Here is a 111,140-nt window from a genome sequence, read left to right on the forward strand (position 1 = left end):
GCATTCAGGAGCTGATGGAACAGGGCCGCATGGCCGAAGCGCAGCAGGCGCTGGAAGAGTTCCAACAGATGATGGAAAACATGCGCGTCACACAAGGGCAAGGCCAGGGTGGCCAATCCGAAGGTCAGCAGGCCATGGAGGGGCTGGCGGAAACTCTGCGGGAACAGCAAGGGTTGAGCGATCAGGCCTTCCGAGATCTACAGGAACAGTTCAATCCAGGAGCCCAATCCGGCGAAAGTCAGGGCAATGAAGGCAGCAGCGGCGGGCTCGGGCGTGGACAAAGCCACGAAGGTCAGGGCGGACAGGGCCAGGGTCAGGATCAGGCAGGTGCGGGGCAGCAAGGTCAGGGATCTCTGGCGGATCGGCAACAAGCGCTGCGAGATGAACTGGGACGGCAGGAACAAAGCCTGCCGGGTGGCGGCACGCCTGAAGGTGATGCCGCACGTGACGCGCTGGGCCGTGCAGGGCGAGCGATGGACGAGGCCGAAGACGCCTTGCGCAGCGATGATCTGGCCGAGGCGATCGACCGGCAGTCCGAAGCGATGGAAGCGCTGCGCGAGGGGATGCGATCACTGGGTGAGGCCATGGCGCAGAACCAGCAAAACCAGCCGGGGCAGGGTACGGAAGCGGGTGATATGCAAGCCAACAACCGCGACCCGTTGGGCCGCGCGCCGGGATCGGCAGGGTCGATCTCGACCGATGATAACCTGTTGCAGGGCGAAGACGTCTATCGCCGAGCGCGCGAGCTGCTGGATGAAATCCGTCGCCGCACTGGCGAACAGGATCGGCCTCAGATTGAGCTGGAGTACCTCAAGCGCTTGCTCGAAAGGTTTTAGTTCTGTCCTGCGCCACCGGTCTGTGATTCTAACCACAAACGCGCCTGATCGACCATTGATACATAAGATTTCAGCACCGGATCAGCTTGCGGTACCGCTTCGCTGATCTGGCTAGCATTGCCATAGATCAGAAACAGAATAACGCCGATGATCAGTATCAGCGCGAAGCCACGTAAAAATCCACCGGATTTGCGAGCCGGTGCATCTGTTTCAGCCTCGTCCGAGCTGAGATCGCTGCGTAGGCCGGAATTGATTGCCTCAACATCAGGTAGCTCATCGCGTTGACCTGCATCGGCTGCTGATTCAGTGGCGGAAGGTCTATTGGATTTGACCTTTGGCTCTTCGGGTGGGTCAAGGGCCAGATCAGGCTGGCTTTCTAGACTACTGCCTTCACGCTCTCGCAGATCAGCCTCGCGCGCGGCTTCTTCCTTTAGGATGTTAGAAACTGCGGGATCTATGTTGCTGGCACTCTCATCATGAGATGCTTCGGCGACTGTTTTGACCTCTACAGGATCCGGCGAGTCTATTTCCTGCGTTGCCTCGGCCTCTGTTTCGCCGGTGGCAGGGTGTTTTTCCTGAAACCAGGTCTTTTCGCAATTGGAGCATTGCACTTCGCGCCCGTCTTCTGGGATCACCTCGTCCGGGACTTCGTACTGGGCGCTGCAATTCGGACACGTTAAACGCATTCTGCCTCCTGGCCTTCAAGGCTGGCCTGATAATAGTTTTTTCAGGGATGATATTCCGTTAAGACCCAACAGCAAAGCGTGTTTTCGGTTTCGCGGGCCAAGTGTCGCCAATTGGCCCCGCCCGAGGCATTGAATCCAGCGCTGCGCTCGGGCAAGAGGTGAGCAGAACAATGGGGGCAGGCGTGATCGAGCTGGACAATATCAGCTATACCTACGGCGGCGGCGAATTGCTGAGCGATGTTTCGCTGCAGTTGCAGCCGGGTTCGTTCCACTTTCTGACCGGCCCATCTGGTGCGGGCAAAACCACATTGCTGAAACTCTGCTATGGCGCGTTGCTGCCAACCTCGGGCAAGTTGATGGCCTTTGGCGAAGATATCGCCAGCATGGACCGTGACCAGATGGCGCTGCTGCGCCGTCGGATCGGCGTGGTGCATCAGGATTGCCGCTTTCTGGATCACATGACGCTGGCCGAAAATGTTGCGCTGCCGCTGATGGTCTCTGGGCGCTCTGAGAATGGGCAGCAAGACGACCTGACCGAGCTGCTGAGCTGGGTCGGACTTGGAAGCAGACTCGAAGCACACCCGCCCGAATTGTCGGGTGGGGAACGCCAGCGTGCCGCCTTGGCCCGCGCGGTCATTTTGTCGCCTGACGTGGTGCTTGCGGATGAGCCCACCGGCAACGTGGATTGGGAGATGTCTCAACGTCTGCTGCGCCTGCTGATCGAACTGAACCGGATGGGTAAAACCGTGCTGATCGCCACCCATGACCTAAGCCTGATCCGCGCCGCGAAAAGCCAGGTTCAGGCCCGTGTTCTGCGCATCGCGCAGCGCCGGGTGCAACTTGCGGGGGCGGATCTATGAGCAAGGGCATGATCCGAAATTTGCTGCGCCGCGACACTCGCGCTGATCGCGTTGTGCCACCTACTGGTTTCACTGCTCAGCTGACCCTGTTTGTCTCGGGCGCGATGGCATTTCTCGCAGTATTTGCACTGGCCCTGTCGCTGGCCTCGGGCCGTGTGGCGGATCGCTGGGCCTCGGAACTGGCAGGGGCTGCGACATTGCGGATCAATGCCCCTGCGGATCAACGTGCGGCGCAAACCGAGGCAGCTTTGAACGTTCTCCAACAGACGCCGGGGGTCGCTTCGGCCCGCGCGTTGACGAGCGAAGAACAGGCCACACTGCTGTCGCCCTGGTTCGGACCGGACTTGCCTCTGGACACATTGCCAATCCCGCAGCTGATCGAGATTATCGAAGGGGAGCCCGGCCTGGATGCGGCTGGTCTGCGCCTGAGATTGGGGGCAGAAGTGCCGGGCGCGGTGCTGGATGATCACACCCGCTGGCGCGAGCCATTGGTTGATGCGGCCAATTCACTGCGGCGTCTGGGCTGGATTTCGATCCTGCTGATTGGTGGCGCTACTGCCGCTATGATCACCCTAGCCGCCAACGCCTCACTTGCCGCCAATGCGCAGATTATCGAGGTACTGCGTCAGGTCGGCGCGCGGGATCGGTTCATCGCCAGAGCTTTTGTGCGGCGCTTTACCTTCCGCGCGCTTTTCGGGGCGGCGGTTGGAACCCTGTTAGGTATGTCTGGTGTTTTACTGCTACCCGAGGCCTCGGACACTGGTGGATTTCTTACAGGGCTTGGGTTTCAAGGGATTGGATGGCTACTGCCGGTGCTGATACCAGTGTTGGGTGCCGCCGTTGCATTTCTGGCCACATGGTCGGCAGCACAGCGCAAGTTAAAGGAGCTTTCGTGATGTTCATGGCCATTCAATGGGTCCGGTCGCTGATCTTCATGATCACTATCTACGCCTGGATGCTGGTCCTCGGGATCATCTTTGCCCCCTATGCGTTGTTTGCCAAAAGTGGCGCTTTGCGCGCCTGTAAGACCTATGCGCGGACGACCAAATGGTTGGCCCGCTGGATGGTTGGTATTCGTTGTGAAGTGCGCGGAGAGGTGCCTCATGGTGAGGTTGTGATCGGCGCCAAGCACCAGTCGTTTCTGGACATCATCATAATCTTCGACGCCATCCCGCACGGCAAATTCATCATGAAGCGCGAGCTTTTGTGGACGCCGGTCATTGGCATGTATGCGCGCCGTCTGGGCTGTATCCCGGTCAATCGCGGCAAACGAGGGGCAGCGGTGGCCAAGATGGTCAAAGATGTTGCGCGCGAGTTCAGCGAACCCGGACAGTTGGTGATCTACCCGCAGGGAACGCGCGTCGCGCCGGGTGTGCACAAGCCCTACAAGGTCGGAACGGCGGTTTTGTATGAAGGCCTCGGGTTCCCGTGCGTACCCGTTGCCACCAATGCGGGTGTCTTCTGGCCCAGAACCGGTGTCCTGCGCAAGCCGGGCAACGCGATTGTCGATTTCCTTAATCCAATCGAGCCCGGCGTTGCACGAAATGACTTTCTTGAGCGGCTGGAATACGTGATTGAGACACGGTCGAACGAATTGATGCAGGAAGTGGGGTTTGATCCGGATGGAGTTCATTAAGGACATCGCTACGCTCGAAGCGCTCTACGGGACGCCCGGTGCGCCATCTATACGCAAGGTGGCGCGGCAACTTACTCCGCTCTATCGCAAGTGGATCATGGCCTCGCGCCTGTGCATTCTTAGCACCGTCGGCCCCGAAGGTGTCGATGGCAGCCCGCGCGGAGACGACGGATCAGTCGTATTGGAACTGAATCCGGGCACTTTGGCCCTGCCGGATTGGCGAGGAAACAACCGTCTGGATTCACTGCGAAACATCGTTCAGGATCCCCGAGTGTCGCTGATGTTTTTGGTGCCCGGCTCGAACAACGTGGTTCGGGTAAATGGGAATGCTCAGTTGACCGATGACAACGACCTGCGCGCCCGTTTCGAGAAAAACGGAAAGCGCCCTGCGACCGTGATTTTGATTGAGGTATCCGAGATCTACACCCAATGTGCCCGCGCCCTGATCCGAGCCGGAACCTGGAGCGGTCGTGATGAAACCGATGGCCTTCCGAGTGTTGGCGAGATTCTGTCTGAAATGACATCGGGTGAAGAGGGCGGCGCGAAATATGATCAGGAATGGGGTGCCCGCGCCGCAAAGACTATGTGGTAGCAGCTTTCCCACGTAGTAACTTCAAAGCGCGGCGGCTCCCATTCTGGCCACTTTGCCGATCCAACGTTCAACGCTTCCGGGTTTCGGATAGCTTGCGCTGGCAAAATAGGTAAAGCGGGTAGGCTTGAACCCAACAAAGCCCAGAACCTGGTCGCGAAGCTGCCGCAACAGCGCCTGCCGATAGATCAAACGCATGAACCAGCCCGGCGTATCTGACGTCAGGATTACCCTTGCGGTGCGTCCGCTCAGCATCGGTGCTGGCAAACCGATCTTTGTTGTGTTCCGCGTATCGAACGTCCGTCCGGGGATGAACGTCCGGTCGATCAGGCCCTTCAGCTTGGCTGGTAGACCGCCCCACCACATCGGTGTCGTCAGGACCAGGTGCTCGCTCCACTCGATGTCCAGCAATACCTGTTCAAGCACGGGCTCAAGCGGTTTGAAATCTTCATAATTTCCCTGACCAAAGTCGTGATCGAACTGCAGATCACTCAGATGCACCATGCGAACCTCATGCCCTTTGGCAATGGCTGCGTCTGCGTAGGTTTGTGCAAAGGTGCGCGACAGGCTGTTTTCGGCGGGGTGCCCATTGAGGACGAGTATCTTCTTGGTTGGCATTGCGAATCTCCTAAAAATGACCACGGTCACTTTGTAAGCGCGAAAAATGACCGTGGTCAATAATAAATTTGACCGTGGTCAAAAAATATGCAAGCAAACACTATGCAAAGACCAATTCAAAAACGAACTCTCAAAACGCGTGCGCGTCTGATCTCAGCCGCCGAGGACGTAATTCAGAAGGGCGGGTACGAAGCTCTGCGTGTGGAAGAGGTGGTACAGGCTGCGGGCGTAGCCAAGGGAACATTCTTTGCGCATTTTCGCGACAAGGATGCGCTGATGGAAATCCTGCTGGCGGAAAAACTGAATGCCTGCCTTGATCAGGCAGAGGCCGGAAAGCCCCCAAAATCAGTGCCACAGATCATCGCGGCCTTAGCGCCCGTGCACGGCTTCATGACGGTTGAACGCTATGTATTCGACCTGCTCATCAGGTATTCCGGCGCAACGGCAATAGCCGAGATAGGTCCAATCGCATATTTCTTTGAACGATACTTTCGCGTTGTGATGATGTGGCTCGAAGATGCAGATGTTCGCCAAGACGTTCCTTCAGAGCTTTTGGCCGAAGGAGTGCAGGCATTTGCAATTCAGGCCATGTCGCTGAGGTTTTGCGCGCTGCACGTTTCAACAAGCTTCAGCGACAGGCTTAAGGTTTATCTTGAGGCGTGGTTGACCCCGGCGAGATAATCGCCAGGGTCGGTCATTCAGCTATGAATCGGCCCGTCACCACAGGCGAGCGCCGCCTCACGCACGGCTTCGGAATAGGTCGGGTGCGCATGGCAGGTCAGGGCCAGATCTTCGGCTGAGGCGCCGAATTCCATGGCGACGCAGACCTCGTGAATTAGGTCTCCGGCCGCGGGGCCGATGATATGTGCGCCCAGAATGCGATCAGTATCTTTGTCTGCCAGAATCTTGACGAATCCGTCGGCCGCAAAATTCGCCTTGGCTCGGCCATTGCCCATGAACATGAACTTGCCGACCTTGTAGGCGCGGCCCTGTTCCTTGAGTGTCGCTTCGGTCTCACCCACATTGGCCACCTCGGGCCAGGTGTAGATGACACCTGGAATGACCCCATAGTTTACGTGACCGTGTTTACCCGCGACTTGTTCAGCTGCGGCCATGCCCTCGTCTTCAGCCTTGTGTGCCAGCATCGGGCCTTCTGTCACGTCGCCGATGGCGTAGATGCCCGGCACATTGGTCTGCCAATCACTACCGACCTTGATCTGGCCGCGCGGGGTCATCTCGACGCCCAGAGCGTCCAGCCCCAGACCGTCCGAGTACGGCTTGCGCCCGGTTGCCACCAGCACGGTATCGGCGTCGATTACATGCTCACTGTCGTCTTTGAGCAGCTTGTACGTCACCTTGGCTTTGGTCTTGGTCGCTTCGGTCTTTTGCACCGCAGCGCCCATGACGAATTTCAAACCCTGTTTCTTAAGAATACGCTGAAAGGTCTTCTGCACCTCCGGGTCCATGCCCGGCGTGATTTCCTTGAGGAATTCGATCACCGTCACCTCGGCGCCCAAACGGCTGTAGACCGAACCCAGCTCAAGCCCGATCACACCGGCACCGATCACAATCATTTTCTTGGGAACTTTGCCCAGAGACAGCGCTCCGGTCGAAGTCACTACGACCTTTTCGTCAACCTCGACGCCGGGCAGCGCCGACGGCTCAGAGCCTGACGCGATGATGATGTTCTTGGCCTCATGCACCTCATCGCCAACCTTGACCTTGCCCGCAGCGGGGATCGAGCCCCAACCTTTCAGCCAATCGATCTTGTTCTTCTTGAACAAGAACTCGATGCCCTTGGTGTTGCCATCGATGACTTCATCCTTATAGGCCTGCATCTGCTTCCAATCGACCGAAGGCGATTTCCCCTTCAGACCCATCTTGGCAAAGTTATGTTCAGCTTCGTGCAACTGGTGACTCGCATGCAGCAAAGCTTTCGAGGGGATGCAGCCCACGTTCAGGCATGTCCCGCCCAGCGTCTCGCGCCCTTCGACCACAGCGGTCTTTAGACCCAGTTGAGCGCAGCGAATTGCGCAGACATAGCCGCCGGGTCCGGCGCCGATTACGATGACGTCATAATTTGCCATTACATTCTCCTAAATCGACCGGTCGCCCGGCACTTCCCCAACCCGATTTCGTGGGTCAGAAATATCTTTTGTCAAACGGGTTCCAGCAGCTTGATCGAGATATGCGCAATCCCACCACGCTCGTGATGCATCGCCAGTTCCTCGGACCCGAAAAAGGCACGGGCCTTGTCTAGGTTCACGACCTCGAACATTGCAATCGCATGGTCCTTCTGATCGGGATCACGCCAGACATGCAGGTCGCGGATACCCGCGGCCTTACGCATCGGCATATCCTCGCGGAACACTTTTAGCCAGGCGTCGAAATCGGCCACATCGGCCTGCCAGAGTACATGTGTTGCCATCTTATAGATCCATCAACAGGCGGCGTGGGTCTTCAAGCGCTTCTTTCACGCGAACCAGGAAGGTCACCGCACCCTTGCCGTCAACAATACGGTGGTCATAGGACAGAGCCAGATACATCATCGGGCGGATCTTGATCTCGCCATTGATGACCATCGGGCGGTCCTGAATCTTGTGCATTCCCAGAATACCTGATTGCGGCGGGTTCAGGATCGGTGAAGACATCAACGAGCCATAGACGCCACCGTTCGAGATCGTGAACGTACCGCCCTGCATTTCAGCCATCGAAAGCTTGCCGTCGCGGGCGCGCTTGCCCTTTTCAGCAATGGCTTTCTCGATCGCTGCGAAGGACATGCTGTCGGCGTCGCGGATCACCGGAACCACCAGTCCCTGAGGCGTACCAGCGGCGACGCCCATATGCACAAAGTTCTTGTAGACGATGTCATTGCCGTCGATCTCGGCATTCACTTCGGGCACTTCTTTCAGCGCATGACAGCAGGCCTTGGTGAAGAAGGACATAAAGCCCAGACGCACGCCGTGCTTTTTCTCGAACTGGTCTTTGTATTGATTACGCAGGGCCATCACCTCGGTCATGTCCACCTCGTTATAGGTGGTCAGGATGGCCGCTGTGTTCTGCGCGTCCTTCAGGCGCTTGGCGATGGTCTGGCGCAGACGGGTCATGCGCACGCGCTCTTCGCGGCTTGCATCCTCGGCAGCCACAGGAGCGCGTGGAGCTTGGGCAGCGGGGGCGGGCGCAGCCGCCGTAGGCGCTGGGGCTGTAGCTGCTGCAGCAACTGCCTTTGCCACGTCTTCTTTCATGATACGCCCATCGCGACCGGTGCCGGTGACCAGATCGGCGGTCAGACCGGCTTCGGCCATCGCTTTCTCAGCTGATGGTGCGTTGTCCACGTCTTTACCTGTGCTGGCTGCAGTCGGAGCGGCAGCGGCCGCAACCGGAGCGCTTGCCACACCTGCGGCCGAGCCCGAGATCACCGCCAGCTTGGCAGACGCATCGACCGTGCTGCCTTCGGGCGCAACGATCTCAGCCAGAACGCCTGCCGCCGGGGCCGGAACTTCGACCGAGACCTTGTCGGTTTCCAATTCGCACAGCATCTCATCCTGTGCGACGTTGTCGCCAACCTGTTTGAACCATGTCGAAACGGTTGCCTCGGTCACGGATTCGCCCAGCGTCGGCACCATAACGTCCACGCTGCCACCTGCCGCAGCCGCCGCTGCTGCAGTTGGGGCCGGGGCCGCCGCTGCCGGAGCAGGCGCTGTCCCTTCGCCAGCGGTGATGGTGGCCAGCAATGCATCGACACCCACTGACTCACCTTCGGCAGCGACAATCTCGCCCATCACACCTGCGGTAGGCGAGGGCACTTCGACCGTCACCTTGTCAGTTTCCAGCTCACAAAGCATTTCATCAACTGCAACGGCGTCGCCGGGTTTCTTGAACCATGTCGCAACGGTGGCTTCGGTGACAGACTCGCCCAGCGTGGGAACACGAACTTCAATCGTCATCGTTTACTTTCCTTCAATGCTCAGCGCTTCGTTCACCAGCGCTTCTTGTTGGGCTTTGTGTTGGCTGGCCAGACCCGTTGCAGGCGAGGCCGAGGTTGCGCGACCGGCATAGACCGGACGGGTGTGTTTTGCGCCAATGCGGGTCAGAACCCATTCGATATTGGGTTCGATAAAGGTCCAGGCCCCCTGGTTCTTGGGCTCTTCCTGACACCAGACCATCTCGGCACCTTTGAAACGCTCAAGTTCGTTGATCAGCGAATGCGCAGGGAAGGGATAGTATTGCTCGATTCGCATCAGGTAGATGTCATCGATGCCGCGCGCATCGCGTTCTTCCAGAAGGTCGAAATAGACCTTGCCAGAACACATGACGACGCGTTTGATCTTGTCGTCCGCCACCAGCTTGGTGTCAGAGTTGCCCTTCTGCGCGTCATCCCACAGCACCCGATGGAAGCTGGAGCCTGTGGTGAAGTCATCCGCCGTGCTAACCGCCAGTTTATGACGCAGCAGCGACTTTGGCGTCACCAGGATCAGAGGTTTGCGGAAAGTCCGGTGCAACTGACGGCGCAGGATGTGGAAATAGTTCGCGGGCGTCGTACAGTTCGCCACGATCCAGTTGTCCTGACCGCACATCTGCAGGAACCTTTCCAGGCGCGCGGATGAGTGTTCCGGGCCTTGCCCTTCGAACCCGTGCGGCAGCAACGTGACCAGACCGGACATCCGCAGCCACTTGCTTTCACCCGAGCTGATGAACTGGTCGAACATGATCTGCGCGCCGTTGGCGAAATCACCGAACTGTGCTTCCCAAAGGACCAGAGCGTTAGGCTCGGCCAGAGAATATCCGTATTCGAATCCCAAGACCGCATATTCGCTCAGCATCGAGTCAATCACGTCATAATGAGATTGCCCCTTGCGGATGTTGTTCAGCGGGTAGTAGCGCTCTTCGGTTTCCTGATGGACAAATCCGGAATGGCGTTGGCTGAATGTACCTCGCGTCGCGTCCTGTCCGGCCAGTCGCACTGGGTAGCCCTCGGTCAGCAGCGAGCCAAACGCCAGAGCCTCGCCAGTTGCCCAGTCAAAGCCGGTCCCGTTTTCGAACATCTGTTTCTTGTGTTCCAGCAATCGTCCGACGGTTTTATGCATCGCAAAACCTTCGGGTGCTGTGGTCAGGGCGGCCCCGATCTCGGCCAGCGTTTCCGCTGAGATCGCGGTTTCGCCGCGCATGTATTCTTCTTTGTTCTTGTCCAGATGCGACCAGCGCCCATCAAGCCAGTCGGCTTTGTTGGGCTTATAGTCCCTCCCGGCGTCGAACTCTTCGTTCAGATGGGCCTGAAAGGCGGCCTTCATATCCTCGATCTCGCCTTCGGGGATCAGGCCGTCTTTGACCAGACGTTCCGTGTACAGCGACAGCGTGGTCTTATGCGTCTTGATCTTCTTGTACATGATCGGGTTAGTGAACATCGGCTCATCGCCCTCGTTATGTCCAAACCGGCGATAGCAGAAGATATCCAGCACCACGTCCTTGTGGAACTTCTGACGGAATTCGGTCGCCACCTTGGCCGCATGCACCACCGCCTCGGGGTCGTCGCCGTTCACATGGAAGATCGGAGCCTCAACCATCAGCGCGATATCCGTTGGATAGGGGCTGGAGCGGCTGAAATGCGGCGCGGTGGTAAAGCCGATCTGGTTGTTTACCACAATATGCATGGTGCCACCGGTCTTGTGCCCTTTCAGACCCGACAGGCCGAACCCTTCAGCCACCACACCTTGTCCGGCAAAGGCCGCATCGCCGTGCAGCAGAATGCCCATGACCTTGGTGCGGTCTTCGTCGTTCAACTGGTCCTGCTTGGCGCGGACCTTACCCAGAACCACCGGGTTCACCGCCTCAAGGTGCGAAGGGTTGGCGGTCAGCGACAGGTGTACGCTGTTGCCATCGAACTCCCGGTCGCTGGAGGCCCCCAGATGATATTTCACATCGCCCGAGCCATCCACGTCTTCGGGCTTAAAGCTGCCGCCCTGGAATTCGTTAAAAATGGCGCGATAGGGCTTGCCCATCACGTTGGCCAGAATATTCAGACGCCCCCGGTGCGGCATCCCGATGACGATATCGCTCAGGCCCAGAGCACCGCCGCGCTTGATGATCTGCTCCATCGCGGGGATCAGCGCCTCGCCACCGTCCAGACCAAACCGCTTGGTGCCCATGTATTTGACATGCAGGAATTTCTCGAAGCCCTCGGCCTCGACCATCTTGTTCAGGATCGCCTTGCGGCCTTCCTTGGTGAAGGCGATTTCCTTGCCGTACCCCTCGATCCGCTCTTTCAACCACGCGGCCTCTTCCGGGTTCGAGATATGCATGTATTGCAGCGCGAAGGTGCCACAGTATGTCCGTTTCACGATCTCGACGATCTGGCGCATGGAGGCCATCTGCAGGCCCAGCACGTTGTCGATGAAGATCGGGCGATCCATGTCGGCATCGGTGAAGCCGTAGGTCTTGGGGTCCAGCTCAGGATGCGTGCTTGCCGCGCGCATACCCAGCGGGTCCAGATCAGCGGCCAGATGACCCCGGATGCGATAGGCCCGGATCAGCATCAGCGCCCGCAGGCTGTCCAGCACCGCGCGCTTGATCTGGTCGTCGGTGACCTCAACGCCCTTGTCTGCCGCCTTTTCCTTGATCTTCTTTCCAGCCGCCTTGGCATCGATCTCGGCCCACTCACCGGTCAAAGCGCCCGTCAGATCGTCCGCTGGCATCGGAGGCCAATCGCTGCGTGCCCACGAAGGCCCCTCGGCCTCGCGCTGCACATCCGGCGCGTCATCGCCCATGGCCTTGAAGAACTCGACCCAGGCGGCATCCACAGCGCCCGGGTTCTTGGTGTACTGGGCATAAAGCTGCTCCAGATATTCGGCATTATGCCCCTGCATGAAGCTTGAGGCATGAAAGGCAGTGTTGGGCGAGTGTTCGGTCATTGAGCTACCTCATATGGGTTGGGACCGTATTGGTTGGTGCCTGGTTCGCTGGGGCGGGTCAGCCACCACAGAACCAGGAGGGGCGACACAAACAGGACAAGAAGTGTCGGAATGACGATAAGAAGAGTTGCGCGGGTGAACAGGATATCCAACGTGCCGCCATGGAACTGGCTGGCGAGGCCGATGCCAAAGATGAGAACCGCCAGCGCACCGAGGATCAGCAGGATCGGCAGCAGAGCATAAAGCCCGCTGCGCCCGGTATCATGCATCCGCCGCCATGCAACGGCCAGATGCGGGAAAAAGACGATCAGGCTGACGATGCTTTGTACCGGGCCTGTTGAGGTGGCCGTGACGGATTTGGATGTTTCGGTTTCAGTCACTGCGACCTGAGTGAAGAACTGCCAGTCGATGATCCCGGCAATGATGCTCCAGATCGCGATGAACAGGAAAAAGAACCAGTACTCGGGCCGCGAGGCACGGCCCGAAAAGGTGAAAAACTTGGAGAAACAGGTTTTAATGGCTTCGCCGAAAGTCATGTTTGCCGCTCCTCCCAAAGCAGTCAAATTCTGGTCAACCGATGGCTTCCAGCACAGCCTCACCCAGCTGCGCCGGGCTTTCGGCCACGACGATACCAGCCGAGCGCATAGCTTCGATCTTGTCCTCGGCACCGCCCTTGCCACCGGCGACGATTGCGCCCGCATGGCCCATGCGGCGGCCCGGAGGGGCTGTGCGGCCTGCGATGAAGCCAGCGGTCGGCTTCTTGCGGCCTTTCTTGGCCTCATCCGCCAGGAACTGCGCGGCCTCTTCTTCGGCCGAGCCACCGATCTCACCGATCATGATGATCGACTCGGTCTCATCGTCCGCCAGGAACCATTCAAGCACGTCGATATGCTCGGTGCCTTTGATCGGGTCGCCGCCGATGCCCACGCAGGTGGACTGGCCCAGACCCACGTCGGTGGTCTGCTTAACGGCCTCATAGGTCAGGGTGCCCGAGCGCGACACAACGCCGACCGAGCCGCGCTTGTGGATGTGGCCGGGCATGATGCCGATCTTGCAGGCGTCGGGCGTGATGACACCGGGGCAGTTCGGCCCGATCAGGCGCGAGTTCGAACCTTCCAGCGCGCGCTTCACCTTCATCATGTCCAGAACCGGAATGCCTTCGGTGATGCAGACGATCACCTCCATCTCGGCATCAATCGCCTCAAGGATCGAGTCAGCCGCAAACGGCGGCGGTACATAGATCACCGAGGCATTGGCTTCGGTCACATGCTTGGCCTCGTGGACCGAGTTGAACACGGGCAGGCCCAGATGCTCCATGCCGCCTTTGCCGGGGGTCACGCCGCCGACCATCTTGGTGCCATACGCAATGGCCTGTTCGCTGTGGAATGTGCCCTGCGAGCCGGTAAAGCCCTGACAGATCACTTTGGTATTTTCGTCGATGAGGACTGCCATTTGGCGTTCTCCTTTTCGGGGCGGGGTTCAAACCGCCAAAATCTTTGGAAAGGTGGGCTGAAGCCCGCCCTACGGGATGACACTCAGCCTTTGACAGCCTTCACGATCTTCTCGGCACCGTCTTTCAGGTTGTCCGCCGCGATCACGTCCAGGCCCGAGGTGTTGATGATCTCTTTGCCTTTCTCGACATTTGTGCCTTCCAGACGCACGACCAGCGGGACTTGCAACCCGACCTCTTTCACTGCGGCGACAACGCCCTCAGCAATCACATCACAGCGCATGATGCCGCCAAAGATGTTGACCAGAATGCCTTTGACTTGCGGGTCGCTGGTGATGATCTTGAACGCCTCGGTCACTTTCTCTTTGGTGGCACCACCGCCCACGTCGAGGAAGTTGGCAGGCTCGGCCCCGTAAAGCTTGATGATATCCATCGTCGCCATCGCCAGGCCAGCGCCATTGACCATGCACCCGATTTCACCATCCAAAGCGATGTAGTTCAGGTCGTATTTGGAGGCTTCCAGTTCCTTGGGGTCTTCCTCGGTCGTGTCGCGCAGCTCGGCAATATCCGGGTGGCGATAAACCGCGTTGCCGTCAAAGCCGACCTTAGCGTCCAGCACTTTCAGGTCGCCGCTATCGGAGACGATCAGCGGGTTGATCTCCAGCATCTCCATGTCTTTCTCGACGAAGGCGGCGTAGAGCTGGCTCATCAGCTTGACGCATTGCTTGACCTGTGCGCCTTGCAGACCCAGCGAAAACGCGATGCGGCGACCGTGGTAAGGCTGATAGCCCGTCGCAGGGTCAACCGAGAAGGACAGGATTTTCTCTGGCGTGGCAGCGGCCACCTCTTCGATGTCCATACCGCCTTCGGTCGAGCAGACGAACGAGATGCGGCTAGTCTGGCGATCCACCAGCAGGGCTAGGTAGAGTTCGCGTTCAATGCCGGACCCGGCCTCGATATAGATGCGGTTGACTTGTTTGCCTGCGGGGCCGGTCTGATGTGTGACCAGCGTGCGGCCTAGCATCTTCTTGGCTTCTTCGGCGGCCTCTTCCACCGACTTGGTCAGACGGACACCGCCCTTTTCACCGGCATCGGCTTCTTTGAAGCTGCCTTTACCGCGCCCACCTGCGTGGATTTGTGCTTTTACAACCCATAAAGGGCCATCCAGTTCACCGGCTGCGGTTTTGGCTTCCTCGGCGCGCAAAACCGCGCGACCGTCGGAGACCGGAGCGCCATAGCTGCGCAAAAGAGCTTTGGCCTGATATTCGTGAATGTTCATCGAAATTGTCCCGTCTGACTACGATTACCCTGTTATAGGCGTGTCTAAGCGCCAAAATTAAAGAGTTTTTTGACGTGTCACGGGAAATTGTCGAAGATTTTCAGCATTTGTGATCACAGGTTTTTGGGGTGTGATCACAAAGCTTGAGCAAAGCGTAAGCTTGATTCGATAATGCAGGCTCGCGCGAAGAAAACACATTCATAAACGTGACTTTCGGCGTTTGCGCCAACATCTCTGACTCATGATGTATGGCTTAAAAGAAAACCGGCCCACCAAGGGCCGGTTTCAAATTCTTCACTGCTGACGATTAGGCCAGCGAGCTATCGATGCCTTTGCAAGCTTCGATCAGACCTTTCACAGCATTCACCGAGTTGTCGAAACCTGCCTGCTCTTCTTCGTTCAGCTTGATGTTGACGACCCGTTCAACGCCGCCGGCACCGATCACGGTAGGAACGCCGACATACATGCCTTCTACTCCAAGCTCGCCATCGCAATAAGCGGCGCAAGGCAGAACTCGTTTCTGGTCTTTCAGATAGGCCTCGGCCATTTCAATCGCCGAAGTGGCAGGCGCGTAGAAGGCCGAGCCGGTTTTCAGTAGACCGACGATTTCGGCACCGCCGTCGCGGGTGCGCTGAACGATGGCGTCCAGTTTTTCCTGCGTTGTCCAGCCCATTTCGACCAGATCGGGCAATGGGATACCGGCGACGGTCGAATAGCGAACCGACGGCACCATGGTGTCGCCGTGGCCACCCAGAACAAACGCTGTGACGTCGCGCATCGAGACGTTGAACTCTTCCGACAGGAAGTGCGCAAAACGGCCCGAATCCAGAACGCCCGCCATGCCGCAAACCTTGTTATGCGGCAGGCCCGAGAATTCACGTAGGGCCCAGACCATCGCGTCCAGCGGGTTGGTGATGCAGATGACGAACGCGTCAGGCGCATTGGCGGCGATGCCTTCGCCAACCGATTTCATGACTTTCAGGTTGATGCCCAGCAGATCATCGCGGCTCATGCCCGGCTTGCGCGGCACGCCAGCGGTGACGATGCAGACGTCGGCGCCCGCGATATCCTCGTAGGATTGGGTGCCTTTCAGCTTGGCGTCGAACCCTTCGGAGGGGCCGGATTCGGCGATATCCAGCGCCTTGCCTTCCGGGGTGCCTTCGGCGATGTCGAACAGGACAACGTCACCGAGTTCCTTCATTGCAGCGAGGTGGGCGAGCGTGCCGCCGATCTGACCTGCGCCGATCAGCGCGATCTTGGGTCTGGCCATTTGGAATATCTCCGATGGGTTTTGAAATCGCGGTTTTGCTAGTCGTAAATGCGGCGTCGCGCAAGCCTCCTGCGGCGCGGCATGCCACCGCATACCGTTTGCATGTCATGTGCTGATTGCGCTAAACCGCCTGTGACTCATGCATATTTCCGGGGCGCCAGATGTTCGAGATGAACCTGATGTTTTTTGCCGTGGCGATCCCGGCAGTGATCTTCGCGGGTATCTCGAAAGGTGGGTTCGGCTCGGGCGTGGCCTTTGCGTCCTCGTCGATTCTGGCGCTGATCCTGACGCCTGGGCAGGCGTTGGCGTTGATGCTTCCGATCCTCATGGTGATCGATGTCGCCACGTTAAAGCCCTACTGGAAACGCTGGAGCTGGCCGGATTCGCGTCTGCTGATTCTGGGTGCAGTGCCCGGCATTGCGTTGGGCGCGGGGCTCTATCGTGTCACCGATGACGATCTGCTGCGTCTGCTGATTGGTGGGATATCGGTCGGCTTTGTGATCTGGCACGTTGCCCAGACCGGAGGCTGGGTGCGCGGCTTTGCCAACCGATTGCCCCCATCGGCGGGTCTGTTTGCCGGGCTGGTCGCTGGATTCACCAGCTTTGTCAGCCATGCAGGTGGTCCGCCCGCTGCGGTCTATCTGCTGTCCCAACGCCTGACAAAAACTGAATTCCAGGCCTCCACCGTGCTGGTCTTCTGGGTGATCAATGCCGTGAAATTCGTACCCTTCGCCTATCTGGGCCTGTTTACATGGCACACGGCTTTGGCGGATCTGTTGCTCACCCCGTTTGCGATCCTTGGGGCATGGCTGGGTGTCCGTGCACATTTCATGCTGTCCGAACGCCTGTTCTTTGGCATTGCATACGTGCTGCTGACCCTGACCGGCGGTAAACTGATCTGGGACGCTCTGGTCTAAGCGTTGGGCGGCAACGCCTCAGCCAGCACCTCAAAGGATTGACCCGAGGCAATCAGGCAGGTCACACCCTCGGGCAGGGTCACAACAATGGTCCAGCTGCCGGTCTGATCCGAAGCAAAAACCTCCATCACTGCACCCTGACGTGCGATCCCGATACCCCTGCGGGTTTCGCCATAGGTTTGCGCCAATCGCTTGATCACATCCTCGCGCGGCGCGCAGTTCTGTGCGCTGACCTGTTGCGCAGCCAACACCATAATGCCCAACCCGATCGTCAATTTCAGCAATATCGTCTTCATCGGTCACCCCTTTCGATTCCTTCTTGAAAACAGCGTGCAGCAGGCTGAAAGAAATCGCGTTAAGGCAACGAGCGTTGCGTCACGATGCCAGAATGCTGCGCTGCGGCGATTTTGCTCTTGAACTTTCCGTCAAAAAATGCCCCATTCCGCGCAACATTATTTCAATGGGAGAGTCCCGTGGACCCGCGCCAACGCCCTTATCGTTCCGTTCTCTATATCCCCGGCTCCCGCGATCGGGCGCTGGATAAAGCGCGTACGCTGCCGGTGGATGCCATCATCTTTGATCTTGAAGACGCGGTTGCAGCTGATGAGAAAGAGAACGCGCGCGAAACGCTCAAGGAGGCCTTGGCCGCCGGAGGGTACGGTGTGCGGGTCAAGATCGTGCGGATCAACAGTTTGGATACCGAATGGGGTCGCGCCGATGCCGGAGCTGTGCGTGAGATGGATGCGGATGCCGTTCTTTTGCCCAAGGTAAACTCGGCCGCGGATGTGGATGCGCTGGCGGCGATCACCGGTGATCTGCCGATCTGGGCGATGATGGAAACACCGCGTGGTATGCTGAATGCGGCCGAAATTGCCGCACATCCGCTGATGGCGGGCTTTGTCATGGGGACCAACGATCTGGCGAAAGAGCTGCAGACGCGTTTCCGCCCCGACCGGCTGCCGATGATGACCTCGCTGGGCCTGTGCCTGCTGGCTGCAAAGGCCGAAGGGCTGATCATCGTGGATGGCGTCTATAACGCGTTCAAGGACACCGACGGTCTGGCAGCTGAATGTGCCCATGGCCGCGATATGGGCTTCGATGGCAAGACTCTGATCCACCCCGCGCAGGTCGAGATTGCGAATACTGCCTTTGCGCCTTCGGACACCGAGATAGAATTGGCCCGCCGCCAGATCGCAGCCTTTGAAGAGACCGAGGCACAAGGTCAGGGGGTCGCTGTTGTCGATGGCAAGATTGTCGAAAACCTACACGTTGTAACTGCCCGCGAAACTCTGGCAAAAGCAGAGGCGATATTAGCTTTGCAAGCGGGGTAAGCCAGCATGGGCTTTGTTCTTCTGATTCTTGGTGTGGCGTTGTGGTGGGCCGCACATCTCTTCAAGCGCGTGATGCCGGAACGCCGTGCCGCCATGGGCGATGCGGGCAAGGGCGTCGTGGCGCTGGCTTTGGCGGGTGCGATCCTTCTGATGATTTTCGGCTATCGCATGACCGATTTCATCTATGTCTGGGCGCCGCCGACCTTCCTGATCCACATTAACAACCTGCTGGTGTTGATTGCGTTCTACTTGATGAGCCCGGCAGGACAGAAAGGCCGTCTTCTGAATAGAGTGCGCCACCCGATGCTGGGCGGCTTCAAGCTTTGGGCCTTTGCGCATTTGCTGGTAAATGGCGATCTGGCCTCGATCGTGCTGTTTGGTGGCCTGCTGGCCTGGGCGATCGTCGAAGTCATCGTGATCAACAAGTCCGAGCCAGACTGGACCCCGGGTGAACCCGGCACCTATGGCAAAGACGTGATGTTTTTTGTGGGATCCATCGTGCTGTTGGGCATTGTTGGCTATATTCACGGGCTGGTTGGCCCATCTCCATTCGGTGGCTAAGGGACCAAATCAATGGCGAAACTTTATCGTTTGTTGACCGAGGAAGACACGTCAGCCTTCTGCCACAAGGTCTCGGACGCGCTGGCGAAAGGGTGGGAGCTGTATGGCGATCCCTCTTACGCCTTTGACGCAGCCAACAACGTGATGCGCTGCGCGCAGGCCGTGACGAAAGAAGTCGACGCCGACTATTCCCCCGACATGAAACTGGGACAGCAATAATGGCAAAAACCAATCCGGGTAACTTTTTCGAGGATTATTCCGTCGGGCAGGTGCTGCATCACGCAGTGCCCCGCACTGTGACAGATGGTGAACGCGCGCTGTATCACGCGCTCTACCCGGCGCGCCATGCGCTCTATTCCTCGGATGAATTCGCCCGGAATTGCGGCCTGCCGCAAAGCCCGATTGACGATCTGGCTGCGTTTCATGTGGTGTTCGGCAAAACGGTTCCCGATATCTCGCTGAACGCGGTGGCCAATCTGGGCTATGCCGAGGGTCGCTGGCTGCGACCGGTCTATCCCGGCGATACGCTGCGTGCTGAATCTGGTGTGATTGGCCTTAAGCAGAACTCAAATGGCAAGACCGGAGTGGTTTGGGTGCGTACGCGCGGTTTGAACCAGCGCGACGAAGTGGTGATCGAATATGTGCGCTGGGTGATGGTGCGCAAATCTAACCTAGATGCGCCCGCGCCTGAGACCGTTGTGCCCGACCTGAAGAAGGTGCTGGATGTTGGCGATCTGGTTGTGCCGCAGGGCCTCGATTTCTCGAAATACGATTTTGCACAATCCGGCGAAAGCCACCGCTGGGATGCGTACAACACGGGAGAAACGATAGATCATGTCGATGGCGTGACCGTCGAAGAGGCCGAGCACATGCTGGCTACGCGCCTGTGGCAGAACACGGCCAAAGTGCATTTCGATCTCACCTTCCGCCCCGAGGGCCGACTGATCTATGGCGGCCACGTGATCTCGATGGCGCGCGCATTGTCGTTCAACGGTTTGGCGAATGCGCAGATGATCGTCGGCCTGAACGGCGGTGCCCACGCCAACCCCTGTTTTGCGGGCAACACAATCAAGGTCTGGTCCGAGGTTCTGGACAAGGCCGAGACCGGAACACCGGGAATCGGTGCATTGCGGTTACGGCTTGTGGCGACCAAGGGTGGAGAGCCATTTGAGCTGCGCAATGAGGATGGGAAATACCTGCCCAATGTGCTGTTGGATCTGGATTACTGGGCCTTGATGCCCATGTAAGTCGGGCTGCCCGTTTGCTGACATTGAAGTGATCGCGGTCGGTGAAATCCGTGCTAGGCTCGGCGTATGACGATGTTACGCGCACTCATGGTCAGTTTGTTTCTGGCACCGCAAGCATTTGCCTGCGATCTTGCTCTTGCTCTGGCCGTCGATGTGTCAGGCTCGGTGGATTCCGAGGAATATCGCATCCAGATGGACGGCCTTGCCGCAGGGCTGCGTGATCCCATCGTTTCCGAGGCGTTGGTGCGCGGGCAGGCCCGGCTTATGCTGGTTCAATGGACTGGTAGTTCGCGCCAAAGGATCACGATCCCATGGACCCGGATCGACAGCTTTGCCACTTTGGATGATTTTGCCGAACGGGTCGCTGCTGATCCGCGTGTATGGCGTAATTTCTCTACAGCAATCGGTGAGGCGCTTGAGATGACCGTGACAAGCTTTGACGAAGTGAGCGAATGCAAAAGGCATCTGATTGATCTTTCGGGTGACGGAATTTCGAATGAAGGTATCGAACCTTCGACGATCCACGCCAAATTGCGTGAGAGTGGAATCACAGTGAACGCGATTGCAATAGAAGAAAGCGAACCGGACCTGACAGCCTATTTCTTCGAGAATGTTATCGTTGGTGAGGGAGCCTTTGTCGTCTCTGCCGCGGGCTTTGCTGATTACCCTGAGCGTATTCGCAAAAAGCTTTTGCGCGAGGTGACGCAGCAGACCGCAGGGCTGTCTCAAACTCAGCCATAGATTCGTGATCACATTGCTTTTCCGTTGAAAACGCTAACATTGGTGGTATCGAATATATTTTGTGATCACGAGATTATTTTGTGTGATCACAAATGTATCTTATCGGCGATTTTGCGGTAATTTTACTGGATTTTGCACCTGCAGCGCGTGACAGAGTCGTAAAAAACAGTAAAACGTTCGGTAGCCAACCGAAAAGGAGCCAACATGGCCGATGTAAATCGGGGCAACCGCCCGCTCTCTCCGCATTTGACGATCTATCGTCCGCAGATGACGTCCATCTCTTCGATTATGGTGCGCATCACGGGACTAGCGTCCTTTGGTTTGGCTTTGTTGGTCGTCTGGTGGTTGCTGGCGGCAGCCACATCGGCAGGCGCCTATGACCTGATCAATGGTCTGATGACCAGTTTCCTGGGTGATCTGGTCATGTTCGGCGCAGCGTGGGCAATTTTCTATCACATGCTGGGCCGTTTGCGGCACGTCATCTGGGATCTCGGATATTGCGTGAATGTCGAAGTGTCCGAGAAGATGGGCATTGGCATGTTTGTTCTGGCGACGGTTCTTGCCTTGATCACAGCCGTGGCGCTTTAGAGGGAGGTTGGTATGCAGTTTCTAACAGACCGTAAACGCGCACAGGGCATGGGAGCCGGACGCGCAGGTACACATCATCATTGGCAGATGATGCTCAGCTCAGCGGCGCTGGTTATTCTTGTTCCGTTGTTTGTATTCACCTTCGGGCGCGCGTTGGGTGGCACCTACGAAGAAGCTCTGGCGTATTACAGCCGACCGTTCCCGGCGATTGTCTTGGGTCTGACATTGGTTGTTGTCGTCCCGCATCTGCTGCGCGAAGCGCAGGAGGCGATTGAGGACTACGTGCACGGCGTTGCTGAAAAGCTGGCGCTGATGGCCGCACGGGCGTTTGCCTACACACTGATTGCTGCAGGTCTTTTTGCTCTCGCACGGCTTGCCCTCGGTTATGCGCAGTAAGGAACAAGAACAATGACAGCAGCATATGAATACGAAACCCACGAATATGACGTGGTGGTTGTCGGTGCCGGAGGCGCGGGTTTGCGTGCGACTTTGGGCATGGCGGAACAGGGCCTGCGCACCGCTTGTGTGACCAAGGTATTCCCGACCCGTTCACACACCGTGGCGGCGCAGGGCGGCATCGCGGCGTCCTTGTCGAATATGGGGCCAGACCATTGGCAGTGGCATATGTATGACACCGTCAAAGGCTCGGATTGGCTGGGCGATACGGATGCGATGGAATATCTCGCGCGCGAGGCTCCAAAGGCCGTCTATGAGCTGGAACATTATGGTGTGCCATTCAGCCGGACCGAAGAAGGCAAAATCTATCAGCGTCCCTTTGGTGGCCACACCACCGAATTTGGCGAAGGCCCCGCCGTGCAGCGGACCTGTGCCGCCGCCGACCGGACGGGCCATGCGATCCTGCATACGCTTTATGGTCAGTCGCTAAAGAACAATGCCGAGTTCTACATCGAGTATTTCGCAATCGACTTGATCATGTCCGAAGACGGGCAATGTCAGGGCGTCGTCTGCTGGAAGCTGGACGATGGCACCATGCACGTGTTCAACGCCAAGATGGTGGTGCTGGCGACCGGTGGTTATGGTCGAGCATATTTCAGCGCGACCTCGGCACACACCTGCACTGGCGACGGCGGGGGCATGGTGGCCCGCGCAGGGCTGGCGCTTCAGGATATGGAGTTTGTGCAGTTTCACCCGACCGGTATCTACGGTTCGGGTTGCCTGATCACCGAAGGTGCGCGCGGCGAGGGCGGTTATCTGACCAACTCGGAAGGCGAGCGGTTCATGGAGCGCTATGCGCCCCAGTACAAAGACCTTGCACCGCGCGACTATGTCAGCCGTTCTATGACCATGGAAATCCGCGAAGGGCGCGGCGTTGGTGGCGAAGGGGATCACATCCACCTGAACCTGAGCCACTTGCCTGCTGAAGCTCTGGCGGAACGACTGCCGGGCATTTCGGAGTCGGCCAAGATTTTCGCAGGCGTAGACGTGACCAAAGAGCCGATACCGGTTCTGCCGACCGTCCACTATAACATGGGCGGTATCCCGACGAACTATTGGGGCGAGGTTCTGAACCCGACCACAGATGATCCGACTGCTGTTGTACCTGGCCTGATGGCCGTGGGTGAGGCCGGTTGTGCCTCGGTGCACGGAGCAAACCGGTTGGGCTCAAACTCTCTGATCGACCTCGTTGTCTTTGGTCGTGCGGCAGCTATCCGCGCGGGTAAGGTCGTGGATGCCGAGGCTCCGAACCCGGTGCTGAACCAAGCATCGGTCGACAAGGCGTTTGACCGCTTCGATGCGGCGCGTAACGCCAGTGGTGCGATCCCAACCGCTGATTTGCGGCTTGAGATGCAAAAAACCATGCAGGCGGACGCGGCTGTTTTCCGCACCGCCAAGACGATGGCTGAAGGCGCTGAAAAGATGACGGCGATCGCTGCCAAGATGGATGATCTGCAAGTCACCGACCGTTCGCTGGTTTGGAACAGCGACCTGATGGAAACGCTGGAACTGGCGAACCTTATGCCCAACGCTCTGGCCACTATCGTTGGGGCCGAGGCGCGCAAGGAAAGCCGTGGAGCCCACGCACACGAAGACTTTTCAGAGCGTGACGATGAAAACTGGCGCGTTCACACGGTGTCTCGCGTCGACGGAACGCAGGTCGATCTCAGTTATCGACCAGTGATCGTCGACCCGCTGAGCACCGAGGCCGAAGGCGGCATCAGCCTGAAGAAAATCGCGCCCAAAGCGCGGACGTTCTAAGGAGAGGAACCCATGGTACAATTGACCCTCCCCAAGAATTCCCGGATCACCACCGGCAAGACATGGCCCAAGCCCGATGGCGCGACCAATGTCCGCAAGTTCCAGATCTATCGCTGGAACCCGGATGATGGCCAGAACCCACGTGTCGATACCTATTTCGTCGACATGGACACTTGCGGTCCGATGGTTCTGGATGCGCTGATCAAGATCAAGAACGAGATCGACCCGACCCTGACTTTCCGCCGGTCCTGCCGTGAGGGCATCTGTGGCTCCTGCGCGATGAATATCGATGGGATCAACACGCTGGCCTGTATCTATGGCATGGATGAGATCAAGGGCGACGTGAAAATCTATCCACTGCCGCATATGCCGGTGGTCAAGGACCTGATCCCGGACCTGACGCATTTCTATGCACAGCACGCATCGATCATGCCGTGGTTGGAGACCAAGACCAACCGTCCGGCAAAAGAGTGGAAGCAATCCATCGAAGATCGCAAAAAGCTGGATGGCCTATACGAATGCGTGATGTGCGCCAGCTGCTCGACCTCCTGCCCTAGCTATTGGTGGAACGGTGATCGTTACCTTGGCCCCGCCGCGTTGCTGCACGCTTATCGCTGGATCATCGACAGCCGGGATGAGGCAACGGGTGAGCGTCTGGATGAGTTGGAAGATCCCTTCAAGCTGTATCGCTGCCACACCATCATGAACTGTGCCAAGACCTGCCCGAAGGGTTTGAACCCAGCTAAGGCGATTGCTGAAATCAAGAAGATGATGATCGATCGCGCGGTCTGATCGCGCACCAAACCAAAGCACTTGCCGGTTTGCGGCAAGTGCATGACGCCTCTGCAAAACTATGCGATGCGTTTGCCGCTGAGCGGATTTAAGTTTCGCATAGGGAGGAGTGATGAATCGAATAGAGGTCACTCCAATGAGCAAACAAACCCAAAAATGCGATGCAGCCGAAGCGCTCAGGTTATTGGAACAGGCTTGGGCCTATTATTCGCCCGAACCGGTTGTTCCGATCAAAAACGAAACTCCCGAACTGTTTGAGTACGCAAACGCGGCCTGACCGTCTTACACGGGCTTGAAAACTTTGGTGCAATCGGCAAAGCAGAGATATGCCTATTCTCCTGCTTCTGCTTGCCGCTGGTGTGTTCGCCTATTTCCTTTGGCGGTCCCGCACATCTTCACTGTCGCGAGACTGCAGATGGCGGCAGCACCGAAGCGAGGGCAATTGGCGTTGTGCCTTTTGCGGCGCGGTTTCGCAATCTGATGCCGAACCGAAACAATGCCAGAAAGGGCAATGATAAAAGTTTGGGGTTTCCCGCCTAGATGAACTGAGCCAGTCTCGGCCCATGACAGAATCCCAGACCACTCCCCGACCTCCCGCTGATGCAGATGCCCGCCGCGCGATTGCACCAGTGATTTGCTACCCAAACGAAGGGCTGCCCCAACCTAATCTTGAGCTTTATCAAAATGCCCGCGCGGGTGCTCAGAAAACAGGTGAGGTTTTGGTTCCACCGCGCGACGCACGGTGCTTTGAGGTGCCTGCCGGACATTTTTTTCGGATCACGTCTGTCGAGGGGTCTCAGGTAGGTGATCTCAACATGTGGAGCTTCACTGATCTGTCGGAACGGTTTTACTCTGGCAAGACGCGCGCGCTGCACGGTACACACCTCACAACGGGTGAGCGAATGTGGTCGAGCTTTCCACATATGCGGCCAATGGCGACCATCATTGCCGATACGCTGGGCTGGTATGGAATCGATGAATTTGGCGGATCGGTCCATGATGTGATCGGGACGCGTTGCGACCCCTACACCGGCAATCTTCTATCCGGAACGCAGTACCATCACTGTTGTCATTCAAACCTTACACGCGCGTTGGCGGATCATTTAGGCATCTCGTTGGCCGAAGCTGAGCCCGCCGTGCATGATGTGTTGAATGTGTTCATGTGCACCGGGTTCACGCGGGACACGGGTCAATACTTCATGAAGGCGTCACCCGTGCGACCTGGTGATTATCTTGAGTTTTTTGCCGAGATCGACTTACTTGGAAATCTCAGCGCGTGCCCCGGCGGCGATTGCTCGTCGGAGCACTCCTCGGATACGGCGGCGTGTTATCCCTTGTTGGTGGAGACATTCGCCCCGACCGAGGGTGCCCTGGAAGGATGGAGCAGCCCTGCGCGCAACGGATATGATGGCACGCATGGGCGCTAAGCTCCGGTATTGTTCAACCGTCTGGAAACGCTGCTTGAAGCGCAATCTCAACCATCTCGCCAAAGCTGCTCTCCCGATCTGACGAGGGCAGGGCTTCACCGGTCAGCAAGTGGTCTGAAACTGTGAGCACCGCCAACGCCCGGCATTTGTGACGTGCAGCGAGGATATAAAGCTCGGCCGCTTCCATCTCGACCCCTAAAATGCCGTGGCGAACCATTTGTTCGTTCAGGTCTGGACGCTCGTCATAGAAAACATCGGATGAATAAATACCGCCCACATGCGTCGGTGTACCTTTGGCTTGTGCCGCTTGCGCCGCGGCCTGCAGCAATCCCCAATCGGCGCAAGGGGCGAAGTTCATCTCTTTCATGATGCCGCGCGACGGGGTGCTGAGCGTGGTCGAGGTCATCGCCAGAATGACATCACGCACATTCACGCTTTCCTGCATGCCACCACAAGAACCGATCCGGATCAGTGTTTTTGCACCATAGTCGCGGATTAGTTCGTTCACATAGATTGACAGGGAAGGCATCCCCATGCCGCTGCCTTGAATCGTAACACGGTTTCCTTTCCAGGTGCCGGTAAATCCCAGCATGCCGCGTACTTCGTTGACCAGCTTAACATCATCCAGAAATGTCTCAGCCGCCCATTTCGCGCGATAGGGATCGCCGGGCAAAAGAACAGTTTCGGCGATATCCCCTATTTTGGCTCCAATATGAATTGTCATTTTGGCATTACCTCAACTCAGATCTCGAGGTCAGAAATATCGATGCCTGCATTCAAAGCGTCGTGAACCCATTGCGGTTTACGACCGCGCCCTGTCCAGGTTTGTGTTGGGTCGTTAGGGTTTTGGTACTTTGGCTTGGCCTTAGAGCCTTTCGCCGGTTTTGAACCATCGCCCGACAATTCAGATAGCGAGAAGCCAAACTCGGCTGCAGCCTCTTGGGCCGCCTTCAACGCCGCTTTTCGCTCTCGCGTTTCAGCGCCCTTGAGTGCCTTTTCGACCTGATCGCGCAATTTGAGCAATTCTTTGCGCGACATTTTCTCTAGATCGATTGCCATTTATCTCTCCAACCCGGTTATTCCGCTGCAGAACGCAATGGGAATTCAATTCATCCGAATATCTCTATTCCATCCCATTGGGAATTAGAATTGGAAATTCATTTTTTTATTTCTACTCAGCCGCGATTTCCTTGGGGTCAACCAAGGTTACAATATCACCTATGATCAAATTTAATTCGAAGTTCTTTGGGGTATAGATTTTAGCCACGCCCATGGAACGCAATTGCTCTGCATCTTCATCGGGAATAATGCCGCCTACGATGACAGGTATGTCGCTCAGACCCGCTTCGGTCAGACGCGTCATCACATCCTTCACCAGCGGCAGGTGGCTGCCCGAAAGAATGGACAGACCAATCACATGTGCATTTGTCTCTTGGACCGCTGACACGATTTCCTCTGGCGTAAGGCGAATACCTTCATAACTGATATCCATTCCACAATCGCGTGCGCGGAAAGCAATCTGTTCAGCTCCGTTCGAGTGGCCGTCCAAACCGGGCTTGCCGACAAGGAACTTCAAGCGGCGTCCAAGACGGTCGCTGACTGCATCGACGGCGGCGCGCAAATCCTCCAACCCTTCGGTTTTGTTCGAAACCGAACCGGAAACACCTGTCGGCCCACGATAGGTGCCGTATGCTTTGCGCATCTCTTCGGCCCATTCACCGGTTGTAACCCCGGCCTTGGCCGCGGCGATTGAAGGTTCCATCACATTAGCACCTGATTGCGCCGCTTCGCGTAAGGCCTGCAGCGCGGCGCTAACCGCAGCGTTATCCCGCACTGTACGCCAGTCATTGAGCCGCCCGATTTGTTCCTGTTCAACCGCCGGGTCGACAACCATGATGCCGCCATCTTCAGTTTGCAGGGGTGAGGCTTCACCCTCGGTCCATTTATTGACCCCAACAACAACGGTCTCGTTGCGTTCAATCCGGTTCAGGCGTTCGGCGTTGGATTCGACCAGGCGGGATTTCATGTATTCGATCGACGCAACAGCGCCACCCATCGAATCGAGGTTGGCCAATTCGGCCCGCGCACCATTCTTGAGTTCTTCGACTTTGGCATCGACTACCGGGTTGCCGTCAAACAGATCGCCATATTCCAGCAGGTCGGTTTCATAGGCGAGAATCTGTTGCATCCGCATCGACCATTGCTGATCCCAAGGACGCGGCAGACCCAGCGCTTCATTCCAAGCGGGCAATTGAACCGCACGGGCGCGGGCGCGTTTTGACAGGGTGACTGCCAGCATTTCGATCAGAATGCGATAGACGTTGTTTTCCGGCTGCTGTTCAGTCAACCCCAGCGAGTTCACCTGAACGCCGTAGCGAAAGCGGCGGAACTTGGGGTCTTCGACACCATAGCGTCGCTGCAGAATCTCATCCCAAAGATCCACAAATGCGCGCATTTTGCACATTTCGGTGACAAACCGGATGCCCGCATTCACAAAAAACGAAATCCGTCCGCAGAGTGCGGGGAAGTCTTCTGCTGGAACGCGCGGGCGCAGTTCGTCCAGAACCGCGATGGCGGTGGCCAGCGCATAGGCCAGCTCTTGCTCGGGCGTCGCGCCTGCCTCTTGCAGGTGGTACGAGCACACGTTCATCGGGTTCCATTTGGGCACGTTTTCGTAGCAATACTCGGCCACGTCCGCGATCATCTTCAGGGATGGCTTGGGCGGGCATACATAGGTGCCGCGGCTCAAATATTCCTTGATCAGATCATTCTGGACTGTGCCCTGCAGTTTAGAGACATCAGCACCCTGTTCCTCGGCCACCGCGATATAAAGCGCCAAAAGCCATGGGGCTGTGGCATTGATCGTCATCGAGGTGTTCATCTGTTCCAGCGGGATTTGATCGAACAGATTCCGCATATCCCCAAGATGGCAGATCGGCACACCGACCTTACCAACCTCTCCACGCGCCAACGTATGGTCGCTGTCATATCCGGTTTGGGTTGGCAGATCGAAAGCCACAGATAGTCCGGTCTGGCCCTTAGCCAGGTTTGCACGATAAAGCGCGTTTGACGCTTTGGCCGTCGAGTGACCGGCATAGGTACGGATGAGCCAGGGGCGGTCTTTCTGCAACTGCGTCATGGGTCGGGCCTCACGGATCAGTGGGTAACAAAATTACGTTCTATAGGCATAAATCGCAATTTTCAGTATATGTCAATTCGCTGCGTTGCGGCATCGCAAGTTTCTTCAGATTGTGGGTGTTTGCGATTGATGGCACTGTGCCCAAATGATGCAGACTGTGGAAATACCGATTTGGTTGTTTGTACTGATTGTGCTGTTTGCCACGGTCACCTTTGCCTCGCATTTCTTATTTCCTTCAGTGCGGTGGTTTTTCCGCCGCCGCCTTGAACGTGCTGTTGCGCGGCTGAACAAACGCCTGCAGCGTCCGATCCAGCCGTTCAAACTGGCAGGGCGCCACGATATGATTCAGAGGCTTATCTATGACCCTCAAGTCAGCAAGGCCGTACAGAAGCATGCCAAAGAGGAGGGTGTGCCCGATGCCGTCGCCTCGGAACAGGCCCAACGCTATGCACGAGAGATCGCCCCGTCTTTTTCAACAGTTGCGTATTTCAGCATAGCCATTCGATTTGCGCGAATGCTCAGCAACGCGTTCTACAAGGTCCAGTTGGGGTATGAGGACAAGTCGGCCCTAGACAATATCGATCCCGAAGCGACAGTCGTTTACGTCATGAACCACCGCAGCAATATGGACTATGTGCTTGTTACCTATCTGGCGGCGGATCATTCGACACTTTCCTACGCTGTGGGCGAATGGGCCCGTGTTTGGCCGCTGAGTCGATTGATACGTGCAATGGGGGCCTACTTCATTCGACGTAAATCGGGCAGCGATTTGTATCGTCAGGTGCTGGCAAGCTATGTGCGTCACGCGACCGAAGCGGGTGTTACACAGGCCATGTTCCCAGAGGGCGGGTTGAGCCTGACAGGTAAACTGGGCCGCCCTAAGCTGGGTTTGCTCAAATACATCATCGATGGCGTGGATCCGAAGGGGCGGGATGTTGTATTCGTACCTGTCGCCCTGAATTACGATCGCGTTTTGGAAGATACAGTCCTGACGGCTGCGGCGCAGGACAGTGAACGCCGGTTTCGTGCACGTATTGGGGTCATCACGCGCTGGACACTAAAGCAAATCTGGCGGCGTCTTGTTGGGCGTTACAAAAAGTTTGGGATTGCATCAGTCCAATATGCAACGCCGATATCCTTAAAGGAATTTCGCGCTTCGCATGAGCGGGATTTGACGACTGATTTGGCGCGCGAGCTCATGCGTAGAATCGGCGCTGCGATACCCTTTGTGCCGGTCCCCGCAGCTTGTCGGCTGCTGCAGGACGAAGGGCAGATGTCAGAAGAGGACCTGAAATCTCGATTGCTGGAAATGGGTGGTAAAGCCGTCGCCAACGGCGAAGGTGAGGCAATTGATGATGCGATCAACCAATTAGTTGAGCGCCGGATATTGCGGCGAGAAAGTGGAGTGCTGCGCCCTACAGGCGAGCGGACCGAGTTGCTTGCATATTATGCGGCTGCGTCCGAACCTGTTAATCGCGCAGGGCATGATGCAGTTGCAGAAAGTAATTCTGCGACTGCTGGGTCATAAAATTACAAAAATACATCAAAAACGGTTGCAATATTACTCAGGGATCAATATTCCATCTGAGGAAAGCCGCGATTCTGCGGCGCGGCAATAGATAAGAACAAAGGAGGCCAACATGGCTTTGGATGTCGATAGCGGTATCGCGTCGTATGAGGCACCGGAAAAGGACCTCTATGAAATGGGTGAGATCCCTCCAATGGGATATGTACCCAAGCAAATGTATGCTTGGGCCATCCGGAAAGAGCGTCATGGCGAGCCAGACACGGCGATGCAGCTCGAGGTGGTTGATGTCCCCAAGCTGGACAGCCACGAAGTTCTGGTTCTCGTTATGGCGGCGGGTGTGAACTACAACGGCGTCTGGGCATCGCTTGGCAAACCCATCAGCCCGTTTGACGGACACAAAGCCCCTTACCATATTGCGGGCTCGGATGCTTCGGGCATCGTCTGGGCCGTGGGTGAGAAAGTCACACGCTGGAAGGTCGGCGACGAAGTGGTCATTCATTGCAACCAGGATGATGGCGATGATGAGCACTGTAACGGCGGCGATCCGATGTACTCGGACAGCCAGCGCATCTGGGGATATGAGACACCAGATGGGTCGTTCGCGCAGTTTACAAATGTACAAGCACAGCAGCTGATGCCGCGCCCCAAGCATCTGACTTGGGAAGAAAGCGCCTGCTACACTCTCACACTGGCAACGGCTTATCGGATGCTGTTTGGTCACGAGCCGCATGACCTGAAACCTGGCCAGAATGTTTTGGTCTGGGGTGCGTCGGGCGGTCTGGGCTCTTACGCAATCCAGCTGATCAATACGGCGGGAGCTAACGCGATCGGCGTGATCTCGGACGAAAGCAAACGTGACTTTGTTATGGGGCTGGGCGCCAAAGGCGTTCTGAACCGCAAGGACTTCAACTGCTGGGGCCAGTTGCCCACGGTCAATACACCTGAATATGCCGAATGGTTCAAAGAGGCCCGCAAGTTTGGCAAGGCCATCTGGGATATCACCGGCAAAGGTGTGAACGTCGACATGGTGTTCGAGCATCCGGGTGAAAGCACATTCCCGGTATCGACCTTTGTGGTGAAAAAAGGCGGCATGGTCGTGATTTGTGCCGGGACCACTGGCTATAACCTGACCTTCGATGTGCGCTACATGTGGATGCATCAGAAACGTTTGCAGGGCTCACACTTTGCCCATCTCAAACAAGCCGCCGCAGCGAATAAGCTGATGGTAGAACGCCGATTGGATCCATGCATGTCCGAGGTGTTTACCTGGAAGGAGCTGCCCGAGGCGCATATGAAGATGATGCGAAATGAACACAAGCCGGGCAATATGTCGGTGTTAGTTCAGGCTCCGTATACGGGTATGCGCACCCTTGAGGAAGTATTAGCCGCCCGCGACTAACGGTCTCAGTTTTTTGAACAGCTTCATCACCCGCAAGGCATAGTTTCGCCCTTGCGGGTGATTTGCGATTCCCGGTTATCAATTTTTTTCAATACGTTAGAAATCCGGCCCCCACTATTTCTGGGGAGTAGAAAGCAGTGAATAGGCCGAAATAGACTGCACATGTTATGGTTGTGTTAACCCTTCGTTAACTATTTCGGAGACACCCTGATGGCGCAAAATGAGTGGATATTGGACGTATTGTCGGATCTCAACGCCTTTGCGGTGGCAAATGGGATGAGCGCACTTGCCGAGCAGCTTGATGATACAAGGCTAATCGCAGCGGCCGAGATTGCGTCCTCAAAGGATGAGGCTTGCGCGCCCGCGAATGGGAACAAAGTTCGATTTGAGTCAGATCCTCGAGGATTTGGAAAGCACCAGCACGCTTGAAGAGCTTGCGACTATACTCATCCAGCTGCGTGACTCGCTGCGCATCGACCATGTAACCTATCACTGGGTCGATGGTGCCGGTGACCAATATGGGTTTACGACATATTCAGATGCCTGGGACAAGCAGTATCGCGATAAAAACTACCACCGGATTGATCCGGTTATTCTTGGTTGTTTTCAGCGCTTCCATGCGGTGGATTGGAAACAATTGAATTGGTCGGGCAAAGCCGTCAGAGCTTTCTTGGAAGACGCGCAGGATCATGGTGTTGGCAATCAGGGATACTCGATCCCATTGCGCGGACCCAGCGGGCAGTTCGCATTGTTCACCGTGAATAACACGTGCGACGATGCGGCCTGGCAGACGTTCAAAGACGCCCATGGTCGCGATCTGATCTTAGTGGCGCATTTTCTTAACCGAAAAGCACTGGAATTTGCCAAAAATCGACAACCGGAAACGACGCGCGGGCTTTCACCTCGCGAGATAGATGCGATGACACTGCTGGCGCTGGGTTACAGTAGGGCGCAAGTGGCACATTCGCTGTCGATCTCAGAACATACGCTCAGGGCCTATATCGAAAGTGCGCGTTCGAAACTCGGAGCGCAGAACACGACTCATGCAATCGCCACCGCGCTTAGCAGAGGATTAATAGTCGTTTAACCACCGTACGGTGGTCTCATCCAATATTAACCACGTGTTTGTACCCCTTTTGTTCCAGATATGGACGACAAGGGGAATACATCATGTTGCGTTATCTTTATGCTGATGAGCTGCATAAATTTCCGGCATTGGCCGAAGGAATGTTTAGAGATCGCGCCGATCAATTCAAAACGCGACTCGGTTGGGATGTAAAGGTTAACGAAAGGGGGGAAGAGCGAGATCAATACGATGACCTCAATCCGCTCTATGTGATCTGGGAAGAAGCGGATGGCAGTCACGGAGGGTCGATGCGGATATTGCCGACGACCGGTCCGGTTATGGTGAACGACGTTTTTGGCCATCTCACCGGGGGCAGCCCGATCCGTAGCCCGCTTATTTGGGAGGTCACGCGCTTTTGCCTTTCTCGAACTGCCAGCGCCCATACCGCTGGGGCTATCATGCTAAGTGGGGGCGAGGTTATGGAGGGATTTGGACTGACCCATATCGCTGGCGTGTTTGATGCCCGTATGATCCGGATTTACCGAATGATTGGGTCATCACCCGTGGTTCTGGGATCAGAAGGCAAAGGTCGTGATCAGATTTCGGTAGGCCTATGGCCTTATTCCGCAGAGGATTGCAACCGAGTCGCTGCCCGTGCTGGCATCCCGAGAGAGTTATCGCGCTTGTGGTTCAATACCGCATTTGGGAAGGGGAAGCAGCATCGGTTCGCTCTCTCTGCCTGATAGCGCGGAAATCGTATTCCGCCTCTGGTGGCGCACGGCGCGTCCTTGTAGGGTCGCGCCATGTCTCTGCCTCAAGTCACCTTTTCCGATGATCAAGCCACCGCTTTCGACAACATTGCCGAGATGTTGCGCTCGGCCGGAGTTGATCTTGAGGATGACGCTCTGTTGAAACTTCCCGGAAACGGGAAATCGGGTGTCATGGCTGTGGTTGGCAAGGCGGGATCTGGTAAAACCCTTTTGCTGGCGGAACTTTACAAGGCTCTGGCCGAAACGGGAGTCAACCTGATCTCGGGCGATTTTGAAAGCCGCAAGTCCCGCGACAAACGCAGCCTTGCGATCCTTGCTCCGACGAACAAGGCAGCCAGTGTTTTAAGATTGCGTGGAGTGCCTGCAACGACAATCCACCGTATCCTTTATACACCCGTTTATGACCCGGAATATGAGCGGATTGCCGAATGGCTGGCGGGCAATGACGAACGACCCGAGATTGAAGGGTTGACCGACGAAGCGCTGGACCGGGCGGCGGCGTTTTATGCCAATAACAAATCCATTCCCGGCGCTCTGGCCGCTGCTGGTCTGCGTGGATCTGACTTTATCACTGGCTGGAAACGCCGCGATGAACCCCTCGATATTGGCTTTGTGGACGAAGCCTCGATGCTGGATGACCGGCAATTTGAAGATCTTAAAGAAATCTTCCCGACGCTGTTGCTGTTTGGTGATCCGGCGCAGTTGGCACCAGTCAATCAATCGGGTTCGATGGTTTTTGACGGGTTGCCAGAGCCGCGTAAGCAGATCTTGCATCGTGTACATAGGCAGACGGCTGATAACCCAATACTTGATCTAGCCCACGCTCTATCCGATCCCGCCATGGGCTTTGAGGATTTTGAGCGTCTGATTGAGGACACCGCCCGCAAGGATGATCGCGTTGTCTGGGGTCAACGGGTCGAAGTCGATCTGATGGCGCGCAGCCCTGTTCTGGTTTGGCGCAACGCGACCCGCATCCGTTTGATACAGGCGTTCCGCAACGTGCATGGTGCGCCGGAAACTGAACTGCTGGAAGGTGAACCGCTGATCTGTGACGGCATTGAATTGCCATTGAAGCACCGCAAGAAACGGCTGGATCTTGAAGCGCGCGGGCTAATCAAAGGGGCACAGGTTATCTACCTTGGCCCTGGTCGCAAACCCGGGTTTTCGCGCCTACATGTTATGGGAGCTGAGGACCCGCAGGTCTCGGCTGCATCAATTGTGCAAATCGAAAAGCCTGATGAGGAAGAGCCGTTCATTCCCTTTGCCGCGCGGATGGGGGCGACGTTTCTGCACGGTGCTGCGGTGACAATTCACAAGGCGCAGGGCTCTCAATGGGATACCGTGCAGGTGTTTGCACCGGATATTTATGCCGCCGCGCGTATGGGACGGACCGAGGCGGGGCAGCCGCTTTGGAAGCGTCTTGCCTATGTGGCTATTACCCGTGCGCAGGAGCGATTGATCTGGGTGGTGCGGAACAGATTGTCAAAGCCAACACATCCCTTAAGGGTAGATGACCTGCGGGCCGTCGCGGCGCCGTCGCTGACATTGGAGTCGGAAGTCACATGAAGACAATCATCGTAACTGGCGCAAGTTCGGGCATTGGTCGCGCGACCGCCGAGTTGTTTCTGGCAGAAGGTTGGACAGTTGGTCTATTGGCCCGCAGCGCCGACACACTTGAAGCAATGGCGCAGGGCAGCGACAAGGCGATCCCTTTGGTTGCCGATGTGACCGATGCAGAAGCGGTCACTCAAGCTTTCACCAACTTTGTAAAACAAACCGGCCGTCTGGATGCCCTGTTCAACAACGCTGGCATTTTTGCGCCGGGTGGCACGATTGATGAGATCGCGCTTGAGGATTGGTACAACTCGGTCAATGTGAATCTGAACGGGATGTTCCATTGCGCGCGCGCCGCGTTTGCCACGATGCGATCGCAGAAGCCGCAGGGCGGGCGGATCATCAACAATGGGTCAATCGCGGCCCATGTACCACGCCCGAATTCAGTGCACTACTCGGCAACAAAACATGCGATCACGGGCCTGACACGCAGCTTGTCGCTGGATGGGCGGGATTTTGAAATCGCCTGTGGGCAGATTGATATCGGCAACGCCCGCACGCCCATGGTGCAAGAGCTGGTCGAGAACGCCATCGCTGATGGTCTTCAGCCCGATCCGACGATGGCTGTTGGCGATGCCGCCCGGTCTGTTTTGCATATGGCTCAGCTACCACTAGAAGCAAATGTACAGTTCATGACCGTGATGGCGACATCGATGCCCTATATCGGCCGCGGCTGAGCCTAGTTTTCGCGCAACAGTCGGAAAGCGGTCGATGCACCCCATCCAGCCGCAATTGCTATCGCCAGCGACATAAGCCCGTACCAGATCGGCTGTTCGCGGGACATGCTGTAGAGGAACCTTTCCAGCCCGACCTTGCGTACATCAATAGATGTTTCGAAAGTTGAAACAACCATACCACCCCGCGTCAGGAAAATACGGGCGGCATAGCTCCCTTCTGTAAGGTCTGATGGCATTTCGATCGAAGTTCGGAACAGAGTTTGTTCGTCAACCGCCACAGTGTCTTCACGAATGGAATACAACCCTTCATCCTCTCGGATGCGAATGACGGCTTCGGAAAAGTCCTGAGCGCCCTGAATATTCATATCGGCGCCCACCGAGCGGATCGCGCGTTCGATTGAAACCTTGTACCGCAGATCTTCGGTTTGGGTCAGTACTTCACTGAACGGGGCGCTCGTGGCTACGGCATAAAAACTAGGGGCCAGATCAACAACCAGGCTATCGGTGTTTACCCAGATGCCAAATCGCTTTTCCTTGCGCCGAACGGTGACGGGTTCGGATGGACCAGCGACCGCGACAACGACCTCAAGCGGGGGGCCTTCCGGTATGGGGGCTTCGCGTTTTACAGCGCCGAATACCAGAATCTCGGAGCCGTCGAAATTGGCCGTGATTGATACGCGATCCTGGCTTAATCCCAGAACAACTTGTTCTTCGGCGGCAAAGGCGGGCAGGCAAATCAGAGATAGAAGGACAATCAAACGCAACATCTTAGTGTCCTCCATCCGTGCCCAGCGAGTACAGCTCGGAAGGTTGTAGCAATAAATCAAGTGCCAGCTTGCCGCAGACGACAAGCACAAGCGCGGCAAGCAGAACACGCAGCTGCTCGGCTGGCATCCGAGCCCCGATAACAGTTCCCACCTGAGCCCCGACCACGCCACCGACCAGCAGCAGAACCGCCAGCACGACGTCAACCGTATAGTTCGTCGTGGCATGCAGCATGGTGGTGAAGGCGGTCACAAAGATGATCTGAAACAGGGAAGTTCCTACAACCACCTTTGTTGGCATGCCCAAAAGGTAGATCATCGCAGGCACCATAATAAACCCGCCGCCAACCCCCATGATGGCTGACAAGACACCGACGAACAGGCCAACGATCACTGGTGGAATGACCGAGATATACAGACCCGAAGTCCGGAAACGCATCTTGAACGGCATGGCGTGAACCCATCCACGCTGACGTCGCTTCGGAGGAGGTGTACCGCCTTTTCGGGTCTTGCGTATTGCATTCAGGCTTTCGACGAACATCAGGCTGCCGATGATGCCCAGAAAGATGACGTAGCAAAGTTTGACCAGCAGATCGACCTGACCAAGACTTTTGAGATAGTTAAAGACGACAACGCCCAATGCAGCACCTGCCAAACCCCCAACCAATAGGACTGTCCCCATTCTCAGATCAACGGTTCGGCGTCTGAAATGTGCCAGAACCCCTGAGAATGAAGAGGCAACAATTTGGTTGGCTTCGGTTGCAACGGCCACGGCGGGTGGAATGCCGATAAAGAACAGCAAAGGGGTCATCAGGAAACCGCCCCCAACGCCGAACATCCCCGACAAAATGCCGACCATTCCGCCCAGTCCCAACAACAGGAAGGCGTTTACGGAGACTTCGGCTATGGGCAGGTAAATATGCATGATACCGTCACGTTGTTACTGGCGTTACCGGGCTTGGACCGGCCCGTTCTCTTGCGGTCGGGGTGGCTTGCGGGCAGAGCTTGCAACACGGCTAAACTCCTCCGGGTTCTGAGAGGGAAAAATAGTCAGGCGGCGTCAGGAGCAGGTCAAACCCGATTTTTGCAGCAACTGCAATGACCAAAAGAGCCAACAGAATGCGTAATTGCTCGGCCTTCAAACGTGCGCCGATATGGGTGCCCAACTGTGCGCCCACAACCCCCCCGATCAATAGAAGAACAGCAAGAAGCACATCGACGCTGTAGTTTGTCGAGGCATGTATCATCGTAGTGAACCCAGCCACAAATATGATCTGAAACAGGGATGTGCCGATCACGACTTTTGTGGGCATACCAAGGATATAGATCATCGCGGGCACCATGATAAACCCGCCGCCAACTCCCATGATCGCTGACAGGATACCAACGCCGAACCCGACCAGTGCGGGTGGGATCACTGAAATATAAAGGCTCGAAGCACGAAAGCGCATTTTGAAGGGTAACGCGTGGACCCATGTCCGTTGCCGGCGCTTGGCGACCGGGGTACTTCCTGACTGCCTTGCGCGACGGATAGCGTTCAGGCTTTCGACAAACATCAAGCTGCCGATCACGCCTAGGAACACGACATAACAAAGCTGCACCGCCAGATCGACTTGGCCGAGATGTTTTAGAAAGTTAAAAACAACCATTCCCAAGGCCGCACCGAGCAGCCCACCGCCAAGCAGGACGGTGCCCATCTCAAGGTCAACGGTCTTGCGTTTCAGGTGCGCCATCAGCCCAGAGAACGATGAGGCCACAACCTGATTGGCCGATGTGGCCACCGCCACAGCCGGGGGTATGCCGATGAAAAAAAGCATAGGGGTGATCAGGAACCCCCCGCCTACGCCAAACATACCGGACAAAACACCAACCAACCCGCCAATTCCAAGCAGCAGGAAAGGGTTGACCGAAACTTCGGCTATGGGGAGGTATACGTGCATACCCCCTTAGAACGGTTGCGACATACAAAATCAACTCTGTATGCCGCTCTGCAGCAAACAGGACTGAGGAGCAGTCCTGAACTGGCTCTATCAGCGTTCTTTGACGTAGGGTTCACCCCCCGCGCGTGGTGGAATGGCTTTCCCAACAAAGCCTGCAAGAATCACCACGGTCAGAATGTAGGGCAGGGCGTCCATCACCTGGACCGGGATTACGACCCCACCCAGATCGATGTTCTGGAACCGCAGCGCAATCGCCTGCAACAACCCGAACAACAGGCAAGCCCACATCGCGTGCCAAGGACGCCACTTTGCGAATATTAGCGCAGCCAATGCGATGAATCCGCGACCCGCTGTCATTTCTTTTACAAATCCGGCTTGCAAGGCTGTCGCCAGATACGCACCGGCAATACCGCAGAGAATGCCGCAGATGGCCACGGCTGCAAATCGCAGACCAACGACCGAGACCCCGGCTGTATCAACCGCCGCAGGATTTTCGCCTACTGCACGCAAGCGCAGCCCGAACCTAGTGCGGAACAAGATCCACCAGGTGAGTGGTACGAACAGGAACGCCACATAGACGAGGATTGAATGGCCTGACAGCAGCTCGGAATATATCGGGCCGATGAATGGCACACCTTCCAGCGCTTCTGCGAAGGGGAAGTTGATCGGCTCAAACCGTCCGCCGCCAAACAGAGACGGAGTGCGTCCACCCTGTTGAAACCAGCTTTGCGCGATCAGAACCGTCATACCGGACGCGAGGAAATTGATGGCGACACCCGAGATCAGTTGATTGCCCCGAAACGTGATCGAAGCCAGTCCGTGCAATGCTGACAAAACCAGAGACGCTCCGATTCCAGCCAGAAGCCCTAACCAGACCGAACCCGTTACTGCGGCGATAGCAGCCGAGAAGAAAGCCGCCATAAGCATCTTGCCTTCAAGCCCGATGTCAAAAATACCAGCGCGTTCGGAATACAAACCTGCCAGACAAGCCAGCAACAGTGGCGTGGCCAGTCGAACTGTAGAATCGAGGACTTGAATGAGGGTAACGAAAAATTCCATCACTCTGCCCCCTTCCGGAAACTCAGGAAGATCTTTTCAAGCGGCATGCGCACCATATTATCGAGCGCACCGGTGAATAGGATGACCAGCGCCTGAATGACCACGATCAGTTCACGTGGGATCGACGTCCACAACGCCAATTCAGCGCCGCCTTGGTACAGAAATCCGAACAGGATCGCAGCAAGGAAAACGCCAAATGGATGGGAACGACCCATAAGAGCCACGGCAATCCCAATAAATCCGGCACCCTCGGTCGAATTGAGGACAAGTCGTTCTGCTTCGCCCATGACATTATTGATAGCCATCATGCCTGCAAGGGCACCCGAGATCAGCATTGCGATGATCGTGATGCGTACGGGTGAGATACCGGCATAGACGGCTCCCGTTTCGGAATGGCCATAGGCGCGGATTTCGTATCCCAGTCGCGTGCGCCAGATCAGGGCCCAAACCACGATGCAGGCAAGTATCGCCACGAAGAACGAGATGTTGGCCGGTGCCCCCCGGAAGACGATGTTTTCGGCGCTCGAAAACATCGACTGGAATGTTGGCAGGTGTACCGCCTCGGGGAACCGCGCCGTGGCCGGGTCTTGCGATCCTTGCGGGCGCATCACATTGACCAGCATGTAGTTAAGGAAAGCTGCGGCGATAAAGTTGAACATGATCGTGGTGATCACGATATGACTGCCCCGTTTGGCCTGCAGATAGGCCGGGATCGCGGCCCAGGCCGCGCCAAAGATCATCGAAGCGGCACAGGCGGCCAGTAAGGCGATGGTCCAATGCGGCCAAGGGACCGATAGACAGACGATTGCAACGCCCAGTCCGCCGAGCATGGCCTGACCCTCACCACCAATGTTGAACAGCCGCGCGTGAAAGGCCACGGCAACGGCCAGACCGGTGAAGATGAAATTCGTAGCGTAATAAAGCGTATAGCCCCAGCCATAGGTTGAACCCAAGGCCCCTGTGACCATCAGGTTGACCGCCTCGACCGGGTTTTCCCCAATGGCCAGAATAACGATTGCCGAAAGGATTGTGGCCAACAGCAGGCTGATGATCGGGATCAGCACCACATCGGCCCATTTGGGCATTTTTTCCATGGTTCAGGCGGCCTCTCCTGCAACACCGGCCATCAGTAGGCCCAGTTCTTTTTCATCCGTCTCGGCGGGCAGACGCTCGCCCATGATATGTCCGTCGAACATCACGGCGATCCGGTCGGACAGCGAGAAGATCTCTTCCAGCTCGACCGAAACCAGCAGGATCGCTTTGCCCTGATCTCTCAGGGCGACAATCTGTTTATGAATGAATTCGATGGCACCGATATCCACACCGCGTGTGGGTTGACCCACCAGCAGCAGGTCAGGGTTCCGCTCAATCTCGCGCGCGACTACGATCTTCTGCTGGTTGCCACCCGAGAAGCTTTTGGCGGTCAGCCAGCCATTGGGCGGGCGTACGTCGAATTTCTCAATCTTGGCTTCGGTGTCGGCGCGCAGTGCGGCATTGTCCATGAACAGCCCGCGCTTATACGCAGGGTCGCGGTGATAGCCGAAGGCCACATTCTCCCACGCGTAGAAATCCATGATCAAGCCTTCGCGCTGGCGATCCTCGGGCACATGCGCGATGTGTTGCGCGCGCCGTGCCTGACCGTCCGAGCCGGGGCCGTGCAATGGCAGAGGTTCCCCGTTCAGTCTGATTGATCCCTGTCCGGGACGCATTCCGCCCAGAACCTCCAGCAGTTCCGATTGCCCGTTTCCTGCAACGCCAGCAATCCCCACGATTTCACCCGCGCGAACAGTCAGGTCGATGCCTTTGACGCGCTCGACACCTGCCGAATCGGTGACGCTGAGCTTTTCGATCTCCAGAACCGGTTTGCCCGGTTGCGCGGGCACCTTGTCGACCTGGAGCAGAACTTTGCGGCCCACCATAAGTTCGGCCAGTTCCTGTGGGTTGGTCTCAGCAGTTTTGACCGTCGCGGTCATCTCACCGCGCCGCATCACCGAGACGGTATCAGTATTCTCCATGATCTCGCGCAGCTTGTGTGTGATCACGATGATCGTTTTGCCCTCGGACCGCAGCCGGTCAAGAATGCGGAACAATTGATCCGCCTCGGCGGGGGTCAGCACTCCGGTCGGTTCGTCGAGAATTAAGATTTCTGCCTTGCGATAGAGCGCTTTGAGGATCTCAACCCGCTGCTGCATGCCGACGCCAATCTCGTCGATGCGCTTATCGGGGTCCACGAACAGCTCGTATTCTTCTTCAAGCTCTTTCAGCTCTTTGCGGGCTTTCGCCAATGATGGGGCCAGCAGTCCGCCATCCTCGGCACCCAGAACGATGTTTTCCAGTACGGAGAAGTTTTCGACCAGTTTGAAATGTTGGAAAACCATCCCGATGCCCGAAGCGATAGCGGCCTGGCTGTCAGGGATGTCTGTTTTGGATCCATTGATCCAGATCTCACCTTTGTCGGCCTTGTAGAAGCCGTAGAGAATGCTCATCAGCGTGGATTTGCCCGCACCGTTTTCTCCGATGATCCCATGGATCGTTCCGGGGGCGACGCTGATAGAAATGTCTTTGTTGGCCTGAACCGGCCCAAAGGCTTTGGAAATCCCTTTGAGCTCAATGGCGGGGACGGTCATGTCTTGTCCTCAATTGCCGAAAGGACCGCGATCAGTATCGCGGCAGAGTGCATTCGGGGCGAAGGTTAACCCTTCGCCCCGTGTGTTATCAGAACTGCAGCGCCGGGCAGCTGTCGTTTTCATAGTAGCTGACAACCGAAACATTGCCGTCGATGATGTCCTGACGAGCTTTGTCAACCGCAGCCTTCATATCGTCGGAAACCAGCGGCGCGTTGTTTTCGTCCATAGCATAGCCAACGCCATCTTCGGACAGGCCCATGACGAATACGCCGGTTTCGACGTCCTCACCCGCTTTCATCGCTTCATAAACGGCGACGTCAACGCGCTTAAGCATCGAAGTCAGAACTTTGCCCGGGTGCAGGTGGTTCTGGTTGCTGTCAACGCCGATTGACAAGATGCCTTCGTCTGCGGCGGTCTGCAGAACACCAACGCCAGTGCCGCCAGCGGCTGCGTAAACCACGTCAGCTCCTTGGCTGATTTGTGCTTTGGTCAGCTCAGAGCCTTTTACCGGGTCGTTCCACGCTGCCGGAGTTGTACCAGTCATGTTGGCAACAACATTGATGTCGGGATTCACGGCTTTGGCACCTTGTGCGTATCCGCAACCAAAGTGGCGGATAAGTGGCACGTCCATACCGCCGATGAAGCCGACAGTGCCGGTCTTCGATGCCATCGCTGCCATCATGCCAACTAGGTATGAGCCTTCATGCTCGGCAAAGCCAACCTGACGCAGGTTCGGGGCGTCCAGCCATGTCACGTCAACTACCACAAAGGTTGTGTCAGGGTAGTCAGCTGCAACCGCGGCCAGCGGGTCAGCCATGCCAAAGCCCATGGTGATGATCGGGTTCGAACCGGCTTCGGCGAAACGACGCAGGGCCTGTTCGCGCTGTGCTTCGGACTGCATCTCAATCTCGCGGTATGTACCGCCCGTTTCTTCGGCCCAGCGAGACGCGCCGTTATGGGCCGCTTCGTTGAATGACTTGTCGAACTTACCGCCCAGATCAAAGATCAGGGCCGGTTCTGCCAGGGCTGCGCCTGCTGTCAGTGCAACCGCAGCGGCTGCGCCCATCAAAGATTTCATAAGGGTCATTTGTTACTCCCGTTGGCTATTATCGGTCCGGGGCTGAATCCCCCGATACCCACTCAGAGCGAGCATACATGTTGTGATGGCGGGAATTGAAGCTGTTTGCAACAGCTTCGGTCAATAGAAATTTGACCATATGGTCTAAAAAAGTGATTAATTGCCGTGAAAACGACATTCCATGACGATTGCGTCGACGTTTGGACCGTTCTCGCGCAGGTAATAGCGCTTGCGTGTGCCGCATGCTTCGTATCCACATGCTTCGTAAAGAGCGATTGCCGCGTCATTGTCCGAGGCAACATCCAGAAATGCCCGCGAAGCCCCAGCCTGATCCGCGTAGGCGTGGAATTCTACCATTATCTTTCGCGCCAATCCCTTCCTTTGGTGATCTGGATGGGTTGCTATCGTCAGTAGTTCCGCTTCGTCGGCAATCACCTGAACCAACGCAAATGATCTTGTGTCCCCAATTGCATGGATGAAGCGATTTGCCAAAAGCTCGGCAAACTCATCTGCAACCCAAGGGCGGCTCTGATGGAACGCGGCGGCATGGATATGAGCCATTTCCTGTGGCGTCATTCGTCAAGCAAGACCGGAGGTACGTCGCGCGAAGGCGCGGCATCTGCAGGGCGAACATATAAAGGTGCGGGTGGAGTGGGCGTCGAGGCCAAACGCCGCGACGCCAATCGAGCAATAGTGCGAACCTGCCGATCAGGCTGATCGCAAAGATATAGTCTGCCCAATGATTCTGCGTCGTGTCGCGCGACCAGTCGCGCTTCTGCTCCATCCGGCATCAAATAAACTTGGTCGCGAGGAGCGGGAATCGCAGGTATGTGGCCTTTGGGGGCCAACTCGGCCAAGGCATCGAAGCCCGATACACCGACTGCGGGAACGTCCAGACCAAGCGCCAGTCCTCGGGCAGCCGAGACCGAGATTCGAATCCCGGTGAAGTTTCCGGGGCCAACCCCGACACCAATCGCGTCCAGATCTCGCCAGTTGCATCCGTTCTCTTCCAACAACTCTTCCAGTAAAGGCATCAACCTCTCAGCCTGCCCGCGCGACATGGGCTCAACGCAGGACGCAACAATCACACCGTTTTGCAACAAAGCGGCCGCGCAATGCGCGGCCGATGTGTCGAATGCCAGGATGGTTGGATCAGATCGCAACGGGGCGAACCTCGATCACTTCCGGGATGTAATGCCGTAGCAGGTTTTCGATACCCATTTTCAGAGTGATCGTGGAGGATGGACATCCCGCACAGGCCCCTTGCATGTGAAGATAAACAATCCCCTTGTCGAAGCCATGGAATGTTATGTCGCCGCCATCCTGTGCCACGGCAGGCCGCACTCGGCTGTCCAATAAGTCTTTGATTTGGTGTACAATTTCAGCGTCTTCGCCGGTATGTTCGGCGTGCCCTGCGCCTGCATCAACGTTTGCGCCCATGACGGGCTGATCGGATTGGTAATGCTCCATTACAGCGCCAAGGATGGCGGGTTTGATGTGATCCCATTGGACATCATCGGATTTTGTCACCGTGACAAAATCATTGCCAAAGAACACTCCTGTCACACCCGCGACGCCAAAGATACGAGTGGCGAGCGGAGATTTCTCGGCCGCCTCAGCGTTTGGAAAATCTGCAGTACCCGCTTCCAGAACCGTCTGACCGGGCAAAAACTTCAGAGTTGCCGGGTTGGGTGTGGATTCAGTTTGGATAAACATGGCGCGGCTCCGTTTAAGGTGTATCTGATATGCGCGTCCGGACGGGGGAAGTCAAGATTTGGAATCGTTCTAAATTGATGCGACAAAGGAAATCGCGTCATCCAATCGGTCGTCACCCCAGAACAATTCATCTTTGGCGATAAAGCTTGGTGCGCCGAAGATGTGCAGAGCCTTGGCGCGAGCGACCTGTTCGAACAGCGCGGATTTGATCTGGGGGCTACCAATCTGTTCCATCACATCTTGCGAAACGCCTGAACTGGCAAGGCATTCCGCCAGAACCCTGAGGTCCGAGATGTCTTGTCCCGCTCCGAATTGTGCAGAATAGACAGCGCGTACAAATGCACCACGTTGATTAGTTGATCCGATTGCCAATGCCAGACGCGCCGCTTGCAGGCTGTTTTGCGGAAAATTTTTGGGCTGCTGAAATGGTAGATCGCGCGCTGCACAAAGCCGTTCCATATCCCGCCACATGTACCGGCCCTTTGCGGGATACAGATTGAACGGCGAGTTGTTCCATCCCTGTTCAGCAAAGATCGGGCCCAGAAGAAATGGGTGCCATTCCACGGCGACTCTCTTTTCTGCGGCCGCCTGTTGGATGCGCATAGCGCTGAGATAGGAATAGGTCGACGCGAAATCGAACCAAAATTGCAATGTTGCTGGCATAATGTGCCTCAGGTGATGGCTTCCAGCTTTTCCTTGCTTAAGTCGCCGGGCACAATAGTGACCGGAATAGGCAGACTGCCAGAGTTCCGGGTTAGCTGGGTTACCAATGGTCCGGGGCCCTTCTTGTCAGTGCCAGCGCCCAGCACCAACACGCCAATTTCAGAGTCGGACTGGACGTGTTCGATGATTTGAGGAACCGGGTCGCCTTCGCGAATGGCCAATTCGGGCTCGACACCCTGCTTGTCACGCATCCACTTGGCGAACACTTCGAAATGCGCGTGAATACGCTCGCGCGCCTCTTCGCGCATCACCTCGGCAACACCGATCCAATGGTTGAACTCATCCGGCGGAATTACCGAAAGAACCGTAACCCCGCCGCCCGTATGAGCCGCGCGCATTGCGGCAAAGCGCATGGCGTTCAGGCATTCACGGCTGTCGTCAAGAACGACTAGGAACTTGCGCATGTTTGTCCTCGTTTGTTTTCGGGATCATGCCCCACAGGATGCGCAGAGGCAACTGAAACGGGCAGGGTGTCGATCAGCGATTGCTTGCAGCCCAATCCCAGTACATCTCGCGTGCGCGACGAGCAATTGGACCCACCTGATACTGGGTGTCATCCAGCGCGGTGATGGGGGTCACTTTGCTCATGTTACCGGTCATGAACACTTCGTCAGCATCGTGAAAGTCCTCAAAGCTCAGCACAGATTCATGCACTTTCACCCCATCGGCGCGCAGATTCTTGATGTGTCGCGCCCGGGTGATGCCGGCAAGGAACGTTCCATTGGGAATCGGGGTGAAAACTTCTCCATCGCGAACCATGAAAATATTGGCGGTCGCGGTTTCCGCCACGTGCCCCATGGCATCGGCAACCAACGCGTTTGAGAAACCTTTGCTACGCGCCTCCTGCAACATCCGGGCGTTGTTCGGATAGAGGCAGCCCGCTTTAGCGTTAACCACGGCAGATTCCAGAACGGGGCGACGGAAGCGGGTTGTCGTCAGCGTGGCCGAGGCGGATTCGGGCGCCATCGGGATTTCTTCCAGGCAAATGGCGAAGCCAGTGCTGTCTTCCTGGGGGATGATTGCGGTTGGGTCTCCGTCGATGCCCCAATACATAGGACGAATGTAAACTGCAGTATCTGTTGGATAACTTTGTAGCCCCTCCTGAACCAGTTCAACCATCTGTTCCGTAGTCACCGAAGGCGTTAGCATCAGAGCTTCGGCCGAGCGATTGACCCGAGCGCAATGGGCATCCAGATCCGGGGTCATTCCATCAAAGAAGCGGGCGCCGTCAAATACAGACGAGCCAAGCCATGCGCCATGGTCGGCTGCGCGCATGATCGGGGCGTCCCCATCATGCCATTGACCTTCGAAATAGGTGCGGATGTTTTTGCCGACTGCCATTGCGCCCTCCCTCAAGCTTCGGGAAACCTAGGTTGGGGCCGAGGCAAGGTCCAGCAGATTATCCGCGTTACAGAGGCAGCGACTCACGTTTGACCATGGTGCGCAAGGCAAAGTTTGAACGCAGATTTCTGATGCCTTGTATTTTCATCAGTCGGTTTTCTAAGAAGGCGTCAAATGCGTTGAGGTCTTTGGCCACGACGCGCAGCAAGATGTCACGCGAGCCTGTCATGAGATAGCACTCCATCACCTCATCACACCGCCGAATTGCCTTTTCAAAGGAATCGATGGCGCTGCGATCCTGTTTCTCCAACTCGACAGAGACAAAAATCGTAACGCCGAAGCCAAGCTGCTCGGGGTCTACCTGAGCGGCGTACCCGGTGATGATCCCATCTCGTTGCAATCGATCCAAGCGCCGCGCGCAAGGTGTCGGGGACAGCCCGACATGGTCTGCCAGATCGATAACAGTCATGCGGCCATCATTCTGGAGGGCACGGATTATCTTGGAGTCGATGTCATCCATAGTGAAAAACTCCATCATTTTCGAGTTGGTTGAAGAATACCCCTAAAATACTTCTACTGGTAGCGATAAATAGGTGAATTTCACTCGTCGACAGATGGCAAACTCCATTGGGTAGCCCGGAGGAGAAGAATGGACATCACCATCATTGACGCGCCAGATTACGAGCGCGTGGTCGAATTCAAGGACAGCGCACTTGGTCTATTGGGCTATATTGCAGTTCACTCGACGCAACGCGGTCCTGCGGCTGGCGGTGTGCGGATGCGCCCCTATGGACTTGCCGCAGAGGCATTGAATGATGCCTTGCAATTGGCGCGGGGTATGACCTTCAAGAACGCTGCAGCTGATCTTCCTCTGGGGGGTGGCAAGGCCGTTATTATTGGTGACCCGCACGTCGATAAATCACCCGATCTTCTGCGTGCCTTCGGTCAAGTCGTGCAAAGCCTGAGCGGCCAGTACTGGACCGCAGAAGACATGGGTATGACGCCCGCTGACATGGCCCATATCGGGTCTCGGACTGACTTTGTGGCAGGGCTGGCAGACGGGCAATTTGCGAGCGGTGATCCATCCCCCATCACGGCACGCGGAATATTCAATGCGATCAGGGTGGCTGCGCAGCACCGTTTTGGGCGAACTGATCTGGATGGCCTTACCGTATCGGTTCAGGGGCTTGGTCATGTAGGCGCGCATTTGTGTCAGTTGCTTCATGATGCAGGCGCACGGCTGATCGTCACAGATATCGATGCCCGCCAATCGGCACGTGTTGCTGAACAGTGTGCGGCTCAGGCTGTGGCCCCCGATATGATTTATGGTGTTGAGGCCGACATATTTGCCCCCTGCGCCATCGGGGGTATCCTTAACGAAACAAGCATTCCGTTGTTGCAGGTCGGCACCGTGGCTGGGGGCGCAAACAACCAGTTGGCCGGTGCTGGCGATGCGCGGTTGCTTCACCAGCGCGGCATTCTTTACGCACCCGACTTTGTCGCTAACGGGGGTGGCATCATAAATGTGGCAACAGAAATCCTGCGCGTAGAAGAGCGTGAAGCTTGGGTCGCTGATAGATTAAAGGCGCTTGAGCAGACGATGGATCGCATCCTGACGAGGGCCAAGATCGAAGCGGTTAGCCCGCATGAGGTCGCTGAATCCATTGTGCATGAAATGCTGCGCCCCAAGGCCGCATAATGGGCTGCCAAACAAAAAACGCCGCCCGGACTGGGCGGCGTTTCTAGATCGGGTTCTGATCATTAGGACTTGCCTGCACCGACCATGCCCACAATCTCGTAGGTTTTTTGCAAGATCGGGGAGGCAAGCGCACGCGCCCGTTCAGCGCCGCGGGCAAGTATCTGGTCGATCTCAGCCTCTTCGCCCATCAGACGCGCCATCTCGGACGAGATGGGTGACAGCTTCTCAACCGCTAATTCAGCCAGCATCGGCTTGAACTCACCGAATTGTTTGCCACCGACCTCTGCCAAAACCTGCTCGGCAGTCTGATCGCTAAGAGCAGCGTAGATGTTCACCAGATTTCGTGCCTCGGGCCGCTCTTCAAGCCCCTTCACTTCCGAGGGCAGTGCATCCGGGTCAGTCTTGGCCTTGCGGATTTTCTTGGCGATGGCGTCGGCATCGTCAGTCATATTGATCCGCGTCATATCGGACGGGTCAGAGGATGACATCTTACGCGACCCGTCCCGCAGGTTCATCACGCGCGGCGCTGGGCCACCGATGACCGGTTCGGTCACGGGGAAGAAATCGACGCCATAGTCATGGTTGAACTTGATTGCGATGTCGCGCGTCAGTTCCAGATGCTGCTTCTGGTCTTCACCGACCGGCACATGGGTCGCGTGATACACCAGTATGTCCGCCGCCATCAGTGCGGGATAAGCGAAAAGACCCAACGATGCGTTTTGCGCGTTCTTGCCGGCCTTGTCCTTGAATTGCGTCATACGCTGCATCCAGCCGATCCGGGCGATGCAGTTGAAGATCCAGGCCAACTGCGTGTGCTCGGGCACCTGGCTCTGATTGAACAGGATGGATTTTTCAGGGTCGAGACCGGCGGCAATGAACCCAGCGCACACTTCACGTGTCTTTTCACGCAGGCGATCGGGGTCTTGCCAGACAGTGATCGCGTGGAGGTCGACCATGCAATAGACGGTCTCGAAATCCGGCCCCTGCATATCCACGAAACGTTTGAGTGCACCCAGGTAGTTACCCAAGTGCAGGTTTCCTGAAGGCTGGATGCCGGAAAACACGCGGGGCGTGAATTGGGTCTCGGTCATCGTAGGAAACTCCTGTCTGGAAAAATCAGCCCCCGTCGCTTACCCATGAGGCAAAGGGACGTCAACAGCCGCGAAAGGCCAGCCCAATGAGCAGTGAGCATTATACACCGCCCGTGAACCCTCTGCCGCCGGTCGTGGTGGCATTAGTTCTGTTCATCATGGGGATCGAGTTGGCTTTTATGCTTGGCGGCCGCGGGCTGGTCGGAGGTCCAACTGCGGTTGGTTGGCGGCTGGACGCGCTGCAGCAATACACGTTCTCGCCCGATATCTTCGACTGGATGGTCCAGAACGGGCGTTGGCCGTTCGAACATGTGATCCGCTTTGTCACTTACCCTTTTGTCCAGGCCAATTTCACGCAAGCTGTGTTTGTCTGCGTCTTTGTGCTGGCGATGGGTAAAATGGTTGCCGAGGTCTTTGGCAGCATCGCCATGCTGATCATCTTTGTGGTGTCTGGCGTGGGCGGAGCGCTGGCCTATGCCGTTTTGCTGAACCCGCCCTATCCTCTGGTTGGGGGGTTCCCGCCTGTCTACGGGTTGATCGGTGCGTTCACATGGTTGTTGTGGCGTAAGCTTTCACTGGTCGGCGAAAACCAATCCCGCGCCTTCAGCCTGATCGCGGTGCTAATGGGGATTCAGTTGCTCTTCGGTTTGATCTTCGGTGGAACCTCGGATTGGGTTGCCGATCTGGGTGGATTTGCCACCGGGTTCGGCTTGTCTTTCTTTCTCGCTCCGGGCGGTTGGGCGCGCATTCTCAGCAAAACAAGGCGTGATTAGTGCAAATTCAGCCTCGTTTTAGTACATTTCGGAATTCCGAAAGCCTAAACGCGCCGAAGACGTGGCCCAACAAGAAATAGGCAATTGCTGCGGTAACGATGAGCATCAATAGCGCCAGGTAGCGCCAGCCGGGTATGCCAAACGCCCATCCAAACAAGTGGATCGCAGCAAACAACACGACGCCCATGCCCGCCGAGGCGGCCACGATCCGCCAGATTCTCTGTTTGAATCGATCGTCAAATCGTGCCTCGTCCCCCATCCTCCGTGCGCCGATTGCCAGCAAAGCTACCATCGCCCAACCAGCGGTCGAGGCCGCGATCGCGGGCGCAATCCAACCGGCGACGGGATACAGGCCAAAGGCAAGCCCGGCATTCACCGCCATCGCAAATACGGCGTATCTAAACGGTGATTTTGTATCCTCGCGGGCGAAAAACAGCGGCTGTAATAGTTTTTGCAACATGAACGCAGGCAACCCGATGCCATAGATTGCGACGGCAAGAGCGGTCGCTGCCGTATCCTCGGCGCTGAACTGGCCGCGTTGGAACAGAACCGAGACCAATGGGCCAGGAATGATGAGAAAGGCAACCGTTGAGGGTAGGGTCAAAAGCAAAGTGAACTCACCGGCCCGAGAAAACGCGTTGCGGGCGCCGTCTTTGTCCTCTGCGCGCAAACGGCGCGATAGGTCAGGCAATAATACGATGCCAACTGCGATTCCGACCACTCCCAATGGCAGCTGATACAAACGATCCGCTGCAAATAACCAACTGATTGCTTTTTCGGTTTTGGAAGCTACAAGCTGCCCCACTACCAAATTGACCTGCGTCACCCCCATGGCCAGCGCCGCTGGCACAGCGATCCGCACCATACGCCGCATTTCTGGGCTAAGCGTCGGCCAACCCGGCCGTATACGAATTCCGGCGCTTTCAGTGGCAACCCAGACTAATGCCAGTTGTGCGACACCAGCGACCGGGATGACTGCGATCAGCCAGCGGATCACGTCCCCTCCCGACATGGCTCCAAAGATCAATGCAAAACAGGCAAATATGTTCAGCAACACTGGTGCCGCAGCGGCAGCCGCAAATCGACCAGTCGCGTTTAAAACACCGGAAAACAACGCGGCAAGAGACATGAATAGGATGTAGGGGAACACGACGTATCCATAGTCCACTGCCAGATCAAAGCGCTCGTCTCCGTAAAAACCTTCAGCGGTAATCCAGACCAAGCCGGGCATAAAAACCATCGCCAACCCGACCAAGGCCAGCACAGCCACCGCCAACAGATTGAATGCGTCCTGCGCAAAGCCCTCTGCGTTCTCATCGCCCTCCAGGCGTTTCGAGAACATCGGCACAAAGGCTGCATTAAATGCACCTTCAGCAAAGAAGCGGCGGAACATGTTGGGCAGGCGAAACGCCGCGACAAAGGCATCCATAACCGGGCCCGGGCCGATAAAGGCGGTCAGCAGAATTTCCCTCAGAAAACCCAGAATACGGCTGGCGAGGGTCCAGAAGCCAACGGTGAAAAAGCCCGAGATCAGGCGGATCGGCTTCATGAGGCGGCCCGCTCCGCACCTTCGACGATGGCTTTACGAAGCTTGGCTTCCAAGCCACGCTGCTTGGCCTCAGAATGGTATTTCAGACCAAACATATCCTTGACATAGAACGTATCAACCACCTGTTCGCCATAGGTCGCGATCACCGCATTCGCGATGTAAACATTGGCTGCCGCCAATGTTCGGGCCAGATCATAAAGCAGGCCGGGCCGATCACGCGTGTCGACCTCGATGATCGTGTAGATTTCCGAGCCTTCATTATCGAAGGTGACGTGTGTTGGGACGTTAAAGGCGCGCTCACGTTTTTTGATCTTGTCGCGTGACTTTAGGGCGTCCCTGGCCACCACTTCACCCTTCAGCGTCTTGTGGATCATCTGGGTCAGACGCGGAAGGCGAGAGGCTTCGAAAGGATGGCCTTCGGCGTCCTGTATCCAGAATGCGTCGGTCACATAACCGTCTTTTGTCGTATAGCTGCGTGCATCTACAACGTTGGCCCCAACCAGAGCCAGCGCCCCGGCAATCCGAGAAAAGATACCCGGGTGGTCGCCCATGGCAAAGCAAGCGCGGGTCGCGTCGCGATCTTCATCCGGATGCAAGCGGATCTCGACCGCCCCTGGATCACCGCTGTCTTCGAGAGATTTCAGCATCTCCGCAAACTCGACATGGGTCGCAAGGTTCAACCCTTGCCAATATGGATCGTAGTGTCGCCCGGTTTCAGTCTTCAGATCGGCTTTGGACCAGCTGTCCAGCTCGGCACGCAACTGCTTTTTCGCCTCTGCGCCACGGTTGGCACGATTGAGAACCTCCATGCCGGATTCCAGCGCGCGCTTGGTGTCTGCGTGCAAGGCGCGCAGCAATGTGGCTTTCCAGTTGTTCCAGGTATTTGGCCCGACACCGCGAATGTCACAGACCGTCAGCACCGTGAGCAAATCCAATCGCTTTACTGTTTCAACCGCTTTGGCGAAGTCGCGGATTGTGCGCGGATCAGAAATATCGCGCTTTTGTGCCATATCGGACATCAACAGATGGTATCGCACCAGCCATTCCACGGTTTCGGAATCTGCCTTGTTCAGTCCCAGACGCGGCGCCACCTTGCGAGCGATTTGAGCGCCGAGGATCGAGTGATCTTCAGGCCGCCCCTTCCCAATATCGTGTAGCAGCAAGGCAACGTATAAGACCTTGCGATTGACGCTTCGCTCAAGGATCGAGGACGCCAGCGGCAGCTCTTCGATTAGCTCTCCGCGTTCGATCTGGGCCAGATTTACGATGCACTGGATCGTGTGTTCGTCCACAGTATAGCTGTGATACATATTGAACTGCATCATCGCTACGATGTGTTCGAACTCGGGCAGGAAGGCCGACAGTACACCCAACTCGTTCATTCGGCGCAGGGCCCGTTCGGGGTTGCCGTGTTTCAGCATCAGATCAAGGAAAATGCGCCGCGCCTCTTTGTCGTTGCGCATGTCTTCGTCGATCAGGTTCAGGTTTGCCGTAACCAAACGCATGGCGTCCGGGTGGATCAACATGCCTGTGCGCAGGCCTTCCTCAAACAGCCGCAGCAGATTGACCTTGTCTGACAGGAATTTGTCGGGGTCCGCGATATCCAGACGGCCATGAACAACCCTGTACCCGGCCTTGATCCGACGTCGACGGCGAAAAATGCGTTCCAGTAACGGCGCGCCCTTCATATGGGACGCCTCCAGCTTGGTCAGGAATATGCGGGTCAACTCGCCCACACGTGTCGCCTCGCGGAAGTACCGCTGCATGAATACTTCAACAGCCCGCCGACCCGCGCGGTCTTCGTAGCCCATGCGATCCGCCACCTCGACCTGCAGATCGAAAGTCAGCTGTTCTGTCGCGCGACCGGTCACCAGATGCAGATGCGACCGGACAGCCCAAAGGAATTCTTCGGCCTGAACGAATTCACCGAACTCTTCCGGTGTGAACAAACCCATCGGGACCAGTTCGGCAACATCTTTCACGCTGTAGATATATTTTGCGATCCAGTAGAGCGATTGCAGGTCGCGCAGGCCGCCTTTGCCTTCTTTGACATTGGGCTCAACCATATAGCGCTCACCTTGTTTCAGGTGCCGCTCATCCCGTTCTTTCAGCTTGGCTTCGATAAATTCCCGCTCAGTACCCTTGAACAGCTCGCTTTTCAGATGTTCTTCAAGCTCTTTCGCAAGCGTCTGATCCCCGGCGAGATAACGCTGCTCCAGCATGGCAGTGCGAATGGTGAAATCATCTGCACCCAAGCGCAAACAGTCTTTGATCGTACGCGAAGAATGCCCGACCTTCAGTCGCAAATCCCAGAGGATGTAGAGCATGGATTCGATCACGCTCTCGGCCCAGGCGGTGATTTTGTAGGGCGTCAGAAACAGCAGGTCCACGTCGGAGGAGGGAGCCATTTCACCCCGGCCATAGCCTCCGACCGCCAATACGGCGATTTTTTCCCCACGAGTAGGATTGGCGAGCGGGTGCAAATGCTCGGTTGCGACCCGCATTGCGGTCCGCACCATCTGATCCGTCAGATAGGTATAAGAATGTGTCAGAGGGCGTGCATCGAATGGGCGCTGTGAAAATGAATCGGAAATCGCCTTGCGTCCAGCCTTTTGGGCGTCTCGCAGAATACGCACTGTTTCTGCGCGCAGCGCAGCGTTGTCCGAGCTGTTTTTAATTGCATCGGACAATCTGGCATCGACGGAAACGCTGTCAAAAATCTCGTCGGCTGAACAGATCAGGTCGTCTTTAGACGCGGTGGCCAGCGCCAGTCGCTCAGAATCCGGCGCCAGAGAAGCTTTGTGGGGCAGGGTCAATCACAACCACCTGTTTGTTCTGGATCGTGGCAACTGCCAGACCGCGTTCATTCGTACCGTTAGGTCGCAGGCGGAAGATACCACCGACACCCTGAAATCCGGCGTTTTGGGTCAGAGCCGCCCCAGTCAGGGCATCGGATTTGCCTTGGCTCACCAACGCGCCAATGGCGGCAATCCCATCGTAGGCAAGCCCGCTGATCGGGTGCGGTGCTTCACCATAGGTATTGTTGTACCGCTGGCGATATGCCTGTGCCTTTGCAGGATCAGGTAGCGCGAACCATCCGCCTTGGACACCTGGTAATTCCAACGTCTGTGCCGGGATGTCCCAGCGCGTCAGGCCGATATATTGCGTTGTTGCTGGTGAAACGCCTGCCTCTGGTAGCAATTGGCTGTAGAGGGGCAGTGCGCCCGCCGTCGTCGCAGTCAAGAAGATCGAATCCGCACCAGTAGAGTCGACTGTCGCCTTGATGGTCGGAACCGAATCGATCACTCCCTGCTGAGATCGGTCATATCCAACGGTACCCGCATTATTGACGCGGCTGTTGCTGAGCGCAGTGGCAATGGCAGACCGGCCCAACTGGCCTGCCGAGTCATTGCTATGCACTATGACAGTATTGTTCTTACCCTGCTGTCCGGCGTAGTTCACGAGCCTGTTGGCCGTGTTTTGGAATGTGGGCCCGAGCACATAAACATTGCCGCCCGCAATGCTGGTGTTGTTCGAGAAGGACAGCACGTTGACGTTGTTGCTTAGAACAGCAAGGCCCGCCGCATTGGCCGCCTGCGCATATACTGGACCAAGAATGATCTTAGCCCCATCCGCAACGGCTTGCTGTGCGACACTCGATGCTGTTCCTGCATTTCCAGCCGTGTCATATACCCGCAGGTCAATCTTGACGTTCGGCAAATCCGCGATCGCCAGACGTGCGGCATTCTCAAGGCTTCGCGCAAGGGCGGCATCACCAGATTGAGGCGATCCGCTTGGCACCAGAAGCGCAACCGGGACCGGGTCTGAGGCGTTGATCGAAGGACCTCCACCCAAGCCTCCGGCATCACAAGCAGCGAGGAATGCGGCCGTAGCCAGAGCGATGGCGGATTTCGCCAGTTTGCGTGCGGGCTTGCAAACGGTAAACATCTAAAAGAAAACTCCCTGATCCGGCGTCTGAGGGCACCTTGGTCTATTGATCCGCGATAATAAACGTCACGCTGTGAGGGTCCAGCTTTGAATTTCCAAAAGATCAGATTGGCCGCAGGGCTGTATTTTGTCGCCACTCCAATCGGGACAGCGCGCGACATTACGCTCAGGGCTTTGGATGTGCTGGCCTCGGCAGACATGATCGCTGCCGAGGATACCCGTAGTCTGCGTCGGTTGATGGAAATTCATGGCGTGCCGCTCGAGGGGCGTCGTATTTTGGCCTATCACGATCACAGCGGAGCTGGCGCACGTGGCAAGATCCTTGAGGCGCTCGCGCAGGGGCAATCGGTTGCCTATGCATCCGAGGCCGGAATGCCCCTGATTGCCGATCCCGGCTATGATCTGGGGCGTCAAGCAGCCGAGGCCGGGCATAACGTGACCTGTGCACCGGGCCCGTCTGCCGTATTGACCGCACTGACATTGGCCGGTCTACCGACCGACGCCTTCTTCTTTGCCGGTTTCCTGCCCAATGCTTCTGGCGCGCGGCGTTCGCGAATCGAGGCGCTGCGTAGTGTCCCCGGAACGCTGGTTTTCTACGAATCGCCGAAGCGTGTGGCGGGTTGTCTCGCGGATCTGGCCGCAGTGCTGGGTGGTGAGCGCCAGGCGGCGCTCTGCCGAGAACTGACGAAGAAGTTTGAAGAAACCCGAAGAGGGACGTTGGCGGATCTTGCCTCCGAGTATCAGGATGCATCCGTCAAGGGCGAAGTTGTCTTGCTTGTAGATCGCGCCCATTCGCAATCTGTTAAGGAAACCGACGTAGAAGAGGCCTTGATAAGAGCCTTGGAAACGCATTCGGTACGGGATGCAGCAGATCTGGTATCAGAGATGTTCAGCCTGCCGCGCCGTCCGATTTATCAGAAGGCCCTGAAACTGGGAAAAGGATGAAATCATGCGGCGATCTGTTCGGGGTTCGGTTTCATATCACGCCGGACGTTCGGCAGAGTTTAGCGTTGCCACTGAATACCAGCGCCGAGGGTATTCAATCGCACAGCGCAGATGGCGCGGCGCAGGTGGCGAGATTGATTTGATTGCGCGCAATGCGGATGGGTTGGTCTTCGTTGAGGTCAAGAAAAGCCGCAGTTTTGAAATCGCCGCCGCTCGCATCAACCGTCGACAGATGGATCGAATTTGTGCATCTGCTGCGCAGTATCTTGAACAGGAACCCGGCGGGCAGTTGACAAACACGCGCTTTGACGTCGCTTTGGTGGATGATACCGGAACTGTTCAAATCATCGAAAACGCCTTCGGTATGAACTGATCACCATTGAACCCGTCGAGTCTCTGCGCCATGTATCAGGCGTGGAATTGAGGGATAGACCATGAAAATCGCCTTTCAGATGGACCCGATCGGGGCCGTGGATATCAATGCCGACAGCTCGTTTCGTTTGGCAGAAGAGGCTCAGGCCCGCGGCCATCAGCTTTTTTTCTATGGCCCGGATCAATTGGCGTATCAGGAGGGCAAAGTTACTGCGCGCGGGCACGACATGACAGTGCAAAGGGTCGCTGGCGACCCGGCTGTTCTGGGGCCAGAACGCGAAGTGGATCTAGCTGATTTCGATGTGGTCTGGTTGCGGCAAGACCCTCCGTTCGACATGCACTACATCACTTCGACCCATTTGCTGGACCGTCTCCGGGGGCAGACCTTGGTGGTGAATGACCCGTTTTGGGTGCGAAACTATCCGGAAAAGCTGCTGGTTTTGGATTTTCCTGAACTGACGCCGCCCACCACAATTGCGCGGGATCTGCACACCATCAAAGCGTTCAAAGAGAAACACGGCGATATCATCCTCAAGCCGCTCTATGGCAATGGGGGCGCTGGTGTGTTCCGCCTTGATGTGAATGATCGCAACCTGACATCGCTGCATGAGTTGTTCACGGGTTTCTCGCGTGAGCCGTTGATTGCACAGAAGTTTTTGCCGGATGTAAGAAACGGCGACAAACGTGTCATCCTCGTGGATGGCGAGCCGGTGGGGGCCATCAACCGCGTTCCAGCCGAGGGTGAAACCCGCTCGAACATGCATGTGGGTGGGCGCCCTGAGAAAATTGGCCTGACTGATCGCGATATGGAAATCTGCGCTGCAATTGGGCCGTTGTTGAAAGAACGTGGACAGATCTTTGTCGGAATCGATGTGATTGGCGACTACCTGACCGAGATCAATGTCACGTCACCCACCGGCATTCAGGAGCTTGAGCGGTTCAACGGTTTGAATATCGCCGAAAAAATCTGGCAGGCGATTGAGGCCAAGTTTTAAGCCCCTGCCTTTGCGCTGATGCGAAAGCTCAGCGCCTCGGCGACATGGGGGCGGCGCACGTCCGGCTCTCCATCGAGATCGGCGATGGTGCGGGCGACCCGCAGGATACGGTGGAAGGCGCGGGCCGAAAGGCCGAAACGCTCGGCAGCTTTTAGAAGCAACTCCTTGCCTTCGGAATCTGGCGCGGCGATTTCTTCCAATAGGTTGCCTTGAACATCCGCGTTTTGACGGGTCTCGGGGGTGTCGCGAAACCGGTCAGCTTGAACAGCGCGCGCGGCTTCAACGCGCGCAGCCACAGCGGCTGAACTATCGCCCGAAGGTGGCAAATCGAGATCGGTAAAACCTACAGGGGGTACTTCGATACGCAGGTCGAACCGGTCCATTAGTGGCCCTGAGATGCGGCCCAGATAATCCTCGCCACAAACCGGTGCGCGCGAGCAGGCACGGGACGGATCAGTCAGGTATCCACATTTGCAGGGGTTGGCAGCGGCCACCAGCATGAACCTGCATGGGTATTTCACATGGGCGTTGGCGCGGGCGACCATGACTTCGCCGGTCTCAATCGGTTGTCGCAAGGTTTCCAGAACGGTGCGCGGGAATTCGGGAAACTCGTCCATGAAAAGAACGCCGTTATGCGCCAATGAGATTTCACCGGGTTTTGCACCTTTCCCCCCACCGACGATAGCCGCCATTGAGGCGGTGTGATGCGGCTCTCGAAACGGTCTGGCACGGCTGATGCCGCCTTCGTCCAACAACCCACAAAGCGATTGGATCATCGAAGTTTCCAGCGCTTCGACCGGCGTCAGCGGTGGCAAAATTCCTGGCAAGCGCGCCGCCAGCATGGATTTGCCCGAACCCGGCGTCCCGATCATGATCAGGTGATGCCGCCCCGCGGCGGCGATTTCCAAGGCCCGTTTAGCGCGTTCCTGCCCTTTTACGTCTCGCAAATCACTCGCGCTGGGCGAAAGACTGACCTCGCCCGGCGTCGCGGCGGGCAACGCGGATTGGCCGGTGAAGTGCCGCACCACATCTCCTAATGAGCCAGCACCGATCACTTGCGTGGCATCTACCCAAGCGGCTTCCGAGCTAGAGGCGCTGGGGCAAAGCAAGCTACGATCTTCAGCGGCAGCCGTCATGGCGGCGGGCAACGCTCCGACAACCGGAACAAGCGAGCCGTCCAACGACAATTCGCCCAAAGCAACAGCGCCCTCGGCGGCGTCCGCAGGAATGATCTCTAGCGCAGTAAGCAACGCAACTGCGATAGGCAGGTCGAAATGGCTACCTTCTTTGGGCAAATCGGCGGGCGACAGGTTGATGGTGATCCGTTTCGAGGGCAGTGCGATGGACATCGCGCTCAGTGCGCTGCGCACCCGATCCCGCGCCTCAGAAACTGCCTTGTCCGGTAAGCCAACGATGGAAAACGCTGGAAGACCCGGTGAAACGGCGCATTGCACTTCGACCGGGCGGGCATCGACCCCTTGAAAAGCGACGGTGTGGGCGCGGGCGACCATGGCAATCCTGTTTTTTGGTTAACAGGACGTTGCTGCCACGTCTGCGGTTTAGGAATCGTTAACGCCGCCGATCATCGCCGTAAAATTCGGCCAAGCCCCAGGGTCGGCAACAGTTTTGTCCCGGCAAAACGGGTTGCAAAAGCCCCAAACCTTACCTTCGAGTTCTAAGTAATCCCTCACCGGTTTTCCGGAGTAGGGACAGGCGGAGTTAATGGATGGGCCGGTACTGACGGTTGCCGCTTTCGAGTTCTCGCCAATCGGCCAGTTATGGGCGGTAAGGTTTTGTGGATAGGGAAAGGGATCATACTCGACGGTCATGCCCATGGCGCGCCATTGCCGAACGGAAATGTCTGAAAGCAGGTCCATGCAGTAGGTGCGATTGGCCTCAGACACGGGTAAATCGTAGCCGATAATTCGTGCTGCAACCGGAGTATAGAAGACATCAGCCAACGAGTATGCGCCAAACAGAGGGCCCGACTCGGCGCTCGAAATACTCCGAGCATGGGCCCAGAGGGTTTCGATCCGCTGCAGATCCGCCAGCGTATCTTTAGAAGGGGTGAAGCCTTCCCAGCGATATTTCAACTGCATGGGGCATTGCCCCCGCAGTGCTGTGAATCCGGCGACCATTTCAGTACAAAGCCACCGGGCCGTTGCACGAGCTGTCGGCTTTGTTGGCCAAAGTCCGGCGTCAGGGTGATGTTCGGCCAAAGTCTCTGCCATGGCGAGGCTTTCACCGACCACAGTTCCATCGGGTAGCCGCAATGCTGGTACCAGACGTGCTGGTGCCAGTGGCTTCATATCCGCTGCCATCGTCCCGGAGTAGAGGCCAATCATGTGGGTGCGGTAGGGCAGGCCGAATTTTTCGAGCATCAGCCATCCGCGCAAGGACCAGCTTGAAAACAACCGGTCGCCGATAAAGAGGTCATGGGTCATGCGCCAACGATGCAGGGTCGATGCGCGTTCGTAAATCAGTGATTTGTGCGCAGTCCTATCACGGTCGGTGATTGATCCGCCCCACCGACCAGCCAGCTTCGAGGCGTGTAATCTCGGTAACCGAAAGATTATCGATTCGGTGACTGAACGCCTCTTGCGCATCCACGTCCAAGGCACGTTGGATTTGAGTCAGGATTACGCCGAAATGAGCGACCACTACCAAATCGCGTCCTGAATTGTCGGCAATCAAGGTATCAACTACCGCATCGACCCGCGCGCGGACTTCATTCCAGCTTTCCCCATCTGGGGGTCTGACATCTCCGGGATTGTCCCAGTATGCAAAGCAAAGCTCGGGGTCTTCAGCCTCGATCTCTGCAAATGGGCGCAACTCCCATGTGCCAAAATTGATTTCGCGAAGATCGGCATGGTGCGGCAGACGCTGGCGTGTGCCTTGAATTGCACTGGCCGTGTCGGCGGCGCGTGACAAATCCGATGAAATCACGACGGCATTGGAGGGAAGGTGCGTTTCGAGACGGCCGATTGCAGCGTGATCGCTCAAGTCAGCGGGCAGATCGGACCAGCCTACCATGGTTTTGGCATGTGTCGGGCCGTGCCGTACCAAATGTAGCCGGGTCACAGGGGTGGTCCCTTTAGAACCAATGGTAGCCCGGCCGTGACCTGCACCACCCGATCCGCCTGTGCAGCAAGTGCTATGTTCAGGCGCCCCTGTGCCTCGCGGAACCGACGGGACAGCGCATTGTCAGGCACGATGCCGTGGCCGACTTCGTTCGAGACGATAACGATTTGCGCTGCACAGGTTTTCAACGCGTTCAGCAGTTTGGTTTGCGCTTCGTTAAGATTGCTCTCAGCGAGCAGGTGGTTGGTCAGCCACATGGTTGCACAGTCGATCAGGCAAACCTGATCCCGCGTCAGCTTTGCGAGTTCTGGTGTCAGATCGAATGGTGCTTCAATCGTCGTCCACCCGCTGCCTCGTTGTGCAATATGTTGCCTGATTTTTAGGCGCATCTCGTCATCAAACACTTGTGATGTTGCGAGGTAAATGCGATTTTTACCTGTAGAAACAACAGTTTGTTCCGCAAAAAGGGATTTTCCGGATGCCGCGCCGCCCAAGATAAAGGTTAAATCGGCATGCACTTTTATTACCTTTCTGGTGATCCAACCGGTTTTGCCCTGCGTATCGACCCTGAGTCGGCAAAGCAAGCCCGGCCAATCGCCTGTGAAAAAGGGAGATTTGCATGGCACTTGATAACGCACATGATTTTTCGATGTCCCGGCAGGCAATGAAGGCCGAATTGCTGGACGCAGAGACAGAGTTGAAGCTGGCCTATGCCTGGCGCGATGAACGCGATGAGAAAGCTCTGCACCGCCTGATCACGGCCTATATGCGGTTGGCAATTTCTATGGCAGCCAAATTCAAACGCTACGGCGCGCCGATGAATGATCTGATTCAAGAGGCGGGACTGGGTTTGATGAAAGCCGCCGACAAGTTTGATCCGGACCGGGGCGTTCGCTTTTCAACCTATGCGGTGTGGTGGATTAAGGCGAGCATTCAGGACTATGTGATGCGTAACTGGTCAATGGTGCGCACCGGTTCGACTTCTTCCCAGAAATCTCTCTTCTTCAATATGCGAAGGGTTCAGGCGCGTCTTGAACGTGAAGCGGCGACCGAAGGCATGGATTTGGATCGCCACCAGTTGCACCAGATGATCGCGGCTGAAATCGGTGTACCGTTGCGTGACGTCGAGATGATGGAAGGGCGGCTCGCCGGGTCCGATTTCTCACTGAATGCGATTCAGTCGGCGGATGAAGATGGGCGCGAGTGGATAGATGCGTTGGAAGATGACAGTGAACAAGCCGCCGAAGCGGTCGAGAACAATCATGATAGGCAGCAATTGCGCGAATGGTTGGTTACGGCCATGCAGGCTTTGAACGAGCGTGAGAGATTCATCGTCCGCGAACGAAAGTTGCGCGAACCCGCTCGGACTTTGGAAAGCCTCGGTCAGGAGCTTGGTCTGTCGAAAGAACGTGTGCGTCAGCTCGAGGCAGCAGCCTTCATAAAAATGCGCAAGAACCTTGAAGCTCAATCGCGCGAGGTGCAACACTTCTTCGCATGAAAGCACTTGCGATTCTTACAGCTTTTGTGTTGCTCGCCGCACTACCTCAGCCGGGCAGCGCCGATGAACTTATACCTCAGGATGTCTTGGACGATATGCAATCGGCAGACGTCGTTATTCTGGGTGAAATACATGACAACCCGCGACATCATCTCGTGCAGGCCGAAGCGGTTGCAGCAATTGCGCCATCTGCGGTTGTTTGGGAAATGGTGACCGAAGAAGGCGCACAGCGACTGGCGCAGAAAGCGGCGAGTAATCCTGAAGAGCTGTCCAGAATTCTGCGCTGGGCCGAGTCTGGTTGGCCCCCACTCAGCATGTATTACCCGGTTTTTCGCGCGGCCAATGTGCCCGTTTACGGCGCGATGGTGCCTCGAGCTGCCGCGCGTGCAGCTATGGAGCGCGGAGCAGCGACCACTTTAGGGGCGGACGCGGCCAGATATGGGCTGACAGTACCCTTGCCTGACGATGATCAGGCCGCGCGTGAGGCAGATCAACTTGCGGCCCATTGCGATGCTTTGCCTGCCGAGGCCTTGCCGCAGATGGTTGCAATTCAGCGTTTGCGGGACGCGGTGCTAACGCGTGCCATATTGCGGGCCGCGGATGAAACGGGCGGGCCGATTGCAGTGATCACGGGCAACGGCCATGCACGCAAAGATCGCGGAATACCAACTTTTTTGACGCGCTTGCGGCCCGGACTCAAAGTCTTTGTGCTCGGGCAATCTGAGGATGGGCTGATTGACGGAGACTTCGACGCCGTGATTGATAGCCCTACTGCAGAACGTGAAGATCCCTGCGAGGCCTTCGAGGCACAGAATTAACCGCTGGAACTGACCGGCGGCGTTGCCTAATGTCAGGGCCGACCGGGACGGGAAGGGCAAAACATGCTGTCATCCAAACGCATTCTGCTGATTATTGGTGGTGGGATCGCCGCCTATAAATCGCTGGATCTGATCCGGCGGCTGCGTGAACGCGGTGCCGCAGTGACGCCTGTATTAACGCGCGCCGCGGAGGAGTTCGTGACTCCCCTTTCCGTATCCGCATTGGCCGGTGAGAAGGTTTACAGGGACCTTTTTGATCTGACCGACGAAGCCGAGATGGGTCATATCCAACTGTCGCGTTCGGCAGATCTGGTCGTGGTTGCGCCCGCGACCGCTGATCTGATGGGCAAGATGGCAGGTGGCTTGGCGAATGATTTGGCCTCAACGCTGTTGATGGCAACCGATACACCCGTTCTGTGTGCACCCGCGATGAATGTTCGCATGTGGGAGCATCCAGCGACCCAACGCAACTTCTCGCAACTTGAAGCCGATGGAGTGCGATTTGTCGGCCCGAACGAGGGTGACATGGCCTGCGGAGAATATGGCCCGGGCCGCATGTCGGAACCGCTGGAGATTGTTGCTTCGATTGAAGCGCAATTTTCGGCCGGCCCATTGACTGGTAAGCGTATTTTGGTGACTTCGGGCCCGACATATGAACCGATTGATCCTGTGCGTTACATCGCAAACCGCTCGTCAGGTGCACAGGGCACGGCTGTGGCGCGTGCACTGGCAGCGCTGGGGGCTGAGGTTATTTTTGTTACAGGTCCGGCTGACGTTTCGCCCCCTGAAAGGGTGAATGTTGTACAGGTTGAGACGGCGCAGCAGATGTCAGATGCGGTGGACGCTGCGCTTCCTGTTGATGCTGGTGTATTCGCAGCCGCTGTGGCCGATTGGCGGGTATCCAGCGCCTCGGACAAGAAGCTAAAGAAAAGTCGCGATGGCCTGCCTGCACTTGAGTTCGCCGAGAACCCTGACATCCTGAAGCGCATTGCTCATATGGAAGATGGCCGACCCCTGTTGGTGGTGGGTTTTGCGGCTGAGACGGACAATGTGATCGAACATGCCACTGCAAAACGCGCCCGTAAGGGCTGTGACTGGATTGTTGCGAACGATGTCAGTCCCGCGACGGGCATCATGGGCGGGTCCGAAAATGCCGTGATCGTGATTTCGGAAGAGGGTGCCGAAGAATGGCCGCGCATGGGTAAAGACGAAGTGGCAAAGCGGTTGGCGGTTAAGATCGCTGGTGCGCTGACCAAATAGTAGTCGTTGAAATCTGAGGTGCAGTGATGGTGGCAATTCGTGTGATCCGAGAGGAAGGGGCTGATCATTCGGTGCCGTTACCCTCTTATGAAACATCTGGTGCGGCTGGTGCGGATGTACGGGCCAACTTGCCAAATGGTACGCCAATAATATTAGCTCCAGGTGAGCGCACCCTTGTGCCAACGGGCCTTAGGATCGAGATCCCGCTTGGTTTCGAAGTTCAGGTGAGGCCCCGCTCGGGCCTTGCGCTTAAACACGGGATCACCTTGCCGAATACCCCGGGTACGATCGACAGCGATTATCGCGGCCCGTTGGGGGTGATTGTGCTGAATGCGGGGCAGGAGCCTTTCGAAATCACCCATGGAGAGCGCATCGCGCAACTGATTGTTGCACCTGTGGTTCAGGCCATATTCCAGGACGCAGAGGTTCTGAGTGAGACCGACCGTGGCGCAGGCGGTTTCGGCTCGACCGGGCGGGGCTGATGCTTCTGGTTCTGATCCTGGCTGCCGCGCTATGGGGCGTTGGATATATCGCCGGTGTGTCGCGCGCCGCGCGTCTGGTTTCTGTTGGCGCTCTGCTAACGGGGGTGATCATTGCTCAACTTGTGCTGCCGGAGGGAAATCCGTTGCGTGAGGCAACTGGCGGGTCTGCAGCGATGTGGCTGATCCTCTCTGGCGTGGTTCTGCTAGCTCTGCTTTATGGGCGGGGCATCAAGGCGTTACGTAGTCGCGCTGCGTCCAGCCCAACCACGGAACCTGCCATGTCATCCGATCAGTTCAGCGAAACCGAACTTGAACGCTATGCCCGCCATATCGTTTTGCGTGAACTTGGTGGCCCGGGGCAAAAGCGGATGAAACAGGCGCGCGTGTTGGTGATCGGGGCCGGGGGCCTCGGCGCACCCGCTTTGCAATATCTCGCTGCCGTCGGAGTTGGCACCATTGGCGTGATCGATGATGACGCGGTCGAGAATGCGAACTTGCAGCGGCAGGTGATCCACCGTGATGCGGATATCGGGATGCCCAAGGTGTTTTCAGCCCAGCAAGCCATGGTGGCGCAGAACCCCAATGTCGTGGTTCTGCCCTATCATCGCCGCCTGACTGAAGAGATTGCTGCCGAACTGTTCGCTGATTTCGATCTGATCCTTGACGGCACCGACAATTTCGACACCCGCTATCTGACCAACCGGACGGCTGTGGCGCTGGGCAAGCCGTTGATCTCGGGAGCGTTGTCGCAATGGGAAGGGCAATTGAGCGTGTTCGACCCAGCCACTTCCGGTCCGTGCTATCAGTGTATATTTCCCGAAGCCCCGGCCCCTGGTCTGGCACCCTCTTGTGCCGAGGCAGGCGTAATCGGGCCGTTGCCAGGCGTCGTCGGCTCGATGATGGCGGTTGAGGCGATCAAGGTGATCACCGGTGCCGGGCAGGCGTTGCGGGGTGAGATGTTAATCTACGACGCGCTTTACGGCGAAAGCCGCAAGATCACATTGGCGCACCGCGAAGATTGTCCGATTTGCGGGTCAGGAGCTCAAAGTTCAGACTAGCTCTGGATCATTGCGTCGGGCGGTCTTAGCTATGAGGTCAAAGGAGACCTCAATGACCAACCCGATCCTGTCCGACTGGAATACGCCCTTCGAAATTGCCCCATTTGCGACGATCTCGGATGATGATTTCACTCCTGCGCTGGAGCAGGCGATGCAAGTGCATGATGCTGAGATCGATGCGATTGCGGCAAATCAAGACACGCCGACTTTCGCCAATACGATTGAAGCACTTGAAGCCGCCGGAGAGCAGATGGACAAAGTCTTGTCGGTGTTCTTCACCGTCGCAGGCGCTGACAGCAACCCCAAGCGCGAGGAACTCCAACGCGCGTTTTCACCGAAACTCGCAGCACATTACTCACGCATTTCTTCGAACAAATCCCTATTTCAGCGGGTGGCTGATCTGTGGGATCGGCGCGACGAATTGGGACTGACCGACGAACAGGCGCGCGTTCTGATGTTATCCCATCGAGGATTCGTGCGGGCTGGGGCCGCGTTGACCGGCGATGACGATGCGAGGATGCAAGAGCTCAAGGCCCGTCTGGCCTCATTGGGCACGTCTTTCACGCAGAATCTGTTGGCGGATGAACGGGATTGGTTCATGGAACTCGCCGAAGAAGACGTGCAGGGATTGCCCGGTTTTGTCGTCGATACAGCCCGGGCAGCCGGACAGGAAAAGGGCGCGGATGAGCCTGTGGTGACTCTGTCGCGATCGCTGATTGTGCCGTTTTTGCAGTTTTCACCTCGCCGCGATTTGAGAGAAAAAGCTTATCGTGCATGGACGGCGCGCGGCGCGAATGGCGGTGAGACTGATAATCGCGAGATTGCTACCGAAATCCTGAAACTGCGCGAAGAACGCGCCAAGCTGCTCGGCTATGACAGCTTTGCCGAATACAAGCTGGAAACCGAGATGGCACGGACACCTGATCGGGTGCGCGACCTTCTCATGCAGGTCTGGGAACCTGCAATAAAGCGAGCAGATGCAGACGCCGATGAGTTGACACAAATGATGCAAGAGGACGGCATCAACGGCCCGTTGGAAGCATGGGATTGGCGCTACTATGCCGAGAAACGGCGCAAAGCCGAACATGATCTGGATGAGGCGGCGCTGAAGCCCTATCTGCAACTGGATCGGATGATTGAAGCCTCGTTTGCCTGCGCCAATCGTCTGTTCGGGCTGGAATTTGCTCCGTTGGATGTGCCTCTCTACCATCCTGATTGTCGTGCGTGGGAGGTAACCCGGAACGGCGAACATGTTGCGGTCTTCATCGGAGACTACTTTGCACGTGGATCGAAACGATCAGGCGCATGGTGCAGCGCAATGCGGGGGCAGGCAAAGTTTCCGAAGGTACAGGCGCCTGTCGTTATCAATGTGTGCAACTTCGCCAAGGGTGACCCGGCGCTGCTGTCTTATGACGATGCGCGAACACTGTTCCACGAATTCGGCCACGCCCTGCACCAGATGTTGTCCAATGTGACCTATGAAAGCATTTCTGGCACCTCAGTGGCGCGTGATTTTGTCGAGTTGCCCAGCCAGCTTTACGAACACTGGCTGGAAGTGCCGGAGGTATTGGCCGAGTTTGCCACGCACGCGGATACCGGTGAGCCGATACCGCAGGAAATGCTAAAAAAGGTTCTGAAAGCGGCCAATTTCGATCAAGGCTTTCAGACTGTGGAATATGTTGCCTCGGCGCTGGTTGATCTGGCGTTCCACGATGGGGCAGCGCCCGCTGATCCGATGGACAAACAGGCCGAGGTTCTTGCGGAAATTGGGATGCCTTCTGCTATTGGCATGCGCCATGCCACCCCGCATTTCGCCCACGTCTTCGCGGGCGACGGCTATAGCTCGGGCTATTACAGCTATATGTGGTCCGAGGTTATGGACGCGGATGCCTTCGCCGCCTTCGAAGAAGCAGGCGGGGCGTTCGATCCAGAGCGTGCCAAATCGTTGGAGGACAATATCCTGTCTACGGGCGGATCACGCGAGGCTGAAGATCTCTATCTGGCCTTCCGTGGCCGCCTGCCAGGCGTCGAAGCCTTGCTTAAGGGTCGCGGTTTGATTGCTGCCTAGTAACCGAGGTCTCTATCGACGAGGTGCAGGAAGGGCTCTCCTGCCTCACCTCGTCGGATGTTTTCGCATATCACCTGTGCTGCTGTGACGGGGCGCGTTTCCGAGGCAATGTGCGGTGTGACAGTTACATTAGGATGCACCCAGTACGGATGGTTGACTGGGAGCGGTTCGATCCGGAATACATCCAGTGTGGCATGTCCGATCTGTCCCGAATTCAGCGCATGCAGCAAGGCGTCGTCATCAATCAAAGGCCCACGCCCCGGATTAACGATCTGTGCGCCTTTGGGAAGCAGGGCGAGCGTGTCTGCATTCAAGATGTTTTCGGTGGCAGGTGTATCGGGCAACAGGAGCACAACGATTTCTGCCTGCGACAGCGCTTCTCGCAACCCATCCTGCCCGTGCAGGCAGGTCACTCCGGGGATATCTTTTGCGGTACGGCTCCAGCCGATGACATGAAAATTCAATGCGGCCAGAGCGAGGGCCGCGGCCTCACCCAATGCGCCCAATCCCAATATGCAGACCGTGCGCTGAGAGGCCAGCGGCGGAGCATCCGGTGTCCACGTGCCATCCTGCTGCGTGATGTGACAGTCCATGCCAAGGTGATAGCGCAGTACGTGCCCAACCACCCATTCGGTCATGCCCTGCGTCAATCCACCATCGACCATCCGCGCCAGCGGAACTGTGAGGGTTTCATTGCCCGAGATCTTCTCAACCCCTGCCCAGAGGCTCAGCACCGCTTTGAGCTGCGAGAAGGGAGTGAAATCCTGTACCCCTCCGTTCGGGGCATAGACGATGTAGTCAACCTGATCTGCTGGGATGTCTTTGGCTAAGTGAAAATCCAGCCCCGCGTCGGTCAGGTATTGGCGCATCAGAGGCTCATACTCTGGCCACAACTCAGGGCGCGCGGAAAACAGGATATTCACGGGCATGGGGAACCTTTCAGCGGGGGCGGTGGATATGAGCGCTTTGGACAATGCCAAAGGCGGCCATCAGGACCAGCATGGCAGAACCGCCATAACTGACCATTGGCAGAGGCACGCCAACAACCGGGGCAAGCCCCATCACCATCGACATGTTGACGGCGAAGAACAGGAAGAAGTTTAGCGCAATGCCCAGCGTTACCAGCGACGAGAACCGATCCTTGGTCGACAGGGCAGTGACCATACAGAAGATCAGGATCAGGCCGTATAGGATCAGCAGGGTTATGCCACCGACAAAGCCGAACTCTTCCGCTAGAGTGGTGAAGATGAAGTCGGTGTGTTTTTCGGGTAGAAAATTAAGGCGTGACTGCGTGCCCTGCATAAAGCCGCGCCCGTTCCAGCCGCCTGACCCAAGCGCGATCTTCGACTGCGTGATGTGGTATCCCGCCCCGAGCGGGTCGGTGGAAGGATCGAGGAAGGTGTCGATTCGTCGGAACTGGTAGTCTTTGAGCAGTTGCCATTCCGTCCCTCGGCTGTTGAACACCGTGGCAATCAGTCCAACCCCCGCCGCGATGACGGCGGCGAAATAGGCCCAATGGACACCGGCCAGAAACATAAGACCTCCGCCAGCGGCAAGCAGCAGGATTGATGTGCCGAGATCGGGTTGTTTCAGAACCATAAATGTCGGAATCAGGATCAGAAGGACCGGGAAAATCACCCACAACGGTCGCGAGGTTTTATGGGCAGGCAGCCAATCGTAATAGGCAGCGAGGACCATCACCAACGCGACTTTCATGACCTCGGAAGGCTGGAGCCGCATGAACCCCAGATCAATCCAGCGCTGCGCGCCCATGCCGATGGTACCGAACAGTTCCACTACGATCAGCAATCCGATGGATCCCAGATAGGCCACGACCGACATATTGCGCCAGAACCAGATCGGAACGATGGCGACGATGAACATTGCCGCCAGCCCCAGGCCGAAACGCTCCATCTGAGGTTCGGCCCATGGCATCCAAGACCCGCCCGCCACCGAATACAGCATCAGGAACCCGGCGCTGGCGACGCTGATCAAAAGCAGCGTCAGCGGCCAGTTCATATAGAGGAACTTGCGGAAGCCCGAAGGCGTGGATTTGACGGCATATTCAAGATAACTCATGCGCGGTCCTTTTCATCAGGACGCGCTTTGGGGCGGCGATCCCCCTCAAGTCGCTTTTGTTGTTCCTTGATACGCTCGCGGTCACCAGCTGGGTAGGCTTCGAGCGGTGGAGTGCCGTTGTAAAGTGCCTGTAGCATGATGTCGCGCGCCACCGGTGCGGCTGCTTTGGAGCCGCCGCCGCCATGTTCCACCACCACGGCCACTGCGTATTTCGGATTGTCGTAGGGTGCGAAGCTTACGAACAGCGCGTGGTCCCGACGCTCCCACGGCAGGTCTTCGTTGCGGATTACCCCGGCGGCGCGCTCGGCTTTGGTGATGTTGCGCACCTGACTCGTACCCGTCTTACCGGCCATGCGAAACTCATCAGCGATGATCCGACTGCGGTATGCCGTGCCGCGCCGATTATTCGAGACCGAGAACATTGCCTTGCGCACTTGCTCAAGATTGTTGCGATTAACGGCCAGCGGTTCGCCTGCTCCCGAGGGCTGCTCGATCCCGTCAACCGAGCGCACCAGCCGTGGTTTTACCGCACGACCGGTCGCCAGTCGTGCAGTCATGACTGCCAGTTGGAGTGGTGATGCGAGCATGAAACCCTGACCGATCGAGGCATTCGCGGTGTCACCCACCAGCCAGTCCTGCCCGTGGATGCGTTGCTTCCATTCCTGATTAGGGGCAAGCCCCGCAGCTACCGCAGACATCGGGATGTCATGTTTGATACCCAACCCGAAAGTGTTTGCCATCTCGGAAATCTTGTCGATCCCAACGCGGATTGCCACGTCATAGTAGAATACATCGCAGCTACGCTTCAGCGATGTTTCAAGGTCAACTGACCCGTGCCCTCCGCGTTTCCAGCAGTGGAAGCGGCGGCTGCCGACTTTCATGTGACCGGGGCAGTACACCGTGTTGGAGGGGCTGATTACTCCGGCCTCCAGCGCGGCCATGGCAGTGACCATCTTGAAGGTTGATCCCGGTGGATAGGTGCCCTGTACCGTTTTGTTGGCCAGCGGGCGGTATTTGTCGTTCGTCAAAGTGCGATAGTCGGCCACTGAGATGCCGCGCACGAACAAGTTCGGATCGAAGCTCGGGGCCGAGCTGATGGCGCGGATGTCGCCAGTTTCGCAGTCCATCACGACGGCTGCGGCACTTTCGCCAGCCAGACGGGCCTGAGCATACTGCTGAAGATCGGCATCAACAGATAATTGCAGATCGGCCCCGGCAAGACCCTCTTGCCGGTCCAGTTCACGCATGACGCGGCCTGTGGCATTGACCTCGACCCGTTTTGCGCCAGCCTTGCCGCGCAAGCTGATTTCCTGCTTGGCTTCTAAACCAACCTTGCCAATCTGGAACCGTGGGATACGCAGAACCGGTTCGGGGTCCTCGATCTGACTCAGATCATAATCGCTGACCGGGCCCACATAACCGACGACATGGGCGAAATCCTCGTAGCGCGGGTATTGGCGCGTTGAGCCTACCTCGGGAGTGACACCAGGCAAGGCCGGAGCGTTGACGGCAACTTTTGAGATATCCTCCCACGTTACTTGGTCAGCCAATGTAACAGGCAAGAACGGGGCAGAGCGACGCATTTCCGTTTTGGCACGCTCAATTTCATCTGCGGTCAGCGGGATCAGCTCCGAGAGCTTGGAAATGACCTTGTCGATGTCGCCGGCATCCTCACGCACGATGACGATGCGATAAGACGGTGAGTTTTGCCCAATGATTTGCCCGTTTCGGTCGTAGATCCGGCCCCGGGTTGGTGGAATCAGGCGAATATTGATGCGGTTTTCTTCGGCCAGCAAGCGATACTCATCAGCCTGATCAACCTGCATGAACCGCATTCGGGCAGCGAGGCCACCAACAAAGGCCGCTTGCAATCCACCTAAAATCAAGGCGCGGCGCGGTAGCCGCTTGTAAGCCAGACCCTGAGGTTTTGGTTTTCTCTGTTTCATGACCGCACTCGGGGCATTGTGCTGTCCGCGACCGATTTTCGTCGCACACCAAAGGCACTTTGGCTCATCAGGACCATTAAGGGATAGATTGCGATTGTCAGTACTACTTGCACTACCACTGGCCCCAATGACGCCTGTTGCACTGACAGGATAGCAAGAAGGAGGCGGTTAAGTACAAAAACAACTGTGATTACGGCTCCGACAGTCGTCCATTCGCCTATAAATCCCAAATCTTTCATGCCAAAGGAGGCGGAATGGAGATAGGCCGCCCCTAACACCACCAATGCAGCCAGCAGACCGGGCGGGCGCTGTAACAACAAATCAGCCATGAACATGACGACGGCAATCGTCAGGATTGGAACGTATTCGGGTCGCCGCAATACCCACGCATAGGTAAGCGCGATCATGATATCTGGAAACGGTAGCCGATCAGGTTTCGTGTCCAGCGGCAACAAGTGCAGGAACATCACTATTATCGCCAAGGCGACATACAAGCTGCGTTTAGCCCAAAGAGAGGAGACCGACTTATCCATCGTTGACCCCTTGTGTGGTCAAAGCTGCTTCGGGCTGGCGCGGACCGACTATGTCTCCTGAATCGCTAATTGGTGGTGCGGACTGATAGCGTAGAACACGCAAGAATTCGAGACGCTCGAAATCGGCGGAAAGTCGTACGCGTAACCTGCCGCCCGGATCAACGCTGATCTGCCCAATCAACAGGCCGCCGGGGAATACTCCCCCATCGCCGGATGTCACAACACGGTCGCCGGGTCGAACCAGTTCCCGGTTTTCGAGAAATTCGACAGCGGGTGCAGAGGTATTATCACCGGTAATCAATGCAGTCTGACCCGATGGTTGTATGGTGGCGGGGATTGCGCTTGAGGCATCGGTCAACAGGATCACGCGCGAAGTATCGGAACCAACTCCCGAGATGCGCCCGACCACGCCAATCCCGTCCATCGTAGCCCAGCCATCCACGATACCATCTCGCTCGCCGACATTCAGCAGAACTGATTGCCGGAAGGGTGATCCGCTATCAGCCATTACGACGCCGGTAACGTAGGTCAGTCGCGGATCGAGGCGTACATTATTCAAATCCAGCAGGCGGGCGTTTTCCTGCTCCAGCTGTAATGCGGCCTCTTTCCAGGCGCGCATCAGGCGTAATTCGCTGCGTAGTTCCTGGTTTTGTTCGCTAAGGCGCTGGTAGCTTTGGAAATCACGCGACAGGTTGATCAACGCGGTAACCGGCACCATCGCCCACTCCATCGAAGGTACAACAGTGTCTACCACCTGAGCACGGAAACGTTCGACACGCGGGCTGTCGATGCGCCAGACCAAGAAGATACCCAGCAGGCATAAAACAACGATCCCCACAAGCAATCGGCGCAGGGGTGTCGTGTATTCGTCGCGCTGTGATCGGTCCTTTGCCACAGGTTACCTTCCCGTGCTGCTCGTGCCCGAGTTTTCGCACCCTAAGGGTGCGCGCCTTAGCTTTCGTAGTCAATCGCGTGGCGCAGTTGTTTTTCGTATTCCAGCGCTTTGCCGGTGCCCAAAGCCACACAATTCAGGCTTTCATCAGCGATTGACACGGCCAGCCCGGTCTGTTCGCGGAGAGCCAGATCCAAATCGCCCAATAGCGCACCGCCACCGGTCAGCATGACGCCGCGGTCGACGATATCAGCCGCCAGATCGGGCGGTGTGGTTTCCAGCGCGGTCATCACCGCCTCGCAGATCGCCTGAACGGGCTCGGACAGTGCTTCGGCCACCTGAGCCTGGCTGATCTCGATTTCCTTAGGCACGCCGTTCAACAGATCGCGGCCTCGGATATGCATCGACTGCCCACGCCCATCATCGGGCATCCGCGCAGTGCCGATTGTGGTCTTGATGCGCTCAGCGGTCGATTCACCGACCAACAGGTTCTGCTGGCGACGCAGATACGAGATGATTGCCTCGTCCATGCGGTCACCACCCACGCGGACCGAACGAGCATAAACGATGTCACCCAGTGACAGAACCGCCACTTCAGTGGTGCCACCGCCGATATCAACGACCATGTTGCCGGTCGGGTCGGTGATCGGCATGCCCGCACCGATCGCGGCTGCAATCGGTTCTGCAATCAGGCCCGCGCGTCGCGCGCCTGCAGATAGAACCGATTGACGGATTGCGCGTTTTTCAACGGGTGTCGCGCCATGGGGGACACAAACGATGATCTTGGGTTTCGAGAAAGTTGAGCGTTTGTGCACTTTGCGGATAAAGTGTTTGATCATCTCTTCAGCGGTGTCAAAGTCAGCGATGACGCCCTCGCGCATCGGGCGGATCGCTTCGATCGAACCCGGGGTTCGGCCCAGCATCAATTTGGCATCCTCGCCGACGGCCAGAACCTTCTTCACGCCATCCTTGACGTGGTAGGCAACAACCGACGGTTCGGACAGGATCACACCGCGCCCTTTGACGTAAACAAGCGTGTTCGCTGTTCCGAGGTCTATAGCCATGTCCGCTGTGAACAGGCCGCCCAGAGTGCCAAAGATGCCCATATTTCCCTGATCCCGTTTGTCCGAATTTCCACTGCCCGCGACTCGACGGTTCCGGGACGGATGCCTTATAGGGTGCCAACTCGTCCGGTTAAAGGGCTGATTCCACGATAGTCAGCACCTTTCCGCCTTATTGGTAGGGACTTTAGAAGGCAAAATGCTCTCATATCAACATATTTACCACGCTGGAAATCTGGCTGATGTACAAAAGCACGCTTTATTGGCGTGGACGCTGCGGTATCTGACCCAAAAGGACAAGCCGATCAGTTATATCGAGACGCATTCGGGGCGTGGTCTGTATGCACTTGACGCGGCTGAAGCAGTCCGGACGGGAGAAGCGGCTGCCGGGATCGCGCGTGCGCAGCGTGAGGGTTGGTTTGATCCTGATCACCCAATGATGCAGGTGCTGGGGGCCATGCAGGCCCGATATGGCACGCCTGCTTATCCCGGTTCCCCATTGATCGCGGCAAATCTGCTGAGAGAACAGGACAGTTTGCACCTTGCTGAATTGCATCCTCAGGAACATGCGGCACTGACTACTACACTGTCGCCGTACAGGGCGAAGGTTTACCGGCAAGACGGCTTCGAACTTGCGCAATCTCTGCTGCCACCGACGCCCCGGCGAGGGATGATGCTGATCGATCCCAGCTATGAAGTGAAGGCAGACTATGACCGGTTGCCTGGGGTGATCGCGAAATTGCATCGCAAGTGGAATGTGGGGGTGATCGCACTCTGGTATCCAATCCTGACGGATGCGCGCCACAAGGCTATGATTTCATCACTGAAATCCGCCGGATATCCCAAAACGATTTGCCATGAGGTCACGTTCGCTCCAGCGCGTGAAGGTCATCGTATGGTTGGATCAGGCATGTTCATATTGAATGCACCCTTTGGAATTGAAGACGAAACGCGCCGCCTGACGGAGATGTTCGCTCAACTCTGAAACGCATGAATTAGACAGGGAAAACACCCGTCCTGTTCGCCTGCATCAAAGATGCTCTCAAACGCGTTGGGCCCGGAAGCGCGCCATAGGCACGCTGCCGGGCCCAAAACCCAAGAAGGGTTGGCGAAGTCGAGCCACCGCGGGTGCGGGAGCCTTTGACCCTTGGATCAGGTTAAGTCTTTGTAGCTGATTTCGCGTGTATCGGCACCAGGGCCAGCTTTTTCACGACGCATGATCAGGCGATTCAGCGCGTGGATATAAGCTTTGGCCGAGGCAACAACGGTATCCGTATTTGCTGACTGACCGGTGGCAATCATGCCATCCTCTTCCAACCGGACCGAAACCGTGGCTTGCGCGTCTGTACCTTCGGTCACTGCGTGAACCTGATACAGCTGCAGATGCGCCTTGTTCGGGTAAATCGCTCGGATCGCTTTGAAAGTCGCGTCCACCGGTCCGTCGCCATGCTCGGTGGCGATAACATCTTTGCCATCGAACTCAAGCTCTACCGTCGATTCAGCCTGACCACCTGTACCACAGGTCACTTTCATTGACACCAATTGCAAACGATCGTCGTCGTCGTCCAGCGACATCAAGGCGATCAGATCGTCGTCAAACACCTCTTTCTTGCGATCTGCAAGATCCTTGAAGCGCACAAATATATCCTTGAGCTGGTTGTCTCCGACCTCAAAACCCAGCGTCTCAAGCTTGTCGCGCAGTGCAGCCCGGCCCGAGTGCTTGCCCAGCGGCAATGACGTGCCTGAAAGACCAATATCCTCGGGCCGCATGATCTCAAAATTCTCGCGGTTTTTCAGCATTCCGTCTTGGTGAATACCGCTTTCATGGGCGAAAGCATTTTTACCCACAATGGCCTTGTTGAACTGGACAGGAAAGCCCGCCACCGTCGCCACCCTGCGCGAGATATGCATGATCTTGGTGGTGTCGATGCCGGTGTGCCAAGGCATGATGTCGTTACGGGTGCGCAACGCCATAACAACTTCTTCCAACGCGGTGTTGCCCGCGCGCTCTCCGAGACCGTTGATGGTGCATTCGATTTGGCGCGCCCCACCCGCGACTGCGGCCAGAGAGTTCGCGGTCGCCATGCCAAGGTCGTTATGGCAATGCGTTGCAAAGACCACCTCATCTGCGCCGGGAACCGTTTCGATCAGGCGCTTGATCAGGTCGGCAGACTCGACCGGGGCGGTGTAGCCGACAGTATCGGGAATGTTGATTGTGGTCGCACCCGCTTTGATCGCAATCTCGATTACGCGGCACAGATAATCCCACTCGGTCCGCGTTGCATCCATCGGCGACCATTGCACGTTTTCGCACAGGTTGCGCGCATGGGTGACCGTTTCGTGGATCTTGTCGGCCATCTCATCCATCGTCAGGTTCGGGATGGCGCGATGCAGCGGCGAGGTGCCGATGAATGTATGAATCCGGTTCTTCTCGGCGTGTTTCACGGCCTCCCAACAGCGGTCTATATCGGCAAAATTGGCGCGGGCCAGACCGCAGATGCGGCTGTTCTTCGACCGTTCGGCGATCTCGGATACTGCCTTGAAGTCGCCTTCCGATGCGATCGGAAATCCTGCTTCAATGATATCGACGCCCATCTCATCCAAAAGCTCGGCAATCTCCAGCTTTTCATCGTGAGTCATAGTCGCGCCCGGGCTTTGCTCGCCATCGCGCAATGTGGTGTCGAAGATCACGACGCGGTCTTGGTCGGTCACGTTTGTCATGGGGTTCTCTTTCTTCTTCTGTCCTAAAGCCTCTTGGCGCGCGGGCGTCCTCCTCTGAGCGGGCGCGCCGGATGGCACGCTCAGAGGCGGATTAGGATCAGTAGACCACGCAGCGATGCACCGCAGGATGCGGCGTCCGCAAAAGCGATATCTGCGCGGTTGATCATGGGCTTCAGCTTATACAGGGCGCATGGCGAATGAAAAGCGGGAAAATGAACCCTAGTTGAAATTGATTGAGCTGTTGAAGGGACTTGGTTTCCTTCTAGCTCTGAAGTCATGGAAACCGCTTTAATCATAGGTGCATCTGGTGGAATTGGGCGCGCGCTGAGCGAGTTGTTGCAAGCGCGGGGCGTTGAGGTGACGCGATTGTCACGGTCTGTGGATGGGTTTGACCTGACGGACCCTGATGGGGTTGCGCGGATTTCGAATACTCTCGCTGATCCGTTCGATCTGATTATCGTTGCATCTGGCGCGCTTGAGATAAACGGGGCTGAACCTGAGAAGTCGATGCGCGCCGTGTCAGCCCGCGCGATGATGGACCAGTTTGCCCTGAATGCTATTGGCCCGGCATTGGTCCTCAAACAGGCTCACAGGCTGTTACCACGTGACCGGAAGGCAGCTTTCGTTGTGTTGTCGGCGCGCGTTGGGTCAATTGAAGACAATCGACTTGGTGGTTGGGTAAGCTATCGTGCATCGAAGGCTGCGGTGAACCAGATCGTGCATACAGCCGCGATTGAGCTGGCGCGCACGCATAAACAAGCTGCGTGTGTCGTGATGCATCCCGGCACTGTTAAGACTGCATTTACGAAGAAATATCTCGGTCGCCACCCTGCAGTCGAGCCCGAAGAGGTGGCGGAAAATTTGCTTGCCGTTATCGCAGGGCTCTCACCAACCGACACGGGCGGATTTTTTGACTGGGCTGGCAAGCGCGTGCCTTGGTAGGGCTTTTTTAGCCGTCACTCGTATCTGCGTTATCCGTATCGGTCTGAGGTTCTGAAGGTTCGGCCTCTGGTTCTGGATCAGATGTCTCAGCAGGGGTATCTGTTTCACGCGCCAGCGTATCATTTTCCCAGATCCCAGATTCAACTTCACCACCGGCGAAACGCATTGTGCCTTCACCGTGACGCTTATTGTTCAGAAAATTGCCTTCGTAGACGTCGCCTGTTTCATAGGTTGCTATGCCAGCACCGTTGATTTTTCCGTCAGACCATTCGCCCGTATAACTGAAACCGCCGGGGCGAGTGAGCGTTCCTAGTCCGTGGCGTTTGCCATCCTTAAACTCGCCTTCATATATAATACCGTCCGGGAACGTGGCTTTGCCTTTCCCTTGCCGGACACCATCGACCCAATCTCCGTCATAACGATAGCCGTTGGCGAAGGTCAGAACTCCTTTGCCATGACTGCGCGCGTTTTTAAACTGCCCCGAATAGACAGTTCCATTTGGATAGGTCGCTGTTCCGGTGCCTTCAAATACGCCTGCAACCCAGTCGCCGTCATATACAGTGCCGTTCGGATAGGTCGTCCTCCCTTTGCCGTGCTGCAGGTCATCCAGAAAGTCACCGACATAAACGGAACCATCCGCATAGGTTACCTCGCCCAATCCCGCGATCTGACCATCTGACCATTCGCCGGTATAGCGAAAGCCGTCAGTGCCGGTAAATGTGCCTTGTCCCTGACGCAGGTCGTCGGCGAAATTACCTTCATAGACCGCGCCACTGGCGTACGTGACTTTGCCTTCGCCCTGACGTCGCCCATTGATCAGCGCGCCTTCGTAGACGTCACCATTGGGGTGTGTGAGCCGACCGGTTCCGGTCATATTGTCATCAAGCCAGTCACCGGTATAGGTCAATCCGCCAGTCAGATTCAGAGTGCCCGTACCAGCACGTTTCCCGGCTTTGACATCGCCATCATAAGTGCTGCCGTCAGCGTAGGTGATCTTGGCCTTGCCTTCTTTTTGGCCGTCCAGCCAATCACCATCGTAGATATATCCGTCGGCACTGGTCAGCACGCCCTGACCGTGGCGCTTAGCTTCCTTGAACGTGCCCTCGTACCGCATGCCATTGGTGTACTCGGCAATACCGTCGCCATTGATCGCACCTTTGGACCATTCACCTTCATAGGTTTGCCCGTCGGCGTAAACGATCTTTCCGAGTCCTTCAGGTTGGCCTTTTACGAAATCGCCTTCGTAGACCGAACCATTGGCGTATCGTGCCGTACCCTTACCCTGAATCTCTCCTTCGACCCACTCACCGGAATATTCGAACCCGCTGGGCAGCCGATAAGTGCCTGTGCCGTGTCGCAGGCCGTTCTCGAATGTGCCTTCGTAAACACCCCCGACGTCGTCGTCGGCTATGATGATCTGATCATTTTGCTGGGCCGCTGCAATTTGCGTCAGCATGGCGAATGTAGCAGCGGTAAGGGATGTGCGGATCGCGTTCATATTTGTACCTGCCTGCGGTTCTTATGAGATGTTGGCGCAAAACTAGGATACCGCAGGGGGCAGAGCAACGGGTTTTGCCGCATTTGCCTTTCACTCGCGCTGTGATCTGCTAAATCCCTGAGGGACTGACGAGGGCAAGAGGGCAAAATGGCCGACCGTTTCCGCATCACTCTGGCGCAACTGAACCCAACCGTTGGGGATATCGAAGGGAATGCCGCAAAGGCTGCTGCGGCTTGGCAGCAAGGGCGCGCGGCGCAGGCTGATTTGGTGGCGCTGCCTGAGATGTTCATCACCGGTTACAATACTCAGGACCTGGTGATGAAGCCTGTGTTTCATCGTGCGGCGATGCAAGCTGTGCAGGCGCTGGCGGAAGACTGCGCCGAGGGCCCTGCGCTGGCAATCGGAGGTCCTTGGGTCGAGGAAGACAAGCTTTATAACGCGTATCTGGTCCTCAAAGGTGGGAAGATCGTAAGCAAGGTTCTCAAGCATCACTTGCCAAATGAAACCGTCTTTGACGAGGTTCGGCTCTATGACGCAGGTCCAATGGGTGGGCCCTATGCGGTCGGTAACGTCCGGGTGGGGAGTCCGATTTGCGAGGATGGCTGGCACGAGGATGTCGCCGAAACGCTCGAGGAAACCGGGGCTGAGTTCCTGTTAATCCCCAATGGGTCGCCCTATTTCCGAGACAAATACGACATCCGGCTGAACCATATGGTGGCGCGTACGGTCGAGACAGGCTTGCCAGTGATCTATCTGAACATGGTCGGCGGGCAGGATGATCAGGTTTTTGATGGTGCCACTTTTGGTCTGAACCCCGGCGGAGAGCTTGCATTCCGTATGCCGGTCTTTGATGAAGCGGTGCAAAACATCGATCTGATGCGCACCGACGACGGCTGGCGAATCGATCTTGCAGAGGTGGTGCCGCAGCCAGATGCATGGGAGCAGGACTATCGCGCTATGGTGCAGTCCTTGCGCGACTACATGGCTAAAACCGGCTTTAAAAAGGCGGTGCTTGGCTTGTCGGGGGGTGTTGACTCAGCATTGGTTGCGACGATTGCGGTAGATGCCATCGGGACGAATAATGTGCGCTGCGTTATGTTGCCATCAGAATATACCAGCCAAAGCTCTCTGGATGATGCCGAAGCCGTCGCCAAGGCGCTGGGTGTTCACTATGATTTCGTGCCGATTTCCGAAGGCCGGACCGCGGTGACCAACACGCTTGCGCCGCTGTTTGCCGGGCGCGATGAGGATTTGACCGAAGAAAACGTTCAGTCGCGCCTGCGTGGTTTGCTGTTGATGGCGATCTCGAACAAGTTTGGCGAGATGCTGCTGACGACCGGCAACAAGTCCGAGGTCGCGGTAGGATATGCTACTATTTATGGCGACATGAACGGGGGCTACAATCCGATCAAGGACCTGTACAAAACCCGCGTGTTTGAGACCTGTCGCTGGCGCAATGCCAATCACCGCGATTGGATGATGGGCCCCGAAGGAGAGGTCATCCGTCCCTCGGTCATCGATAAGCCACCGAGCGCTGAATTGCGTGAAGATCAGAAAGACAGCGACAGCCTGCCGGATTACCCAGTTCTGGACGCCATTCTTGATATATTGGTGGATCAGGATGGCTCGATAGCCGATTGCGTAGCGGCGGGTTTTGACGAAGGCGACGCGCGGCGCGTTGAGCACCTGATTTACATCAGTGAGTACAAGCGCTTCCAGTCCGCGCCGGGCACCCGGCTGACCCCGCGGGCCTTCTGGTTGGATCGTCGTTACCCGATTGTAAATCGCTGGCGCGATCAGAATTAAGACCCGGATCAGTTTCTATCGCTATGATTGTTTCCAATTCGTCGGCAGTTGGCTTCGGCCATCATAATTGTCCATATATAATAACTGGTTGTGGAGGTCTTGCGCACGTTCGGCTTGTAATTGGGTCCTTTTTTTGCCACATTTATGTCAGAGGTTCGCCTTGTATGAGGCGAATGTGACGTAATCCGGTATGCCGCTCTGCTATTTCAGAAACTGCGACCGTGATTGTTGATCTGAGTTGGGGCATCTGTGTTTTTGGGTGTCGGTAAAGGTGATGGTGGTCAAATGACGAATGGATATGACAAATCGCTTCATGCTCCATTGCAATGGAAAACAATGGAGTCTGAGCCGCGCAAGCTGGATGAAGAAACGCTTGATGCTTCGATCGCAGAAATTCTGAACAAAGAGGATCTTGCGCCGCCGCCGGTTATAGACAATGAGCCGACGCGACCGGAATTTCCATCCTTGAAGTCGCAAGAAGTTCTTGCTGCAAAGCCTGATACTGGCCGCAAATCTTTTCTACGCCAAACATGGGCGCAACTGTCCGGCGCTGCCTGATTTAGAACAACCAGCGCTGCGTGGTGCGTAATGGGCTGGCTGATAGGCAACAGGTTGTTGCATTCAGTTGACCTACCTCCGTTTCTCATTGCCAGAATACGCGTTCTCGGGCTGGATACCGCTTCGATAAACAACTTCCGAGCGGTTGATGCCAGGTCCTTCTCCGACTCCCGTCGAATCTGATATTACCCTTCCTAAATCTGTGGATGTCGTCGTTATCGGCGGCGGAATAATTGGTGTCTCGACCGCTTTGGAACTGGCTGAGCGTGGCATCTCCGTACTGCTATGCGAAAAGGGCCGGATCGCCGGTGAACAGAGTTCGCGCAACTGGGGTTGGGTCCGGCTTGGGATGCGCGACCCACGCGAGATCCCATTGATGCAGGAAGCTCTGCGCATCTGGCGTGGGTTGGATGAACGCCTAGGGCGGAGCACGGGCTATGTTCAGTCGGGGATCGTATTTGGCGCATCAGGCACGCGCGACGTTGGTAACCTGACGCGGTGGTTGGAGCATGTTGAAGGGCAGCAGACGGGTGCCCGTATGGTATCGCACACTGAGTTGGCCTCACTATTTCCAAACTCCACCATGAAACCGCAGTCTGGGCTCTATATGCCGCAAGATGGACGGGCTGAGCCGCAATGGGCGGCCCCCGCCATGGCCGAGGCGGCCCGCAATTGTGGAGCCGCGATCATGACACAATGCGCAGTGCGCAGCGTCGATCTCGAGGCAGGTCGGATTGCAGGTGTCTTCACCGAACGTGGGCGAGTTCGTTGCAGTCAGGTGGTGTTGGCGGGTGGGGCATGGTCGCGTCTTTTTGCGGGGAACGCAGGTATCGCTCTGCCCCAACTCAAGGTGTTGAATACAGTCATGCGGACCTCACCGGTAGAATCCGGGCCGGAGGTATCGCTTTGGAGTGATGATTTCGCCATTCGCAAACGCGCGGATGGGGGCTACACGATAGCGTCGGGGCACGAGAACACCGTGGATATCGTCCCTGACAGTTTTCGACTCGGCCTTCGGTTCTTGCCGGCGTTTCGGCAAGAGTGGCGTTCCTTGCGGTTTCGCTTGTCGCAACGCTGGATTGTCGAGGCGAAAGAAGACAGAACTTGGCTGCCCACTGACGTGACGCCGTTTGAGCACTGCCGGGTGCTGGATCTCGAGCCCTCTCGAAAAGTGTTGCGACAGGCCTGGTCCAACGCTCGCAAAGCGATGCCAGTACTTGAGGAGGCAGAGATCGTCCAAAGCTGGGCCGGGCTGATCGATGTGACCCCGGATGCGATTCCAGTTATCTCAAAAGTAGACGAATTCCCGGGTTTGCATATCGCAACCGGGTTTTCCGGCCATGGTTTTGGGATTGGGCCAGGCGCAGGTCGGCTGATGGCGGATATTGTCACCGATAGCACGCCCTGCGTCGATCCAGCCGCCTTTCGCCTGTCCCGTTTCACGGATGGTTCAAAAGTACGGCCAGATCCTGGTTATTAGGCCCTAGCCCATCATTTGATAGCTGACTGGTACGAACCGGAACCCCTCGCCGCGTGTTTCAACGTACCCGGCAGCTGGGAAAGGCATGTGATAGCCGATCATGGGTATTTTATCTGCGGCCAGCATACCCAGCACATTCCGACGCGACGCGGTAGCCGCGGCAGCGTCCATATCGAAGCTAAAGGGCCATTCGGGGCGCGCAAATGACCAGACGTAGTGATTTGCCAGATCGGCCGTCAGAACCAATCGTTGTCCATTGCTTTCCAGATGATAAACCGTGTGACCAGGCGTATGTCCGTGAGCCGCCATGGCTGTTATCCCCGAAGTGACCTCTCCACCATCGTCAAGGAACGTCATCTTTTCGGCTTGGGGTGTGACCTTCGCTGCAACCATATCTCCGACGCGGTTGCCCGCATCCATCGCAGACCAGAAGTTATATTCCGGCGCGGCGGTTACAAATCGGGCGTTCGCAAATGTCGGAGAGTCATTCGTTGTCATGCCCCCGATATGGTCGGGGTGCATGTGCGTGATTACGACCACATCAATTTGGTCAGGTGAGACTCCTACGTCAGCCAGCGCGGCTTGGATACCGCCTTGACCCAAGCCTGTGTCGAACAACACCAGCTCAGAGCCGGTATGGACCAGTGTCGGAGTAAAGAAGAATTGCGCAATATCAGTTGGAATGAAATTTTCCGCAGAGACTGCTGCAAATTCGTCGTCAGAAACTTCAGCTGCGAATAGTGCCTTTGGCTCATCACGTGGCACGCTGCCGTCGAGCAGGGTGGTAACAGTGAAATCGCCTACCTGGAATGATTTTGCGATGGTCGAATTTGCTTTGCTCGGCTCACCAGCTGCGAAAGCCGGCACCGCGGCAGAGGCAAAGGGCAATGCGGCAGCGGCACTCAGAGCAGCCCTGCGAGTCAATTTGATCGTCATATCTAAGTCTCCCTGTCAGAACGCCAGTAGTAGAAATAGGTCAGAGCGTTTCTCTTGCCAGTTATAGACCCAATACATGGGCTGCATGGATGAACATTACGTGTTAATTTTTGTTCATGCCGCGATCTGAGAACAAAACAGTGCCCACCGGGCAAAATATTGCTGAATTTCTGGCGACCGTTCAGCCGCTGCGTAAGGCGGACGAGGCGCAAGTGCTGGACAGGCTCTTTCAGGATACCACCGGGTTTGCCCCAGTGATGTGGGGTCCGTCGATCATTGGCTATGGCCGATATCACTATCGCTATGCTTCCGGGCGGGAAGGCGATTTTTTGGCGACCGGGTTCTCTCCGCGCAAGGCTGCGCATTCCATCTACATCATGCCGGGTTATGCTGATTTCGGAAATATCCTGTCTCGACTGGGTAAACACAAGCTGGGGAAATCCTGCCTCTACGTGAACAAGTTGTCAGACATCGATCTCGACGTGCTTCGTGAGCTCATCAAGGCTGGGCTCGAACATCTGGATGGTATGTGGCCGGTAGAGCCGACCTGAAAGCCTCTTCTGGACAAAAACGCGCCCATGTGACATGAGCCGCGCCAACAGGAGACTTCCATGATCACGACCCGTTTCGCCCCGTCGCCCACCGGTTACATCCATGTGGGCAACCTGCGCACCGCCCTGATGAATTATCTGATCGCCCGCAAAGCAGGCGGTACGTTCATCCTGCGTATCGATGACACCGATCCCGAGCGGTCGAAGGAAGAATATGTCGATGCGATCAAACAAGATCTGGAGTGGCTTGGCCTGCATTGGGACCGGGTCGAGCGTCAGTCGGAACGGCTGGACCGTTATGCCGAGGCTGCGGACAAGCTGCGCGCGATGGGTCGGTTCTATGAGGCGTTTGAAACGCCAACCGAACTTGACCTCAAGCGCAAGAAACAACTGAACATGGGCAAGCCGCCGGTCTACGACCGTGCCGCGCTGAACCTCAGCGACGCCGAGAAAGAGGCGCTGCGCGCCGAGCGCGGCAATGGCGTCTGGCGGTTCAAACTGAACCACGAGCGTATCGAATGGAACGATGGCATTTTGGGCGACATCTCGATCGATGCCGCCTCGGTATCCGACCCGGTGTTGATCCGGGGTGACGGTCAGGTTCTCTATACGATTGCGTCCGTGGTCGATGATACCGAGATGGGCGTGACCGACGTGGTGCGTGGTTCGGACCATGTCACCAACACGGCGACGCAGCTTCAGATCATCGAAGCGTTGGGCGGCACTTGCCCACGCTTTGCGCATCACTCTCTGTTGACAGGCCCGCAGGGCGAGGCCCTGTCTAAACGTCTGGGCACACTGGCCTTGCGTGATCTGCGAGAGCAGGGCGTCCAACCAATGGCCCTTCTGAGCCTGATGGCGCGTCTGGGTTCCTCTGATCCGGTTGAGCTGCGTGCTGAGATGTCCGAGCTGATCGACGGGTTCGACATCAACCGTTTTGGCGCGGCACCGACCAAGTTCGATGTGCAAGATCTGTTCCCGCTGACGGCGAAGCACCTGCAATCGCTGCCTCTGGCCGAAGTTGCGGATGCCGTTGCCGAGGCGGGTGTTCCGGATGAACTGGCAGAACCTTTCTGGACCATGGCGCGTGAAAACATCACCACCTTGAGCGATCTCAAAGGCTGGTGGGATCTTTGCCGCGATGGGGCAGAACCTCTGATCGCAGATGAAGATCGTGAATTCATAGCAGAGGCGGTGGCCCTGCTGCCCGAAGGTCCGTTCGACGCGGATACCTGGGGGAATTGGACCAAGGCGGTGAAAGAGGCCACGGGCCGTAAGGGCAAAGGCCTGTTCATGCCGCTGCGCAAAGCGCTGACCGGAATGGAGCGCGGGCCAGAGATGGCGACCTTGCTGCCGCTGCTTCAGGTGATTCGCGCGCGCGGGTAATCCGCAGAGAGTATCTTAAAACACGAAGGAGGCAGGCAGTTCGCCTGCCTTTCTTTGTTCTCCGGTCTGCAATACGCGGGCCGATACGCGCTGCAGACGGTCGTCCACGAATTCCGTCTCGGTGGGCTTTAGTTGCTGATGACGCGGATATCGCGGTTCGGCACGATCATTCAAAATCGGCGCGTCCCAGCCATCGGTTGTGGCAAAGAAGCGATCAGCGCCGTCTGATCCAAATGCCCTCAGGTACCCCTGCACCACGACATCGATATAGCTCAGCAGCAGCGGATGGTGGTTGCTGGGCGCTGTATGGCGGTCATGGGGCACGGCGTAGACGGCGATTTCTGCCTCTTGCGTCAGCGTATGGGTGACTGATCGCGTGGCAGGCACGCGTTCATAGGCCCATTCCCGCTCATCCAGCGCGACCCAGTCGTTTTTGGGCACGTGAGCGATCATGCCGTCGATCTCGGATGCGGGATCCGGCACAGCGGTCAGAAAGGCGACCGGGCGCAGATCGGTGTGCCGCCACGCCCTCCGCCAGCCCTTCAGACGCGCCGGGCGCGGGTCGGGAAAATCGTGCGTCGACAGGTTCACGAGGCTGCCATAGCCGAAGAAATAGGGGTCTGCCATGCGGGTCGTGTCCTTCTTTGACGATTGATGTATGTCAAACAGTCTTTTTACAGAACATGCAATAAGGCTTCATCTTGAGATTCGGGAGGCCCTCATGCGGATTACCAAACGGACGAATATCGCGGTGCGCGTATTGATGTATTGTGCCGCGCATCAGGATCGGCTGGTTACTAAGGCTGAAATTGCAGAAGTCTGCAACATCTCCGAGAACCATCTGGCGCAGGTGATCAACCAGCTTAGCCAGTTGGATTATCTCAGTACCCAACGTGGCCGCAATGGCGGCATGACGCTGGCCCGCTCGGCAGATCAGATCCGGGTCGGGTCTGTGTTCCGCCATGTTGAAGGTGGATTGCCGATTGCCGAGTGTTTTGCGGATGCAGACAATACATGCCCGCTGACCGATGCCTGCCGCTTGCGATTAGCGCTGCAGGATGCGGCTGAGGTGTTTTATGCGTCCTTAGACGAAATCACGCTTGATGCGTTGGTTTGTGACAACGACCAGTTGCTGAAGATACTACAGCCCGTCGCGTGCGTGCGTTGAACTTAGTCACTGGCGCGAAGAATGCGCGCCGGACGCACTGAAAGCGGGCGCAGCGCAAAGAGCATCCCCGCGCCAAGCGTTACCGCGACGCCCGCGATAACGATCCCGAGCGCGGATGACCAGATAATCGCGAAATCTGTGTCGAAGATATATGTGGCCACGGCCCAGCCGCCCAAAATACCGGTCAACAGGGCGACACATCCGGCAGCGGCCCCCAACAGAATAGCTCGCAAGGCAAAACTGCGCAGGATGCGGCCCCGGTCCGCGCCCAGAGTTTTGAGGATCGCCGCTTCATATCTGAGCGCTGGCTCTCCTGCGGCGGCAGCACCGATCAACACCAGAAAACCGGTCAGCAGGGACACGCCTGCGCCATACGAGGTAGCTGCTGCCAGGCCCGCCAGCAAACCAGAGACCCGGTCGATGGCATCGCGGACGCGGACCGCCGTGATGTTGGGATATTGCCCCGCCAGATCGCGCAGGATGGCGGCTTCGGCCTGCTCTTCGGCATAAACCGTTGCGATGAAGCTATGCGGCGCGCCCGCCAGCGCGGAGGGATTCATCGACATGACAAATCCCATTCCAGCGGTCGAAAAATCAACTTCGCGTAATGAGGTCAGTTCAGCAGTGATATCGCGGCCAAGGATATTGACCGTGAGTTCATCCCCAAGTTTAAGCCCCATCTCAGCAGCCTCCTCGGCGGCAAAGCTGACTTGTGGAGGGCCGCTGTAATCCTCGGGCCACCACACTCCGTCGGTCACGCGGGCATTCTGCGGCGGCTGGGCGGAATAGGTCACGCCCCGGTCGCCGTCCAGAACCCAGTGATCGCCTGCAATCTCTCGCGCGGGTTGTCCATTGATCTTGGTAATGATCCCGCGCAGCATTGGAGCGCTTTCTACCCGACTGACGGCGGGGTCAGTGTCGAGACGTTCGCTGAACCCGGGCATTTGATCCTTCTGGATATCGACGAAGAAATATGAGGGTGCCACTTCTGGCAGGTTGCCCGAGATCGCATTGCGTAGGGTCCCGTCGATTTGTCCCACAGCTGCAAGGACCGACAGGCCGAGCCCAAGGGACAGAACCACCGACGCTGCCCCTTCGCGAGGGTCGGAAATGGCGGACAAGGCCCACCGCAGGGCAGGGCGGCCTCTGGCCCAAGGGGCGCCCGCGCGGGCCAATTTGCGAATGGCAAAGGCAGAAAGAGCCAGCAAAGTAAGCGCCCCGGCCAACCCTGCGCTGGTCCAGAGGGTCAATCGGGTTGAACCACTGAACCATGCAGCGGCTCCGATCAGTGCGGCCAAGCCAATAGCGGTCGCGACGACATAGATCAGGCGCGGGAAACTGCGCGCCGAGGAAAGCGCATCCCGGAACAATGTTGCCGCGCGCACCTCTTCCGTTCTGGCCAAAGGCCACAGTGTGAACAGGAACGCGGTCAACACGCCATAAAGCGCGGCCTCGAACAGTGGCTGCGGATAAAGTGAGAAGACTGCGGGGATTGGCAACTGCGTTTCGATTAAGGGGGCCAGCAGCAGCGGCAGTACCCCGCCCAGAACCAAACCCATGATAATACCGATGCCCGACAGAACGGCGATCTGAATCATATAGGTCTGAAAGATTGTCGCCCGATCAGCGCCCAATGTGCGCAATGTTGCAATGGTTTCCGTCTTTTGGGAAAGATAGGCTCGCACGGCAGCAGACACCCCGATCCCGCCAACGGCCAATCCCGACAGGCCCACCAGAACCAGAAACGCGCTGAGGCGGCCTACGAATTCAGATATTCCCGGCGCACCGTTGCGAGCGTCGGTCCAGCGCATGCCGGTCCCCTCGAAGGCCTGCTTCGCTTCCAACGACAGCGCATCCAATTCGGCAGCCTGAGGCAGGTCCAACCTGTACTTAGTTGAAAACAAAGTGCCCGGCGCCAACAGGCCCGAAGACTGCAGATCTTTTGTCCGGACCAATGTGCGCGGCCCAAGCGAGAACCCATCAGCCGCGCCGTCAGGTTCGTGCTCTAACGAGGCCATCAGAACAAATCTCTGCGTGCCAAGTTCAAACTGCTCGCCAACCATCAGGTTTAGGCGGTCAATCAGAGAGGGGGCCATGACTGCACCAGGCAGCCCATCGGCACCTGCAAAGGCATCGGTCAGAGTAAGTTCAGGTTCAAGGATCGCCGAACCTAACAGCGGATATGCGTCATCCACAGCCTTAACCTGCGTCAGCCCACGTTGCGTGTTCGTCCCGTTTCCCGTTACGGCCATAGACCGAAAATCAACAACCTCTGAAACCGCATGTGCGGTTTTTTCCATCCACGCGCGTTCCTGATCATTGGCAAAGCGATAGGTGAATTCCAGTTGCGCATCCCCGCCCAGTAGCGATGCGCCCTCTTGCTGAAGGCCGGTCTGGATTGCTTGGCGGACCATGCCGACCGCGGCAATCGCTGCAACGCCCAAGGCCAGACACGCCAGAAACACCCGAAATCCACGCAGCCCACCGCGGAGTTCGCGCCGTGCCAGTCTTCCTGCCAGGCGCAGGCTCATTCGGCTGCTTCGCGCAGCGACTCTTCAGCGATGCGTCCATCCCGCAACCGCACGACGCGGTCGCATTTCTGCGCCAGCGTGTGGCTATGCGTGACCAGAACCAGGGTGGCACCATGCCGGTCGCGTAGACCGAACAACAGATCTATGATCGCCGCACCGTTGGCTTCGTCCAGATTTCCTGTGGGTTCGTCTGCCAGCAAAATCTTAGGGCGTGGGGCCGACGCGCGGGCCAACGCCACACGCTGCTGCTCTCCACCTGACAATTGCGCCGGGTAGTGATCGCTTCGAAGTGACAGCCCCACAGCCTCTAGCTCGGCCTCAGCGCGCTTGAAAGCATCCTTATGCCCTGCAAGTTCGAGCGGGGTGGCGACGTTCTCAAGCGCGGTCATCGTCGGGATCAGGTGAAAATTCTGAAACACCACACCCATTGATTCACGACGAAACCGGGCAAGTGCATCCTCACTCATTTCCGTCAGATCATGGCCCAATACCGTGACGTGGCCGTCGGTGGCTTGTTCCAACCCACCCATCAGCATTAGCAGTGAGGATTTTCCTGAGCCGGACGGACCGACCAACCCCAGCGTCTCGCCCTGTTTCACAGACAGAGAGATGTCGTGCAGAATATCCACCCTTCCGGCATTGCCATCCAGCGATAATGCGGCATCTTGGAGCGTAAGAACAGGTGTCGTCATCGATCAGGCCATCAAGAGAGGTACAGTCCATTGGGATATGGCGTGAAACAGAAGCTACACAAGGGTTTGATCTCAGGCGCGTTCATCTGTTGCGGAATTGCAGCGATGGCAGAGCCAGTTGTGATTGCTGCGCTCGGAGATTCCCTAACACAAGGATATGGGCTGCCAGAACAAGACGGGTTCGTGCCGCAACTGCAGCGTTGGCTTCAGGAAGAAGGTGCGGAGGTTCGGTTGATCAATGCCGGTGTTTCCGGAGATACGACCGCAGGGGGCGCTGCCCGCGTTGTCTGGACCCTGACACCAGAGGTCGACGGCATGATTGTTGCACTTGGCGGCAATGATCTGTTGCGTGGCATCGATCCGAGCGTTTCCCGATCAAACCTCGAGGCAATACTGCGTGCTGCAGAGACCGCGGATGTCGAGGTGCTAATGGTTGGAATGCAGGCGCCTGGTAATTACGGAGCCGATTACAAGCAGAGTTTCGACGCCATGTATCCAGAGCTGGCAGAGCAATATGATTCACTTTATGCGGAAAGCTTTTTTGACGGGCTCACAACCGAAGGCGATCCGGCGGCCGCGCGCCAGTTCATGCAATCTGATGGTATCCATCCAAGTGCCCAAGGCGTTGCGCTGATCGTTGACACGCTGGGACCCTTTGTCTTGGCGCTTGCGGAGCGCATTGGCGAATAGGAGGACGCGATGCCCGGCCGGTTTTTCCTCACACGACCAATTGGCGAGATCGCTCTGTTTTTGAATGTGGAAGACAGTCTTGGGCCTCAGCCAGCACGCAAAAACATTCAACCGGGTCAAGAAGTGGTCGTACTGACTGGTGATGGGTTAAAGACCATGCGATGGGGGATTATCCCGGTCGGCAGGGTCAATGCGCGTGGACGACCGGTGATGGAGACCATCGTAAACGCGCGCTCCGAGACGGTTTTTGACAAGAGCGCCTTCGAAGGGGTCGGTCGCGCCATAATCCCGGTGGATGGCTGGTACGAATGGACCGGTGAGAAGCGACGCAAAACGGCCTGCCGGATTGCCGCCAAAGACGGGGCTCCACTGCTTTTTGCTGCGATCACCGACACTTGGGAAGCCCCGGGCGGGCTACGCGTGGATCAGGTTGCAGCGGTGACATGCGAACCCAACGCTGATGTAAAGCCGATCCATCACCGAATGGGAGTGCTGCTGGAGGCGCGGGACGTTCAACGCTGGTTGCATGGGTCTGAAGACGAGGCGCAGAGTTTGACGCGCCCTTGGCCCGAAGGTCGGTTGATGATCGAAGAAGCTGACGACGTCGATTGGTCGGGGGCTTAGACCACTGTGACCACCGTGCCGATAGGAACTCTATTGTACAGATCGATCACATGCTCATTCAGCATCCTAATGCACCCGTTTGAAACTGCATGACCGATGGTCTGCGGCTGCGTTGTGCCGTGAATGCGGAAATACGTGTCCACCCCGTTCTGAAACAGATACAGCGCGCGCGCGCCCAGAGGATTGTCTCCGCCGCCGGGCTGGACATAATCATTGTCTTTGAACTTGGCATAGGTGACAGGGTCCCGCTCAATCATCTCTTCGGTGGGTCGCCAGGTCGGCCATTCTTTCTTGACGTCAATGGTGGCCGATCCGGTGAATTCCAGTCCGGCTTTGCCGACGCCGCAGCCATAGCGGATCGCTTTGCGCGGCTCGGTTACATAATAAAGGTAAAAGGATCGCGGCGCGACCAGCAACTGACCGGGCTGAAATTGCTTTTTGATGCGCACGAATTGCGGCGTCGGATCATACTCGACCGCTTTCTTGGCGCTGGCAACACCCGGCAACAGGCTGGCAGCAGTACCGGCCAGAAAAACACGGCGTGTGAACATGGTGACATCCCTCAAATGACCAAAGAAATCATAACGCTAGTTTTGGAATGATAGCCGATTTGGTCAATCACCGGGGAAGGATAACCCGATTGTGATGTATTCCCTTTGCCACACACTCAATGCGGGCTTATGGGATGGGCGGGAAAAATCCCGCCCTTCTAACGGCTTAGGCCAGTTCGATATTGTCGGCGCTTTCGCGACCATCACGACCAGCGCGCAGCTCGTACGTGACTTTCTGGTTGTCGGCCAGACCGGTGAGGCCCGAACGCTCGACAGCCGAGATGTGTACGAAGATGTCTTTGCCGCCATCTTCGGGTGCGATAAAGCCGTAGCCTTTGGTGGTGTTGAACCATTTTACGGTGCCTGCGGGCATATCCGTTGTCTCCTGTTTGGTGCTGCCCACGGAGTTGCGGCAGCCTGGCGTCGTAGTCTGGATCGAGTGACTGAGCGCCGTAGAAGGAGACAGTGGGTCGAAATAGAAAAACGTAAGCCTCTTGGATATGGCATCGGTCAGGCCGTGTGGCAAGGGCGGATTGTACGGTTTGTACAGGGGGTTGAGGGGCAATCGTCCGATTTGTACAAGAATCCGCCGATGGTTTTGGTTATTAGTTTGCGGACCTTTGATAAGACCCGGTTATTTATCTGGCGCGTCGGAGTGGCATTCAGAATCCGTTAACCCTCGTCATGATCAAGTTGCGGCATGAGCGATTACCGACGCGTCCGCATTCCCGGAGCCAAGTATTTTTTCACTGTGTCTTTGGCCGACCGGTCGTCGGATTTGCTGGTGCGAGAGGTGGTGCATTTGCGCGCTGCTTTTGCAGTGACCCAGAGGGAGCGGCCGTTCTGGTGCGATGCGATTGTTGTGTTGCCCGATCATCTGCACGCGGTCTGGACCCTGCCGCCGGGGGATGCGGATTATTTGACGCGGTGGGGTGCGATTAAATCGAGGTTTACGCGTGGGGTGAAGGCGCCGGGAGTGGTGGGGTGGAACCCCACTCTACGAACGAATTCGAAGATCGCGAAGGGGGATGCAGGGATATGGCAGCGCCGGTTTTGGGAGCACGCCATTCGGGATGAAACGGATTACCGCAATCAAATGGCGTATTGTTGGAACAATCCGGTCAAACATGGGTTGGTCAAGCATCCGACCGATTGGTCGTTTTCGTCAATCCATCGCGACATTCGCACGGGCCGGGTTGATCCGCAATGGAGTGGTGTGGTCACCGATGGCGCGTTCGGAGAGCCGTAGGATGGGGTTTCACCCCATCATTTGGAATGTTGAAGTTTGGAAGTGGTTTGGTACGCGGGAACAGATCGTGCGGGTGTTCGGGTATGATCGTTGAGTGAGTGATGGGGTGAAACCCCATCCTACGCTTGCTAGTCAAAAGCGGATTTGTGCGCGACGTCGGAGTATTCGGTCCGCGAAGCGGGTCCAAGGTTGCCAAACAGGAGCGCGGGATTTGGCAACGCCGGTTTTGGGAACATTGTATCCGTGATGAACGGGATTACCGGACTCACATGGCGTATTGTTGGGGCAACCCGGTCAAGCACGGGTTGGTGTAGCACCCGACCGATTGGCCGTATTCGTCGATCCATCGTGATATCCGCGCAGGCCGGGTTGATCCGGAATGGGGTTGTGGGGTCTTGGAGGGAAGTTCGGAGAGTCATAGGATGGGTGATTTCAACCATCAATTTATGTGGTTGGATATTGGAGAATTGAGGAATGATAGGTGCGCGCACCCATCCTACGCTTTCTAACTCTTTAGAGTTGCGAGGTTCATTAGGTAATTGTCTAGAATTCTAGCTGAAAACTGTTCGTAACGTATTTCGCCATCTAAATTTGCGCCTCCAGCTCCCATCGCGGCGATATTTAGTTCGTCGCTCCATAATTTTCGCAAACAGTGGAAGTCAGTATTAAACGCAATGTAATCTGAGGCGCCGTTTTTCCGATAGTTTCTGCCTCGTACGCGGCCGTGAATTTGCCTCATGCCTTCACGAGCTAGGGTGTCCCACATCGCGAATTCATTAGGTCTCCACATCGCGAGAAGCTTTGAAACGAGCGATACACGTCTTTGTAGGTTTTTCTTAAGCGCTTCGTGGGTTTCGCAGTACTTCATAAATTCAGAGTACAGCCCGTTGAAATCAACAGGATCACTTTGAATACTAAACCAACCTAGGGCAGCATCACATTGTTCTGCACTCCAGCCTCGGAAAACTGAATAATCAGCGCCAAAACCTCTGAATCGAGGATAATTCTGAAGAACCGGTAGGTCTCTGAACCGTCCATCATGCAGGTAGTCATCCTTCCACCAAATCCAATTCTGTGCAGCTTCATCAGCGGCTTTCTTTAGCAGATTTTTTTTGGGGGATGAGATATTATTAAAAAGATCCAAAATGCTTCTTTCGTAGAAGTAACAATCGACATTGGTTTTGATCTGGCACCCTAAGATTCGACTACTCAAGGGTGCCAGCTCTAAAGTCGAAACTAACGCGCAAACTTCTTATGCTTCAACCGCTTGGGCTCCAGCGCGTCCGGTCCCAGACGGCGCTTTTTGTCCTCTTCGTAATCCTCGAAGTTGCCCTCGAACCACTCCACATGGGCATCCCCTTCGAAGGCCAGAATATGCGTACAAATCCGGTCGAGGAAGAAGCGGTCGTGCGAGATTACGACGGCGCAGCCCGCGAAATCGACCAGCGCGTCTTCCAGTGCGCGCAGGGTTTCGACGTCGAGATCGTTGGTCGGTTCGTCGAGCAGCAAGACGTTGCCGCCCTCTTTCAGCAGGCGGGCCATGTGGACGCGGTTGCGCTCACCGCCGGATAACAGAGAGACCTTTTTCTGCTGGTCGCCGCCCTTGAAGTTGAAGGACGAGCAATAGGCGCGGGAATTGACCTGAGCGTCGCCCAGTTGGATGATCTCGGCACCGCCGGTGATTGCCTCCCACACGGTGTCGTTGTCTTTGAGGTCGTCGCGGGACTGGTCGACATAAGACAGTTCGACCGTGTCGCCCAGCGTGATGGTGCCGCTGTCGGGCTGTTCCTGACCGGTGAGCATCTTGAAGAGCGTCGATTTACCGGCACCGTTGGGGCCGATGACGCCGACGATGCCGCCGGGGGGCAGGGCGAAATCCAGCCCTTCGATCAGTTGCTTGTCGCCCATGTGCTTCGACAGCCCCTCGACCTCGATCACCTTGCCTCCAAGGCGCTGGCCGTTGGGGATGACGATCTGGGCGCGGGTCAGCTTTTCGCGTTCGGACTGTTCGGCCAGCTCGTTATAGGCGTTGATCCGGGCCTTGGATTTGGCCTGACGAGCCTTCTGGCCCTGACGCATCCATTCCAGTTCGCGTTGCAGCGTCTTTTGCTTGGACTTGTCCTCGCGGGCTTCCTGCTCCAGCCGTTTGGCCTTTTGTTCCAGCCATGCAGAGTAGTTGCCCTCGTAAGGAATGCCGCGACCGCGATCGAGCTCGAGGATCCATCCCGTAATATCATCCAGGAAATAGCGGTCGTGGGTGACGATCAGGATGGTGCCTTTGTAGTCGATCAGGTGCTGTTGCAGCCAGGCGATGGTCTCGGCGTCCAGGTGGTTGGTCGGTTCGTCGAGCAGAAGCATGTCGGGCGCTTCGAGCAGCAGTTTGCAGAGCGCCACGCGGCGTTTCTCACCGCCCGAAAGGTTGGCGATGTTGGCATCGTCCGGCGGGCAACGCAGCGCCTCCATCGAGACGTCGATCTGGCTGTCGAGGTCCCACAGGTTTTCCGCATCAATCGCGTCCTGCAGGGTGGTCATTTCCTCCATCAACTCGTCCGAATAGTTCTCGGCGATCTCCATGGCGATTTCGTTGAAACGGTCGACCTTGGCCTTTTTCGCGGCCACGCCCAGCATGACATTTTCGCGCACGGTCAGCGATTCATCCAATTGCGGTTCCTGCGGCAGATAACCGACCTTGGCGCCCTCGGCGGCCCATGCCTCACCGGTGAAGTCGGTGTCGAGGCCCGCCATGATCTTCATCAGCGTCGATTTACCCGCGCCGTTGACGCCAACAACACCGATTTTCACGCCGGGCAGAAAGCTCAGGTGGATGTTTTCAAAGCACTTTTTGCCACCGGGATAGGTCTTTGAGACACCCTGCATGTGGTAGACATATTGATAGGCGGCCATGTCGCGTCCTCTGGGTCGGGGAAATTGAGTTGGGCGGTGTGATAGCGGATGCGTTGGGTGGGGGCAATCGTGGATGATTGTGACCTCACTATCTGAATTGCAGTGCGCTAGAGTCAAAGACCTCTAGATACTCATCGCAGATTTCAGGGAGAAGGTTCTCTGGTATCAATCGTTTGCTCGGACGGAATACCTCTTCATGACCGCTAGCGGCCCTCAATACACGGGTCCATAACGCAAGATCACTTTGATCGAAGTTAAAAACTTCTTGCAGATCTTGTGGTGTTAATTTGTTCTCCCTCATAAGTTCATAGGTGAGAGGCGCGCAAACTTTCACAATCGCCACAGTTACTAGAATCTTATCGGATATGTATTGAGGTCTGTCCGGTGGAATTAAGACGAGAACTGACAAAACCCTTTGAATGGCCCTTAGTGTCATCGGCAGGTGGCCAGAGTACAATCCTAAAAGGGCGCGTGTAGTTTCGTGTATCGGGATGGGTATCTGCATTTGGGCAGATGCATAGTTGAAATAATGTAGATGGTCCCGCGTGTGCTGGATCATTCTAGGCAGCTTCAGCTTCAAGGGATAGAACTTTTGAAGATATGCGTCAGCTTCCGTTCCACTTCCGCATCTGGCTTTTACACTGTTTTGTAGTTGTTCCAGATTGACGCCAAGAATGAAGTGTACTCCATCTACGTTGAAGAAGTGTTTGATGGTTTCCAGTAGCGACAGCGCGTAGTCTGGTCGACAGCGATCCAATTCATCTACCACGATGACCAGCTTTCGTGCCGGTAGTCCGTTCACGTCTGGATCAGTCAAGTCGACCAATGCTTGACGAAAGCACTCCATCGCAACCCGTTTTCCGCTTTCTCTTTTCCAGAATTCGGCAATAGCTTCGTCAAGTTCGCGCGAAGCAGTTTCAATTGCGGCATCCGCCAATTGGTCTGCTTTATTCACGAGACCCGCTGTGGCGACTGAAATCCCGGCTCGAATAATTGCCCGACCAAGAGCAGGAGCCACTCGTTTGGCTTGATCCCAAGCTTTTTGGGCGGTTTTGTCACCAGACTCCTTAAATCGTTCGGCAATCGCTCCGGTCAGCGCAATCAAAGGATCGTCTAGAAAGTCATGTTTGAATGCGTCGAAATAGACGGTTTGGGTCGTATTTCCCTCTCGCCTCAAATGCTCGCCCACCCAGCATTTCAGGAAGAACGACTTGCCAGAGCCCCATGCTCCATCCAAAGCAACCACCATTGGGTCGTCTATCCGTTCGACCAATTCTGAAAGCTTATCACCAGTTGTTTTGCGCGAGAGTTTGTCGTGTTCATCAAACCCATCTTCATACAGTTTGATCTTGGGCTCCGGGATCGTCAGGCGCATATCTTTCTCCAATTCACAAATCAATCAGCGCTACTCTTAGCGTCTGTGTGTGAAAGGACCAGACTGCTAAATGAGGGGGTATGGTGCAGGAAGGTCCCGATATGTCTCTGAAAAACCTCATCGCAGGTTGGGCTCAGCCCGGTCGCGTGGAATGGATCGGTGTCAGACCCGAACGGCGGGTTGGGATGGAGATTGTGGAAGAAGCAATAACCTCCACCGATGGCCTCGATGGCGACCGTAGCCGGGCGGGCAAACGGGCCGTAACACTGATCCAGCAAGAGCATCTGGTGACGATAGGGTCGTTTCTTGGTCAAAGGCCAATTGCGCCGGAAATCCTGCGGCGCAATCTGGTGGTCTCGGGGATCAATCTGGCGGGGCTTAAGGGGCGCGAGGTGCAGGTGGGTGAGGCCGTTTTGCGCTTTATCGTGATCTGCGCTCCGTGCAGTCGGATGGAGGAGGCGCTGGGCAGGGCAGGCGGTGTATTCCGCAGTGCGCAGCCATGGAGGTTGGTGTGCTGAGGTCATAAAGCCGGGGCGGATCAGGATCGGCGATATGGTGCAACCTGTTGATTGACAAGGCCGCCCAGTTCTGAACATCAGCAAGATATGGAGCGCAGTACCATACCATATGCGCGGCCCGGTCAGGTCGTGGGGTTGTTCGGGGGGTCGTTTGATCCTCCGCATCAGGGCCATGTGCATGTGACGCGTGAGGCGATGAAGGCCTTTGGGCTGGACCGGGTGTGGTGGCTGGTCTCTCTGGGGAACCCTCTTAAGGAGCGGGGGCCTGCACCTCTGGCGCGGCGGGTTGCGACGGCGCGGGATGTGATGCAGCACCCTCGAGTAGAGATTACGGATATCGAAGCGCTGACGGGGACGCGGGCGACGGCGGATACACTGGCGGCGTTACGACAGCTTTATCCTCAAGTGCGGTTCGTTTGGCTGATGGGTGCGGATAATCTGGCGCAGTTTCATCGTTGGAAAGATTGGCGACAGATCATGGACAGCGTGCCAGTGGGCGTTGTGGCGCGACCGGGGGATCGAATTTCTGCCAGAATGTCACCGGCGGCGCGGCTTTATGCCAAATACCGCATAGATGGGCAGGCGCGGCATTTGCTGGGGCGGGCGCAGGCTCCGGCCTGGTGTTTTGTGAACGTGCCGATGGTCGATCTCAGCTCGACCGAGTTGCGCAAGCGCGGAGGCTGGAGCGATGGGGTGTTGCCGGAATGACTCCTCTTGGCGCATAATCTTAATCTAGTGATTGTCTGCATTTAAGCTCTGGGATTCTAATAGACCCATGGTTGATCGAATTTCGCGTCGTTTGTTTCTGGGTGGATTAGGGGCGTCTCTGGTTCCGGGCACGGGTCTGGCCGAGGCGCCTTTGGTGTCCTTGCGTCCTGTGCTGCGCGGGCCGCAGCCCAGCGGGGCCGAGCGGCTGGTTAAAGCGGCGGGGCTGAGGGGCGAAGTTGTCTTTGCCGTGGCCGACGTTGAAACCGGAACCCCGCTGGAGGTATATGGCGAAGGCCAAAGCCTGCCGCCCGCCAGTGTCGCCAAGGCGTTGACCGCGCTTTACGCGCTGGATGTGCTGGGGCCGGAGCATCGGTTTGAAACCACCTTGATCGCGGATGGACCGATCGAGAATGGCATTCTGAAAGGCGACCTGATCCTTGCGGGTGGTGGGGATCCACTGCTGGATACAGACGCACTGGCCACCATGGCAGCCAATCTGCGCAAGGCCGGGATCACCGAGGTTCGAGGCGCGTTCAAAGTCTATGATGGTGCGCTGCCTTACGTCTTCAGCATCGATCCGGGGCAGCCGGATCATCTGGGCTATAGCCCGTCGATCAGCGGGATTTCCCTGAACTTCAACCGCGTGCATTTCGAGTGGAAACGCGAGGCCACCGGGTACGACGTAACAATGGATGCGCGCAGCGCGAACTATACGCCGTCGGTGGATATGGCCTCTATGCGGGTCGAGAACCGCAGCCTGCCGATTTATACCTATCAGCCAAGCGCGCGGCAGGATCGCTGGACCGTGGCCAAAGGGGCACTGGGCAATGGCGGGGCACGCTGGCTGCCGGTACGAAAGCCAGCGCTTTATGCCGGAGATGTGTTCCGCACGCTGGCACGCGTGAACGGGATCGTGCTGGGCCGGGTGCAGGTAACGCGGCAAGTACCGCAAGGGACCACGCTGGTGGTGCATCAAAGCGATCCGTTGGAAAGCATCCTGAAGGGGATGCTGAGATATTCGACCAATATAACCGCTGAAATGGTGGGCCTGGCGGCGACCAAAGCGCGCCGGGTTGCACCGCAGAGCCTCGAAGAGTCCGCCACTGAAATGAACCGCTGGGCGGCCGCGCGCTTTGGTGCGAATGGGATCGCGATGGTCGATCATTCCGGCCTCAGCGGAGCGTCGCGCATGGCCCCCGCCGGTCTGGTCAAGTCGCTGGTGGCTGCGGGGCACTCAGAGGAGCTGCGGCCATTGCTTCGGTCCTTTACGCTGGCCGACAAAAATGGGCAGCCGGTCAAGGATCATCCGATCAAGGTCGACGCAAAGACGGGGACGTTGAACTTCGTCTCGGGCCTTGGGGGTTATATGACAACGGCAGATGGGGTTGATCTGGCCTTTGCGATCTTCACCGCCGATACCGCGCACCGCGCCACGATCCCGCGAGCATCGCGCGAGCGCCCGGACGGCGCGCGGCCATGGAACCGACGATCGCGCACGTTGCAGCGTAATTTGATCGAGCGCTGGGGTACGCTCTACGGCAGTTAGGTTGTATGCCGCGCCCGGGCTCCGCGTTCGATGGCGGCGGCGTGCAGGCGGTCGATGCTCAGCTCGTACCGGATTTCTTCCAGCAAGCGCAGTTCGGTTTCGGCCAGTGTGCCATCAGCGGCGGCGACGTCACAAGCCAGCGCATACGCAGTTTCGTTCAGGCGTTCAGGCAGGTTGTCACGGATCAGTCCGAACAGGGCATCCAACCCGTCTACCTGTTCAAACAGATCAAATACGATTTGCGAGACGCGGCGGGTACGGTCGATATCGTAGCCTGCAAACACCGGCAGCATGTTGACCGCGCCTTCGATTTTGACCAGTTCGGCGGTTCGGATGTTCTCGTCCGAGGCGGAAACCGCCACCATGATCGCCACAAGGCAATCCTGCGGAGACATCGGGTGTGGGGTTTGCTCGGTCATGGTGTCGTCCTGAATGATACGTCTGTTGCCGCACGATAGGAGGGGGTGCGGGGAGGTTCAACTGATAGTTTTGGCATGCGATGATTGCGATCGGGCAGGGTGGGTGATATCGGCTGTGATGCGTATGTCCGTTTAGAGCCCAAAGTTACCGGAGATTACACTGTATCCTCCGCTCGCTTGACATGCGTCCGCCATTGGGCAAATTAACTAATATTTTATTTGTGGAGGGTAATTCTTTGAGAAAACTACTTGCAGGGATAGCAACAGCAATCTTCACTACAGCGACCCCGACCTTCGCTCAGGATATCACAGCTGGTTCACGAATTACTGTGACTTCAGAGTGGCACTCACAGAACGGCGGGCCATACAGTCCAAATATCGTATCTTGCAATTCGAATAGTGGTTTGTGCCTGCGAGACACCAATACTTCTCCTGCAAACAATCCTATGACAAAAACTAAAAGTGGCTTGCAGGTCGTCTTCTCGGATTTTGGGGTTGTCTATATGTTCAAACCGGATGGAAAAGGCACTTTTCACGATATGTCGGGTAAGCAGACTGGAAAATTCAAGTGGACACAGTGACGATTTGATTACTGGATGGTTCGCTCCAGTGCGCAACTTTGATGAATGTCCGCTGTGTCCGCGTTGCGGACATTCGTAGTCCAGAGCAGATATTGATTGCATGACGTTCATGCGCATAGAGGCATGAAATTCACCACCCTTTATTGACTCATACTGCACCTGCACAATAACAGGGGCCGGTCCGGGCGCATGGGGTGTCTGGCACGTTTCCCGATGGAGTATCCAAATGTCTGACCTGCGTGAAACCGCGATGACGTCCAAGGCGTGGCCGTTTGAAGAGGCGCGGCGGTTGCTCAAACGGTACAAGCAGGGCGCTCCGGAGAAGGGATATGTGCTGTTTGAGACGGGCTATGGACCCTCGGGTCTGCCGCACATAGGCACCTTTGGCGAGGTCGCGCGGACCACGATGGTCAAGCGCGCGTTTGAGGCGCTGTCTGATATTCCGACCAAGCTGATCTGCTTCTCGGACGATCTGGACGGGATGCGGAAGGTGCCGACCAATGTGCCGAACCCAGAAGTGCTGCAGGACTATCTGCAATGCCCGCTGACCTCGGTACCCGATCCGTTTGGCACGCATGACAGCTTTGGTGAGCATAATAACGCCATGCTGCGCCGGTTCCTCGATACCTTCGGGTTCGAGTATGAGTTCTATTCGGCGCGCGAGTTTTATCGCTCGGGCCAGTTTGACGAGATCCTCAAGCGCGCTGTTGAGAAGTATGATGACGTGATGGCTATCATGCTGAAAAGCCTGCGCGAAGAACGTCAGCAGACCTATTCGATCTTCCTGCCGATCCACCCCGAGACCGGGCGGGTTCTGTACGTGCCGATGAAGAAGGTTTGCGCCGAGACCTACACTGTCACCTTCGATGACGAGGATGGCAAGGAATGGACGCTGCCCGTGACCGGCGGGAACGTCAAGCTGCAGTGGAAGCCGGATTTCGGCGCGCGCTGGGCCGCGCTGGGCGTTGACTTCGAGATGTATGGCAAGGAACACGCCACCAACGAGAAGATCTATGACGCGATCTGCCGGGCCTTGGGAGGCCGTGCGCCTGAACACTTCTCGTATGAGTTGTTCCTTGATGAGAACGGGCAGAAGATTTCCAAATCATCCGGCAATGGTGTCTCGATTGATGAATGGCTGACCTATGCGCCGACTGAGTCACTGGCCTATTTCATGTATCAAAAGCCCAAGACGGCTAAGCGGATGCATTTCGATGTGATCCCGAAGGCGTATGATGAGTATCATCAGCAGTTGCGGGCCTATCCGGGGCAGGACCTGAAGGCGCAGTTGAATAATCCAGTGTGGCATATCCATGGTGGGAATGTGCCCGAGTCCACGCTGATGGTTCCGTTTGCGATGTTGCTGAATCTGGCGTCGGTATCCGGGGCTGAGGACAAAGAGGCGCTGTGGGGCTTCATCCGCCGGTATGCGCCTGAGGCCACGGCGGAAACTCACCCTGATCTGGATCAGGCGGCGGGCTTTGCGGTGCGCTACTTCAACGATTTCGTCAAGCCGACGCGCCAGCATCGCGCGCCGACGGATCAGGAGCGTGAGGCGCTGGAAGCATTGAGGGCGGCTTTGGAAGCCTATGACGGGCCGATGGAAGACGAGGCACTGCAATCGGTGGTCTATTCCATCGGGCGTGAGCGGTTCGATCCGATGCGCGGCTGGTTCACGGCACTTTACGAAGTGCTGCTGGGGGCTTCGCAAGGGCCTCGGTTTGGTGGGTTCATCGCGCTTTATGGCGTGCAAGAGACGATTGCTCTGATCGACAAGGCGCTGGCCGGGGAATTGGTCTGATTTGACCTGATCCAGTGTGGGGCTACCCTTGCAACAGGAGGTGACCCCATGCGTCGACTATTGCTTGCTGTATCTCTGAGTGCCGGACTGGCATCCGGAGCTTTTGCTCAGAGTGACGAGATTGAGGCCAATATCTCGGCGCAGATACAGGCCTTCAAGGCGGATGACTTTGCCACCGCCTTCACCTTTGCCAGCCCCAATATCCAGCGGCTGTTTGGCGATCCGGAGAATTTCGGGATTATGGTGCGCCGTGGCTATCCTATGGTCTGGCGGCCTGCGGATGTGAGGTTTCTGGAGTTGCGCGAGATTAGCGGAGCCCTGTGGCAGAAGGTCATGATCACTGATGGTGACGGACGCGTGCATTTGCTGGACTACCAAATGATCCGACAGGAAAACGGCTGGAAGATCAACGGTGTACAGTTGCTGGGCAACTCCGACCCGGCGGCCTGATGCAACACCATCGTCACGGTGGTAAGAGCCACGATTAATCCCTTTTCGATACTCAGACCCATGCGCTTGGGCTCAGGGCCCGGGCAGTATCGGGTTTTGGCGCGCGTGCTTGGCGCGATTGGGAAAGGGATTTTACATGAACAAGGCAATCACCGATGGCATGGTGTTCATGCCGCCCGCCTATGCGGCTGGTCTTGGGGTCTGGTCCAGTGGCGACGGCACGCCGGGCTCTCCGACCTATGAGGGGTCGGGCACGGGAGTGTTCGTTCCGGCGGATGCGGATTTTGCGGGCTGTTTGGAGATATACAAGACGGCAGAGCCTCAGCGTCTGCGCTATATGGGGCAGACGTCCTTGTTGCCGGGCTGCTATCTGCAGATCAAGGCGCGGGTGAAGGCGATCAGTGGGCCGCTGCCCGAGGTGCGGGTTGCGGGCTGGGCCGGTGGTGCCGGAGATGCGCATGTGGACGGGTTGGTCGAGCAGGGCCCCGCGGTGCAGCTGACCGGCTATGGCATCGTGCATGAGGTGACGGCCATCGTGGGCACGGGCCTGCGCCCCGGCGTGGATATGCCATGGGGCAACACGGCGCTTTATGGCCATTTTGGTTTGGATATCGAAGGCACCAACGGCGCGGTGGTGCGGGTGGATGATATCGAGATCACCGATGTGACTTCGGTTTTCCTGCGGGACATGATCGGGCTGGTAGACGTGCGCGATTTTGGGGCGGTGGGCGACGGGGTCACCGATGACTCGGCGGCGTTTGAGGCAGCGGATCAGGCCGCGAATGGGCGCAAGGTCTACGTGCCACAAGGTGAGTTCCGGCTGGAAGAGAACACCAACATGGCATCCGAGGTTTCGTTTGACGGCACCGTCACGATGCCGGTCGACAAGATGCTGCTGCTGACCAAGAACTTTGATTTGCCCACCTATATCACCGCGTTCGGTGACGAAATGCTGGCTTTCAAAAAGGCCTTTCAGGCGCTGCTGAATAGCTCGGACCATGAATCGCTGGATCTGGGTGGGCGCAAGATCGCAGTAACCGAATCTATCGATATGGCGGCGGCGGTGCCAAACCGAACGGGCTATGCCACCCGTCGCGTGGTGCGTAATGGACAGTTTGATGTCAAAAGCAGCTCGGCCTGGGATACTGAAACCTTCACCTCGGTCGCGACCTATAGCCCGTCTGATCCTGATACGCTGACCAATGTGGCCAATGTGGCCAATATACCTGTGGGCTCGCTGGTCACCGGCAGCGGTGTTGGGCGCGAGGTCTATGTGCGGTCGAAAAACGAAAGCACCGGTGAGATCACGCTGAGCGCGCCGACTTATGATGCGGCGGGTACACAGGCTTTCACCTTTACAGCTTTCAAATATCTGTTGGATTTCAGCGGCTTCAGCGCGCTGCAGAAGTTCAACATGGAAGGGATCGAGTTCCAGTGCAACGGGCGATGCAGCGCGATCCGGCTGTCCCCGGGTGGGAACACCTTTGTGCTGAAGGATTGCTTTATCAGTCGCCCCAAAGATCGCGGCGTTACCTCGATCGGGCGCGGATGTCAGGGAATGCTGATTGATGGCTGTCAATTCCTGTCGACCGAGGAAAGTCTGGATGTGCCGGATCGCAGCTCAATCGCACTGAACGCCAATGCCAATGACGTCAAGCTGCGCCATAACCGGGCGACCCGGTTCCATCATTTCGCAGTGCTGAGCGGCGACAACAATCTGGTCCTGGGCAACCACTTTTTCCAGGGCGACAACGTGGCCAACGGGGTGCGCAATGCCGGGTTGGTCATTATCGGTGGCTACAACAGTTCGTCCATCGCCGAGAACTATGTCGATAACTGCTTTATCGAGTGGACCAACGAGCACGATGCGAACCCGGATTACTTTACCAGCTTCTCATTCAGCGCGCTGAGTATCACGGATAACATTTTCTACGCCAGCGATGTCGCGCCCTGGTTCAGCTATCTGGTGATCCGCCCCTATGGCACGGGTCATTTCCTGAACGGGCTGACCGTGACCGGGAACAAGTTCCGCGTCAACAATGTGCGGATCGACCGGGTGGATCGGGTTGATACCAGCTTTGCCGATCTCGACCCGGAACGGTACAAGAGAGTGTGTTTTGAGAACAACACGTTCCACGGCATCGACACGCCCTGCGCCAACCCGTTGAGGCTGCAACATACGCAGAGTTCGTCGTCTTCGTCCTGGACCGTCAGTTCGCAGGGGCAGTTACCATTTGGCGGCCGTGCTCGCGGATGTGATTCGGTTGTGGCCCTGGGCACCCTCAGGAACGCATCGAACGCGATACGCTATACCTCGCCATATGTTGAACTGAGACAAGGTGCCAGTCAGAGCGATATACGCCTGCGCTGGTCCGAAGGCTTGCGCGGGGCAGTCTCGACTATCCTGCGGATCGATACCTGATTGATGTGGCGGGCTCTCCAGTTTTGGGCGGCCCATCTTCAATGGCGGCGCCACAGGGCGAATTTGATTCCGATATTGTCATCGGCTGAATTTCGTTCGGCACCCAGAATCCAGGTGAGGTTGCCTTTTTTCGGGCGAAACATCAGCGAAGGACGTACCCGCCAATACCAAGGGCGATCTGAAATATACGAGGTTTCTATCTGCAAGAGCGGGTCGATGCGCCGTCCCGAGGACAGGCCAGCCGTGAAATCCAGCTTGCGGATTAGAGCCTCATGCGTGCGGTTTTCGTGCACGGCGTCGATATTGATCCATCCGCCCCCCAATCCGATTTGAATACCTTTGCCATATGAGAGTGTTGTTTTGTACATCGCCCAGGCATCGTATTGACGGTGATGTGCGCCCAGTCCGAACTCGATGGAAAATCGGCCTGCTTGCCCAAAATCAGCGACGGGAATGCGGGCGAAAACCAACGCATGCCCATACAGATCCTGGTGCTCCTCGGCATCCAGCCCGATTGTGAGTTTCGGCCTCAGACCCCACTCGGAATAGAGAGCAGATTTGTATCTATGAGTGTCGCCGTCGTCTTGGAAAGCGGTCACCGAGATTGCGGTGAAGCTTGAGCCTTTTTCGCGCAGCCAGGCCCCGGCCGAAGCCGGAGCGGCTAGCCATATAAGTAATACGGATACAAGAAGCCGATGCATCATCTGAGCAGCATCGGTCGACTTGGTTAATGGATGGTTAGTATCTTGTTCATGTCTGAGAAAGTTTTTTGATCTGCATCCGCACTTATCTGCACGAAATAGATTGTGAATTTGAAAGCTGTGCTAGGCTGGGGGCAGCTACAAAGGAGAAGCCAAATGCCGCAGATTTCCAAAACCGCCAGTTGCCAGACCGTCATCACCACGTTTGAAATGACGCCCGGGACCTGCCAGGATCTTCTTGAGGCGCTGACGGATGCGTATGCCTCCTTTATCTCGAAACAGCCAGGGTTCATTTCAGCCGGTCTTCATGTAAATGATGCCCAAACCCGGATTGCAAATTACTCGCAATGGGAGCGGCGCGACGACTTTCTGGCGATGCTGCGTACGCCGGAAATGCGGGAACGAAACCGCCGCATCAACGAGCTGTGTAAGAGCTTTGAGCCGGTGATGTATGACGTTGCCGAAACATTCGGCGGTTCCTGACCTGAATCAAGGCGCGCTGTGGCGAGGCAGGGCAAGATGCCGGCGCAACCACGGAGGCACAAGCCATGTATCACAACATCCTTGTCCCTATTTCATTTGATGCCGAACGCGACAGTTCGGCGGCGATGAAACTGGCAAAGTTGCTGGCAACCCCACAGGCGCAGATCACTCTGCTGCATGTGGTCGAGCACATTCCGGATTATGCGATCTCATACATGCCGGCGGAATATCTTTCAGAGACACGCAAAGCGCTTCAGGCTGAGCTTGACACGCTGGCTGCTCGATTACCAAATGCCCAAGGACAGGTGATCGAAGGTCACTCTGGCAGAACAATTCTGGATTGGGCCGAAGTGAACAAGCCCGACCTGATCATTCTGGCCTCGCACCGGCCTGGCATGCAGGATCTGCTGTTGGGGTCAACCGCGACCCATGTGGTACGGCACGCAAAATGCGCAGTGCATGTGGTGCGGTGACGGAATAGGTTTTTTAGCTCGGTATGGCCATGGCTTTGCCACATACAGGGTATATATCTACCCCGATGACGACCGGAAATACAAATGATGAGATTGGCCTTAATCCGCGGATGACTAGGCGGCAACGTCGTGCGGATGAGATGCGTCGGAAAGCTCTGTCGCCGCTGCGCATTCTGCTGATGGTGCTTGCGCTGCCGTTGACAATCGGAATGATCACGATCGGAGTGTATTTGCGCATCTCGGACTACGAGCGTCATGAGGCTGTGATCCATCTGGTGGCGCTGGCGGGCTGTGACACGGTGCAGCGGCTTGTTCCGGGGCCATTTTTTGAAGGCGGGCCGGGCTATCACAAGCGAAATGACCCTGACGGTGACGGCGTTGCCTGCGGCACCCGTGGTCTGCAACGGCAACGAACGACTGCGATGCCGGGAACCGCCGGGAACGCACCGCGGCAAACTCAGGCACCGCGTGAGCGAACCGTTGGAACCGCGAAGTTCCTCAAACCCTGATGATCATCCCTTCATGGCTTGCAATAACTCCAGCAGGCGCTTGCGGTCATCATCATTTGTGTAATCCCCAGTGGCCAGACGTTCCGCGATGCGCAGGCGCAGGCGTTCCTGCTGGGTGCGGACCTCTTCTCCGGCGGTTTCGGCCAGAGTTTTCATAATCATCGCCACCGCCTGCTGGCGCTTGGTGGTGGGGTTGGCGATGTAGTCGACCAGGCTCTGTTGCCCTGAATCGAGGATATTTTCGGCCAGATCACGCAGTTGATCGCCATTGGGCAGCAGCGGGGCAGGAGCGTCCGTGGGTGTCAGGATTTCCGGCACGCTGCGCGGGGTTTCGGCCAGCGCGTTCGCACCGTCAACAAAGGCTTCGGTGATCATCCGGGTGATCTTGATCGCGCGAGGGTCCTTGAACAGGGTCGAGGCGATGGCCACGCCGTAGTCGGTATAGACCCACGGATTGACCCGCCGCCCGCCGCGGCCTTTGGGTTTTGAAATCACATTCTGTGATTGCAAATCAGCGACCTCGGCATCGTTCAGCTGAAAACGGTAGCCCTCGAACAGATCCTTGTTGCGCGAGACAGCCTGATTGAAAGCGCTGACGGACTTTCCGTAGAACTGCGCCAGATCCTCGGCCAGTACCACGCGGGTGCCGCGCACCCGGTGAATGGCGCTCTGGACTTCATGCGTGCTGGGCAGGGTGTTGGGTTTCGTCATGGCATCCGTTTGGAATCACAATTTGTGATGTCAAACGTGGAGGAGAGAAAGCTACGCTGCAACCTTGAAGTGTATGGCTATCGTCAATCGAGACAGGACTTGAGCTAGCGTCGGTCGCTTGCCTTGCCCAAATAGGCAAGCCGATAGGCGAGCGCGACACCGCCCGCGCCTCCGACTACATTACCGACCGTGACCCAAAAAAGGTTGCTGATGGTGGCGCCCCAACCGAGTTTGGCACCTGCTAGCGCACCCTGAGGCAGCAGGTACATATTAGCGATCGAGTGTTCGAGACCCAACAGAACAAACGTCGAAATTGGCCAGAGTATTGCCATGACCTTTCCCACGACCGATCTGGCGGCGAAGCTCAGCCAGACTGCAAGGCAGACTAAGGCGTTGCACAGAATGCCTCGCATAAAGGCTTGCGTTGGAGAGAGATCAATCTTGCCATTTGCGATCGCTGCAGCAGTAGCCCCCATTGGTCCTTCCAGCAAACCGCTTGCAGCGCAAGCAAGGACTAGTGCGACGGCTCCGACTAAATTTCCGAGATACACGAATCCCCAGTTCCTCAACAGGTCACGCATCGAGATTTTTCGATCCACTGCCGCGATGGTCAT

The 111,140-nt window shown here is 56.8% G+C and carries 113 protein-coding genes (2 of these 113 only partly in view); 56 read left to right on the forward strand and 57 right to left on the reverse strand.

The window, feature by feature from the left end:
- A protein-coding gene (locus tag AC2FI7_RS12385) for a TIGR02302 family protein (RefSeq protein ID WP_238528858.1) crosses the window boundary here: on the forward strand, positions 1 to 836 show its final stretch. Its footprint begins 1,651 nt before the window's first position; the window shows 836 of its 2,487 coding nt (coding positions 1,652–2,487); the start codon falls outside the window, past its left edge; the stop codon is at positions 834 to 836.
- Here AC2FI7_RS12385 and AC2FI7_RS12390 read toward each other — a convergent pair.
- Positions 833 to 1,522, reverse strand: coding sequence for a zinc-ribbon domain-containing protein (locus AC2FI7_RS12390; RefSeq protein ID WP_010443677.1), 690 nt, complete (start codon positions 1,520 to 1,522; stop codon positions 833 to 835). The two genes, AC2FI7_RS12385 and AC2FI7_RS12390, sit on opposite strands and share 4 nt — an antisense overlap.
- Positions 1,523 to 1,704: 182 nt before the next feature.
- Here AC2FI7_RS12390 and AC2FI7_RS12395 point away from each other — a divergent pair, with 182 nt between their 5' ends.
- From AC2FI7_RS12395 to AC2FI7_RS12410, 4 genes are read left to right on the forward strand one after another with little or no spacing between them, the layout of a single operon-like run.
- Positions 1,705 to 2,382, forward strand: a complete 678-nt coding sequence (locus AC2FI7_RS12395; RefSeq protein WP_010443679.1) for a cell division ATP-binding protein FtsE — start codon at positions 1,705 to 1,707, stop codon at positions 2,380 to 2,382.
- Positions 2,379 to 3,278 (forward strand): cell division protein FtsX, encoded by a 900-nt coding sequence (locus tag AC2FI7_RS12400; protein WP_010443680.1) that lies wholly within the window; start codon positions 2,379 to 2,381, stop codon positions 3,276 to 3,278. Before AC2FI7_RS12395 ends, AC2FI7_RS12400 begins: the two co-directional genes overlap by 4 nt.
- Entirely contained in the window at positions 3,278 to 4,018 is a 741-nt protein-coding gene (locus AC2FI7_RS12405; protein WP_496816094.1) for a lysophospholipid acyltransferase family protein, read from the forward strand. Before AC2FI7_RS12400 ends, AC2FI7_RS12405 begins: the two co-directional genes overlap by 1 nt.
- Positions 4,005 to 4,610, forward strand: a complete 606-nt coding sequence (locus tag AC2FI7_RS12410) for a pyridoxamine 5'-phosphate oxidase family protein (RefSeq protein WP_496816119.1) — start codon at positions 4,005 to 4,007, stop codon at positions 4,608 to 4,610. Before AC2FI7_RS12405 ends, AC2FI7_RS12410 begins: the two co-directional genes overlap by 14 nt.
- A 21-nt stretch (positions 4,611 to 4,631) precedes the next feature.
- Here the strand turns inward: AC2FI7_RS12410 and AC2FI7_RS12415 are convergent, their stop codons facing one another.
- Entirely contained in the window at positions 4,632 to 5,225 is a 594-nt protein-coding gene (locus AC2FI7_RS12415) for an NAD(P)H-dependent oxidoreductase (protein WP_496816095.1), read from the reverse strand.
- Between the two features lie 102 nt (positions 5,226 to 5,327).
- Between AC2FI7_RS12415 and AC2FI7_RS12420 the strand changes: the two genes are divergently transcribed.
- Positions 5,328 to 5,906, forward strand: coding sequence for a TetR/AcrR family transcriptional regulator (locus tag AC2FI7_RS12420; protein WP_496816096.1), 579 nt, complete (start codon positions 5,328 to 5,330; stop codon positions 5,904 to 5,906).
- A 17-nt stretch (positions 5,907 to 5,923) separates the two neighbouring features.
- Here the strand turns inward: AC2FI7_RS12420 and lpdA are convergent, their stop codons facing one another.
- From lpdA to mdh, 8 genes are all read right to left on the reverse strand, one after another.
- Entirely contained in the window at positions 5,924 to 7,312 is a 1,389-nt protein-coding gene (gene lpdA / locus AC2FI7_RS12425; RefSeq protein WP_496816097.1) for a dihydrolipoyl dehydrogenase, read from the reverse strand.
- Positions 7,313 to 7,383: 71 nt separating this feature from the next.
- A complete protein-coding gene (locus tag AC2FI7_RS12430) occupies positions 7,384 to 7,653 on the reverse strand; it encodes a hypothetical protein (RefSeq protein WP_010443693.1) in 270 nt (89 codons plus the stop codon).
- A gap of 1 nt (position 7,654) precedes the next feature.
- Positions 7,655 to 9,172, reverse strand: coding sequence for a 2-oxoglutarate dehydrogenase complex dihydrolipoyllysine-residue succinyltransferase (odhB, locus tag AC2FI7_RS12435; RefSeq protein ID WP_010443694.1), 1,518 nt, complete (start codon positions 9,170 to 9,172; stop codon positions 7,655 to 7,657).
- A gap of 3 nt (positions 9,173 to 9,175) precedes the next feature.
- On the reverse strand, positions 9,176 to 12,133 hold the full coding sequence (locus AC2FI7_RS12440) for a 2-oxoglutarate dehydrogenase E1 component (protein ID WP_496816098.1): 2,958 nt from the start codon (positions 12,131 to 12,133) through the stop codon (positions 9,176 to 9,178).
- Positions 12,130 to 12,669, reverse strand: coding sequence for a DUF805 domain-containing protein (locus AC2FI7_RS12445; protein WP_496816099.1), 540 nt, complete (start codon positions 12,667 to 12,669; stop codon positions 12,130 to 12,132). Before AC2FI7_RS12445 ends, AC2FI7_RS12440 begins: the two co-directional genes overlap by 4 nt.
- Positions 12,670 to 12,703: 34 nt before the next feature.
- Positions 12,704 to 13,585, reverse strand: a complete 882-nt coding sequence (gene sucD / locus AC2FI7_RS12450) for a succinate--CoA ligase subunit alpha (RefSeq protein WP_170522246.1) — start codon at positions 13,583 to 13,585, stop codon at positions 12,704 to 12,706.
- 83 nt (positions 13,586 to 13,668) lie between these two features.
- Complete coding sequence (gene sucC, locus AC2FI7_RS12455) at positions 13,669 to 14,862, reverse strand: ADP-forming succinate--CoA ligase subunit beta (protein WP_120981256.1); 1,194 nt, start codon at positions 14,860 to 14,862, stop codon at positions 13,669 to 13,671.
- 307 nt (positions 14,863 to 15,169) lie between these two features.
- Positions 15,170 to 16,132: a malate dehydrogenase gene (gene mdh / locus AC2FI7_RS12460; protein ID WP_010442827.1), complete on the reverse strand. Its 963-nt coding sequence runs from the start codon at positions 16,130 to 16,132 to the stop codon at positions 15,170 to 15,172.
- Between the two features lie 161 nt (positions 16,133 to 16,293).
- Between mdh and AC2FI7_RS12465 the strand changes: the two genes are divergently transcribed.
- Positions 16,294 to 17,049, forward strand: coding sequence for a sulfite exporter TauE/SafE family protein (locus AC2FI7_RS12465; RefSeq protein ID WP_496816100.1), 756 nt, complete (start codon positions 16,294 to 16,296; stop codon positions 17,047 to 17,049).
- On the opposite strand, the gene AC2FI7_RS12470 is transcribed toward AC2FI7_RS12465, so the two are convergent.
- Positions 17,046 to 17,345 (reverse strand): hypothetical protein, encoded by a 300-nt coding sequence (locus tag AC2FI7_RS12470; protein WP_010442829.1) that lies wholly within the window; start codon positions 17,343 to 17,345, stop codon positions 17,046 to 17,048. The two genes, AC2FI7_RS12465 and AC2FI7_RS12470, sit on opposite strands and share 4 nt — an antisense overlap.
- A gap of 177 nt (positions 17,346 to 17,522) precedes the next feature.
- Here AC2FI7_RS12470 and AC2FI7_RS12475 point away from each other — a divergent pair, with 177 nt between their 5' ends.
- From AC2FI7_RS12475 to AC2FI7_RS12525, 11 genes are all read left to right on the forward strand, one after another.
- Positions 17,523 to 18,380: an HpcH/HpaI aldolase/citrate lyase family protein gene (locus AC2FI7_RS12475; RefSeq protein ID WP_496833411.1), complete on the forward strand. Its 858-nt coding sequence runs from the start codon at positions 17,523 to 17,525 to the stop codon at positions 18,378 to 18,380.
- 6 nt (positions 18,381 to 18,386) lie between these two features.
- A complete protein-coding gene (locus tag AC2FI7_RS12480; protein ID WP_010442831.1) occupies positions 18,387 to 18,941 on the forward strand; it encodes an NnrU family protein in 555 nt (184 codons plus the stop codon).
- A gap of 12 nt (positions 18,942 to 18,953) precedes the next feature.
- Positions 18,954 to 19,160, forward strand: coding sequence for a DUF1737 domain-containing protein (locus tag AC2FI7_RS12485; protein ID WP_010442832.1), 207 nt, complete (start codon positions 18,954 to 18,956; stop codon positions 19,158 to 19,160).
- Complete coding sequence (locus tag AC2FI7_RS12490) at positions 19,160 to 20,188, forward strand: MaoC family dehydratase (protein WP_010442833.1); 1,029 nt, start codon at positions 19,160 to 19,162, stop codon at positions 20,186 to 20,188. Before AC2FI7_RS12485 ends, AC2FI7_RS12490 begins: the two co-directional genes overlap by 1 nt.
- Positions 20,189 to 20,254: 66 nt before the next feature.
- Positions 20,255 to 20,929, forward strand: coding sequence for a DUF1194 domain-containing protein (locus AC2FI7_RS12495; protein ID WP_029622160.1), 675 nt, complete (start codon positions 20,255 to 20,257; stop codon positions 20,927 to 20,929).
- A 204-nt stretch (positions 20,930 to 21,133) separates the two neighbouring features.
- Positions 21,134 to 21,517: a succinate dehydrogenase, cytochrome b556 subunit gene (sdhC, locus tag AC2FI7_RS12500; RefSeq protein WP_010442835.1), complete on the forward strand. Its 384-nt coding sequence runs from the start codon at positions 21,134 to 21,136 to the stop codon at positions 21,515 to 21,517.
- Positions 21,518 to 21,529: 12 nt separating this feature from the next.
- Positions 21,530 to 21,913: a succinate dehydrogenase, hydrophobic membrane anchor protein gene (locus AC2FI7_RS12505; protein ID WP_010442836.1), complete on the forward strand. Its 384-nt coding sequence runs from the start codon at positions 21,530 to 21,532 to the stop codon at positions 21,911 to 21,913.
- 12 nt (positions 21,914 to 21,925) lie between these two features.
- Complete coding sequence (gene sdhA, locus AC2FI7_RS12510) at positions 21,926 to 23,734, forward strand: succinate dehydrogenase flavoprotein subunit (RefSeq protein ID WP_010442837.1); 1,809 nt, start codon at positions 21,926 to 21,928, stop codon at positions 23,732 to 23,734.
- A gap of 12 nt (positions 23,735 to 23,746) precedes the next feature.
- Positions 23,747 to 24,526, forward strand: a complete 780-nt coding sequence (locus tag AC2FI7_RS12515; RefSeq protein ID WP_010442838.1) for a succinate dehydrogenase iron-sulfur subunit — start codon at positions 23,747 to 23,749, stop codon at positions 24,524 to 24,526.
- 136 nt (positions 24,527 to 24,662) lie between these two features.
- A complete protein-coding gene (locus tag AC2FI7_RS12520) occupies positions 24,663 to 24,803 on the forward strand; it encodes a hypothetical protein (protein WP_010442839.1) in 141 nt (46 codons plus the stop codon).
- A gap of 286 nt (positions 24,804 to 25,089) precedes the next feature.
- The gene (locus AC2FI7_RS12525) at positions 25,090 to 25,953 is read left to right on the forward strand and encodes an urea carboxylase-associated family protein (protein ID WP_010442840.1); all 864 of its coding nucleotides are present in this window, start codon (positions 25,090 to 25,092) and stop codon (positions 25,951 to 25,953) included.
- Between the two features lie 13 nt (positions 25,954 to 25,966).
- Here the strand turns inward: AC2FI7_RS12525 and deoD are convergent, their stop codons facing one another.
- The 3 genes from deoD to AC2FI7_RS12540 form a co-directional block, all read right to left on the reverse strand.
- On the reverse strand, positions 25,967 to 26,677 hold the full coding sequence (gene deoD, locus AC2FI7_RS12530; RefSeq protein WP_010442841.1) for a purine-nucleoside phosphorylase: 711 nt from the start codon (positions 26,675 to 26,677) through the stop codon (positions 25,967 to 25,969).
- A gap of 17 nt (positions 26,678 to 26,694) precedes the next feature.
- On the reverse strand, positions 26,695 to 27,012 hold the full coding sequence (locus AC2FI7_RS12535) for an H-NS histone family protein (RefSeq protein WP_010442842.1): 318 nt from the start codon (positions 27,010 to 27,012) through the stop codon (positions 26,695 to 26,697).
- Positions 27,013 to 27,124: 112 nt separating this feature from the next.
- Positions 27,125 to 29,092, reverse strand: a complete 1,968-nt coding sequence (locus tag AC2FI7_RS12540) for a protein meaA (RefSeq protein ID WP_010442843.1) — start codon at positions 29,090 to 29,092, stop codon at positions 27,125 to 27,127.
- A 145-nt stretch (positions 29,093 to 29,237) separates the two neighbouring features.
- On the opposite strand from AC2FI7_RS12540, the gene AC2FI7_RS12545 reads away from it, so the two are divergent.
- The 6 genes from AC2FI7_RS12545 to AC2FI7_RS12570 all read left to right on the forward strand — a co-directional run bounded on the left by AC2FI7_RS12545 (position 29,238) and on the right by AC2FI7_RS12570 (position 36,146).
- Positions 29,238 to 30,620 carry a 1-acyl-sn-glycerol-3-phosphate acyltransferase gene (locus tag AC2FI7_RS12545; protein ID WP_010442844.1) on the forward strand — a complete coding sequence of 461 codons (1,383 nt, stop codon included), beginning with the start codon at positions 29,238 to 29,240 and terminating at the stop codon, positions 30,618 to 30,620.
- Between the two features lie 112 nt (positions 30,621 to 30,732).
- Complete coding sequence (ccrA, locus tag AC2FI7_RS12550) at positions 30,733 to 32,019, forward strand: crotonyl-CoA carboxylase/reductase (protein WP_010442845.1); 1,287 nt, start codon at positions 30,733 to 30,735, stop codon at positions 32,017 to 32,019.
- 367 nt (positions 32,020 to 32,386) lie between these two features.
- On the forward strand, positions 32,387 to 33,106 hold the full coding sequence (locus tag AC2FI7_RS12555; protein ID WP_010442846.1) for a helix-turn-helix transcriptional regulator: 720 nt from the start codon (positions 32,387 to 32,389) through the stop codon (positions 33,104 to 33,106).
- Positions 33,107 to 33,189: 83 nt separating this feature from the next.
- Entirely contained in the window at positions 33,190 to 33,828 is a 639-nt protein-coding gene (locus AC2FI7_RS12560) for an acyl-homoserine-lactone synthase (RefSeq protein ID WP_010442847.1), read from the forward strand.
- A gap of 60 nt (positions 33,829 to 33,888) precedes the next feature.
- The gene (locus tag AC2FI7_RS12565; RefSeq protein WP_010442848.1) at positions 33,889 to 35,421 is read left to right on the forward strand and encodes an ATP-dependent DNA helicase; all 1,533 of its coding nucleotides are present in this window, start codon (positions 33,889 to 33,891) and stop codon (positions 35,419 to 35,421) included.
- Positions 35,418 to 36,146 (forward strand): SDR family oxidoreductase, encoded by a 729-nt coding sequence (locus tag AC2FI7_RS12570; protein WP_010442849.1) that lies wholly within the window; start codon positions 35,418 to 35,420, stop codon positions 36,144 to 36,146. The genes AC2FI7_RS12565 and AC2FI7_RS12570 overlap by 4 nt, the downstream gene beginning before the upstream one ends.
- A gap of 2 nt (positions 36,147 to 36,148) precedes the next feature.
- Here the strand turns inward: AC2FI7_RS12570 and AC2FI7_RS12575 are convergent, their stop codons facing one another.
- The 14 genes from AC2FI7_RS12575 to AC2FI7_RS12640 all read right to left on the reverse strand — a co-directional run bounded on the left by AC2FI7_RS12575 (position 36,149) and on the right by AC2FI7_RS12640 (position 47,914).
- Complete coding sequence (locus tag AC2FI7_RS12575) at positions 36,149 to 36,913, reverse strand: TIGR02186 family protein (protein WP_010442850.1); 765 nt, start codon at positions 36,911 to 36,913, stop codon at positions 36,149 to 36,151.
- Position 36,914: 1 nt separating this feature from the next.
- Positions 36,915 to 37,835 carry a sulfite exporter TauE/SafE family protein gene (locus AC2FI7_RS12580; RefSeq protein WP_010442851.1) on the reverse strand — a complete coding sequence of 307 codons (921 nt, stop codon included), beginning with the start codon at positions 37,833 to 37,835 and terminating at the stop codon, positions 36,915 to 36,917.
- A gap of 91 nt (positions 37,836 to 37,926) precedes the next feature.
- On the reverse strand, positions 37,927 to 38,850 hold the full coding sequence (locus AC2FI7_RS12585) for a sulfite exporter TauE/SafE family protein (protein ID WP_010442852.1): 924 nt from the start codon (positions 38,848 to 38,850) through the stop codon (positions 37,927 to 37,929).
- 90 nt (positions 38,851 to 38,940) lie between these two features.
- On the reverse strand, positions 38,941 to 39,909 hold the full coding sequence (locus tag AC2FI7_RS12590; RefSeq protein WP_010442853.1) for an ABC transporter permease: 969 nt from the start codon (positions 39,907 to 39,909) through the stop codon (positions 38,941 to 38,943).
- The gene (locus tag AC2FI7_RS12595; protein ID WP_010442854.1) at positions 39,909 to 41,003 is read right to left on the reverse strand and encodes an ABC transporter permease; all 1,095 of its coding nucleotides are present in this window, start codon (positions 41,001 to 41,003) and stop codon (positions 39,909 to 39,911) included. The genes AC2FI7_RS12590 and AC2FI7_RS12595 overlap by 1 nt, the downstream gene beginning before the upstream one ends.
- Before the next feature lie 3 nt (positions 41,004 to 41,006).
- Positions 41,007 to 42,536, reverse strand: coding sequence for an ABC transporter ATP-binding protein (locus AC2FI7_RS12600; protein ID WP_010442855.1), 1,530 nt, complete (start codon positions 42,534 to 42,536; stop codon positions 41,007 to 41,009).
- Positions 42,537 to 42,624: 88 nt separating this feature from the next.
- The gene (locus tag AC2FI7_RS12605) at positions 42,625 to 43,623 is read right to left on the reverse strand and encodes a BMP family lipoprotein (RefSeq protein ID WP_010442856.1); all 999 of its coding nucleotides are present in this window, start codon (positions 43,621 to 43,623) and stop codon (positions 42,625 to 42,627) included.
- Between the two features lie 147 nt (positions 43,624 to 43,770).
- On the reverse strand, positions 43,771 to 44,190 hold the full coding sequence (locus AC2FI7_RS12610; protein ID WP_037321930.1) for a GNAT family N-acetyltransferase: 420 nt from the start codon (positions 44,188 to 44,190) through the stop codon (positions 43,771 to 43,773).
- Positions 44,187 to 44,777: a tRNA (adenosine(37)-N6)-threonylcarbamoyltransferase complex dimerization subunit type 1 TsaB gene (gene tsaB, locus AC2FI7_RS12615; protein ID WP_010442858.1), complete on the reverse strand. Its 591-nt coding sequence runs from the start codon at positions 44,775 to 44,777 to the stop codon at positions 44,187 to 44,189. The genes AC2FI7_RS12610 and tsaB overlap by 4 nt, the downstream gene beginning before the upstream one ends.
- The gene (locus AC2FI7_RS12620; protein ID WP_010442859.1) at positions 44,767 to 45,330 is read right to left on the reverse strand and encodes a NifU family protein; all 564 of its coding nucleotides are present in this window, start codon (positions 45,328 to 45,330) and stop codon (positions 44,767 to 44,769) included. Before AC2FI7_RS12620 ends, tsaB begins: the two co-directional genes overlap by 11 nt.
- A 69-nt stretch (positions 45,331 to 45,399) precedes the next feature.
- Positions 45,400 to 45,993, reverse strand: coding sequence for a 2-hydroxychromene-2-carboxylate isomerase (locus AC2FI7_RS12625; protein ID WP_010442860.1), 594 nt, complete (start codon positions 45,991 to 45,993; stop codon positions 45,400 to 45,402).
- Between the two features lie 8 nt (positions 45,994 to 46,001).
- On the reverse strand, positions 46,002 to 46,457 hold the full coding sequence (locus AC2FI7_RS12630) for a universal stress protein (RefSeq protein ID WP_010442861.1): 456 nt from the start codon (positions 46,455 to 46,457) through the stop codon (positions 46,002 to 46,004).
- Between the two features lie 73 nt (positions 46,458 to 46,530).
- Positions 46,531 to 47,394, reverse strand: a complete 864-nt coding sequence (locus AC2FI7_RS12635; RefSeq protein ID WP_010442862.1) for a branched-chain amino acid aminotransferase — start codon at positions 47,392 to 47,394, stop codon at positions 46,531 to 46,533.
- A gap of 67 nt (positions 47,395 to 47,461) precedes the next feature.
- Positions 47,462 to 47,914 carry an Lrp/AsnC family transcriptional regulator gene (locus AC2FI7_RS12640; RefSeq protein WP_010442863.1) on the reverse strand — a complete coding sequence of 151 codons (453 nt, stop codon included), beginning with the start codon at positions 47,912 to 47,914 and terminating at the stop codon, positions 47,462 to 47,464.
- 129 nt (positions 47,915 to 48,043) lie between these two features.
- On the opposite strand from AC2FI7_RS12640, the gene AC2FI7_RS12645 reads away from it, so the two are divergent.
- Positions 48,044 to 49,093 (forward strand): Glu/Leu/Phe/Val family dehydrogenase, encoded by a 1,050-nt coding sequence (locus AC2FI7_RS12645; protein ID WP_496816101.1) that lies wholly within the window; start codon positions 48,044 to 48,046, stop codon positions 49,091 to 49,093.
- A gap of 62 nt (positions 49,094 to 49,155) precedes the next feature.
- On the opposite strand, the gene trpS is transcribed toward AC2FI7_RS12645, so the two are convergent.
- A complete protein-coding gene (trpS, locus tag AC2FI7_RS12650) occupies positions 49,156 to 50,184 on the reverse strand; it encodes a tryptophan--tRNA ligase (protein ID WP_010442865.1) in 1,029 nt (342 codons plus the stop codon).
- A gap of 86 nt (positions 50,185 to 50,270) precedes the next feature.
- Between trpS and AC2FI7_RS12655 the strand changes: the two genes are divergently transcribed.
- Positions 50,271 to 50,957: a rhomboid family intramembrane serine protease gene (locus tag AC2FI7_RS12655; RefSeq protein WP_010442866.1), complete on the forward strand. Its 687-nt coding sequence runs from the start codon at positions 50,271 to 50,273 to the stop codon at positions 50,955 to 50,957.
- Positions 50,958 to 50,964: 7 nt separating this feature from the next.
- Here AC2FI7_RS12655 and murJ read toward each other — a convergent pair whose 3' ends face one another.
- The 3 genes from murJ to AC2FI7_RS12670 are packed head-to-tail and all read right to left on the reverse strand — an operon-like array spanning position 50,965 to position 56,454.
- Positions 50,965 to 52,506, reverse strand: a complete 1,542-nt coding sequence (murJ, locus tag AC2FI7_RS12660; RefSeq protein ID WP_010442867.1) for a murein biosynthesis integral membrane protein MurJ — start codon at positions 52,504 to 52,506, stop codon at positions 50,965 to 50,967.
- Positions 52,503 to 55,322 (reverse strand): [protein-PII] uridylyltransferase, encoded by a 2,820-nt coding sequence (locus AC2FI7_RS12665; protein WP_010442868.1) that lies wholly within the window; start codon positions 55,320 to 55,322, stop codon positions 52,503 to 52,505. The genes murJ and AC2FI7_RS12665 overlap by 4 nt, the downstream gene beginning before the upstream one ends.
- A complete protein-coding gene (locus tag AC2FI7_RS12670; protein WP_010442869.1) occupies positions 55,282 to 56,454 on the reverse strand; it encodes a penicillin-binding protein activator in 1,173 nt (390 codons plus the stop codon). Before AC2FI7_RS12670 ends, AC2FI7_RS12665 begins: the two co-directional genes overlap by 41 nt.
- An 87-nt stretch (positions 56,455 to 56,541) precedes the next feature.
- Here AC2FI7_RS12670 and rsmI point away from each other — a divergent pair, with 87 nt between their 5' ends.
- From rsmI to gshB, 3 genes are all read left to right on the forward strand, one after another.
- A complete protein-coding gene (rsmI, locus tag AC2FI7_RS12675) occupies positions 56,542 to 57,399 on the forward strand; it encodes a 16S rRNA (cytidine(1402)-2'-O)-methyltransferase (protein WP_010442870.1) in 858 nt (285 codons plus the stop codon).
- Positions 57,400 to 57,403: 4 nt separating this feature from the next.
- A complete protein-coding gene (locus AC2FI7_RS12680; protein WP_496816103.1) occupies positions 57,404 to 57,772 on the forward strand; it encodes a YraN family protein in 369 nt (122 codons plus the stop codon).
- A 61-nt stretch (positions 57,773 to 57,833) separates the two neighbouring features.
- Positions 57,834 to 58,766, forward strand: a complete 933-nt coding sequence (gene gshB, locus AC2FI7_RS12685) for a glutathione synthase (protein WP_170474351.1) — start codon at positions 57,834 to 57,836, stop codon at positions 58,764 to 58,766.
- Here gshB and AC2FI7_RS12690 read toward each other — a convergent pair.
- Genes AC2FI7_RS12690 through cobU form a run of 4 tightly spaced genes read right to left on the reverse strand, consistent with a single transcriptional unit; the run spans position 58,763 to position 62,365 of the window.
- Positions 58,763 to 60,277 (reverse strand): YifB family Mg chelatase-like AAA ATPase, encoded by a 1,515-nt coding sequence (locus tag AC2FI7_RS12690; RefSeq protein ID WP_010442873.1) that lies wholly within the window; start codon positions 60,275 to 60,277, stop codon positions 58,763 to 58,765. The genes gshB and AC2FI7_RS12690 overlap by 4 nt on opposite strands.
- Positions 60,278 to 60,325: 48 nt before the next feature.
- Positions 60,326 to 61,210: a glutathione S-transferase gene (locus AC2FI7_RS12695; protein ID WP_010442874.1), complete on the reverse strand. Its 885-nt coding sequence runs from the start codon at positions 61,208 to 61,210 to the stop codon at positions 60,326 to 60,328.
- A gap of 58 nt (positions 61,211 to 61,268) precedes the next feature.
- Positions 61,269 to 61,847: a histidine phosphatase family protein gene (locus tag AC2FI7_RS12700; protein WP_010442875.1), complete on the reverse strand. Its 579-nt coding sequence runs from the start codon at positions 61,845 to 61,847 to the stop codon at positions 61,269 to 61,271.
- On the reverse strand, positions 61,844 to 62,365 hold the full coding sequence (gene cobU, locus AC2FI7_RS12705; RefSeq protein WP_010442876.1) for a bifunctional adenosylcobinamide kinase/adenosylcobinamide-phosphate guanylyltransferase: 522 nt from the start codon (positions 62,363 to 62,365) through the stop codon (positions 61,844 to 61,846). The genes AC2FI7_RS12700 and cobU overlap by 4 nt, the downstream gene beginning before the upstream one ends.
- A gap of 101 nt (positions 62,366 to 62,466) precedes the next feature.
- On the opposite strand from cobU, the gene AC2FI7_RS12710 reads away from it, so the two are divergent.
- The 6 genes from AC2FI7_RS12710 to AC2FI7_RS12735 all read left to right on the forward strand — a co-directional run bounded on the left by AC2FI7_RS12710 (position 62,467) and on the right by AC2FI7_RS12735 (position 69,031).
- The gene (locus AC2FI7_RS12710) at positions 62,467 to 63,345 is read left to right on the forward strand and encodes an RNA polymerase factor sigma-32 (protein ID WP_010442877.1); all 879 of its coding nucleotides are present in this window, start codon (positions 62,467 to 62,469) and stop codon (positions 63,343 to 63,345) included.
- Entirely contained in the window at positions 63,342 to 64,163 is an 822-nt protein-coding gene (locus tag AC2FI7_RS12715) for a ChaN family lipoprotein (protein ID WP_496816104.1), read from the forward strand. The genes AC2FI7_RS12710 and AC2FI7_RS12715 overlap by 4 nt, the downstream gene beginning before the upstream one ends.
- 63 nt (positions 64,164 to 64,226) lie before the next feature.
- The gene (gene coaBC / locus AC2FI7_RS12720; protein ID WP_010442879.1) at positions 64,227 to 65,423 is read left to right on the forward strand and encodes a bifunctional phosphopantothenoylcysteine decarboxylase/phosphopantothenate--cysteine ligase CoaBC; all 1,197 of its coding nucleotides are present in this window, start codon (positions 64,227 to 64,229) and stop codon (positions 65,421 to 65,423) included.
- 26 nt (positions 65,424 to 65,449) lie between these two features.
- Entirely contained in the window at positions 65,450 to 65,905 is a 456-nt protein-coding gene (gene dut / locus AC2FI7_RS12725) for a dUTP diphosphatase (RefSeq protein ID WP_010442880.1), read from the forward strand.
- Entirely contained in the window at positions 65,905 to 66,963 is a 1,059-nt protein-coding gene (locus tag AC2FI7_RS12730; RefSeq protein ID WP_010442881.1) for a HesA/MoeB/ThiF family protein, read from the forward strand. Before dut ends, AC2FI7_RS12730 begins: the two co-directional genes overlap by 1 nt.
- Positions 66,964 to 67,015: 52 nt before the next feature.
- A complete protein-coding gene (locus AC2FI7_RS12735; RefSeq protein WP_010442882.1) occupies positions 67,016 to 69,031 on the forward strand; it encodes a M3 family metallopeptidase in 2,016 nt (671 codons plus the stop codon).
- Here the strand turns inward: AC2FI7_RS12735 and AC2FI7_RS12740 are convergent.
- Genes AC2FI7_RS12740 through AC2FI7_RS12765 form a run of 6 tightly spaced genes read right to left on the reverse strand, consistent with a single transcriptional unit; the run spans position 69,028 to position 75,587 of the window.
- A complete protein-coding gene (locus tag AC2FI7_RS12740; protein WP_010442883.1) occupies positions 69,028 to 69,960 on the reverse strand; it encodes a 2-hydroxyacid dehydrogenase in 933 nt (310 codons plus the stop codon). The two genes, AC2FI7_RS12735 and AC2FI7_RS12740, sit on opposite strands and share 4 nt — an antisense overlap.
- A 10-nt stretch (positions 69,961 to 69,970) precedes the next feature.
- Entirely contained in the window at positions 69,971 to 71,110 is a 1,140-nt protein-coding gene (gene rodA / locus AC2FI7_RS12745; protein ID WP_010442884.1) for a rod shape-determining protein RodA, read from the reverse strand.
- Positions 71,107 to 73,056, reverse strand: a complete 1,950-nt coding sequence (mrdA, locus tag AC2FI7_RS12750; protein WP_010442885.1) for a penicillin-binding protein 2 — start codon at positions 73,054 to 73,056, stop codon at positions 71,107 to 71,109. The genes rodA and mrdA overlap by 4 nt, the downstream gene beginning before the upstream one ends.
- Complete coding sequence (locus AC2FI7_RS12755) at positions 73,053 to 73,589, reverse strand: hypothetical protein (RefSeq protein WP_010442886.1); 537 nt, start codon at positions 73,587 to 73,589, stop codon at positions 73,053 to 73,055. The genes mrdA and AC2FI7_RS12755 overlap by 4 nt, the downstream gene beginning before the upstream one ends.
- Positions 73,582 to 74,484, reverse strand: a complete 903-nt coding sequence (gene mreC / locus AC2FI7_RS12760; protein ID WP_010442887.1) for a rod shape-determining protein MreC — start codon at positions 74,482 to 74,484, stop codon at positions 73,582 to 73,584. Before mreC ends, AC2FI7_RS12755 begins: the two co-directional genes overlap by 8 nt.
- Before the next feature lie 56 nt (positions 74,485 to 74,540).
- Positions 74,541 to 75,587, reverse strand: coding sequence for a rod shape-determining protein (locus AC2FI7_RS12765; RefSeq protein ID WP_010442888.1), 1,047 nt, complete (start codon positions 75,585 to 75,587; stop codon positions 74,541 to 74,543).
- A gap of 154 nt (positions 75,588 to 75,741) precedes the next feature.
- On the opposite strand from AC2FI7_RS12765, the gene AC2FI7_RS12770 reads away from it, so the two are divergent.
- Positions 75,742 to 76,527, forward strand: coding sequence for a 23S rRNA (adenine(2030)-N(6))-methyltransferase RlmJ (locus AC2FI7_RS12770; RefSeq protein WP_010442889.1), 786 nt, complete (start codon positions 75,742 to 75,744; stop codon positions 76,525 to 76,527).
- 167 nt (positions 76,528 to 76,694) lie between these two features.
- On the opposite strand, the gene AC2FI7_RS12775 is transcribed toward AC2FI7_RS12770, so the two are convergent.
- Positions 76,695 to 78,263, reverse strand: a complete 1,569-nt coding sequence (locus tag AC2FI7_RS12775; protein WP_010442890.1) for a 2-isopropylmalate synthase — start codon at positions 78,261 to 78,263, stop codon at positions 76,695 to 76,697.
- Between the two features lie 276 nt (positions 78,264 to 78,539).
- Here AC2FI7_RS12775 and AC2FI7_RS12780 point away from each other — a divergent pair, with 276 nt between their 5' ends.
- On the forward strand, positions 78,540 to 79,205 hold the full coding sequence (locus AC2FI7_RS12780) for an SDR family NAD(P)-dependent oxidoreductase (protein ID WP_120981254.1): 666 nt from the start codon (positions 78,540 to 78,542) through the stop codon (positions 79,203 to 79,205).
- 7 nt (positions 79,206 to 79,212) lie between these two features.
- Here AC2FI7_RS12780 and AC2FI7_RS12785 read toward each other — a convergent pair whose 3' ends face one another.
- Complete coding sequence (locus AC2FI7_RS12785) at positions 79,213 to 80,703, reverse strand: 2-isopropylmalate synthase (protein ID WP_010442488.1); 1,491 nt, start codon at positions 80,701 to 80,703, stop codon at positions 79,213 to 79,215.
- A gap of 147 nt (positions 80,704 to 80,850) precedes the next feature.
- Here AC2FI7_RS12785 and AC2FI7_RS12790 point away from each other — a divergent pair, with 147 nt between their 5' ends.
- The 3 genes from AC2FI7_RS12790 (at position 80,851) to AC2FI7_RS12800 (ending at position 84,547) form a co-directional block, all read left to right on the forward strand.
- Entirely contained in the window at positions 80,851 to 82,509 is a 1,659-nt protein-coding gene (locus tag AC2FI7_RS12790; protein WP_496816105.1) for an NAD+ synthase, read from the forward strand.
- 336 nt (positions 82,510 to 82,845) lie between these two features.
- Positions 82,846 to 83,067, forward strand: coding sequence for a hypothetical protein (locus AC2FI7_RS12795; protein ID WP_139056617.1), 222 nt, complete (start codon positions 82,846 to 82,848; stop codon positions 83,065 to 83,067).
- Between the two features lie 148 nt (positions 83,068 to 83,215).
- Positions 83,216 to 84,547: an NAD(P)/FAD-dependent oxidoreductase gene (locus AC2FI7_RS12800; protein WP_496816106.1), complete on the forward strand. Its 1,332-nt coding sequence runs from the start codon at positions 83,216 to 83,218 to the stop codon at positions 84,545 to 84,547.
- A 3-nt stretch (positions 84,548 to 84,550) separates the two neighbouring features.
- Here the strand turns inward: AC2FI7_RS12800 and AC2FI7_RS12805 are convergent, their stop codons facing one another.
- Positions 84,551 to 85,483: an MBL fold metallo-hydrolase gene (locus AC2FI7_RS12805; RefSeq protein ID WP_010442484.1), complete on the reverse strand. Its 933-nt coding sequence runs from the start codon at positions 85,481 to 85,483 to the stop codon at positions 84,551 to 84,553.
- A 116-nt stretch (positions 85,484 to 85,599) separates the two neighbouring features.
- On the opposite strand from AC2FI7_RS12805, the gene AC2FI7_RS12810 reads away from it, so the two are divergent.
- Together AC2FI7_RS12810 and gltX are read left to right on the forward strand one after the other, a co-directional pair.
- The gene (locus AC2FI7_RS12810; RefSeq protein WP_029622090.1) at positions 85,600 to 86,034 is read left to right on the forward strand and encodes a DUF1801 domain-containing protein; all 435 of its coding nucleotides are present in this window, start codon (positions 85,600 to 85,602) and stop codon (positions 86,032 to 86,034) included.
- Between the two features lie 60 nt (positions 86,035 to 86,094).
- Positions 86,095 to 87,420 carry a glutamate--tRNA ligase gene (gltX, locus tag AC2FI7_RS12815; protein WP_496816107.1) on the forward strand — a complete coding sequence of 442 codons (1,326 nt, stop codon included), beginning with the start codon at positions 86,095 to 86,097 and terminating at the stop codon, positions 87,418 to 87,420.
- 15 nt (positions 87,421 to 87,435) lie between these two features.
- Here gltX and AC2FI7_RS12820 read toward each other — a convergent pair whose 3' ends face one another.
- Positions 87,436 to 88,047, reverse strand: coding sequence for a gamma-glutamylcyclotransferase family protein (locus AC2FI7_RS12820; protein ID WP_010442481.1), 612 nt, complete (start codon positions 88,045 to 88,047; stop codon positions 87,436 to 87,438).
- Positions 88,048 to 88,141: 94 nt separating this feature from the next.
- Here AC2FI7_RS12820 and AC2FI7_RS12825 point away from each other — a divergent pair, with 94 nt between their 5' ends.
- Complete coding sequence (locus AC2FI7_RS12825) at positions 88,142 to 88,588, forward strand: RrF2 family transcriptional regulator (RefSeq protein WP_010442480.1); 447 nt, start codon at positions 88,142 to 88,144, stop codon at positions 88,586 to 88,588.
- Positions 88,589 to 88,590: 2 nt separating this feature from the next.
- Here the strand turns inward: AC2FI7_RS12825 and AC2FI7_RS12830 are convergent, their stop codons facing one another.
- Together AC2FI7_RS12830 and AC2FI7_RS12835 are read right to left on the reverse strand one after the other, a co-directional pair.
- Entirely contained in the window at positions 88,591 to 91,119 is a 2,529-nt protein-coding gene (locus AC2FI7_RS12830) for an ABC transporter permease (protein ID WP_496816108.1), read from the reverse strand.
- Complete coding sequence (locus tag AC2FI7_RS12835; RefSeq protein ID WP_010442478.1) at positions 91,116 to 91,811, reverse strand: ABC transporter ATP-binding protein; 696 nt, start codon at positions 91,809 to 91,811, stop codon at positions 91,116 to 91,118. Before AC2FI7_RS12835 ends, AC2FI7_RS12830 begins: the two co-directional genes overlap by 4 nt.
- A 30-nt stretch (positions 91,812 to 91,841) precedes the next feature.
- Here AC2FI7_RS12835 and AC2FI7_RS12840 point away from each other — a divergent pair, with 30 nt between their 5' ends.
- Positions 91,842 to 92,501: an arylesterase gene (locus tag AC2FI7_RS12840; protein ID WP_010442477.1), complete on the forward strand. Its 660-nt coding sequence runs from the start codon at positions 91,842 to 91,844 to the stop codon at positions 92,499 to 92,501.
- 9 nt (positions 92,502 to 92,510) lie between these two features.
- On the forward strand, positions 92,511 to 93,125 hold the full coding sequence (locus tag AC2FI7_RS12845; RefSeq protein WP_010442476.1) for an SOS response-associated peptidase: 615 nt from the start codon (positions 92,511 to 92,513) through the stop codon (positions 93,123 to 93,125).
- Here the strand turns inward: AC2FI7_RS12845 and AC2FI7_RS12850 are convergent.
- Together AC2FI7_RS12850 and AC2FI7_RS12855 are read right to left on the reverse strand one after the other, a co-directional pair.
- A complete protein-coding gene (locus AC2FI7_RS12850; protein ID WP_010442475.1) occupies positions 93,122 to 93,676 on the reverse strand; it encodes a L,D-transpeptidase in 555 nt (184 codons plus the stop codon). The two genes, AC2FI7_RS12845 and AC2FI7_RS12850, sit on opposite strands and share 4 nt — an antisense overlap.
- 166 nt (positions 93,677 to 93,842) lie before the next feature.
- Positions 93,843 to 94,049 carry a cold-shock protein gene (locus AC2FI7_RS12855; RefSeq protein WP_010442474.1) on the reverse strand — a complete coding sequence of 69 codons (207 nt, stop codon included), beginning with the start codon at positions 94,047 to 94,049 and terminating at the stop codon, positions 93,843 to 93,845.
- Between the two features lie 327 nt (positions 94,050 to 94,376).
- On the opposite strand from AC2FI7_RS12855, the gene AC2FI7_RS12860 reads away from it, so the two are divergent.
- Positions 94,377 to 94,925, forward strand: coding sequence for an REP-associated tyrosine transposase (locus AC2FI7_RS12860; RefSeq protein ID WP_496816109.1), 549 nt, complete (start codon positions 94,377 to 94,379; stop codon positions 94,923 to 94,925).
- Between the two features lie 505 nt (positions 94,926 to 95,430).
- On the opposite strand, the gene AC2FI7_RS12865 is transcribed toward AC2FI7_RS12860, so the two are convergent.
- From AC2FI7_RS12865 to AC2FI7_RS12875, 3 genes are all read right to left on the reverse strand, one after another.
- On the reverse strand, positions 95,431 to 96,138 hold the full coding sequence (locus AC2FI7_RS12865) for a hypothetical protein (RefSeq protein WP_496816110.1): 708 nt from the start codon (positions 96,136 to 96,138) through the stop codon (positions 95,431 to 95,433).
- A gap of 23 nt (positions 96,139 to 96,161) precedes the next feature.
- Positions 96,162 to 97,829 carry an energy-dependent translational throttle protein EttA gene (gene ettA, locus AC2FI7_RS12870; protein ID WP_010442471.1) on the reverse strand — a complete coding sequence of 556 codons (1,668 nt, stop codon included), beginning with the start codon at positions 97,827 to 97,829 and terminating at the stop codon, positions 96,162 to 96,164.
- 88 nt (positions 97,830 to 97,917) lie between these two features.
- The gene (locus AC2FI7_RS12875) at positions 97,918 to 99,204 is read right to left on the reverse strand and encodes a KAP family P-loop NTPase fold protein (RefSeq protein WP_010442470.1); all 1,287 of its coding nucleotides are present in this window, start codon (positions 99,202 to 99,204) and stop codon (positions 97,918 to 97,920) included.
- Between the two features lie 101 nt (positions 99,205 to 99,305).
- Between AC2FI7_RS12875 and AC2FI7_RS12880 the strand changes: the two genes are divergently transcribed.
- From AC2FI7_RS12880 to dacB, 3 genes are all read left to right on the forward strand, one after another.
- Entirely contained in the window at positions 99,306 to 99,722 is a 417-nt protein-coding gene (locus AC2FI7_RS12880; protein WP_496816111.1) for an MOSC domain-containing protein, read from the forward strand.
- A gap of 87 nt (positions 99,723 to 99,809) precedes the next feature.
- Positions 99,810 to 100,430: a nicotinate-nucleotide adenylyltransferase gene (locus AC2FI7_RS12885; protein WP_010442468.1), complete on the forward strand. Its 621-nt coding sequence runs from the start codon at positions 99,810 to 99,812 to the stop codon at positions 100,428 to 100,430.
- A gap of 67 nt (positions 100,431 to 100,497) precedes the next feature.
- On the forward strand, positions 100,498 to 101,976 hold the full coding sequence (gene dacB, locus AC2FI7_RS12890) for a D-alanyl-D-alanine carboxypeptidase/D-alanyl-D-alanine endopeptidase (protein ID WP_496816112.1): 1,479 nt from the start codon (positions 100,498 to 100,500) through the stop codon (positions 101,974 to 101,976).
- Here the strand turns inward: dacB and AC2FI7_RS12895 are convergent.
- Positions 101,973 to 102,395 (reverse strand): tellurite resistance TerB family protein, encoded by a 423-nt coding sequence (locus AC2FI7_RS12895; protein WP_010442466.1) that lies wholly within the window; start codon positions 102,393 to 102,395, stop codon positions 101,973 to 101,975. The two genes, dacB and AC2FI7_RS12895, sit on opposite strands and share 4 nt — an antisense overlap.
- Positions 102,396 to 102,841: 446 nt before the next feature.
- On the opposite strand from AC2FI7_RS12895, the gene AC2FI7_RS12900 reads away from it, so the two are divergent.
- From AC2FI7_RS12900 to AC2FI7_RS12915, 4 genes are all read left to right on the forward strand, one after another.
- On the forward strand, positions 102,842 to 102,976 hold the full coding sequence (locus AC2FI7_RS12900; RefSeq protein WP_010442465.1) for a hypothetical protein: 135 nt from the start codon (positions 102,842 to 102,844) through the stop codon (positions 102,974 to 102,976).
- Between the two features lie 226 nt (positions 102,977 to 103,202).
- Positions 103,203 to 104,777 carry a lysine--tRNA ligase gene (locus AC2FI7_RS12905; protein ID WP_010442464.1) on the forward strand — a complete coding sequence of 525 codons (1,575 nt, stop codon included), beginning with the start codon at positions 103,203 to 103,205 and terminating at the stop codon, positions 104,775 to 104,777.
- Between the two features lie 48 nt (positions 104,778 to 104,825).
- Positions 104,826 to 105,227 carry a DUF4864 domain-containing protein gene (locus AC2FI7_RS12910; RefSeq protein ID WP_010442463.1) on the forward strand — a complete coding sequence of 134 codons (402 nt, stop codon included), beginning with the start codon at positions 104,826 to 104,828 and terminating at the stop codon, positions 105,225 to 105,227.
- 136 nt (positions 105,228 to 105,363) lie between these two features.
- Positions 105,364 to 107,649 carry a glycosyl hydrolase family 28-related protein gene (locus AC2FI7_RS12915; protein ID WP_496816113.1) on the forward strand — a complete coding sequence of 762 codons (2,286 nt, stop codon included), beginning with the start codon at positions 105,364 to 105,366 and terminating at the stop codon, positions 107,647 to 107,649.
- 38 nt (positions 107,650 to 107,687) lie between these two features.
- Here AC2FI7_RS12915 and AC2FI7_RS12920 read toward each other — a convergent pair whose 3' ends face one another.
- On the reverse strand, positions 107,688 to 108,350 hold the full coding sequence (locus AC2FI7_RS12920) for a hypothetical protein (RefSeq protein ID WP_120981253.1): 663 nt from the start codon (positions 108,348 to 108,350) through the stop codon (positions 107,688 to 107,690).
- A gap of 156 nt (positions 108,351 to 108,506) precedes the next feature.
- Here AC2FI7_RS12920 and AC2FI7_RS12925 point away from each other — a divergent pair, with 156 nt between their 5' ends.
- From AC2FI7_RS12925 to AC2FI7_RS12935, 3 genes are all read left to right on the forward strand, one after another.
- Positions 108,507 to 108,833, forward strand: coding sequence for an antibiotic biosynthesis monooxygenase family protein (locus AC2FI7_RS12925; RefSeq protein ID WP_010442459.1), 327 nt, complete (start codon positions 108,507 to 108,509; stop codon positions 108,831 to 108,833).
- 65 nt (positions 108,834 to 108,898) lie between these two features.
- The gene (locus tag AC2FI7_RS12930; RefSeq protein ID WP_010442458.1) at positions 108,899 to 109,306 is read left to right on the forward strand and encodes a universal stress protein; all 408 of its coding nucleotides are present in this window, start codon (positions 108,899 to 108,901) and stop codon (positions 109,304 to 109,306) included.
- A 65-nt stretch (positions 109,307 to 109,371) separates the two neighbouring features.
- A complete protein-coding gene (locus AC2FI7_RS12935) occupies positions 109,372 to 109,815 on the forward strand; it encodes an excalibur calcium-binding domain-containing protein (protein WP_238528821.1) in 444 nt (147 codons plus the stop codon).
- A 3-nt stretch (positions 109,816 to 109,818) separates the two neighbouring features.
- On the opposite strand, the gene AC2FI7_RS12940 is transcribed toward AC2FI7_RS12935, so the two are convergent.
- Positions 109,819 to 110,526 carry an ORF6N domain-containing protein gene (locus AC2FI7_RS12940; protein ID WP_480876292.1) on the reverse strand — a complete coding sequence of 236 codons (708 nt, stop codon included), beginning with the start codon at positions 110,524 to 110,526 and terminating at the stop codon, positions 109,819 to 109,821.
- A 104-nt stretch (positions 110,527 to 110,630) separates the two neighbouring features.
- On the reverse strand, positions 110,631 to 111,140 hold the 3' portion of the coding sequence (locus tag AC2FI7_RS12945; RefSeq protein WP_496833417.1) for a formate/nitrite transporter family protein. 324 nt of this gene lie beyond the right edge of the window; 510 of the gene's 834 nt are visible here — the last part of the coding sequence; the start codon falls outside the window, past its right edge; its stop codon occupies positions 110,631 to 110,633.

It is taken from the genome of Ruegeria sp. YTSA064, assembly GCF_059610325.1.

Bases quoted from the DNA above. Each gene is read 5' to 3' on its own strand.
- AC2FI7_RS12715 (WP_496816104.1), top strand. From the start codon at position 63,342: ATGAAAGCACTTGCGATTCTTACAGCTTTTGTGTTGCTCGCCGCACTA.
- AC2FI7_RS12735 (WP_010442882.1), top strand. From the start codon at position 67,016: ATGACCAACCCGATCCTGTCCGACTGGAATACGCCCTTCGAAATTGCC.
- AC2FI7_RS12830 (WP_496816108.1), bottom strand. From the start codon at position 91,119: ATGAGCCTGCGCCTGGCAGGAAGACTGGCACGGCGCGAACTCCGCGGT.
- AC2FI7_RS12850 (WP_010442475.1), bottom strand. From the start codon at position 93,676: ATGTTCACACGCCGTGTTTTTCTGGCCGGTACTGCTGCCAGCCTGTTG.
- AC2FI7_RS12570 (WP_010442849.1), top strand. From the start codon at position 35,418: ATGAAGACAATCATCGTAACTGGCGCAAGTTCGGGCATTGGTCGCGCG.
- AC2FI7_RS12835 (WP_010442478.1), bottom strand. From the start codon at position 91,811: ATGACGACACCTGTTCTTACGCTCCAAGATGCCGCATTATCGCTGGAT.
- AC2FI7_RS12610 (WP_037321930.1), bottom strand. From the start codon at position 44,190: ATGACGCCACAGGAAATGGCTCATATCCATGCCGCCGCGTTCCATCAG.
- AC2FI7_RS12505 (WP_010442836.1), top strand. From the start codon at position 21,530: ATGCAGTTTCTAACAGACCGTAAACGCGCACAGGGCATGGGAGCCGGA.
- AC2FI7_RS12730 (WP_010442881.1), top strand. From the start codon at position 65,905: ATGCTTCTGGTTCTGATCCTGGCTGCCGCGCTATGGGGCGTTGGATAT.
- AC2FI7_RS12800 (WP_496816106.1), top strand. From the start codon at position 83,216: ATGCCAGGTCCTTCTCCGACTCCCGTCGAATCTGATATTACCCTTCCT.
- trpS (WP_010442865.1), bottom strand. From the start codon at position 50,184: ATGACCGAGACCCAATTCACGCCCCGCGTGTTTTCCGGCATCCAGCCT.
- AC2FI7_RS12555 (WP_010442846.1), top strand. From the start codon at position 32,387: ATGGGAACAAAGTTCGATTTGAGTCAGATCCTCGAGGATTTGGAAAGC.
- AC2FI7_RS12930 (WP_010442458.1), top strand. From the start codon at position 108,899: ATGTATCACAACATCCTTGTCCCTATTTCATTTGATGCCGAACGCGAC.
- AC2FI7_RS12540 (WP_010442843.1), bottom strand. From the start codon at position 29,092: ATGACGCAGTTGCAGAAAGACCGCCCCTGGCTCATCCGTACCTATGCC.
- AC2FI7_RS12925 (WP_010442459.1), top strand. From the start codon at position 108,507: ATGCCGCAGATTTCCAAAACCGCCAGTTGCCAGACCGTCATCACCACG.
- AC2FI7_RS12820 (WP_010442481.1), bottom strand. From the start codon at position 88,047: ATGGCAGACCCCTATTTCTTCGGCTATGGCAGCCTCGTGAACCTGTCG.
- AC2FI7_RS12855 (WP_010442474.1), bottom strand. From the start codon at position 94,049: ATGCCCGCAGGCACCGTAAAATGGTTCAACACCACCAAAGGCTACGGC.
- AC2FI7_RS12920 (WP_120981253.1), bottom strand. From the start codon at position 108,350: ATGCATCGGCTTCTTGTATCCGTATTACTTATATGGCTAGCCGCTCCG.
- AC2FI7_RS12515 (WP_010442838.1), top strand. From the start codon at position 23,747: ATGGTACAATTGACCCTCCCCAAGAATTCCCGGATCACCACCGGCAAG.
- AC2FI7_RS12560 (WP_010442847.1), top strand. From the start codon at position 33,190: ATGTTGCGTTATCTTTATGCTGATGAGCTGCATAAATTTCCGGCATTG.
- AC2FI7_RS12875 (WP_010442470.1), bottom strand. From the start codon at position 99,204: ATGCGCCTGACGATCCCGGAGCCCAAGATCAAACTGTATGAAGATGGG.
- AC2FI7_RS12795 (WP_139056617.1), top strand. From the start codon at position 82,846: ATGGAGTCTGAGCCGCGCAAGCTGGATGAAGAAACGCTTGATGCTTCG.
- AC2FI7_RS12595 (WP_010442854.1), bottom strand. From the start codon at position 41,003: ATGGAAAAAATGCCCAAATGGGCCGATGTGGTGCTGATCCCGATCATC.
- ccrA (WP_010442845.1), top strand. From the start codon at position 30,733: ATGGCTTTGGATGTCGATAGCGGTATCGCGTCGTATGAGGCACCGGAA.
- AC2FI7_RS12405 (WP_496816094.1), top strand. From the start codon at position 3,278: ATGTTCATGGCCATTCAATGGGTCCGGTCGCTGATCTTCATGATCACT.
- AC2FI7_RS12430 (WP_010443693.1), bottom strand. From the start codon at position 7,653: ATGGCAACACATGTACTCTGGCAGGCCGATGTGGCCGATTTCGACGCC.
- sdhC (WP_010442835.1), top strand. From the start codon at position 21,134: ATGGCCGATGTAAATCGGGGCAACCGCCCGCTCTCTCCGCATTTGACG.
- AC2FI7_RS12585 (WP_010442852.1), bottom strand. From the start codon at position 38,850: ATGCACGTATACCTCCCCATAGCCGAAGTTTCGGTCAACCCTTTCCTG.
- AC2FI7_RS12440 (WP_496816098.1), bottom strand. From the start codon at position 12,133: ATGACCGAACACTCGCCCAACACTGCCTTTCATGCCTCAAGCTTCATG.
- sdhA (WP_010442837.1), top strand. From the start codon at position 21,926: ATGACAGCAGCATATGAATACGAAACCCACGAATATGACGTGGTGGTT.
- ettA (WP_010442471.1), bottom strand. From the start codon at position 97,829: ATGGCCGCCTATCAATATGTCTACCACATGCAGGGTGTCTCAAAGACC.
- AC2FI7_RS12765 (WP_010442888.1), bottom strand. From the start codon at position 75,587: ATGGGCATCTTTGGCACTCTGGGCGGCCTGTTCACAGCGGACATGGCT.
- AC2FI7_RS12805 (WP_010442484.1), bottom strand. From the start codon at position 85,483: ATGACGATCAAATTGACTCGCAGGGCTGCTCTGAGTGCCGCTGCCGCA.
- AC2FI7_RS12605 (WP_010442856.1), bottom strand. From the start codon at position 43,623: ATGACCCTTATGAAATCTTTGATGGGCGCAGCCGCTGCGGTTGCACTG.
- AC2FI7_RS12545 (WP_010442844.1), top strand. From the start codon at position 29,238: ATGATGCAGACTGTGGAAATACCGATTTGGTTGTTTGTACTGATTGTG.
- AC2FI7_RS12825 (WP_010442480.1), top strand. From the start codon at position 88,142: ATGCGGATTACCAAACGGACGAATATCGCGGTGCGCGTATTGATGTAT.
- AC2FI7_RS12785 (WP_010442488.1), bottom strand. From the start codon at position 80,703: ATGAACGCGATCCGCACATCCCTTACCGCTGCTACATTCGCCATGCTG.
- AC2FI7_RS12680 (WP_496816103.1), top strand. From the start codon at position 57,404: ATGCGGCGATCTGTTCGGGGTTCGGTTTCATATCACGCCGGACGTTCG.
- AC2FI7_RS12885 (WP_010442468.1), top strand. From the start codon at position 99,810: ATGGAGCGCAGTACCATACCATATGCGCGGCCCGGTCAGGTCGTGGGG.
- AC2FI7_RS12580 (WP_010442851.1), bottom strand. From the start codon at position 37,835: ATGCATATTTACCTGCCCATAGCCGAAGTCTCCGTAAACGCCTTCCTG.
- AC2FI7_RS12755 (WP_010442886.1), bottom strand. From the start codon at position 73,589: ATGGATAAGTCGGTCTCCTCTCTTTGGGCTAAACGCAGCTTGTATGTC.
- AC2FI7_RS12470 (WP_010442829.1), bottom strand. From the start codon at position 17,345: ATGAAGACGATATTGCTGAAATTGACGATCGGGTTGGGCATTATGGTG.
- mrdA (WP_010442885.1), bottom strand. From the start codon at position 73,056: ATGAAACAGAGAAAACCAAAACCTCAGGGTCTGGCTTACAAGCGGCTA.
- AC2FI7_RS12400 (WP_010443680.1), top strand. From the start codon at position 2,379: ATGAGCAAGGGCATGATCCGAAATTTGCTGCGCCGCGACACTCGCGCT.
- AC2FI7_RS12845 (WP_010442476.1), top strand. From the start codon at position 92,511: ATGCCCGGCCGGTTTTTCCTCACACGACCAATTGGCGAGATCGCTCTG.
- AC2FI7_RS12485 (WP_010442832.1), top strand. From the start codon at position 18,954: ATGGCGAAACTTTATCGTTTGTTGACCGAGGAAGACACGTCAGCCTTC.
- AC2FI7_RS12770 (WP_010442889.1), top strand. From the start codon at position 75,742: ATGCTCTCATATCAACATATTTACCACGCTGGAAATCTGGCTGATGTA.
- AC2FI7_RS12905 (WP_010442464.1), top strand. From the start codon at position 103,203: ATGTCTGACCTGCGTGAAACCGCGATGACGTCCAAGGCGTGGCCGTTT.
- AC2FI7_RS12860 (WP_496816109.1), top strand. From the start codon at position 94,377: ATGAGCGATTACCGACGCGTCCGCATTCCCGGAGCCAAGTATTTTTTC.
- gshB (WP_170474351.1), top strand. From the start codon at position 57,834: ATGAAAATCGCCTTTCAGATGGACCCGATCGGGGCCGTGGATATCAAT.
- AC2FI7_RS12625 (WP_010442860.1), bottom strand. From the start codon at position 45,993: ATGCCAGCAACATTGCAATTTTGGTTCGATTTCGCGTCGACCTATTCC.
- AC2FI7_RS12810 (WP_029622090.1), top strand. From the start codon at position 85,600: ATGCCGCGATCTGAGAACAAAACAGTGCCCACCGGGCAAAATATTGCT.
- AC2FI7_RS12415 (WP_496816095.1), bottom strand. From the start codon at position 5,225: ATGCCAACCAAGAAGATACTCGTCCTCAATGGGCACCCCGCCGAAAAC.
- AC2FI7_RS12465 (WP_496816100.1), top strand. From the start codon at position 16,294: ATGTTCGAGATGAACCTGATGTTTTTTGCCGTGGCGATCCCGGCAGTG.
- AC2FI7_RS12620 (WP_010442859.1), bottom strand. From the start codon at position 45,330: ATGTTTATCCAAACTGAATCCACACCCAACCCGGCAACTCTGAAGTTT.
- AC2FI7_RS12575 (WP_010442850.1), bottom strand. From the start codon at position 36,913: ATGTTGCGTTTGATTGTCCTTCTATCTCTGATTTGCCTGCCCGCCTTT.
- AC2FI7_RS12880 (WP_496816111.1), top strand. From the start codon at position 99,306: ATGTCTCTGAAAAACCTCATCGCAGGTTGGGCTCAGCCCGGTCGCGTG.
- deoD (WP_010442841.1), bottom strand. From the start codon at position 26,677: ATGACAATTCATATTGGAGCCAAAATAGGGGATATCGCCGAAACTGTT.
- rodA (WP_010442884.1), bottom strand. From the start codon at position 71,110: ATGAGTTATCTTGAATATGCCGTCAAATCCACGCCTTCGGGCTTCCGC.
- AC2FI7_RS12710 (WP_010442877.1), top strand. From the start codon at position 62,467: ATGGCACTTGATAACGCACATGATTTTTCGATGTCCCGGCAGGCAATG.
- AC2FI7_RS12740 (WP_010442883.1), bottom strand. From the start codon at position 69,960: ATGCCCGTGAATATCCTGTTTTCCGCGCGCCCTGAGTTGTGGCCAGAG.
- AC2FI7_RS12655 (WP_010442866.1), top strand. From the start codon at position 50,271: ATGAGCAGTGAGCATTATACACCGCCCGTGAACCCTCTGCCGCCGGTC.
- murJ (WP_010442867.1), bottom strand. From the start codon at position 52,506: ATGAAGCCGATCCGCCTGATCTCGGGCTTTTTCACCGTTGGCTTCTGG.
- AC2FI7_RS12600 (WP_010442855.1), bottom strand. From the start codon at position 42,536: ATGACCGTCCCCGCCATTGAGCTCAAAGGGATTTCCAAAGCCTTTGGG.
- odhB (WP_010443694.1), bottom strand. From the start codon at position 9,172: ATGACGATTGAAGTTCGTGTTCCCACGCTGGGCGAGTCTGTCACCGAA.
- AC2FI7_RS12645 (WP_496816101.1), top strand. From the start codon at position 48,044: ATGGACATCACCATCATTGACGCGCCAGATTACGAGCGCGTGGTCGAA.
- AC2FI7_RS12630 (WP_010442861.1), bottom strand. From the start codon at position 46,457: ATGCGCAAGTTCCTAGTCGTTCTTGACGACAGCCGTGAATGCCTGAAC.
- AC2FI7_RS12910 (WP_010442463.1), top strand. From the start codon at position 104,826: ATGCGTCGACTATTGCTTGCTGTATCTCTGAGTGCCGGACTGGCATCC.
- AC2FI7_RS12495 (WP_029622160.1), top strand. From the start codon at position 20,255: ATGACGATGTTACGCGCACTCATGGTCAGTTTGTTTCTGGCACCGCAA.
- AC2FI7_RS12525 (WP_010442840.1), top strand. From the start codon at position 25,090: ATGACAGAATCCCAGACCACTCCCCGACCTCCCGCTGATGCAGATGCC.
- dacB (WP_496816112.1), top strand. From the start codon at position 100,498: ATGGTTGATCGAATTTCGCGTCGTTTGTTTCTGGGTGGATTAGGGGCG.
- AC2FI7_RS12695 (WP_010442874.1), bottom strand. From the start codon at position 61,210: ATGACCCATGACCTCTTTATCGGCGACCGGTTGTTTTCAAGCTGGTCC.
- gltX (WP_496816107.1), top strand. From the start codon at position 86,095: ATGATCACGACCCGTTTCGCCCCGTCGCCCACCGGTTACATCCATGTG.
- sucC (WP_120981256.1), bottom strand. From the start codon at position 14,862: ATGAACATTCACGAATATCAGGCCAAAGCTCTTTTGCGCAGCTATGGC.
- AC2FI7_RS12775 (WP_010442890.1), bottom strand. From the start codon at position 78,263: ATGACAAACGTGACCGACCAAGACCGCGTCGTGATCTTCGACACCACA.
- AC2FI7_RS12915 (WP_496816113.1), top strand. From the start codon at position 105,364: ATGAACAAGGCAATCACCGATGGCATGGTGTTCATGCCGCCCGCCTAT.
- AC2FI7_RS12900 (WP_010442465.1), top strand. From the start codon at position 102,842: ATGACAAAAACTAAAAGTGGCTTGCAGGTCGTCTTCTCGGATTTTGGG.
- sucD (WP_170522246.1), bottom strand. From the start codon at position 13,585: ATGGCAGTCCTCATCGACGAAAATACCAAAGTGATCTGTCAGGGCTTT.
- AC2FI7_RS12565 (WP_010442848.1), top strand. From the start codon at position 33,889: ATGTCTCTGCCTCAAGTCACCTTTTCCGATGATCAAGCCACCGCTTTC.
- AC2FI7_RS12780 (WP_120981254.1), top strand. From the start codon at position 78,540: ATGGAAACCGCTTTAATCATAGGTGCATCTGGTGGAATTGGGCGCGCG.
- dut (WP_010442880.1), top strand. From the start codon at position 65,450: ATGGTGGCAATTCGTGTGATCCGAGAGGAAGGGGCTGATCATTCGGTG.
- AC2FI7_RS12390 (WP_010443677.1), bottom strand. From the start codon at position 1,522: ATGCGTTTAACGTGTCCGAATTGCAGCGCCCAGTACGAAGTCCCGGAC.
- AC2FI7_RS12670 (WP_010442869.1), bottom strand. From the start codon at position 56,454: ATGTTTACCGTTTGCAAGCCCGCACGCAAACTGGCGAAATCCGCCATC.
- AC2FI7_RS12635 (WP_010442862.1), bottom strand. From the start codon at position 47,394: ATGGCAGTCGGCAAAAACATCCGCACCTATTTCGAAGGTCAATGGCAT.
- mdh (WP_010442827.1), bottom strand. From the start codon at position 16,132: ATGGCCAGACCCAAGATCGCGCTGATCGGCGCAGGTCAGATCGGCGGC.
- AC2FI7_RS12420 (WP_496816096.1), top strand. From the start codon at position 5,328: ATGCAAAGACCAATTCAAAAACGAACTCTCAAAACGCGTGCGCGTCTG.
- AC2FI7_RS12520 (WP_010442839.1), top strand. From the start codon at position 24,663: ATGAGCAAACAAACCCAAAAATGCGATGCAGCCGAAGCGCTCAGGTTA.
- AC2FI7_RS12590 (WP_010442853.1), bottom strand. From the start codon at position 39,909: ATGGAATTTTTCGTTACCCTCATTCAAGTCCTCGATTCTACAGTTCGA.
- lpdA (WP_496816097.1), bottom strand. From the start codon at position 7,312: ATGGCAAATTATGACGTCATCGTAATCGGCGCCGGACCCGGCGGCTAT.
- AC2FI7_RS12410 (WP_496816119.1), top strand. From the start codon at position 4,005: ATGGAGTTCATTAAGGACATCGCTACGCTCGAAGCGCTCTACGGGACG.
- AC2FI7_RS12640 (WP_010442863.1), bottom strand. From the start codon at position 47,914: ATGGATGACATCGACTCCAAGATAATCCGTGCCCTCCAGAATGATGGC.
- AC2FI7_RS12935 (WP_238528821.1), top strand. From the start codon at position 109,372: ATGACGACCGGAAATACAAATGATGAGATTGGCCTTAATCCGCGGATG.
- AC2FI7_RS12790 (WP_496816105.1), top strand. From the start codon at position 80,851: ATGGCCGACCGTTTCCGCATCACTCTGGCGCAACTGAACCCAACCGTT.
- AC2FI7_RS12490 (WP_010442833.1), top strand. From the start codon at position 19,160: ATGGCAAAAACCAATCCGGGTAACTTTTTCGAGGATTATTCCGTCGGG.
- AC2FI7_RS12895 (WP_010442466.1), bottom strand. From the start codon at position 102,395: ATGACCGAGCAAACCCCACACCCGATGTCTCCGCAGGATTGCCTTGTG.
- AC2FI7_RS12480 (WP_010442831.1), top strand. From the start codon at position 18,387: ATGGGCTTTGTTCTTCTGATTCTTGGTGTGGCGTTGTGGTGGGCCGCA.
- AC2FI7_RS12445 (WP_496816099.1), bottom strand. From the start codon at position 12,669: ATGACTTTCGGCGAAGCCATTAAAACCTGTTTCTCCAAGTTTTTCACC.
- AC2FI7_RS12940 (WP_480876292.1), bottom strand. From the start codon at position 110,526: ATGACGAAACCCAACACCCTGCCCAGCACGCATGAAGTCCAGAGCGCC.
- coaBC (WP_010442879.1), top strand. From the start codon at position 64,227: ATGCTGTCATCCAAACGCATTCTGCTGATTATTGGTGGTGGGATCGCC.
- AC2FI7_RS12535 (WP_010442842.1), bottom strand. From the start codon at position 27,012: ATGGCAATCGATCTAGAGAAAATGTCGCGCAAAGAATTGCTCAAATTG.
- AC2FI7_RS12690 (WP_010442873.1), bottom strand. From the start codon at position 60,277: ATGGTCGCCCGCGCCCACACCGTCGCTTTTCAAGGGGTCGATGCCCGC.